This is a genomic window from Vibrio sp. B1ASS3 (genome assembly GCF_905175355.1).
Classification (GTDB): domain Bacteria; phylum Pseudomonadota; class Gammaproteobacteria; order Enterobacterales; family Vibrionaceae; genus Vibrio; species Vibrio owensii.
Window position 1 is genome coordinate 3,746,041 of record NZ_HG992742.1, and the last position, 115,343, is coordinate 3,861,383.

90 protein-coding genes and 5 pseudogenes (2 of these 95 only partly in view) are annotated in these 115,343 nt (G+C 44.7%); 42 read left to right on the top strand and 53 right to left on the bottom strand.

Going from position 1 to position 115,343, the window contains the following annotated elements; all coding sequences use genetic code 11:
- The 3 genes from KJB05_RS17045 to KJB05_RS17055 form a co-directional block, all read left to right on the top strand.
- Positions 1-567 carry the 3' portion of a YicC/YloC family endoribonuclease gene (locus KJB05_RS17045; RefSeq protein ID WP_039841297.1) on the top strand. 300 nt of this gene lie to the left of the window's left edge, so only the last 567 of its 867 coding nucleotides appear in the window; its start codon lies beyond the left edge, outside the window; the stop codon is at positions 565-567.
- Positions 568-802: 235 nt separating this feature from the next.
- On the top strand, positions 803-928 hold the full coding sequence (locus KJB05_RS17050; RefSeq protein ID WP_279612161.1) for a hypothetical protein: 126 nt from the start codon (positions 803-805) through the stop codon (positions 926-928).
- 63 nt (positions 929-991) lie between these two features.
- On the top strand, positions 992-1,900 hold the full coding sequence (locus KJB05_RS17055) for an IS5 family transposase (protein WP_213053092.1): 909 nt from the start codon (positions 992-994) through the stop codon (positions 1,898-1,900).
- A gap of 54 nt (positions 1,901-1,954) precedes the next feature.
- Here the strand turns inward: KJB05_RS17055 and KJB05_RS17060 are convergent.
- The 4 genes and pseudogenes from KJB05_RS17060 to KJB05_RS17075 all read right to left on the bottom strand — a co-directional run.
- Positions 1,955-2,701, bottom strand: a pseudogene (locus KJB05_RS17060) (hypothetical protein); the annotation flags it as partial.
- Positions 2,702-3,032: 331 nt separating this feature from the next.
- Complete coding sequence (gene fadA, locus KJB05_RS17065) at positions 3,033-4,196, bottom strand: acetyl-CoA C-acyltransferase FadA (protein WP_208446277.1); 1,164 nt, start codon at positions 4,194-4,196, stop codon at positions 3,033-3,035.
- Between the two features lie 14 nt (positions 4,197-4,210).
- Positions 4,211-6,358 (bottom strand): fatty acid oxidation complex subunit alpha FadB, encoded by a 2,148-nt coding sequence (fadB, locus tag KJB05_RS17070; RefSeq protein ID WP_208446278.1) that lies wholly within the window; start codon positions 6,356-6,358, stop codon positions 4,211-4,213.
- 16 nt (positions 6,359-6,374) lie between these two features.
- On the bottom strand, positions 6,375-7,682 hold the full coding sequence (locus KJB05_RS17075) for an acetyl-CoA hydrolase/transferase C-terminal domain-containing protein (RefSeq protein WP_208446279.1): 1,308 nt from the start codon (positions 7,680-7,682) through the stop codon (positions 6,375-6,377).
- 262 nt (positions 7,683-7,944) lie between these two features.
- On the opposite strand from KJB05_RS17075, the gene KJB05_RS17080 reads away from it, so the two are divergent.
- The gene (locus KJB05_RS17080; protein WP_208446280.1) at positions 7,945-8,958 is read left to right on the top strand and encodes an AraC family transcriptional regulator; all 1,014 of its coding nucleotides are present in this window, start codon (positions 7,945-7,947) and stop codon (positions 8,956-8,958) included.
- Between the two features lie 67 nt (positions 8,959-9,025).
- Here KJB05_RS17080 and KJB05_RS17085 read toward each other — a convergent pair whose 3' ends face one another.
- The 5 genes from KJB05_RS17085 to KJB05_RS17105 form a co-directional block, all read right to left on the bottom strand.
- Complete coding sequence (locus KJB05_RS17085) at positions 9,026-10,582, bottom strand: MFS transporter (protein WP_208446281.1); 1,557 nt, start codon at positions 10,580-10,582, stop codon at positions 9,026-9,028.
- A gap of 53 nt (positions 10,583-10,635) precedes the next feature.
- A complete protein-coding gene (locus KJB05_RS17090; protein ID WP_208446286.1) occupies positions 10,636-12,273 on the bottom strand; it encodes an MFS transporter in 1,638 nt (545 codons plus the stop codon).
- A gap of 50 nt (positions 12,274-12,323) precedes the next feature.
- Positions 12,324-13,991 carry an amidohydrolase family protein gene (locus tag KJB05_RS17095; protein WP_208446282.1) on the bottom strand — a complete coding sequence of 556 codons (1,668 nt, stop codon included), beginning with the start codon at positions 13,989-13,991 and terminating at the stop codon, positions 12,324-12,326.
- A gap of 32 nt (positions 13,992-14,023) precedes the next feature.
- Complete coding sequence (locus KJB05_RS17100; protein ID WP_208446283.1) at positions 14,024-14,851, bottom strand: hypothetical protein; 828 nt, start codon at positions 14,849-14,851, stop codon at positions 14,024-14,026.
- Between the two features lie 110 nt (positions 14,852-14,961).
- Positions 14,962-15,876 carry a LysR family transcriptional regulator gene (locus KJB05_RS17105; RefSeq protein WP_208446284.1) on the bottom strand — a complete coding sequence of 305 codons (915 nt, stop codon included), beginning with the start codon at positions 15,874-15,876 and terminating at the stop codon, positions 14,962-14,964.
- 291 nt (positions 15,877-16,167) lie between these two features.
- On the opposite strand from KJB05_RS17105, the gene KJB05_RS17110 reads away from it, so the two are divergent.
- Complete coding sequence (locus tag KJB05_RS17110; protein WP_208446285.1) at positions 16,168-18,189, top strand: FAD-dependent oxidoreductase; 2,022 nt, start codon at positions 16,168-16,170, stop codon at positions 18,187-18,189.
- A 340-nt stretch (positions 18,190-18,529) separates the two neighbouring features.
- On the opposite strand, the gene KJB05_RS17115 is transcribed toward KJB05_RS17110, so the two are convergent.
- Positions 18,530-19,450: an IS5 family transposase gene (locus KJB05_RS17115; RefSeq protein ID WP_213053093.1), complete on the bottom strand. Its 921-nt coding sequence runs from the start codon at positions 19,448-19,450 to the stop codon at positions 18,530-18,532.
- Positions 19,451-19,528: 78 nt separating this feature from the next.
- On the opposite strand from KJB05_RS17115, the pseudogene KJB05_RS17120 reads away from it, so the two are divergent.
- A pseudogene (locus KJB05_RS17120) lies at positions 19,529-19,747 on the top strand (hypothetical protein); the annotation flags it as partial.
- A gap of 111 nt (positions 19,748-19,858) precedes the next feature.
- A complete protein-coding gene (locus KJB05_RS17125) occupies positions 19,859-21,196 on the top strand; it encodes an IS4 family transposase (protein ID WP_213053094.1) in 1,338 nt (445 codons plus the stop codon).
- Positions 21,197-21,243: 47 nt separating this feature from the next.
- Here the strand turns inward: KJB05_RS17125 and KJB05_RS17130 are convergent, their stop codons facing one another.
- The 8 genes from KJB05_RS17130 to KJB05_RS17165 form a co-directional block, all read right to left on the bottom strand.
- Positions 21,244-22,197 carry a DMT family transporter gene (locus KJB05_RS17130; protein ID WP_208445567.1) on the bottom strand — a complete coding sequence of 318 codons (954 nt, stop codon included), beginning with the start codon at positions 22,195-22,197 and terminating at the stop codon, positions 21,244-21,246.
- Positions 22,198-22,395: 198 nt separating this feature from the next.
- Entirely contained in the window at positions 22,396-22,773 is a 378-nt protein-coding gene (locus KJB05_RS17135; protein WP_208445568.1) for a hypothetical protein, read from the bottom strand.
- A 167-nt stretch (positions 22,774-22,940) separates the two neighbouring features.
- Positions 22,941-23,366, bottom strand: coding sequence for a phosphate-starvation-inducible PsiE family protein (locus tag KJB05_RS17140; RefSeq protein ID WP_005434423.1), 426 nt, complete (start codon positions 23,364-23,366; stop codon positions 22,941-22,943).
- A 153-nt stretch (positions 23,367-23,519) separates the two neighbouring features.
- Positions 23,520-24,359, bottom strand: a complete 840-nt coding sequence (locus KJB05_RS17145; RefSeq protein WP_009707948.1) for an ABC transporter ATP-binding protein — start codon at positions 24,357-24,359, stop codon at positions 23,520-23,522.
- A gap of 36 nt (positions 24,360-24,395) precedes the next feature.
- Positions 24,396-25,253, bottom strand: a complete 858-nt coding sequence (locus tag KJB05_RS17150) for an ABC transporter ATP-binding protein (RefSeq protein ID WP_009707949.1) — start codon at positions 25,251-25,253, stop codon at positions 24,396-24,398.
- A gap of 9 nt (positions 25,254-25,262) precedes the next feature.
- A complete protein-coding gene (locus tag KJB05_RS17155) occupies positions 25,263-27,089 on the bottom strand; it encodes an extracellular solute-binding protein (protein ID WP_009707950.1) in 1,827 nt (608 codons plus the stop codon).
- A 38-nt stretch (positions 27,090-27,127) separates the two neighbouring features.
- On the bottom strand, positions 27,128-28,171 hold the full coding sequence (locus KJB05_RS17160) for an ABC transporter permease subunit (protein WP_208445569.1): 1,044 nt from the start codon (positions 28,169-28,171) through the stop codon (positions 27,128-27,130).
- Position 28,172: 1 nt separating this feature from the next.
- Entirely contained in the window at positions 28,173-29,198 is a 1,026-nt protein-coding gene (locus KJB05_RS17165) for an ABC transporter permease subunit (protein ID WP_208445570.1), read from the bottom strand.
- Between the two features lie 818 nt (positions 29,199-30,016).
- Between KJB05_RS17165 and KJB05_RS28960 the strand changes: the two are divergent.
- From KJB05_RS28960 to KJB05_RS17235, 14 genes and pseudogenes are all read left to right on the top strand, one after another.
- Positions 30,017-32,616 (top strand): annotated as a pseudogene (locus KJB05_RS28960) (TonB-dependent receptor).
- A 73-nt stretch (positions 32,617-32,689) separates the two neighbouring features.
- A complete protein-coding gene (locus KJB05_RS17175; RefSeq protein WP_005434436.1) occupies positions 32,690-33,454 on the top strand; it encodes a DUF3450 domain-containing protein in 765 nt (254 codons plus the stop codon).
- Positions 33,455-33,457: 3 nt separating this feature from the next.
- Positions 33,458-34,819, top strand: a complete 1,362-nt coding sequence (locus tag KJB05_RS17180) for a MotA/TolQ/ExbB proton channel family protein (protein ID WP_005434439.1) — start codon at positions 33,458-33,460, stop codon at positions 34,817-34,819.
- Positions 34,820-34,828: 9 nt separating this feature from the next.
- Complete coding sequence (locus KJB05_RS17185) at positions 34,829-35,356, top strand: MotA/TolQ/ExbB proton channel family protein (protein ID WP_009707952.1); 528 nt, start codon at positions 34,829-34,831, stop codon at positions 35,354-35,356.
- A gap of 25 nt (positions 35,357-35,381) precedes the next feature.
- Positions 35,382-35,789 carry a biopolymer transporter ExbD gene (locus KJB05_RS17190; protein ID WP_005430119.1) on the top strand — a complete coding sequence of 136 codons (408 nt, stop codon included), beginning with the start codon at positions 35,382-35,384 and terminating at the stop codon, positions 35,787-35,789.
- Between the two features lie 4 nt (positions 35,790-35,793).
- Positions 35,794-36,426, top strand: a complete 633-nt coding sequence (locus tag KJB05_RS17195; protein ID WP_208445571.1) for an energy transducer TonB — start codon at positions 35,794-35,796, stop codon at positions 36,424-36,426.
- Between the two features lie 11 nt (positions 36,427-36,437).
- Positions 36,438-37,652, top strand: a complete 1,215-nt coding sequence (locus tag KJB05_RS17200) for a hypothetical protein (protein ID WP_208445572.1) — start codon at positions 36,438-36,440, stop codon at positions 37,650-37,652.
- A gap of 354 nt (positions 37,653-38,006) precedes the next feature.
- Positions 38,007-38,630 carry a guanylate kinase gene (gene gmk / locus KJB05_RS17205; protein WP_009707953.1) on the top strand — a complete coding sequence of 208 codons (624 nt, stop codon included), beginning with the start codon at positions 38,007-38,009 and terminating at the stop codon, positions 38,628-38,630.
- A 163-nt stretch (positions 38,631-38,793) separates the two neighbouring features.
- Positions 38,794-39,066 carry a DNA-directed RNA polymerase subunit omega gene (gene rpoZ / locus KJB05_RS17210; protein ID WP_005379346.1) on the top strand — a complete coding sequence of 91 codons (273 nt, stop codon included), beginning with the start codon at positions 38,794-38,796 and terminating at the stop codon, positions 39,064-39,066.
- A 39-nt stretch (positions 39,067-39,105) separates the two neighbouring features.
- Positions 39,106-41,226, top strand: a complete 2,121-nt coding sequence (spoT, locus tag KJB05_RS17215; RefSeq protein ID WP_005434453.1) for a bifunctional GTP diphosphokinase/guanosine-3',5'-bis pyrophosphate 3'-pyrophosphohydrolase — start codon at positions 39,106-39,108, stop codon at positions 41,224-41,226.
- Between the two features lie 53 nt (positions 41,227-41,279).
- Positions 41,280-41,963: a tRNA (guanosine(18)-2'-O)-methyltransferase TrmH gene (gene trmH / locus KJB05_RS17220; RefSeq protein ID WP_208445573.1), complete on the top strand. Its 684-nt coding sequence runs from the start codon at positions 41,280-41,282 to the stop codon at positions 41,961-41,963.
- A 229-nt stretch (positions 41,964-42,192) separates the two neighbouring features.
- Positions 42,193-44,274 (top strand): ATP-dependent DNA helicase RecG, encoded by a 2,082-nt coding sequence (gene recG, locus KJB05_RS17225; RefSeq protein WP_208445574.1) that lies wholly within the window; start codon positions 42,193-42,195, stop codon positions 44,272-44,274.
- Positions 44,275-44,508: 234 nt separating this feature from the next.
- The gene (locus tag KJB05_RS17230; RefSeq protein ID WP_208445575.1) at positions 44,509-46,494 is read left to right on the top strand and encodes a S9 family peptidase; all 1,986 of its coding nucleotides are present in this window, start codon (positions 44,509-44,511) and stop codon (positions 46,492-46,494) included.
- A gap of 252 nt (positions 46,495-46,746) precedes the next feature.
- A complete protein-coding gene (locus tag KJB05_RS17235; RefSeq protein WP_039985618.1) occupies positions 46,747-48,138 on the top strand; it encodes a uracil-xanthine permease family protein in 1,392 nt (463 codons plus the stop codon).
- Positions 48,139-48,216: 78 nt separating this feature from the next.
- On the opposite strand, the gene envZ is transcribed toward KJB05_RS17235, so the two are convergent.
- Positions 48,217-49,509, bottom strand: coding sequence for a two-component system sensor histidine kinase EnvZ (gene envZ / locus KJB05_RS17240; RefSeq protein ID WP_045368237.1), 1,293 nt, complete (start codon positions 49,507-49,509; stop codon positions 48,217-48,219).
- Between the two features lie 125 nt (positions 49,510-49,634).
- On the bottom strand, positions 49,635-50,354 hold the full coding sequence (ompR, locus tag KJB05_RS17245; protein WP_005430151.1) for a two-component system response regulator OmpR: 720 nt from the start codon (positions 50,352-50,354) through the stop codon (positions 49,635-49,637).
- A 214-nt stretch (positions 50,355-50,568) separates the two neighbouring features.
- Between ompR and KJB05_RS17250 the strand changes: the two are divergent.
- The 3 genes and pseudogenes from KJB05_RS17250 to KJB05_RS17260 form a co-directional block, all read left to right on the top strand.
- A pseudogene (locus KJB05_RS17250) lies at positions 50,569-50,709 on the top strand (transcription elongation factor GreB); the annotation flags it as partial.
- Positions 50,710-51,023: 314 nt separating this feature from the next.
- The gene (locus tag KJB05_RS17255; RefSeq protein ID WP_208445585.1) at positions 51,024-53,603 is read left to right on the top strand and encodes an S-type pyocin domain-containing protein; all 2,580 of its coding nucleotides are present in this window, start codon (positions 51,024-51,026) and stop codon (positions 53,601-53,603) included.
- Positions 53,600-53,857 carry a bacteriocin immunity protein gene (locus KJB05_RS17260; protein WP_208445576.1) on the top strand — a complete coding sequence of 86 codons (258 nt, stop codon included), beginning with the start codon at positions 53,600-53,602 and terminating at the stop codon, positions 53,855-53,857. Before KJB05_RS17255 ends, KJB05_RS17260 begins: the two co-directional genes overlap by 4 nt.
- Before the next feature lie 38 nt (positions 53,858-53,895).
- Here KJB05_RS17260 and KJB05_RS17265 read toward each other — a convergent pair whose 3' ends face one another.
- The 7 genes from KJB05_RS17265 to KJB05_RS17295 form a co-directional block, all read right to left on the bottom strand.
- Positions 53,896-55,287 (bottom strand): hypothetical protein, encoded by a 1,392-nt coding sequence (locus KJB05_RS17265; protein ID WP_208445577.1) that lies wholly within the window; start codon positions 55,285-55,287, stop codon positions 53,896-53,898.
- Positions 55,284-58,178, bottom strand: coding sequence for a type I restriction endonuclease subunit R (locus tag KJB05_RS17270; RefSeq protein ID WP_208445578.1), 2,895 nt, complete (start codon positions 58,176-58,178; stop codon positions 55,284-55,286). The genes KJB05_RS17265 and KJB05_RS17270 overlap by 4 nt, the downstream gene beginning before the upstream one ends.
- 67 nt (positions 58,179-58,245) lie before the next feature.
- Positions 58,246-59,472 (bottom strand): restriction endonuclease subunit S, encoded by a 1,227-nt coding sequence (locus tag KJB05_RS17275; protein ID WP_208445579.1) that lies wholly within the window; start codon positions 59,470-59,472, stop codon positions 58,246-58,248.
- The gene (locus KJB05_RS17280; RefSeq protein WP_208445580.1) at positions 59,469-61,040 is read right to left on the bottom strand and encodes a type I restriction-modification system subunit M; all 1,572 of its coding nucleotides are present in this window, start codon (positions 61,038-61,040) and stop codon (positions 59,469-59,471) included. The genes KJB05_RS17275 and KJB05_RS17280 overlap by 4 nt, the downstream gene beginning before the upstream one ends.
- Positions 61,041-61,053: 13 nt before the next feature.
- Positions 61,054-63,159: a type I restriction-modification system subunit M gene (locus KJB05_RS17285; protein ID WP_208445581.1), complete on the bottom strand. Its 2,106-nt coding sequence runs from the start codon at positions 63,157-63,159 to the stop codon at positions 61,054-61,056.
- Between the two features lie 81 nt (positions 63,160-63,240).
- Positions 63,241-64,623: a DEAD/DEAH box helicase family protein gene (locus KJB05_RS17290; RefSeq protein ID WP_208445582.1), complete on the bottom strand. Its 1,383-nt coding sequence runs from the start codon at positions 64,621-64,623 to the stop codon at positions 63,241-63,243.
- Positions 64,617-65,147, bottom strand: a complete 531-nt coding sequence (locus KJB05_RS17295; protein ID WP_095760923.1) for a hypothetical protein — start codon at positions 65,145-65,147, stop codon at positions 64,617-64,619. The genes KJB05_RS17290 and KJB05_RS17295 overlap by 7 nt, the downstream gene beginning before the upstream one ends.
- A gap of 98 nt (positions 65,148-65,245) precedes the next feature.
- Here KJB05_RS17295 and KJB05_RS17300 point away from each other — a divergent pair, with 98 nt between their 5' ends.
- Entirely contained in the window at positions 65,246-65,560 is a 315-nt protein-coding gene (locus tag KJB05_RS17300; RefSeq protein WP_010650140.1) for a helix-turn-helix transcriptional regulator, read from the top strand.
- Here KJB05_RS17300 and greB read toward each other — a convergent pair.
- The 4 genes from greB to gmtY are packed head-to-tail and all read right to left on the bottom strand — an operon-like array spanning position 65,557 to position 71,403.
- Positions 65,557-66,036, bottom strand: coding sequence for a transcription elongation factor GreB (gene greB, locus KJB05_RS17305; protein WP_010650138.1), 480 nt, complete (start codon positions 66,034-66,036; stop codon positions 65,557-65,559). The genes KJB05_RS17300 and greB overlap by 4 nt on opposite strands.
- A gap of 18 nt (positions 66,037-66,054) precedes the next feature.
- Positions 66,055-66,678 carry a gamma-mobile-trio protein GmtX gene (gene gmtX, locus KJB05_RS17310; RefSeq protein WP_208445583.1) on the bottom strand — a complete coding sequence of 208 codons (624 nt, stop codon included), beginning with the start codon at positions 66,676-66,678 and terminating at the stop codon, positions 66,055-66,057.
- A 1-nt stretch (position 66,679) separates the two neighbouring features.
- A complete protein-coding gene (locus KJB05_RS17315) occupies positions 66,680-70,135 on the bottom strand; it encodes a VPA1269 family protein (RefSeq protein ID WP_244868310.1) in 3,456 nt (1,151 codons plus the stop codon).
- A complete protein-coding gene (gene gmtY, locus KJB05_RS17320; protein WP_233902677.1) occupies positions 70,135-71,403 on the bottom strand; it encodes a gamma-mobile-trio recombinase GmtY in 1,269 nt (422 codons plus the stop codon). Before gmtY ends, KJB05_RS17315 begins: the two co-directional genes overlap by 1 nt.
- Positions 71,404-71,766: 363 nt before the next feature.
- On the opposite strand from gmtY, the pseudogene KJB05_RS17325 reads away from it, so the two are divergent.
- A pseudogene (locus KJB05_RS17325) lies at positions 71,767-72,111 on the top strand (GreA/GreB family elongation factor); the annotation flags it as partial.
- Between the two features lie 72 nt (positions 72,112-72,183).
- Here the strand turns inward: KJB05_RS17325 and KJB05_RS17330 are convergent.
- The gene (locus KJB05_RS17330) at positions 72,184-74,067 is read right to left on the bottom strand and encodes a RimK/LysX family protein (RefSeq protein ID WP_208445298.1); all 1,884 of its coding nucleotides are present in this window, start codon (positions 74,065-74,067) and stop codon (positions 72,184-72,186) included.
- A 210-nt stretch (positions 74,068-74,277) separates the two neighbouring features.
- On the opposite strand from KJB05_RS17330, the gene KJB05_RS17335 reads away from it, so the two are divergent.
- On the top strand, positions 74,278-76,599 hold the full coding sequence (locus KJB05_RS17335; protein WP_017189965.1) for a Tex family protein: 2,322 nt from the start codon (positions 74,278-74,280) through the stop codon (positions 76,597-76,599).
- 104 nt (positions 76,600-76,703) lie between these two features.
- Here KJB05_RS17335 and KJB05_RS17340 read toward each other — a convergent pair whose 3' ends face one another.
- The gene (locus tag KJB05_RS17340; protein WP_005430182.1) at positions 76,704-77,168 is read right to left on the bottom strand and encodes a hypothetical protein; all 465 of its coding nucleotides are present in this window, start codon (positions 77,166-77,168) and stop codon (positions 76,704-76,706) included.
- Positions 77,169-77,303: 135 nt separating this feature from the next.
- Positions 77,304-78,068 (bottom strand): pimeloyl-ACP methyl ester esterase BioH, encoded by a 765-nt coding sequence (bioH, locus tag KJB05_RS17345; protein WP_039985659.1) that lies wholly within the window; start codon positions 78,066-78,068, stop codon positions 77,304-77,306.
- 84 nt (positions 78,069-78,152) lie between these two features.
- Here bioH and KJB05_RS17350 point away from each other — a divergent pair, with 84 nt between their 5' ends.
- The 4 genes from KJB05_RS17350 (at position 78,153) to cysQ (ending at position 81,170) form a co-directional block, all read left to right on the top strand.
- Positions 78,153-78,878: a phosphoribosyltransferase family protein gene (locus KJB05_RS17350; protein WP_208445297.1), complete on the top strand. Its 726-nt coding sequence runs from the start codon at positions 78,153-78,155 to the stop codon at positions 78,876-78,878.
- A gap of 97 nt (positions 78,879-78,975) precedes the next feature.
- Positions 78,976-79,560, top strand: coding sequence for a Fe-S biogenesis protein NfuA (nfuA, locus tag KJB05_RS17355; protein ID WP_005434470.1), 585 nt, complete (start codon positions 78,976-78,978; stop codon positions 79,558-79,560).
- Between the two features lie 174 nt (positions 79,561-79,734).
- Positions 79,735-80,298, top strand: coding sequence for an ADP compounds hydrolase NudE (gene nudE, locus KJB05_RS17360; protein WP_005434477.1), 564 nt, complete (start codon positions 79,735-79,737; stop codon positions 80,296-80,298).
- Positions 80,299-80,342: 44 nt separating this feature from the next.
- Positions 80,343-81,170: a 3'(2'),5'-bisphosphate nucleotidase CysQ gene (gene cysQ / locus KJB05_RS17365; protein WP_005434478.1), complete on the top strand. Its 828-nt coding sequence runs from the start codon at positions 80,343-80,345 to the stop codon at positions 81,168-81,170.
- 288 nt (positions 81,171-81,458) lie between these two features.
- Here cysQ and KJB05_RS17370 read toward each other — a convergent pair whose 3' ends face one another.
- Genes KJB05_RS17370 through gspC form a run of 12 tightly spaced genes read right to left on the bottom strand, consistent with a single transcriptional unit; the run spans position 81,459 to position 92,820 of the window.
- Entirely contained in the window at positions 81,459-82,220 is a 762-nt protein-coding gene (locus KJB05_RS17370; RefSeq protein WP_208445296.1) for a type II secretion system protein N, read from the bottom strand.
- Position 82,221: 1 nt separating this feature from the next.
- Positions 82,222-82,713: a type II secretion system protein M gene (locus tag KJB05_RS17375; protein ID WP_009707965.1), complete on the bottom strand. Its 492-nt coding sequence runs from the start codon at positions 82,711-82,713 to the stop codon at positions 82,222-82,224.
- Between the two features lie 7 nt (positions 82,714-82,720).
- The gene (gene gspL, locus KJB05_RS17380; protein WP_078607972.1) at positions 82,721-83,923 is read right to left on the bottom strand and encodes a type II secretion system protein GspL; all 1,203 of its coding nucleotides are present in this window, start codon (positions 83,921-83,923) and stop codon (positions 82,721-82,723) included.
- Complete coding sequence (gspK, locus tag KJB05_RS17385) at positions 83,892-84,902, bottom strand: type II secretion system minor pseudopilin GspK (protein ID WP_038894010.1); 1,011 nt, start codon at positions 84,900-84,902, stop codon at positions 83,892-83,894. Before gspK ends, gspL begins: the two co-directional genes overlap by 32 nt.
- Positions 84,895-85,596 carry a type II secretion system minor pseudopilin GspJ gene (gene gspJ / locus KJB05_RS17390; protein WP_208445295.1) on the bottom strand — a complete coding sequence of 234 codons (702 nt, stop codon included), beginning with the start codon at positions 85,594-85,596 and terminating at the stop codon, positions 84,895-84,897. The genes gspK and gspJ overlap by 8 nt, the downstream gene beginning before the upstream one ends.
- Positions 85,583-85,978: a type II secretion system minor pseudopilin GspI gene (gene gspI / locus KJB05_RS17395; RefSeq protein ID WP_020195437.1), complete on the bottom strand. Its 396-nt coding sequence runs from the start codon at positions 85,976-85,978 to the stop codon at positions 85,583-85,585. The genes gspJ and gspI overlap by 14 nt, the downstream gene beginning before the upstream one ends.
- Positions 85,959-86,573 (bottom strand): prepilin-type N-terminal cleavage/methylation domain-containing protein, encoded by a 615-nt coding sequence (locus KJB05_RS17400; RefSeq protein ID WP_005434491.1) that lies wholly within the window; start codon positions 86,571-86,573, stop codon positions 85,959-85,961. Before KJB05_RS17400 ends, gspI begins: the two co-directional genes overlap by 20 nt.
- Before the next feature lie 22 nt (positions 86,574-86,595).
- Complete coding sequence (gspG, locus tag KJB05_RS17405; RefSeq protein WP_005434493.1) at positions 86,596-87,039, bottom strand: type II secretion system major pseudopilin GspG; 444 nt, start codon at positions 87,037-87,039, stop codon at positions 86,596-86,598.
- A 60-nt stretch (positions 87,040-87,099) separates the two neighbouring features.
- Positions 87,100-88,320, bottom strand: a complete 1,221-nt coding sequence (gspF, locus tag KJB05_RS17410) for a type II secretion system inner membrane protein GspF (protein WP_005434495.1) — start codon at positions 88,318-88,320, stop codon at positions 87,100-87,102.
- Positions 88,320-89,822, bottom strand: coding sequence for a type II secretion system ATPase GspE (gspE, locus tag KJB05_RS17415; protein WP_005434497.1), 1,503 nt, complete (start codon positions 89,820-89,822; stop codon positions 88,320-88,322). Before gspE ends, gspF begins: the two co-directional genes overlap by 1 nt.
- On the bottom strand, positions 89,815-91,860 hold the full coding sequence (gene gspD, locus KJB05_RS17420) for a type II secretion system secretin GspD (protein ID WP_208445294.1): 2,046 nt from the start codon (positions 91,858-91,860) through the stop codon (positions 89,815-89,817). The genes gspE and gspD overlap by 8 nt, the downstream gene beginning before the upstream one ends.
- Positions 91,861-91,896: 36 nt before the next feature.
- Positions 91,897-92,820 carry a type II secretion system protein GspC gene (gene gspC / locus KJB05_RS17425; protein WP_033004887.1) on the bottom strand — a complete coding sequence of 308 codons (924 nt, stop codon included), beginning with the start codon at positions 92,818-92,820 and terminating at the stop codon, positions 91,897-91,899.
- A 257-nt stretch (positions 92,821-93,077) separates the two neighbouring features.
- On the opposite strand from gspC, the gene hslR reads away from it, so the two are divergent.
- The 4 genes from hslR to KJB05_RS17445 all read left to right on the top strand — a co-directional run bounded on the left by hslR (position 93,078) and on the right by KJB05_RS17445 (position 98,681).
- On the top strand, positions 93,078-93,464 hold the full coding sequence (gene hslR, locus KJB05_RS17430; RefSeq protein ID WP_027726637.1) for a ribosome-associated heat shock protein Hsp15: 387 nt from the start codon (positions 93,078-93,080) through the stop codon (positions 93,462-93,464).
- Positions 93,465-93,495: 31 nt separating this feature from the next.
- Positions 93,496-94,371 carry an Hsp33 family molecular chaperone HslO gene (hslO, locus tag KJB05_RS17435; RefSeq protein ID WP_005434505.1) on the top strand — a complete coding sequence of 292 codons (876 nt, stop codon included), beginning with the start codon at positions 93,496-93,498 and terminating at the stop codon, positions 94,369-94,371.
- A 337-nt stretch (positions 94,372-94,708) separates the two neighbouring features.
- Entirely contained in the window at positions 94,709-96,337 is a 1,629-nt protein-coding gene (pckA, locus tag KJB05_RS17440; protein ID WP_005434507.1) for a phosphoenolpyruvate carboxykinase (ATP), read from the top strand.
- A gap of 160 nt (positions 96,338-96,497) precedes the next feature.
- Positions 96,498-98,681: an AsmA family protein gene (locus KJB05_RS17445; RefSeq protein ID WP_208445293.1), complete on the top strand. Its 2,184-nt coding sequence runs from the start codon at positions 96,498-96,500 to the stop codon at positions 98,679-98,681.
- Here KJB05_RS17445 and KJB05_RS17450 read toward each other — a convergent pair.
- The 3 genes from KJB05_RS17450 to KJB05_RS17460 form a co-directional block, all read right to left on the bottom strand.
- The gene (locus KJB05_RS17450) at positions 98,667-99,584 is read right to left on the bottom strand and encodes a bifunctional GNAT family N-acetyltransferase/hotdog fold thioesterase (RefSeq protein ID WP_005448516.1); all 918 of its coding nucleotides are present in this window, start codon (positions 99,582-99,584) and stop codon (positions 98,667-98,669) included. The two genes, KJB05_RS17445 and KJB05_RS17450, sit on opposite strands and share 15 nt — an antisense overlap.
- A gap of 108 nt (positions 99,585-99,692) precedes the next feature.
- Positions 99,693-100,127: a D-aminoacyl-tRNA deacylase gene (dtd, locus tag KJB05_RS17455; RefSeq protein ID WP_005434513.1), complete on the bottom strand. Its 435-nt coding sequence runs from the start codon at positions 100,125-100,127 to the stop codon at positions 99,693-99,695.
- On the bottom strand, positions 100,099-101,043 hold the full coding sequence (locus tag KJB05_RS17460; RefSeq protein WP_005448517.1) for a virulence factor BrkB family protein: 945 nt from the start codon (positions 101,041-101,043) through the stop codon (positions 100,099-100,101). Before KJB05_RS17460 ends, dtd begins: the two co-directional genes overlap by 29 nt.
- Before the next feature lie 35 nt (positions 101,044-101,078).
- Between KJB05_RS17460 and KJB05_RS17465 the strand changes: the two genes are divergently transcribed.
- Positions 101,079-101,720, top strand: coding sequence for a DUF2959 domain-containing protein (locus KJB05_RS17465; protein WP_208445292.1), 642 nt, complete (start codon positions 101,079-101,081; stop codon positions 101,718-101,720).
- Positions 101,721-101,812: 92 nt separating this feature from the next.
- On the opposite strand, the gene KJB05_RS17470 is transcribed toward KJB05_RS17465, so the two are convergent.
- Positions 101,813-102,367, bottom strand: coding sequence for an AAA family ATPase (locus tag KJB05_RS17470; RefSeq protein ID WP_208445291.1), 555 nt, complete (start codon positions 102,365-102,367; stop codon positions 101,813-101,815).
- Between the two features lie 73 nt (positions 102,368-102,440).
- On the bottom strand, positions 102,441-104,270 hold the full coding sequence (typA, locus tag KJB05_RS17475; RefSeq protein WP_005434522.1) for a translational GTPase TypA: 1,830 nt from the start codon (positions 104,268-104,270) through the stop codon (positions 102,441-102,443).
- 529 nt (positions 104,271-104,799) lie between these two features.
- Here typA and glnA point away from each other — a divergent pair.
- The 6 genes from glnA to add all read left to right on the top strand — a co-directional run bounded on the left by glnA (position 104,800) and on the right by add (position 113,443).
- Positions 104,800-106,209, top strand: coding sequence for a glutamate--ammonia ligase (gene glnA, locus KJB05_RS17480; RefSeq protein WP_045482798.1), 1,410 nt, complete (start codon positions 104,800-104,802; stop codon positions 106,207-106,209).
- 196 nt (positions 106,210-106,405) lie between these two features.
- Positions 106,406-106,999 carry a DUF4124 domain-containing protein gene (locus KJB05_RS17485; protein WP_208445290.1) on the top strand — a complete coding sequence of 198 codons (594 nt, stop codon included), beginning with the start codon at positions 106,406-106,408 and terminating at the stop codon, positions 106,997-106,999.
- A gap of 118 nt (positions 107,000-107,117) precedes the next feature.
- Positions 107,118-108,164, top strand: coding sequence for a nitrogen regulation protein NR(II) (gene glnL / locus KJB05_RS17490; protein ID WP_009707979.1), 1,047 nt, complete (start codon positions 107,118-107,120; stop codon positions 108,162-108,164).
- Positions 108,165-108,224: 60 nt separating this feature from the next.
- Positions 108,225-109,628, top strand: a complete 1,404-nt coding sequence (gene glnG, locus KJB05_RS17495; RefSeq protein ID WP_009707980.1) for a nitrogen regulation protein NR(I) — start codon at positions 108,225-108,227, stop codon at positions 109,626-109,628.
- A gap of 112 nt (positions 109,629-109,740) precedes the next feature.
- Entirely contained in the window at positions 109,741-112,287 is a 2,547-nt protein-coding gene (locus KJB05_RS17500; protein ID WP_208445289.1) for an EAL domain-containing protein, read from the top strand.
- A 151-nt stretch (positions 112,288-112,438) separates the two neighbouring features.
- Entirely contained in the window at positions 112,439-113,443 is a 1,005-nt protein-coding gene (add, locus tag KJB05_RS17505) for an adenosine deaminase (RefSeq protein ID WP_039841133.1), read from the top strand.
- A 68-nt stretch (positions 113,444-113,511) separates the two neighbouring features.
- On the opposite strand, the gene hemN is transcribed toward add, so the two are convergent.
- Complete coding sequence (gene hemN / locus KJB05_RS17510; RefSeq protein WP_208445288.1) at positions 113,512-114,903, bottom strand: oxygen-independent coproporphyrinogen III oxidase; 1,392 nt, start codon at positions 114,901-114,903, stop codon at positions 113,512-113,514.
- Between the two features lie 185 nt (positions 114,904-115,088).
- Positions 115,089-115,343: the 3' portion of a DUF2489 domain-containing protein gene (locus tag KJB05_RS17515; RefSeq protein WP_005434536.1), read on the bottom strand. The gene runs 234 nt beyond the window's last position; 255 of the gene's 489 nt are visible here — the last part of the coding sequence; the start codon falls outside the window, past its right edge; the stop codon is at positions 115,089-115,091.

The following is a 115,343-nucleotide window of genomic DNA, read 5'->3' on the forward strand; positions in this document are numbered from 1 at the left end:
GAGCTCAGCCGCATCAACCCATTCCAAGTAATGCAATGGCCTGGTGTGATGGAAACGCCAGAGCAAAACATGGATGAAGTTAATAAAGAACTGCTTGCTGCTTTTGACGAAGCAATCAGCGAGTTCATCGAAGCACGTGGTCGTGAAGGCGACAACATGAAAGCGCTTATCGAACAGCGCCTAGAAGCGATCACATCAGAAGTTGTGAAAGTTCGCGCACGCATGCCAGAAATCCTTGAGTGGCAACGTGAGCGTCTGTTCTCGAAGTTTGAAGATGCAAAAGTAGAGCTAGACCCATCTCGCGTTGAACAAGAGCTTATCCTTCTGGCACAGAAATCAGACGTAGCAGAAGAGCTAGACCGTCTTGATTCTCACGTGAAAGAGACCACAAACATCCTGAAGAAAGGAGGCGCTGTCGGTCGTCGTCTAGATTTCATGATGCAGGAGTTCAACCGTGAGTCGAACACGCTAGCATCAAAATCAATCAGCACAGACATCACTGCGTCAGGTGTTGAACTGAAAGTTCTGATTGAGCAAATGCGTGAACAGATCCAAAATATAGAATAGATTCCCCTCTACTCCACACACTTCCACAAGGCCCTTATTTATAAGGGCTTTGTTATTTTTTTCATCTATATACATCCATAGAATTCATCAACAGCCACGAACAAATGGAGAGTATCGTGGGTAGCATTTTGCTATTCACTCCCCATCGTAGTATAAATATCACAACATACTCCCCACATTTGGAGGGTAATATAATTATAACTTCGAATAGAGCTATAAATTCAAGGAGATTGAGATGGGTAATCTCACTGTCAACCAAGTTAAGGCGATAGTAAAAGACCAAAAAGCAGGTCGTCATGCAGATGGTGATGGTTTCTATCTAATGATTCCTAGAGTAGGTCGACCAGGCGTTGTTGCCTAAATCAGTTGAACCTTTTTCGAGTCCTGCGATCTGACCCTTTATGATGGTTAGAGCGGTGACAACATGGGTAAGGCGAAAAGGAAGATAACTAACTGGGCGGAGTATAATAAGGCTTTGTGCAAACGGGGCTCGGTTACGTTCTGGAGCGATGATACAGCCGTAGATGCATGGCAATGCAAAACCCATCATGGTAAACGTGGTAGAGGCTTTCAATACTCTGATACAGCGATTGAAACTGCCTTGATGATTAAAGGAATATTCTCACTACCATTGCGTGCTCTTCAAGGTTTTATCGACTCTATCTTTAAGTTATTGGATGCGCCGCTGACGTCCCCAGACTACACCTGTATCAGTAAACGCTCGAAGACAGTCCAGGTCAAATACCGTAATAAATCTAAAGGGGCTATTCGTCATATAGCCATTGACTCGACTGGCCTTAAAGTCTTTGGAGAGGGTGAGTGGAAAGTGAAGAAACACGGTGCCGAAAAACGTAGAACATGGCGCAAGCTGCACTTAGCCGTTAATGTAGATACCCATGAAGCCATTAGTGCCGAGCTCAGTCTGGTCAATGTTGGTGATAGCGAGGTGCTGCCAACGTTGCTTAACCCTTTACGTAGAAAGATCGATGCTGTATCTGCTGACGGAGCATACGACACAAAAAGTTGCCACAATACTCTGAAAAATAAAGGTTGTACTCCGTTAATACCACCTCGAAAGAATGCAGCGTTTTGGGAAGATGGGCATCCCAGAAATGAAGCAGTAGAGGCTCTGAAAAACGGAAGAATAGCGGAGTGGAAATCCGAGTCTGGTTATCACTATCGCTCAATATCTGAGACCGCAATGTCACGATATAAAGGACTAACAAGCGGTAAATTGAGCTTGAGATGTTACAACGCTCAAGTGGGTGAAATCATGGCGAATGTCAAAGCGATAAACAAAGTCATAGGACTAGGCATGCCTGTTCGAAGCTAACGATTAGCTACATATGGTGTCGTTGACCTTCAAGATGATTTGATCAACAACGCCCTCTTGAACTAAACGATTGTTGTAGAAATGGTAGTAGTAACCTTCGGTTGGCAGTCCTAAACGCTCTCCTAGCTGCACTGAGGGTACGACAGGAATAAACGCTTCTCGAACTGCATCTGAGCCTATAGGCTTAAGCTTCACATTATGAGGTACACTGATACCCATTGGGATAGCCGCTACTTTAGCCGTTAACCTTTTCGGTTCATCAACGGCAGAATAAGCGGTATATTTTGTGCCGTGTTCAGTGACCGCCGTCAACCAGCGACCTATCACTACCTCTTCTTTCGTCTTAGCCAGCTCAAACGAGCAGCCTACGCTTTTTCTAAACGTCTCATCAGAGCAAGCGACTTCAAAACAGTACTCATATTTCAGTTTCGGTGGAGCATCAGAGGTATCCGGCTTAACAGGCTCTGGGACATAAGTCTCTTAAATGTTGGGAGCATAACCCGCTGAACTTCGGCTTGGCGCAGCGCCACCAGCCGCTCCACCAGACATCTTAGCTCTAGAGAGAAAGGCATTCTTTGCTTCCGGTGATAGTGCCTCTTGTCCTTCAGCAGACAAGCTCCACGATTTACTCATTCCGTCTCTGAGCAACACGGGCTTAGAAGGGATATCCGTTAACAACGCCAGTTCCCCACTTTTAAGCTTGTTCATAAAGCTAGCGAAGTTCACTCCACGAGGAAGTGCTGACCCCAGTGCCTTTTCCGTTAATCCTTCTATATCACCCTCGACTCAACCGACAAATTGTAGACATTGTGATTTTTATTCACTGGACTCTTTCATTTTAATAGCCACTTAATTATTAAGTGAATTTACTGCTCTGCAATGCCGTAGCTACTCCCACTTTCTTTGCTAGCTTCTGGGCTTCGGCTTTAAGTTCAGGAGAATGGATAATACGTTTATTCTTGTTTGTCATAGTTCACCTCGTTAATGCTTGTACTCACTTAGCTCGGTGCCCAAAATGGCTGGCGCGATTCAATAATAACTTGAACATTCTCATTCTTCAGGCAATGCCGAAAAGAACGAAAACCACCTTTAAAGAAGGTGGTTTAAGGTTAGAAAATAGAGTAACGTTCTATTAATAACGTTCTATTACCGTCGCAATGCCTTGTCCCATGCCAATACACATAGTAGCGAGACCATAACGTCCATCTTTTTGCTCAAGGATATTAATCAAAGTTGCAATCAAGCGCGCACCTGAACATCCCAAAGGATGACCTAATGCAATTGCGCCACCATGTAGATTGACTTTGTCATCTCTCACATCCCACAAATCAAGTGCTTTAAGGCATGGAATAGATTGCGCTGCAAACGCCTCATTGATTTCAACATAGTCCATATCATGAATAGTCATCTTAGCTTTTGCCAATGCTTTTAAGCTGGAAGGAACAGGTCCATACCCCATTATTGCAGCCGGCACACCCGCAGTTGCCATTGAAATAATTTTCGCTCTTGGTTTAATGCCAAGAGCTAAAGCTTTTTCTTCACTCATCACGACTAAGCATGATGCCCCATCAGATAGAGCTGAAGAGGTTCCAGCTGTTACCGTACCATTCACAGGATCAAAAACTGGGCGAAGTTGAGCTAATGTCTCTTCTGTTGTTTCAGGGCGAATCACTTCATCGTGCTTGACCAAAAACGGAATACCATTTTCGTCATGCCCCATCACAGGAACAATTTCATTATCAAATAACCCTTCCAACGTTGCTTGATGAGCTAAACGATGAGAACGCGCACCTAATGCATCTTGCTCCTCACGAGTACATTTATGAATTTTACCCAGAGCTTCAGCCGTTAATCCCATCATAGCGGATGCTTGTGCTAACGTTTTATCATTAGATGGGTTCATATTGATGCCTTTAGTCATAGGAACATGTCCCATATGCTCAACACCACCCACTAGAATCATATCGGCATCTTCCGCTTTAATCGCACGAGCCGCAATATGAAGTGCATCCATAGACGATCCGCATAAACGATTAACCGTTGTAGCTGGCACTTCAACAGGAATATCAGCAATGAGAGCAGCATTACGCGCAACATTAAGCCCTTGTTCTTCTGTCTGCTGAACGCATCCCCAGATAATATCATCAACCATAGTTGGTGCGAGTTGAGGATTACGTTTAAACACGGCTTTCATCAATTCAGCAGAAAGATCATCGGCGCGAACATGACGAAATACACCATTTTTTGAGCGTCCCATTGGGGTACGAACGGCATCAACAATAACAACATTTTTCATAGTTTATCCCTCTCTTATTTTGTATAAAACGTTTGTTTTTGTTGCGCACGATTTAGAACACCTTCAGGAATCTGGTATAGCGTTCCTAAATGTTTAAATGTCTCAGCCAACGAGATCAGCTTCTCCATACCAAGTTGATCCATGTAGTAGAACAAACCACCTCTAAAGGCTGGGAAACCCGTTCCATAAAGCATGGCAATATCAGCCTCTTCAGGACTTGCTACAATGCCTTCATCGAGACAACGAACCGCTTCAAACATCATAGGGAGCATCAATCGCATCATCATTGTTTCAGCGTCATCCTCGCATTGAGAGGCAGCAAGTTTAGCAATCAATTCATCACTTTGAGTATTGCGCTGAGGTTTGAGGCGTCCCTTACGATCTGCCACATGTTGGTAAAAACCTTGATGGTTCTTCTGACCTAAATATCCCTCATCGACTAAGGTCTGAATAATGTTTTTTTGCGGTTTTTGTAATCGATCAGGGAATGCATCGTCCATCACATCAATACAGTGCGCTGTTGTATCAAGCCCAATAACATCTAACAGCATTGCAGGCCCCATTGGCCAACCAAACTGCTTTGTCATGATCTTATCGACAACAGAGATATCAGCACCGTCAGTCAGTAGTTGGTTAAATGCAAGGAAGTACGGTGTTAAACAACGATTTACCAAAAAGCCTGCACAATCATTGATAACAATTGGTGTTTTTCCAAGTTGTTTTACATATTGAACCGCTTTATTGATGGTTTCATCTGATGTTTTCTCTCCCTTAATCACCTCAACCAATGGCATACGATGAACAGGGTTAAAAAAGTGAATTCCGCAGAAATTTTCTGGGCGTTGTAGTGACTTAGCCAATCCTGAAATATTTAATGTTGAGGTATTAGAAGCAATCAGGGCATTTGGGGCTTTCTGTTCAATATCTGCCAAGACGTTTGCCTTAACATTTGGATTTTCAACCACCGCCTCAATCACAAGCTCCGTCTCCGTTAATGAGATATCATGCAGTGTCGGTTGAATACGATTTAGAACTTGTCCCATTGCCAGCGGTGTTTTTCTTTTCTTAGTAACTTGCTTTGCTAACAATTTATTGGCTTCTTCTAGACCTAAATCCAACCCCTGCTGATTAATGTCTTTTAAATGAACATGCATGCCCTTATCAGCTGAAACATAAGCGATGCCCCCACCCATAATTCCAGCACCAAGTACAGAAATACCATTAAGAGGCTTTTGCTCTGAACTGAATCCTTTTGTTTTAGCTTTCACTGCCATATCACTCAAGAATACAGATACCAAAGCATCAGCAACGCCCGTTTTCACACATTGACATAAATGTTCACGCTCAATCGCCAGAGCTTCATCTCGACATGATCCTGCGGCTTTTTCAATGGCATTTAGCATAATCACTGGTGCAGGATAGTGTTTACCTGCTGTTTTAGCGATCATGCCTTTTGCAACACTTACTGACATACCCAGTTCGTATTGATTCATTCGCAGCGATGATAATTTCTCTTTTTTGCGCTCTTGCCAATCTAACTCACCTTTAAGGCATGAATTTAAAACTTGAATTGCAGCTTCAACTGGATCTTGTTTATTGGAATCAATCACGCCATCAGCAAAATGGCATGTCAGCGCTTTACTTGCATTAAATTTCTTTCCAGTCGTTAACCATTGCAATGCAGTATCTAAACCTAATAGTCTTGGCAAACGCGTTAGGCCACCCCAACCAGGGAAAATACCTAATTTAACTTCAGGGAAAGTAACAGCAGCATCGGTGGTCATCAAACGGTAATCTGCAAGTAGAGCTAACTCTGCACCACCACCTGCGGTAAATCCATTTAGTACGACAACTTTTGGTATTTCTAAATCTTCAATACGGTTATAAATGCTATGAACCCATGTTAAATAGTCATTAACCGCTTGTTCTCCCTGAGCAAAAAGAGCGCGAAACTCCTTAACGTTTGCCCCTCCGCAAAATAGCTTTTTATCAGAACGAATGATCAAACCAGAAAGATCAGATTGATCTATCGTATCCAATATTCTTGATAGTTCTTCTAACGCAGCCTTACCTAACGTATTTACGCTGTCTTTTGTTGAGGATAGAATTAGCTCACCAAAACTTTGGTTGCGTTTTAATTGAAAATATTCGCCTTGGTACATAAATAAATCCCTCTTTCTACAGCAAACCGACGGCTTTTGCGTGTTCTATTAATTTATTACGAAAATCTGGATGAGCAATCTTAATCAGTTCTTGAGCGCGAGCATTAGCCGTTAAACCGCGAAGATCGGCATAGCCATACTCGGTTACAATGATCTGAACATCATTGCGAAGTGTAGTAATTGGCGTACCTTCGGGGAGAGCCAATTTTATAGTTGAATCTATGATTCCTGACTTTTTATCTTTATGCGTAGAAGCTAATGCAATAATAGATAGACCATTATTCGACATACGAGCACCGCGAACAAAATCCACTTGTCCACCAGAGCCTGATATTTGTTGGTGTCCAATGCCTTCCGATGCTACTTGCCCTGTTAAATCCACCATAAGGCAAGTATTGATAGAGACAAAATTGTCATTTTTAGCAATCTCGACAGGATCATTAACAACACAAACATCCCCTATCTCAATATTGTCATTGCCATCAACAAAATCGATAAGCTCTTGTGAGCCTGCAGCAAAAGCCGCTACAATTTTGTTGGGTTTATAATTTTTTCGTGTACCATTGATCACTCCTAACTTACAGAGTTCCATCATAGATTCAGTAAACATTTCAGTGTGAATACCTAAATCTTTATGGTGAACTAACCCCATACCTAGCGCGTTTGAAATCGTACCGATACCAATTTGAATCGTTGAACCATTAGGGATAAGAGGCAACACATGTGTTGCGATATCTTTTTCAATTTGCCCTGGTTGCTCTGGTTTTGGCCCCGCTATCGGATGATTGCCAATAGCGAAAAAGTCGAAATCGTCAACGTGCATCAGATTGTCATCATTAGCGATGAACGGCTGACATTCATTGATAATACCAATAACAAGCTCAGACGAAGCTAGTCCATATTTATTACCTACACCACCACATGCGCCCAGAGAAACATATCCAGCCGCATTAGGAGGTGTTACTTCAATCACCGAAACGTTACAATTAGCTTGTGTTAACACTTCATCAGCATTAGATAAATGATAAGGAACAATTTTAGCGTTCCCACCATGTTGAAATTTTTTCTCCAGTGGGCCCATAAAAAGGCTATTGTAATTAAGATGACCAAGATATTCAGGCTTCAGAAATTCGTAAGGGTACGTTAACAAACCTGCATATAACGTCGTATTTTCTAGGTCACATGCTCGCTTACTTAATTCATGAAGAAAACAGACAGGGACTGACAAATAACCGCCTGCCCAAACTCTATCACCAGATTTAATTTTTCTTGCTGCATCCTCTAAAGTAACAATATTCATATCACACTTATTGTTAATGTTCATAGTATGTCCTCTTATATTTTTAGACGCTTCTTTGTTTCACAACTGGATACTATCGAATATAAAAAAACAAATTTTTCCATTTTTGACATTAACTTTTCTTAAAATGACAACTGTACAATATATGACCCCCATCACGCATTCACCCCGCAAATTTCAGGAGCTCACAATATAAGAATTAAACATAATAAGAATTCATCAATTATGTTTAAGATCAAATAAACCCTTTAAAAAAAATGTACTATAACAATAGGAAGGATTTCTTATGAACAAAAAAACAAAGAAAAAAAATGTATTAATTAACACTGGTTGGTACAAATTGCTAAAGATGTCAGCTGAACATTTAGAAATTGAACACATCGACCCTAAAAAAGATAATAATCATAGCAGTTTCAATCCCTTAGATGTAAGAAGTGTAAGGGATTTCCAACGTCATCTTACAGAAAAAAAAAAAGACCCTCTTGTTTCTATAACTGCGGCAAAATTTGTCGATCCTCTTTCATTTGGTCATTTCAGTTTGTGTCTATGGACGAGCCCAAACTTGCTTTCTCTTTTAAAAACAGCCTGTGATTATAGTAAAGCCCTGAGTAACCCTATCAAACTTAATTTTAAAATGACGCTAAAAGGTGATGCTGAGATTTATATCACTCAACATGAACCATATAATAATGAGACTTTAATTACTAAACTTGGTCTTAATCTATTCATTTCCACTTTTGTAGAAATCATCAATAAAACATGCAATTACACTGTAAAAAGCCACATATTACTTCCCTATTGGCCATACACTGAATCAGAGAAGAAATGGGTGGAAAACAAAACCCATTGCAATATTCATATAGGAAGCCCAATACGAAAAATTATTATTGAGCGAAAATATCTCTATACAGATATTAAAGATCAAGACAGTGACATTTACGAAACAAGCCTCAACGCTCTAAGACAACAAGTTGCTACTCTTGAGTCCAACGATATTCGATTGCAGATTTATAACTACTTGGACAAACAAGATAATTTAAGCAACGTCAATGGCACCGATATAGCTTCTCACCTGGGAATAAGTTTTAGAACACTCAATAGAAGGCTTATCGAATCTGAAACTAGTTATAGAAACATTTTACAAGAATATCGTTTAGAAAAAGCGTTATATCTACTCAATAATGAAAGAATTAATATGGCGGAAATTTCTTTTCGATTAGGATTCTCCGACCTCAGTGCTTTTTCACGAGCTTTCAAAAGGTGGACAGGAGAATGTCCTAGTAAACTAAATAATAAATAACTATCATTTTCAAATATTTAATGGACTTTGATGTTAAGCTCACAGTTGTAAACTATGAGCTACCTAGTTAACAGCTCGCTACTTTATTACCTATTGGTATGCTTAACATAGTTAGAACAGAACCTACTAACAATACAGTTGACATCGATTTGGCTTTTATAAAATTATTTATTGTAATTAATTCAGTTTTATCATAAACAATAGAAAAACGTTCAAAATATTCAATAACCTGTTTATCATCCATAAAGTCAAAACCATTAACAACTACATTATCTATATTAGATAATTTCATATTATTAGTTACAACCTCAACAAACTCATACTTTGTTATATATGTAAGCAACATGCTAAAGCTAATCACACCTAAAACGTAGCCTATATTTTTTGCTGATGCTTGAGCACCGGATGACTGACCGGAAAAAGTTATTCCAACAGACTGATTTATTACCAAGTTTATTTTTGTTGCAATAAATCCGCACCCAATACCTATCGGTATTAGAGCAACATAGAAATGATAACTAGGTGTCTGTGGTTCTATAACAAAAGCTAATGACAATAAACTAATTGAAATGAGTCCAAGGCCTTTTGTGTTTAGCTCTCGGCTAGTCTGACTATGTAGAACCGTCGCAGAGAAAACAGAAGAAAAAAACATCGAAATAGCAAATATGGTTGTTGATAACGCTAGCGTTATCGATGAGTAGCCTCCAAATGAAATATAGCTAATTATAACAAATAACACCCCTCCATATACTACATACAATAAAGCAAGCATATAAAATCCGCATAATGAGGTTACTGAATAAAATGAAGAAGGAATGACGGAATTCTTATAACTTCTTTTATTATTTAAGTAAATAATAAATATTGACATTGAAATTAAAAACAATAATAAAGGTATACTGACAATGTCAAAAATATTAACTCCTATCGATATGGATGGAACAAGAAAACCTAGCTTTGGCGTCAATACTACTGATAACAAAAACAAAAACAGTGTAATAAACACAATAACACTTTCGCTTATATTTATTTTTACATCAGATACCAAAAATTCAGGCTCAGGCATTTTTAATGAAATAACCAAAACCAATAATGATAGAGCAGCCAATATGATATACCCTGACCGCCATTCCCAATACTGGTGAAGTACATTTAACAACAATGGAAAAACTGCAACAATAACAGCGACAGATGTCCCCCAGATGCTAAAAGCTAAAACTCGATTGTTTTTTTTTATTACTGTTGAAAGTAATGAAACACATGCTGGAAGAATGAGTGATGCTCCTATACCAAAAAACACTCGTGATAGTCCAACAAACGTGAGAAAATCGGATGATGCTATGGCAAACACTTCACCCAAAAAAGTAAAACATAGTCCAAACTGAAATATTTTTTTCCAATTTAAAAAATACCCTAAAACACCACTAATTATCATTAAAGAAGCACAAATAACAGAATAGAGCGAAGCTATCATTTGCCCTACAGCTCGATCAACATCAAAAAATGACATAATCTCCTTTATAGAAAGTGCAGTCGTAATATTGTCTGCACTTGTGATAACTTGAGCTAGACAAACACATAATAAAAGATAGACCTCATGAGGTAACCAGCCATTCCTACTCATTATATATTCCTTAAAACGAAGAAAGCCTCTCTAAAGAGGCTTCACATATTAAATTAGCGTTCAAACTGTTCAAAGACTTCGTCTACTTCATGGTCTTTTTTAACCATAAGACTTCTTGAAGGTAAGTTTTTCAATGAAAGTAAGAATATAAGCATAAAAATAGCTACAGCATACAAACCAGCTCTTGCTGCATTTAAACGAACTTCACTATTAATAGCAACAGCAGCTGAAACTTCATTTACATCAACGATGTTCTTTTCATTAATATAAACAGTGAAGTCTTTATCACTTAAGAAAGGGATTGCCGATACATTTTCAAGGGTTTGCTTCGATTCTTGAGCGAAAACGGCCGTTTCTGTAACTTGTTGCTTGTAATCAGATGTCATTACCATCAACATAGTTACACCCATAATTGCAATACCAACAGCATAACCAATATTTCTGACTGTAGCCTGAATACCACCAGATTGTTGTGCCTCTACTGGGTCAAGAGCATCAGTTACAATGATAGAACATTGAGATGCCATCGCACCAACAGAACATCCCATTATAGTTTGCCCAACAATTAATAGACTGTTTACACCGCCGGCTTCCAAGCCTAGTGACATAATGAATGATGCAATAGCAGCTCCTATTAAGCTCAAAGCACATACGGTTTTCACTTTTAAATGACTTAATTTAGCAGGAAGAAGCATTGCGGTAAGAACAGTACCTAAACTCATACCAATTAAAGTCATTCCAGCTTGCGCTGCTGAATAATCAGCAACCAGTTGCATGTACGGGACCGTGATAGCGACCGGTGCCGCAGAGCCAACCCAAAACAAAGCCCCCATGTATAGACCTGTTTGAACCTGCTTGTTATAAATGATTTTTTCGGGCATAAGCGCTAATCCGCCTTTTGCCTCGTAGCGTTTTTCCCACATTAGCAATAGTGCTAGAACCACTAAACCAACAATAATCATTATAAGAGCCGGAGAGAGACCAACTACAGAAAAGTCCGTAATTGGAGACATAATGCCCCAAACTGGCGTTTTTAATGTTCCAACAATAACAAGTAGTAAACCAATTGCGGCTAGCACAATCCCGACAATGTCCAATTTTGGCTTTTGAGCAGAAACTTCTACGTCTTCAACTTTTACTGAAGCAGCTAGGACTAAAGCGAAAATTACACTTAATAGAAGATAGGTTACTTTGAATCCGACAACATCGAGCAATGTGCCAAATACCACAGGCATGACAGCAGCAGCAATACCCGAGGCAGCGGCTAAAGCACTAAATGCAATTGCTTGATCTTTGCCTTGATAGTTACCAGCGATCAAACCAAGTACGGCGGGGATAGTTAAACTTGCCCCTGCGCCTGTTAACACACGAGCACCATAAATAAACACGTGAATATTTGGTGAAAATGCCGCAACTACTTCACTGACGCAAAGCAAAACTAAACCAATTCGAAAGGACTTTCTCCATCCAAGAATTAATCCCATTAAGCCACCGGCGATCATTAATGCGCCGGCAATAAGTGAATAAGTCGCATTAGCCATTTGAAGCTGATCCATCGACGCTCCAAACAACTGGGTTAAAGACGATGCAGAAACTCCAACTGTTGAGTTATCACCACTCGTACCAACCTGAGCTACGCATAAGATTAGTAACGTAAGCCATTTATTAGTGTTATTTGTTTTTTGATTCATTATATTAATGAAAGGCTGCACTACGCCGCCTTTCTACTCCTTTGAAAATATTAGGCTTTCTCACCACCGACAAAACAAGCCGCCGCATCTAGGTGTTTCAACTCTTCAAGATCACCTGTCATCCAGTCAAAATCTAACACCGTAAAGTCTGCTAGTTTACCTGGCTCAAGGGTACCAATTTGATCAAGCAGATGCTGTTTCGCCGCATCTGAAGTAATACAGCGTAATGCTTCTTCACGTGAGATAGACTCTTGTGGCAACACTTCTGTATCGTGATAGTCGCGACGGCTCATCACAATATATGCTCCCATCATAGGGTTAGTTGGCATTAAAGGAATATCAGCATTGACGCTAATTTTCATGCCAGCATCGATAGCTGAACGAGCACGTTGTAATTGAGAGAAGCAACTCTTTGGTAGCAGTTGTTCTTTTTTCCATGATTCATAGAAATGGTAGCTGTAGTAAGGTGTGATGCTTGCCGATGGTTTGTGTTTCAAACCTTTAACGCGTTCATAAAACTCATCATCAGTAAAGCCCATATGCTGAATAAACATCTGACCATCGCGACCTTTCCCATCTATAGATAATTGCTCTAATGCATCAAGTACTTTCGCATGAGCAAGATCACCTTGGGTATGAATAGCTATATTAAAATCGTTATCCCAGAATAGTCGCATATCTTCAGGTAAAGTATCTTCTGTTCTATCTGCAAAACGGTGTAACCATCCCGTTTCTCGACCGTCTTGGAATGGTTCTTTTGTTATAATTTCGTAGTCCGACACGGCACCATCGGCAAAGAACTTAATAGACTTCACTGGGAATAGAGTTTGACTATCTTTATTATCTAAATAATGCTGGTTTACATAATCAAATGTTGCTTGTGACGAGCAATCTTTGGCCTCATACACTTTCTGCCAACCAAACATATAACCTTTGCGACATTTTGGCATATTTGGTACTTTTTCAGATGCACGTAGCAGTTGTAATTCTGCTTCTAATGGCATGGTGATCCCAACCCCCATATCCACGCACGATGTCACACCTTTATTTCGACCTTGCGTAAGTACACTTTCAAGCCCTTTCATAATATCGGCTGAAGTTGCATTAATGAGAATGTGTTCAGCAGCAACCTTAAACATAGCTTGTTCAATCAGTACGCCTGTTGATTTTCCATCATCGCCACGAAGGAAGCCAAAAATATCATCTGGTAGTTCATTAACTTTAAACTCTTCAATAGCTTTACTGTTCATCGTCAATTTATGAATAGATGCCCCCCAAACAGCAAATGGACGAGAGTTATCAATCTCATCTAGCATCGCCGTTGTAAGTGGGCCATGTAGTGGCTCATAATGCCCCCAAACAACTAAAGTTTCTCGATCTTTAAATTCTTCTACTCTAGATTTTAGAGCTGATAAAAAAGACTCAGGGTCACGGACAGCTGTATATACTCGGCCATCAATTGTCCAATCGGTGAAGCTAACCGGAATTAGTGTGGCAAACATAGCTGCTGTGCCAAGAATATGTAAATGTGGTTCAATAAATCCAGGATAGATATATTGACCTTGATAGTCATTTACAATGGTTGCATCTGGATATTGCTTAACTAGTGATTCGAAATCACCTAAACATATGATTTTCTCACCTTCTACAGCCATTGCCTCTTCACAACCGAAGTCGCTATCAACTGTATAGATTTTTTTTGCTTTATAGATTTTCATATAAATATATTCCTATTGACAATTGGCACTGACTAGAAGTAATACGTTATACCAGCTCTGAATTGACGCTTATCATCATTAGCGTACAGTGATTTACTATCCAGCCCAAAGCTATCAGAATCAAAATCACTAAATGTTTCTTTATATGTAAAGTTTAACCACCAACGACGATTGTTACTAATTGGCGTACCTAAAGTAGTTTCTAACAAGAGGTCTTGAGTAACATAACCATCAAAATCTAAGTACGAGTATTGTGGACTAACCATCATATAAGTACCTTTTTTACTTAGGTAAATAGCATTATATAAGTTAACCTGAACCCCAGTACCGTCATCAGTTCCCGGATATTTGTACTCATCCTTCATATTAGCTTGAACTACCGCAACATTCGGATAAATAACCCAGTTACTTAAAACAGGAACTTTAACGATCCCGCCTACAGCAATAATGTTATCAACAACATCAGAGTCGTCGTTAGAACGATCAATATAATCAAGTGAGTAGCCAGCTTTTGGCAAACCATCTACTCCTGTACCAAATGCCTGGAACCAACGTGCGCGCATTTCTCTTAAATCAAATCCATCCTCAAAGGGATCTTCCTCTTTTTCAGCGCCAGATACAGAAAGCATGGTCAAAAAGTTATTATCAGCGTTAAATGAGCCCCCTATTTTCAGCTCACCCTCGAAAGCAACATCATTATTATTACTATTTGTACCTGCAGATAACTTCAAAGATGTTACAACTTTTGTGACATCTGCTGGATCTGGGGCGTCTTCGTTTTTTTCATCAGCAAAAGCAAATGATGATAGTAAGCTAGTCGCCAAAACAGACGCTGCAAAAAACTTTCTTTTATTGTTCATAATTAACTACTCTTAGTATAATGTCCCAAACAATTATAATAAGAGTGCACATATAATCTATTATTTTATACGAATACTGGCTATTAGGATTCCTAATACCCCAAGATAAATTAAGATAAACTCTCCTTATAAAAACAATTCCTCAAGTATTTGTGAAATCGATCGTTTTCCATAATAGAATGCCAGTAAATATAACACTTACCCTTAGGTAAACATTCATCCAAATCCAAACGAAACAAATTTTCTGTATCAACAAGGCCCACAGGAAGAAGAGCTAAAAAATCGCTACCAACTAATGAACTTGCAACTAAACTATATTGGGAATAAGATACAACTGTATTTATTCTCTTGCCGCCGTTATTAAGGAAACGTTCTACTTCCTCTCCCAATTTACCATGATATTTGAAACCTAAAAACTTTTCATTATAAAGATCACGTAATGATACTTTATCACTATCTTTATTTAATAGCGAATTTTCTTTGCCGGCAAAAATACCGTATTCGATTTCTCCAACATTTAGTTGATATATATTATTTGATAAGCCATCAAAGTTCCCTATTAATATATCTATATTCCCATCATTCAAGTCTTCTATACAAGAGTCATAACGATGAATAATTTCAAATGAAACTGAATAATTTATATCTCTTAAAATATCTTGGACTTTATTTGATACCAAATCCATACATACCCCATCGATAACACAAATTCGATAGACTTTTTTAATACTATCATTAGTTATGTTGCTAACATTAAAAATATCAACAGAAGTCAGCACATTATTTTCGAGAATAGGATATAAATTTAGTGCAAAAGGGGTTAGAACCATTTCATGGTTAATTCTAACTAATAAATTATCATTGAAGATATTACGTAGTTTAGAAAGTTTTTGGCTAACGGCAGACTGAGATACACAAAGGTGTTTAGCAGCATTGCTAATATGTTTTTCTCTTAACAAAACATAGAGCGTAACTATTAAATTTTGATCGTACTTTATCAACGGTTGAAGATAATTGCTTTCCATTTCAATATTCCACCTAGGCTAAGTGCTGTATGTCCTCGTTGGAGCGTAACTAATTTCAACGAGAATAATTGACAATTTCAGCCATATCCTTGACCTTTATGGTCAAGTTGATTTTTAGTGACATCAAGCAATACAACTATTTTCACATAAATATACACAATTACAATACTTGTCTTAGATCAAATAACTTTCACATGGCAATGAAAGTCAAGACTTTGTCATTCTGCGCAAACTTTTTTATACCGATATCCGTTTAATCACTATCAGATAAAATGAAGTTAGGTAGATCCAATGAAGCAAGAGCATAAAGTATTGTTTACCCCATTAAACATCGGAACATTAACACTGAAAAACCGTTATTCAATGGCTCCAATGGGGACGCTCGGTTGCGTTGATTCTGACGGTGCTTACAATGCACGAGGAATCGATTATTACGTAGCCCGAGCAAGAGGTGGCGTCGGATTAATCATTACTGGCGTTCAAATGGTGGAAAATGAGCTAGAACAATTTCCGATGCCATCACTACCCTGCCCAAGTTATAACCCGACTGCTTATATTCGTAGTGCTCGTGAACTCACTGAGCGCGTTCATAGTTATGGGTGCAAAATTTTCGCGCAACTAACTGCTGGCTGGGGACGCTCATGTATTCCAGGTTTTACACCGAATGATAAATGTATAGCACCATCTAAAGCAGCAAATCGTTTCGATCCAACACTTGAACATCGCGAGTTAGCCACTCAAGAGGTTAAACACTTTATTACCAAGTTTGCGGAATCCGCTGCTATCGCTCAAAAATCAGGCTATGATGGTGTTGAAATCCACGCTGTCCATGAGGGATATTTGCTTGATCAATTTTCTCTAAGTTTCTTTAACCAACGAACGGATGAGTACGGTGGAAGTTTTGAAAACCGTTACCGGTTTGCAGTTGAAATCGTCAAAGCAATCAAATCAGTTTGTGGACAACACTTCCCTGTATCATTGCGATACTCAGTAAAAAGTAATATGAAAGGTTATGGTCAAGGCATTCTTCCGGAAGAAGATGCAGTGGAAGTAGGTCGAGATTTAGAAGAAGGTCTACGGGCAGCTAAATATCTTCAAGATGCTGGTTACGATGCGCTTAATGTTGATGCAGGCACATATGATTCTTGGTATTGGAACCATCCTGCAAACTACTTTAAACCAGGAATGTATCAACCTTATTGTAAAGCAGTTTCTGAGGTTGTTGATATTCCAGTTTTGATGGCTGGACGAATGGAAGATCCAGATTTAGCAGCAAAAGCCGTACACGAGGGCGTCGCTGATGGTATTTCAATGGGACGTCCACTCCTTGCGGATCCTGATGTTGTCAACAAAATCCGTAGCGGTAAGTTTGAACAAGTTCGACCTTGTCTGTCATGCCACCAAGGATGTTTAGGACGTATGGCTGAAGTTGGTAATATATCTTGTGCAGTGAACCCTGCTTGTGGTCGTGAAGAAGAGTACAGGCTCACTCCTTGTTTAACAAAAAAGAAAGTTATGGTTGTTGGGGGAGGCGTTGCTGGCATGGAAGCGGCTCGCGTATCCGCTCTTAGAGGCCATAACGTTCATTTATATGAAAAAACTGAACAGCTTGGTGGTAATGTCATCCCCGGTAGCCAACCTCCATTTAAGCACGATGATAAGCTTCTAATAAAGTGGTTTGAAGGCGAACTCCATCGTCAAAATATTCACATTTATTTAAACACTCAAGTCACTCAAGATATCATTCAAAAATGTAACGCCGATGTAGTAATTTTTGCGACAGGTTCAAAACCGTTAGTTCCTGCTTGGCTGTCTGGAGCAGAACAATCTCACGTATCAGTTGCCGAAGATATTTTGATGAATCCAGAATTAATTACTGGTCAATCTGCTTGTGTGATTGGTGGTGGTTTAGTTGGTTCAGAACTTGCTCTATGGCTAGCTCAAAAAGGAAAAGACATCACCCTCATCGAAGCTGACAGTGATATTATCGGTGGGCCACACGGCACTTGTTTTGCTAACTACCAAATGCTTAAAGAATTGTTAGTTAAGCACAATGTAGATGTCAAACTATCCACGAAACTACATACCATCACTGAAACGGGAATTGAAATAGAAGATCAAGAATCCAATGTATCTTCTATCGATTACCCACATGTAATTTTAGCACTTGGCTATAAAGCAGAATCGACTATCTTTGATCAGTTAGCTAGTCAACTGGAAGTAGACGAAGTTTATAATATAGGTGATAGTCAACAAGCTAGAACTATAATGGCAGCGATTTGGGAAGGTTACGAGATCGCTCGTTATATATAAAGTTCTACCAAATGAACAGACTCCCCCCTCCCCCGCATATTCGCGGGGGACTTACTGTTACAACGCCATTTAACGTCGTTCTGAACCCTGCTCGTCCTGATGTCAAACGTAACTAACTATGACTCGTTCATTCACGCTTACACTACTGACAAAATAACCTAGCAACCAAACAATCTTCTCTTTCTAATAAATCTTACCTAGCCAACTTCGGAATAAGTCTATTTGTGGTGGCGAATATTCTTATGATAAGCACAAGTATTACATTAGCCCTTTCTTCTATTGATGGGCTTTGTTGCGTAATTCGGACAGAAAACCAAATTGCCCGAAAATTGAGTAATTATTAAACAACATACTGAGTTTCAGGCATACCAAGCCCTGTAAGCTTGTTCAGCGCTTTAATCATGGCGTAAGTCTCACCAACTTGAGCGTTGTAGTTCCTCAGGCTTAATTTCCCACCTAACAACTGTTTCACTCGATACATTGCTGTCTCTGATAGCGAGCGCTTATGATAGCCATAACGCTTTTTCCACTTCTTGTTGGAGCCGTATAGCTTCTGACAACCTACTGCTAAATTGCGAGGATGTCCTTCCTCCCAGAAGGCTGCGCCTTCTCGTGGCGGGATAAGCGGAACCGCTCGCTTTATCCGTATGGCATCATGGCAATTCCTTGTGTCATAAGCGCCATCACCTGATATCTCAATGATTTTACGACGTGTCTGCTTGAGTAAGTTGGGGAGCACTTTGGCATCGGTTACGTTAGATAAGCTCAGCTCTGCTGCGACTATTTCGTGGGTGCTTGTATCTACTGCGATATGCAGCTTACGCCAAACCCTACGCTTCCCGTCAGTACCATGCTTCTTAACCTTCCATTCACCTTCGCCATAAACCTTGAGACCAGTGGCATCAATGGCGAGGTGTTGTATCGCACCTCTGTTTTTGGTTTTAAATGAAACCTCAACTTCCTTGGCTCGACGGCTTATACAGGTGTAGTGCGGACAAACTAGCGGGACGTTAGCAAGCTTAAATACGGAGTCTAGAAAACCTTGCAGCGCTCTCAATGGCATAGAGAAAACGCGCTTCACCATCAGTGCAGTAGTAATGGTTAGGTCGCTGAATCGGCGAGGTCTACCACGCTTGCCTTGTCTATTTTGCTTCCACTCGGCTATCGTTTCCTCATCAATCCAAAAGGTCAAAGAACCACGGTTGATTAAGGCTTTATTGTACTGCTTCCAGTTAGTTGTTTTGTAATGAGGTTTAGGCATTAGGTTACGACGATTGATGGGTGTAGCCGATCAGATCGTAGCTTCTTGATTTAGTTCCATCGATTTAAGCAACAAAGCCCGTTTTTATTGGTGATTCGCTCGGTGCTGGCAGGCGAGTTTATGGCTGGTAAAGAACGTCCGTGGCTACTCTATGCGGCTTTTGCATCTCTGTTCGTAACGGGTTGTATGGCTTTCACCCAAACCATTACAGGTACAAGTGATGGACAATATCTATGGCAATTTATTGGCTTTAGCATGGTTGCCATCATGTATCTACGTAACGAGCAAGGTAAATAGCATTACGTCAAAAGCCCCAATCAAATGGCAATGTAGATCAGATAAGGATCGGTTGACCGATCCTTCTGCTGAGAGATAATCGGAAGCCTGTTTCTAGGCTTCCGATTTTTTATGTCTATCCAAAACTGTTTTGCCGATTTCCTCGAAGAAAATCCTGTTGATGTAGCTCAACTCACCACTTTCTCTGAACATATCCCAGGTGAATGGGTTGTTAAGGCAGCTAGTCTTTCTGATAAGGCGACTATTCGCCGACGTCGGCTACCAAGTGACATGGTCTTGTGGTTAATTGTCGGCATGGCCTTCTTCCGTAATGAACCTATTGCCGAAGTTGCACGAAGAATGAATGTCTGTGCGGATGGCTTAGCCGATGAAGAGTTATTAGCAAAAAGTGCTTTAACTCAGGCAAGACAACGTTTAGGTAGAGCTGCACCAGAGTGGTTGTTTAAACAATGTGGGCGGACGTGGGGTCTTGAACGATACCGTGATGATACGTGGCAAGGATTACAAGTTTTTGCTGTAGACGGTGCTCTTTTTCGAACCGCAGATACCCCCGAACTTAGAGAGCACTTTGGCTCGGGTAATACCTCCAGCAACAGACAGACACCGCATCCAGTGCTAAGAGTTGTGACTATCATGAATGTCCGCTCTCATGTCATCGTTGACGCCGCTATAAGCCCCTATCGGCGTGGTGAAATCCCGCTTGCTATGCCCTTCATCGACTCCTTGCCAGATAACTCTGTGACGTTACTGGATAAAGGGTTTTACGGTGCAGACTTACTTCTCTCTCTTCAAAATAGCGGTATCAATAGGCATTGGTTGATACCAGCAAGGAAGGGGCTGAAATACACACTTCTAGATGAAGAAGAAAGTAATGACATGCTCATAGAAATGAAAGTCTCTCCGCAAGCTCGCAAAAAGAACCCTAGCTTACCTGAGAAATGGCAAGTCAGAGCGGTGACCTACGAAGTACAAGGTAAGCAGAAAACCGTTTTTACCTCCCTTCCTAGAACAAACTACGACGCGAAGGCAGTAGCCAAACTCTACCACGAGCGTTGGGAAATCGAATTGGGTTATCGTGATATCAAAAGCTCAATGCAACACAATACCTTAGTATTACGCAGCAAAACAGTAGACCTTGTTTATCAAGAACTCTGGGGGCTGTTGCTTGGTTATAACTTAGTAAGACGTGAAGCGAGTCAGGCCGCGGTTGAGCATGGAAGAATGCCGAATGAAATTAGCTTTAAATATGCTTGTCAGTTTATAGCGAGCCAACTGAAGGTGATGAGTAAAGCGATATCGCCAGGCAATACACCTAAGCGTTTAAAGAGTCTCAGGGGAGATCTATCCATCCTCTTTATAGACAAACGCCCTAAGCCTAATCGGCCTAGGGCGGTAAAAATATCAAAGACCCGATATCCTGTTAATCGCAAAGCAACTCCGCTTAAGTGAACTACATTGCCAATCAAATGGGGCTTTCTCATGGTGTTTAGTCGGTGTTAAGCGTTGATGTTCTTCATACAATGCTCACATAGCACAGGCTTTTGCTCTGCAGACTTGAGGCGAAAACGCTGCCAGAAAGCAGGCTCAGCTTTGGTCACAAAAATACCTCCCAGTAATGGCAGCAGCAGAGCGACAGAAACCAACGACAAACTGTTACCCGCAATCCATGTTGAAAGACTCAGCGCAATCAACGGGAAAAACAGAAAACAGATCGAGGCAGTAAACGGAGTCGACACTTGTCCAAGCTTAAAGTACGCCACGATGCCACCGACGCTAGCAAACATACCGAGATAAATCACAGCGGTAATCGAATCCATCGAAAACTGAGAGAGATCCGGCTGCTCGACAATCAATGAGGTCATAAAGAGTAACGCCGAGGCAACAAAGCTTGGAAAGGCGTTATAAGTCAGCACTGGAATGCCTTTACAGAACTTTTCAACAAACACGTACATCACCGAATGAATCGCGACCGCCCCACCTAAAGCGAGAAAGCCCAGCAGGTAATCCTCTCCACCCAAACTCATCTCTTTCGCTAGAATCAAAACTAAGCTCAACACCGCGACTAAAAGACCAGCAATCTGAGATTTACGTAACCTAAGTCCAAGGAACAGGCTCGATGTCACCATCACCGCAATCGGCATGTTGGCGAAGATGATCGAAGCAAGCCCCGATGAAATGTATTGTTCACCAAAAATCATCAAGGTAAACGGAATCGCGAAATAGAAAATCGCAACGACGAACATCCAGAACACTTTGCCTTTCGGGAAGAACAGAGGTTGTTTGAGGTGTTTCGCCAACATGATTAATAGCGGCGCAGCTATCAGGAAGCGCAGGCCGGTCGCAAAGATGGGCGGAATAGTTTGCACAGCAACTTCCATCGCAAACCACGTGGTGCCCCAAATCAAGCACACAGACACAAACAAGATAATTGGTAGATGCTTATACGTCATGGCGACCTCCCGCTTGTCGGTTGATAACAAGGTTTGGTAGGCACGCAGCAAGGTGCTCAGTACGAGCAATTAGATTGGTTTTCATTTTTCATTCCCATCACAGGATGGTGCAAATAGAAAGCTATTCACACGCATAACAAATTCACACGACAATTCGTGCAGTAACATTGTTGGCAGCAAAACGCTGCGAGATAGGAATTAAGCTATCGGAGGGCGATAGTGAGAGTGCATATCTGCACTGGTGTAGAGCGCGGTTTTGCTTACCGCCAACTCATCTCGGAATGGAGCTTCATAAGATCTTGGCTGAGTTTCGACAACAGCCGTACCCGATGCGTGACCATGGGAACAACACTGCTTCTCAAAGCATGTTCCGCCCGGCTCACAACACCCCGGCTCACTCTTTTCTGCGGAGCTAAAGGTCAAGTCACAATAACTGATATGCAAAGACTCTGTTGCTGATGCCATGTGATTTGCTGCGATTGATGGCATTTCTGCACGAGCAATACCACTTGAAAGCGCAAATGCAATCAAGACACTAAGCAGAAAATACATTGTCGATGTGCGTTTCGCTAGCATCACAATCTCTCATCAAAGCAGTTAGAAAAGGTTAGCGTGAAGATACTCATCAATAAGGCAAGAAACAAGATGGCTTGAGATGACTTTACACTTTTTTACCCCAAAGCCATCGGGATGCGATTTCCCTTCACGCAAAAACAAAGCCTCGCATTGGGCGAGGCTTCACGTTATTCGTCTTTTTCAGCGGTTTGATTATCTATATACGGCCAATAATGATGGCCAACTCGAATAACCAAGGTTGCCGCCGCCAAGATAAATGCGGCTAACGAGAGCCATACTATCATCACGGAGTCGAGCTCTTTCATACCAAGCGTGATATAGCGAGCAATCGCCATCATGGCAATGTAGATCGGGTATCGAACCGGTATCTTACCGTTCATCACAAACTGCCCGACCATGGCGAGCACTTCCAAGTAGATAAACATCAATAAGATGTCATCAAGTGAAACACGCTTCTGGACGTAAATGTGGACAAACTCTTCCACCATCGCCCACACAGTCGCCAAAGTAATGGCCACCAAAAGTACGGCTTCAAGCAGATGAAAAAGTTTCAGAAAGGGACGACTGAATGATTTAGGTAAATGCGACGGCATGGTCAACTATCCAAACAAATCAAAGGAATAAGTTTGCAGTGTAGCACGCTAATTTGAATTAGCTGAATATAGAAAGTCTCTCCTACAACAAAAAACGCACCAACAAAGTGGTGCATTTTTATCTTATAAGTTGGTTTTATTTGGGTGGTGGCGTTACGCCACTTGCTGCTTTTTTTCTGCCAAGCGCTTTTTCTTACGATACTTAGGATGCGTAATTGGAATCGCCGACAACAGCTTCTTGGTGTAATCGTTCTGAGGGTTCGCGTAAATTTCTTTCGCGTTACCCGCTTCCACGACTTTGCCAAAGTACATCACCGCAACCTTATCAGACACATGCTTCACAACAGACAGGTCATGCGAGATAAAGATAATCGCAAGGTTCATCTCTTGTTGCAATTGCAATAGCAGATTTAGGATTTGCGCCTGAACCGATACGTCCAACGCGGATACCGACTCATCACAGATCAGCAATTTAGGCTTAAGGGCAATCGCACGAGCAATACCAATACGTTGGCGCTGACCACCGGAGAATTCATGCGGATAGCGGTTTACCGCGGTTTCTGGCAAGCCAACTTTAACCAGTAGTTCTTTCACCCACTGCTTGCGCTCTGCAGAGGTACCGATGTTGTGAATCACGTACGGCTCTTCGAGAATCATGCCGATGGTATGGCGTTGGTTTAGCGATTCCATTGGGTCTTGGAAGACAATCTGCATGTCTTTACGCAGTGAGCGCATTTGCTTCACAGACAATTTGGTGATGTCTTTGCCTTCAAAGAAAATCTTACCTTCTGTTGGCTCGTACAATTTCAAAATAGTACGACCTAGGGTACTTTTACCACAGCCTGATTCACCTACTAGGCCAAGGGTCTCCCCCTCACCTACTGATAGCGACACACCATCAACGGCTTTAATGGTGTAACCTTTCTTAAACAGTCCCTTACCAGATACAAAGTGCTGCTTAAGATCTTCAATTCTTAATACTTCTTTTGCCATAACATCCTCTTTTATGACTTGTTCACTTTGCACCAGTTAGCTAGCAAACATACTGGCATCGATCGGTTTAATGTCGATCATCTGCTTAGGCTCATTATCTAAGCTTGGCATCAAGCCCATCAAACGCTCTGTATATGGGTGCTGTGGGTTATCGAATAGCTCGAAAATCTCGGCCTTTTCAACAATACGACCGCCATACATCACGGCAACGTCATCACACACTTCAGCAACCACACCAAGATCGTGAGTGATGAAGATCATCGCCATGCCCGTTTCTTCTTGAAGCTCGTTCATTAGTTCAAGAATAGACGCCTGAACCGTTACATCCAGTGCAGTGGTTGGCTCATCACAGATTAGAATGTCGGGTTTACACGCCAATGCCATCGCAATCATCACACGCTGACGCATACCACCAGATAAGTTGTGTGGGTATTCATTCAGACGCTTCTCCGGCATCGGAATTTTCACTTTCGCCAACATTTCAACGGCGTAAGATTCGCGCGCTTTTTTATCCAATTCAGGACGGTGTAGCTCTAGCACTTCGCAAAGCTGACGACCAATAGAATGCACTGGGTTCAGCGCGGTCATAGGGTCTTGGAAGATAATTGAAATGCGGTCACCGCGCATGGCGTACATTTCTTCTGCTGGTAGCGTGACCAAGTTCGTGCCGCGGTAATCAATCTCACCATTAACGATATTACCGTAAGGTTTCGGCAACAAACCCATGATGGACATGGAGGTGACACTCTTACCACTACCGGATTCGCCCACAAGACCAAGGGTACGCCCAGCGCGAACATCAAAGTTCACGCCATGGAGCACTTTTACCGGACCATCGTCCGTGGTGAACTCAACTTCTAGATCTTTAACACTCAGGATTACATCGTTTTCCATAACACATCCTTACAACTTGTACGTGTCATCAACGACAACAACCGGTTCAAAAGTCTTACCCGACTTCATTGCCTTCTGGGTTTCTTTCTTGATGTCTTTATCAATCCAGTACGTACCATCACCAATGATTCCACCGCTAAATAGTGCTTCGGTCATACGGTTCATTGGCTTCTCTGGCAATTTCAACCAACGCCAATGGCCATAACGAACGTAAGGCACCATGTAACCCGGAACAATTACGTGTGCATCAATGATGTCACGTTGGATTTCATGACCCAGTTGGATCTTCTTATCCATGTCCATGTTGAAACGGTACTCAATGATTTTCTCATCAAGCTCTGGTGTGCTGTAGTTCGTGAAAGAGTTAGTTTGTGGCTTATTGGCATTCACTGAGTGGAAGTATTCCCAATACGTTGGGATCTCAGAAGTGCCCATATCAAGGAACGCTAAATCGTGCTTTTTCTCACGTACGTATTTAAACATTGATGATCCATCGATCAGTTTAAGTTCGATGTCTAAACCGGCCAACTTAGCTTGTTCACGCACAAATGCGATACGAGGCGTGTGCACTGGCGTTGCGTAGGTCAACTCGAAACTCAAACGCTGACCTTTGTCGTTAACACGGATACCGTCAGAACCAATCTTATCGAAACCGGCTGCTGCAAACGCTTCAGCCGCTTTTTCTGGATCAAACTTTGGTGCTTTCGCATCTGGTAGGGTGTACTTACCATGCCCGTAGCCTGTTGGGTTTGGCTTGCGACTGTAGTCACCGCGCATGATGTTTTCGATCATGCCATCAAAGTCAATCGCGTAAGTGATGCCTTTACGAATGTTTAAGTCATCCAATAATGGCATTGCGGTATTCATCCAAACGCCGCCAGCACCTACAGGGTATTGGTTGTAGCCCCAAAACTTCTGAATGTAGCCCTTTTGGTAAGGCGCAGTATCAGACTTGTCGTGCCAAAGGTTAGGTAAAACCAAGCCAAATGAGTCTAGGCTACCTTTTTCAAAGTGCTTCTTAGCAATGTCGTTGTCACGAATAACCGTGATACGAATCTTGTCGACGTTATAACGGTTCTCATAGTACTTATTGGTGTATCCCCACCAATCTTCGCCAACGTGCTTAAAAGTAACACTCTTACCTTTTTTGATATCAGCTAGATAGTAAGCGCTAGTGGTTGGCTCACTTTTGAAGTTGTAGTAACGAACGAAGTCATCATGAATACCATCGCCGTTTTCATCTTTCTTTGGGTTGGCATAGAAGTGAGCAGGACGAGGACGCAGCGCCCCCATTCTTAACAACAGTTCTTCAGGGTTAAGTTCTTTCGCTGCTTTCACCGCAAACGTTAGGTCATCAAACTTAATCACATCTTCAACAGTTTTGTTGTAGTAATCGTTGTACCAAGGCTCGAGAATGTCTTTCGAGCGGTAGAACTTCAACATAAAGACAAAGTCGTCGGCAGTAACAGGTTTACCATCCGACCATTTTGCTTCTGGATTCAGTTTGAAATAAACGGTTTTGTTATCACCCGCTAACGCCCACTCATTCGCGAGCTCTGGGATGAATTCTAGAGTATCTGGGTGACGTACCACCAAACCCGGTGTTTCATCCAAGATATAAGAACGCAAACCTGAGTTCGCATCAGGGCCAACGCTGCGTAAAGTCTGCGGAAAGCTCGACATATACGCTCGGAAAGTACCACCGCGTTTTGCTTCGGGAGAGCCATATTGAGGCTCATCCCAGTTTGTTTGCCAGTTTAAGTCAGTCGGAAGCGTTGCTGACATAGCACCAAAACTCAGGGCGCTCAGCGTTGACGCTAGTAATAATTTTTTCATAAAACTTCCCTTTTTTATGTTTTGCTCACAATGCTTGCTTAAACATAGCGTGTGAATTTTTTCGGGTCGAATGCCGCTCGGATTGCTTCGCCGATGAAGGTCACCATCACCAATACCAGTACGATAGAGCTTACTACTGAAGAAACAATCCATGGCGAGTCTAAGTTTGACTTACCTTGTTGTAGTAACTCACCCCAACTTGGCGTTGGTGGCATCAAACCAAGACCGAGATAATCAAGAGCGGTCAGAGCGGTGATGTTGGCTGCAATGGTAAACGGTGCAAGTGTCACGATCATTACCATGGTGTTTGGCAGGATGTGGTTAAACAAGATACGCCCAGTCGATGCACCTAATGCACGCGCTGCCATTACGTATTCACGCGCCGATTCTTTGTAGGTCATGGTACGCATGTACCACGTCATCCCCATCCACCCAAAGAGTACGTTAATACCGACGAACAGAGTAAAGGTTGGTTGCACTATCGAGACGAGGATCATGATGACGTATAAGAAAGGCACCATTGACCAGACCTCGATCAAGCGTTGAACAAACAGGTCGAACTTGCCACCCCAGAAACCCATCGCACAGCCAACGGCCGTACCAATCGCGTAGGAGATCGCCATGGTAAGTAGCGCAAATCCCATCGCAGTACGGAAGCCGTAAACCAATCGAGCTAAGATGTCTCGACCAATCACATCAGTGCCTAGGTAGTGCTTGTCTTCGGCGCTTGGCGCTGTCGGTGGGAAATCACCGCTAAAGTCTTGCTCGTACGGGTTCCAAGGAACAATCGGTAGAATAACGAAGTTATCGCCGCCTTCCGCTTCAAATACTTTCTGCAGATCTCGGTAATCGGCCTCACTTGAAGACGCTTGGCCAAACTCGCTACCTAGACGTACATCGCTTACGACCGGAAAATAATAGCTGCCATCGTATTTAACGACCAAAGCTTTACTGTTGATCAACAGTTCAGCAAAGAGAGACAAGATCAACATGGTTGATAAGATCAAAAACGACCAGTAACCACGTTTGATTTCTTTAAAGTGACGGATTTTCTTTTGAGTTAACGGGCTAACTTTAATCATATTACGCTCCAAACTTCACACGTGGGTCGACTAAAGCAACACAGATATCTGAAATGATATTACCGATAAGTAGCAATACCGCATTGATAGCCACGATACCCATTACCACTGGGTAATCGCGCTCCATGATGGATTCATAACCAAGCAGACCGATACCATCAATGTTAAAGATTACTTCGATAAGGAAAGCGCCCGTCATGAAGAACAACAGCGAGTTACCAAAGTGAGAAGCAATCGGAATCAAGCTGTTACGCAGAGCATGTTTACGCACTGCTTTCTTAAATGGCAGACCTTTAGCAATCGCGGTACGGATGTAATCGGATGACAGGTTTTCCATTAAGTTATTTTTCATTGTCATCGTTAGCGTTGCGAAATCACCAATGAGGTAACAGATCAACGGCAATACTGCGTGCCACATGATGTCTTTTGCGCGCTCGAAGAAGGTTTCATAATCATCAAAGTCATCTCCGACAAAGCCCCCCATCGGGAACCACTCTAGGTGATAACTGAACAAGGTAATAAGTAGGACGCCAACCACGTATCCGGGTAATGCGTACCCAACAAAGATGAGGATAGAAGAGGCGGAATCAAATACGGAGCCGTGTTTAAGCGCTTTATAGTAACCGAGCGGAATCGAAATAAAGTAACTGATAAAGAAGGTCATTCCGCCATAGAGCAAAGACACTGGTAAGCGCTCTGCAATCATGTCAGATACAGGTTCGTAGTATCGAGTCGATTCACCTAAATCTAACGTCACCAAACGGCTTAACCATTCTACGTAGGCTTCCATCACGGGTTTATCCAATCCGTAAAAAGCGTTTAGCTCTGCAATTTGGTCATCAGATAAGGCAGTGTTACCACCAGCTGATGTCATAGACGCGGCACCATCACCTTGCGCCTGCATTTGTGAAAGCATGCGCTCTACCGGGCCACCAGGCACGAATCGAGTGATAGCAAAGATAAGAATGGTAATCCCGAGAAACGTTGGAATAACCAACGCTAAACGGCGTAAAAAGTACGACAGCATATACAACTTGCTCCTTGTCTACTGTCCATTATTAGGCGGGTTTGGAGAGGAGAATTCCGGCCCAAAATGGTGCATCTCTATCCCGTAGTAACTAAAGCTGTTGAAACACACTCCCTGAGTTTCAAAAGCTAGTTTTTTCCACTACTGCAATAATTTCAGCGTCATATTTATCTTGAATCCAAGTAAGCTTCAAGTGTTTGAATCCAAAACATGACAAACTTCCTCCGATGTCCAAAAACAGAAATGTTTTTGTAAATAATTATAAAAAACCACAAAACCAATTCATACAGAATATCAATCTAGGCACTTTAGAGCCAAAACCCTATATAAACATGCATATATGCAGAATAATTAGACAAAACACCCCCACTACCATTTGACCTCAAAATACGAGTGAGCCCTTTTATAACGGTGGGTATCATATTCTGATACCACCTTGTGCGATCGAGTTAACATGCCCAGCATTCCATAAAAACCCCTAAGCAGAACAATCATCTAGATTAACGCTTAAATTCAGTGCCAATCGCCCACTTAAAAAGCATAGGCGATATAAGTCATTAGACTTTACAAGAAACACAAAATACGGTGTTTTATTAAAATTTAATCTCAATTTATAAACGTCATGCAGTAAATTATTCTGTGATTTATGTCACTTTTGGTTTTTTACATCTTTTTTACATTTCTTTATCTCTGTTTACCACTGGTTTGACTTCCTTTTTTCATCTCAGGTATACATGTCCAGAACGTTAACGAAATATTAACGTCATAATTGGCCGTTATGGCCAGACATAGGAATAATAATAATCGGAGCAACAAGGATGTATAAAAACACAACCGCTTTATCTGTTGCGATCAGCCTTGCACTGGGGACGGCAGCAGTGGCCCCTCTAGCAGCGCAGGCAGAAGAGCAGCAAGTTGAAAAACTACAAAAAATGAAAGTTACTGGTTCGCGTCTAACGCGAGCATCTATGGAAGGAAGCACCCCAGTAGCTGTTATCGGCCGTGCAGAAATTGAACGAGCTGGTGACGTATCTATCGCTGATGTACTACGTAAATCTTCATTTAACTCTTTTGGTTCACACAGCGAACGCTCAGGCAGCTCGGCACAAAGCCAAGCAACCATCTCTCTACGAGGTCTAGGTTCTGAACGTACTCTAGTTCTAATTAACGGCAAACGTCTTCCTGGCTCAGCAGCTATGGGTGGCGGTGCTGCCAACATCAACGTAATCCCTTCTGCAATCGTAGAACGTGTTGAAGTAATGGCCGACGGCGGTTCTGCTGTATACGGTTCAGATGCTGTTGCAGGTGTAGTTAACATCATCTTGAAAGATGAGTTCGACGGCATCAACGTTACGGTTGGCTCAGGTATCCCTAGCCAAGAAGGCGGCGATGAGCAGAATGTTGCTTTCGTGATGGGTACAAGTGGCGAGAAAGGCAACATCATGTTCTCGTTTGAGCATGATAGTAAAGACGAAATCTACCAACGCGATCGTGACTACCTAAGTTCAACCAATACTGGCTCAGATAACTACTTTGATATGTCTGGTGTAAGTATCTACGGCCGAAACGTTTACCATAACGGCGAGCTGAAAGCGCTGAAAGGTTACGATACAGACGCAACTTGTGATTCATCAAAAGGCTTTGTTGGTCTAACCAACTACCCAGGCCTGGTGATATCTGTGGTTACGACTACACGTCAGAAGCGGCACAAACAGCTTCACTAGAGCGTAATACTGTTTTTGTTAACGGTAATATTTTCCTAAATGACGACACAACGTTCAATGCACAAGTGCTTTTGAACCGCAACGAAAGCTTCGGTCGTTACGCTCCTGCAGCAGGTTGGTTTGAAGTTGACCCAACAACGTCTGGTGGTTCTGATTTCTTCACAGAGAATGGTCTCGATCCAGCAGCAGGCCCAGCTCGTGTTTACTACCGTTTCAACAACGTAGGTACACGTGACAACAACGTAACTGACTTCCAAGCTGATTTGAAGGCAGGCCTAGACGGCACACTTTACACAGATAGCTTCGGTGATGTGGTTTGGGAAACGGGTTACCAGCTTAACTTCTCGAACAGTAACGAAATTGGTACAGGTTACGTGTTCCGCTCACCGGCTGAACAGCTAGCGAACTCAGGCGAGTTTGTAAACGGCGAGTTCAGTGCTGATGCAACGAGCGACCTAGCAGCCGGAACAAGCCGCGAAACGCAAATGGAAATGCACAACTTCTACGGTGGTCTTCAGTTTGACCTAGCAGAAATCGGTGACGTTACCATCCCTGTATATATTGGTGCAGAGTTCACAACTTACGACTACTTTGACCAATACGATCCACAAAGTGAAGCAGGTAACATCATCGGTAGTTCTGGTAACTCAGCAGGTGGTGACCGTGAAACTTACGCGCTTTACGCAGAGTCTCTGATCGCGTTTACCGATGAGTTAGAGATGAACATTGCGGCACGTTACGACCACTACAGTGACTTTGGTAGTGAGATTTCACCAAAAGCATCATTCCGTTACCAACCTCTTGATAACCTAATGTTCCGTACAGGTGCGGGTATGGGCTTCCGTGCGCCAACATTAGCAAACCTTTACGGTGCGGATAGCTTCTCTGCCGACGAAGCAAAAGATTACGTTTACTGTCAAGCAAACGGCATCTCTGACGCAGACTGTCCAGAAACTCAGTACGATGTAACTCGTACATCAAACGAAGATCTAGATGCTGAAACGTCAGTTTCATTTAACTTCGGTGTAAGTTACTCACCAATCGAAGATCTAGATCTAACACTTGATTACTACAACATCAGTATCGATGACGTAATCACGCTTAACTCTCTACAAAGCATGATCGACCAAGAGCGTAGCAGTGGTGTTGCTAACCCGAACATCGAACGTGATGCAACAGGCCGTATTACACACGCAACAGCAGGCCTAGAAAACTTAGGTACTCTAGATACTTCAGGTCTTGACCTGAAAGTTGGTTACCGTTACGACTTCGACTCAGCCGTTCTACGTTACGACTTCATGGGTAGCTATGTTCTTGACTACAGCGCACCTGAATACGTGAATGGTCCAGTGAACAACCAAGTTGGCCGTAATGGTCTACCTGAGTACCGTTTCAACACGGGTGTTGGTCTTAACTTCCTAGAAGAGCACGATGTTTACCTATCAGCAGACTACATCGCGTCACAAGCACAAGACGTTGATGAGAACTACAACAAGACAGGTAACATCCCATCGCAAACAATCTGGAACGTAGCATACAACTACCTAGCTCCATGGGATGCGAAGTTCACTGCAGGTGTACGTAACCTTACCGATGAAGACCCAGCGTTTGAGTCTGATGGTGTGACTTACGATGCTGACCTATACAGCATTCAAGGCCGCGTTTACTTCGTGAAATACTCTCAAAACTTTTAATTAAAACCTTTGGCGCAGGAGCTTTTCCTGCGCCCCTCTCGACTGACTTTTATACACTGACAAGGATGCAACTATGACGTTAAAGGAATTTGGCGTAAGTGCAGTTACTGCCGCGATACTAACGGTAAGTGGAGCAGCTGTTGCTGCGGACTCTGGTACCGTTGTCGCTAACCAAGCAAAGACAACGAAGTCTTCTCAGGCTTCACAACAAAAAATCGATACCTATGCTGAAAGCACTGAAGGCATGTTGGCTGAATACAAAGGCCTACTGCGTCAGATCGACAGCATGAAAGTCTACAATGAGCAAATCAACCGCATGGTTCAATCTCAGCAGGGAGAGCTGGATTCATTGAACAGCCAGATTGCTCAAATCGACCAGACAGCAACAGAGGTTGTGCCTCTTACGCTAAAAATGATCGATGCCCTAGATGAATTCGTTACTCTGGATCTACCATTCCAAAAAGAAGAGCGTACTAAACGTGTCGTTGAGTTACGTGACCTAATGGATCGCGCAGACGTAACAACTTCAGAGAAATTCCGTAAAGTGATGGAAGCCTACCAAATCGAAGAAGGCTTCTCTCGCTCAATTGAATCTTACAAAGCTAGCCTAGAGCGCAACGGTGAAACCGTGACTTACGACTTCCTACGTATTGGTCGTACTGCGCTTCTATTCCAATCTCCGGATGGCGGTGAAACAGGCATGTGGAACCAACAAACTCGTCAATGGGAATCACTACCTGAGAACTACCGTATCGCTGTACAGCAAGGCCTTCGTATCGCTAAGAAACAAGCGCCACCAGCGCTGATCAAACTGCCTGTATTTGCTGGGGAGGAATAAGAAATGAAAGGATTCAAAACTCTAGCCGCTGGTTTGCTAGCGAGCTTATTCATGATTTCTGGTGCACAAGCTGAAGCACCTCAGAACCTATCTGAGCTACTGAAAAACGTAAAATCAGAAAGTATCGTTGAATCAAAAGAGAACAAAGCTCGTGAAGCTGAGTTCAAAAACAACCGTGACCAACAAGCTGCACTTCTTGAAAAAGCTCGTGCAGAACTTGCAGCGCAACAAGCACTTGGTGATGAACTAAAAGCCACGTTTGACGAAAACGACAAACAGCTAACCGAACTGACAGAAACACTTCGCGTTCGTTCAGGTACTTTAGGTGAGATGTTTGGTGTGGTTCGCCAGTATGCTGGTGAATTTAAAGGTCTATTTGCCGCTTCGCAAAACGCCGTTCTTTTCCCTGAGCGTGATGCTCTACTGTCTAAACTAGCAGAAAGTAAAGAACTGCCATCAACGCAAGAACTTGAAGCATTTTGGCACACGATCCTACAACAAGTCGTAGCTTCAGGCGATACAACAACAGCACCAGCAACCGTTGTATACGGTGAAGGTAAAGAAGCGGTCCGTGACGTAACCCTAGTGGGTGAGTTTAACGCAATCGCAGATGGCAAATACGTAACTTACGTACCTCAAACAGGTAAGTTCGAAGAGCTATCACGTCAACCAAGCAAAAACATCACTCGTCTTGTGGGTGGCTTTGAATCAGCAGACGGCACATACGAACCACTGTTTATCGACCCATCTCGTGGTGTGATTCTGTCTCTATTAGTACAAAGCCCTACTGTTCAGGAGCGTATTGACCAAGGTGGTATCGTTGGTTACGTCATCCTAGGTATGGGTGCAATTGGTGCACTTATCGCTCTCGTTTGTTACCTACGCCTATTGGTTATCGGTGGCAAAATGCGCAAACAAGCGAAATCTGACACTGTTATCCCTGGCAACCCATTGGGTGAAGTTATCCAAGCTTACCAAGAACATAAAGGTGACAACCTTGAAGATCTTGAAGCGAAGCTGGACGAAATCATCCTACGTAACGCACCGAGCATTGAACGCTTTATCAGCTCAATCAAACTGTTCGCCTCTGTAGCACCTCTTCTAGGTCTACTAGGTACGGTTATGGGTATGATCGGTACGTTCCAAGCAATCACACTATTTGGTACAGGTGATCCGAAGCTAATGGCTGGCGGTATCTCAGAAGCACTTGTTACTACGATGCTTGGTCTGGTTGTCGCAATTCCTCTGCTGTTCCTGTACACAATCGTACACAGTAAAGGTCGTCGTTTGGTTCAAACTCTTGAAGAACAGAGTGCAGGCTTCATCGCTCGCTATCAGGAAAAACTACATAAAGCCGAAAGCTAAGGAGGCGTTATGTGGTGGTTAGTTGGAGAACTTGAATCAATTAGGCGCTTCTTGGGAATGGGTGGTGATGTACTTGTCGCCATCTTTATCCTCAGCTTCATGTTATGGGCAGTCTTACTAGAACGTTGGTTTTACTTCGCTGCCGTCGCTCCCAAAGCAATGAAAAAAGCCGTTAGCTTTTGGGAAGAGCGTTCAGAACATAAAAGCTGGAACGCAAAGATGATCCGACAAGAAATGGTTTCTCGTCAGGATATTGAGAATAAAAAGGGACTGCCAATCGTCAAAGTATTGATTGCACTTTGTCCCCTACTTGGCTTGCTCGGCACCGTTGTCGGCATGATTCAAGTATTCGACATCTTAGCGGTAACAGGAACAGGAAGCCCTCGAGCAATGGCCTCGGGGATCTCAAAGGCAACAATCCCAACGCTAGCGGGAATGGTGGCTTCATTATCAGGACTTTTCTTTAGTACACGTCTTGATCATTTAGCCAAAGTCACCACGCAGAAGCTTGAAGACAAGCTAAAGCACATTGCCTGAGTAAACGGAATTAGAGGTATAGGTCATGAAGAGACGCTATAGCAATGACAGCAGCGACGAAGCTGCTATCGATATGACCCCGATGCTAGACATCGTGTTCATCATGTTGATCTTCTTTATCGTAACAACATCGTTTGTTAAAGAAGCAGGTCTTGAAGTAAATCGTCCGACGGCGAGCTCAGCGCAAACCGTTAAGAAAGGTAACATCATGGTTGCCATCGGTGCTGCGGGTGATGTTTGGGTTGATAAACGTCGTATTGAAGTTGACGCCGTACGTGCCAACATCGAACGTCTACGTGCAGAAAGCCCAGATGGTGCGGTTGTTATCCAAGCGGATACAGAAGCTAACGCTGGCGTAGTCGTGAAGGTTATGGACCAGATTAAGATGGCAGGTGTAGAAAGCATCTCCATTGCCGCAACCAATAAGGATTAAGCCTATGCGGTATCTGGCCTCAATTGCACTGGCGCTCATTGTCTCCCTCGGATTGTTCTGGGGGATGGACAAGCTAGTAAACAAAGAGCGCCACGAGCTAGTGTCGAATGATGACCTACGTATGGTTGAATTCATTCGCATTAAACCGGACGAAAAAATACAGGAGAAAAAACGCGAACTTCCGAAACCGCCACCACCGAAGCGTCCGCCACCACCTCCAGAAATGAAGGTAACGGCAACGGTAAAACCGGTGATGGATCAAATCCCAATGGACATGCCAAAACTTGATCTTCCAGTTAACGTAACCGGTGGTTCAGTACTTGGACACTACACCCAAGGTGGTGGTGCTAAGTTGGCAGGTAGCGGAGGCCCAGTTCCTCTTGCGACTTTCCAGCCTCAAATGCCTCGTAAAGCAGCGAGATCGGGATTAGAAAAAGGTATCGTACTCGTAGAGTTTACGGTTAACGAACGTGGTGGCGTACAAGACGTCAAAGTCATAAAAGAATCTCCACGTAAGTTGGGCTTGGGCAAAGCAGCGAAGAAAACTGTATCAAAGTGGACTTTCAAACCAAAAATGGTTGATGGCCAAGCGGTTAGCTCTCGTCTTTCTCAGGAAATCGAGTTCTCTACGAACTAAGGAGTCGCAATATGAAAGCATATACTAAGTTGTTGGCTTCTCTGGTGTTTATCTCAGGCGCGTATGGCGCGCCTGCTTTTGCCAATACTCCTGAGTTGTCTGACAGAACATTCCGAACCGTGAACAAAGTCCAGGAACTGATTGCAACTGAAAAATACTCGGATGCAATCTCTAAACTGAACTCTGCCTTGGGAAGTACCAAGAAAAAGAAATACGACCGCGCCGTGTTACTGCAACAGATGGGCTTTCTGTATTCTTTAAAGGACGATTACCCAAAAGCAGCGAAATACTTTGCTGAAGCACTCAAGTTAGATGCTTTACCAGTACCCGTAGCTCAACAGGTTCGTTATAGCCTTGCACAGCTTTATCTAGCAGAAGGCAAATTTAAGCAATCCGTTAATACAATGAACGAGTGGTTCAAGATTGCTGAAACAACAGAGGAAAAACCTCAAGCACATGCTTACATCACATTGGCAAGTGCTTACATTCAACTAGAAGATTACCGCAACGCAATTCCGCCAACCAAAAAGGCAATTGCTATGACGAAGAATCCTAGTGAATCTTGGTATCAACTGTTGATGTCTGCTCACTATGAATTAAAGCAATTCAAAAGTGTTGCTGGCGTGCTAAAAATCTTGACTACGAAGTACCCGCAAAATAAGCGTTACTGGACACAACTGTCTGGTATTTACATGGAACTCAAACAAGAGCGTAACGCCCTTTCAACCTTAGAAATGGCTCATAAAATGGGTCTCTTGGAAGGAGAGAAAGAGTATCTACGTTTAGTGAACTTCCAAGCTTATCAAGGTGTACCTTTCCGTGCGGCTAAAACAATGCAAACGTCGATGGAAGAAGGTCATGTTGCGCGTAATGCTGAAAACTTAGAGAAGCTAGCGTCTTTCTGGCAACAGGCTCAGGAACTGGATAAGTCGATTGAGACCTATGTAGCGGCTTACCAATTAGCACCAAAAGCCAAAATGCAGATCAAGATTGCTCGTTTGATGATCTTGGATAAGCAGTACTCTGCAGCAACCAAGTTTGCGAAGAATGCAGCTCCAGACGCCAAACGCGATGATAAAGGTGAACTGAACTACATTCGAGGCATGGCTTATTTTGAGCTCAACCAGCCAAGTAATGCACTTAAAGCAATGAAGAGTGCAGCACAATCACCTGACATGAAAGCAGTAGCTAGCCCTTGGATAAACTTCTTGGAGTCACAAGGCTAGTCCCTGAAAAGCAGTAACGTGCAACGCTAAAGTTGCTCCGAAGATTAAGTGTGAGTCAGTCGCACGCCTGGGGAAGTGAAAGCTTCCCCTTTTTTCGCCTCTATATATAGAGGGAGAAGTCATCCCACACGTCAAAGATCAAAAAGATCGGCTAGCAACCACAGGGAGTTCATGATACTCTTCGCCTCCATTTTTCTGGCGGGTTTATCACCAATCCTGAGTGGTTTGGTGGAGAAATCATCAACGTCAGTGCTATCGTTATACCAATCTCGCTGATAAGCATCATTGGCATAACTACAAGGTCGAGACTTCTTTTCGGCATTAACTCAATCCAACCAAAAGTGGAACAGTACAATGGGCAAAGGTACTCTCTATATCGTATCTGCACCTAGCGGCGCAGGTAAATCTAGCTTGATCTCAGCAATGTTGGAACGTAACCCAACATACGCAATGAAAGTGTCTGTGTCTCATACTACTCGTGGCATGCGCCCTGGCGAAGAAAACGGTATCCACTACCATTTCGTCGCAAAAGAAGAGTTCGAAGCTCTGATTGCACAAGGCGACTTCCTAGAATACGCGGAAGTGTTTGGTAACTACTACGGCACGTCACGTGTATGGATTGAAGAAACGCTAAACAAAGGCATCGACGTTTTCCTAGACATCGACTGGCAAGGCGCGCGTCAAATCCGCGAGCAAATGTCAGAAGCGAAAAGCATCTTTATCTTGCCGCCATCAAATGGCGAACTTGAGCGCCGCCTAACCACTCGTGGTCAAGACAGCGATGACGTTATCGCAAAACGCATGGCAGAAGCAAAGTCAGAAATCTCGCACTACAACGAGTACGATTATGTGATCGTAAACGACGATTTCGATACAGCATTGATGGACTTTAAAGCCATCCTACGTGCGGAAAGATTGAAGGAAGAAAAGCAAGCTGCTAAATATAAAGGTATGCTTGACGCACTTCTAGCAGAGTAATTCTGCGCAGAAACACAAATTTTCGCTTCTTTATTACGGTAAGGAAGCTTATATTGCTTATATAGAAAGTCATTGTTGTTGCACGTCTTATCGCTAGTAAATATTACGCTGAGACTGTATACTTTCTCGTCATTCAAAATTTAGTTAACTATTTGGAGTCCTCATGGCACGCGTAACTGTTCAAGACGCTGTTGAAAAAGTTGGCAACCGTTTCGACCTAGTACTGATTGCGGCTCGCCGCGCTCGTCAAATGCAAACTGGCGGTAAAGATGCACTAGTGCCAGAAGAGAACGATAAGCCAACGGTTATCGCTCTACGCGAAATCGAAGAAGGTTTAATTACTAAAGAAGTTCTAGACGCTCGTGAACGTCAAGAACAGCAAGAGCAAGAAGCGGCAGAGCTAGCGGCAGTAAGCAGCATCGCTCACAACCGTTAATTCTGACTTTAGAATTCAACAACCTCCCGGGCCTATAATTTGTATCTATTCGATAGCCTCAAAGACGTTGCCCAAGAATACCTAACAGAGCCTCAAATTGAGGCTCTGCGTCAATCTTATGTGGTAGCAAGAGATGCCCATGAAGGGCAAACCCGCTCAAGCGGTGAACCATACATCATCCACCCAGTCGCTGTGGCTCGAATCTTGGCCGAAATGCGCCTCGATATCGAAACCCTCCAAGCTGCTTTGCTGCATGACGTCATCGAAGACTGTGACGTTACAAAAGAAGATCTCGAAGAGAAATTCGGCAATACCGTCGCTGAGCTGGTTGATGGTGTATCTAAACTGGACAAACTCAAATTCCGCGATAGGAAAGAGGCGCAAGCCGAGAACTTCCGTAAGATGGTTCTGGCGATGGTGCAAGACATCCGCGTTATCCTGATCAAACTGGCTGACCGTACGCACAACATGCGCACGTTAGGAGCCCTGCGCCCCGACAAAAAACGCCGTATTGCTCGCGAAACACTGGAAATATATGCGCCACTGGCTCACCGTCTTGGTATTCACAATATCAAAACGGAACTTGAGGAGCTTGGCTTCGAAGCGCTTTACCCGAACCGCTACCGCGTTCTAAAAGAAGTGGTAAGAGCGGCACGTGGTAATCGTAAAGAGATGATCCAACGTATTCACAGCGAAATTGAAGGTCGACTGGAAGATGTTGGCTTGAATGCGCGCGTGTTAGGTCGTGAAAAAAACCTGTTCTCCATCTATAACAAGATGAAAACCAAAGAACAGCGTTTCCACACCATCATGGACATTTACGCTTTCCGAGTGGTTGTTGATACTGCCGATACTTGTTATCGCGTTCTAGGCCAAGTACACAGCTTGTATAAGCCGCGTCCTGGTCGTATGAAAGATTACATTGCGGTACCAAAAGCGAACGGCTACCAATCGCTACATACTTCTATGGTTGGCCCACATGGCGTGCCAGTTGAAGTTCAGATCCGTACCGAAGATATGGATCAAATGGCGGACAAAGGTGTCGCTGCGCACTGGTCATACAAAGACAAGGGCGACAAGTCTGGCACAACAGCGCAAGTGAAAGCTCAGCGTTGGATGCAAAGCCTGCTTGAGCTGCAACAAAGCGCTGGTAACTCATTCGAATTCATTGAAAACGTAAAATCGGATCTTTTCCCAGATGAGATTTACGTCTTCACACCAAAAGGTCGTATCGTTGAATTGCCATTAGGCGCAACAGCTGTCGACTTTGCCTATGCCGTACATACTGATGTCGGTAACTCGTGTGTTGGTGCTCGTGTTGACCGCAACCCTTACCCACTAAGTAAGGCACTGAAGAACGGTCAAACAGTAGAAATCATCAGTGCACCTGGCGCTCGTCCAAACGCGGCTTGGTTAAACTATGTCGTGACTTCTCGCGCTCGCACTAAGATTCGTCAAGTGTTGAAGACCATGCGTCGTGAAGAGTCGATTACCTTGGGTCGTCGTCTACTGAATCACGCTTTGGGTCGTCATTCGATTGATTCAATCTACCCAGAAAACATCCAAGAAGTGCTGACTGATCTGCGCCTAGAAAGCGTCGATGATCTGCTAGCAGCCATTGGTTTGGGTGAATTGATGAGTATCGTCATCGCACGTCGCTTATTAGGTGACACTGATGAATTGACCACCACAAGCTCGATTCCAAACGAATCTAACAAGAAACTGCCAATCCGTGGTGCAGAAGGTCTGCTACTGACTTTCGCAAACTGTTGTCACCCTATTCCGGATGACCACATCATTGCCCACGTCTCACCAGGTCGTGGTCTTGTGGTTCACCGTGAAACGTGTCCAAACGTTCGCGGATACCAGAAAGAACCAGACAAATACATGGCAGTCGCTTGGTCTGAAGAGTACGACAAAGAGTTCATTGCTGAACTGAAAGTCGATATGCTCAACAACCAAGGTGCGCTAGCGGAATTGACCAATGTGATTTCAAAAACCGGTTCGAACATTCACGGTCTTTCAACCGAAGAACGCGACGGTCGCTTGTACACCGTTACCGTTCTGCTAACCACCAAAGATCGTGTCCACCTTGCTGGCATCATGCGTAAGATTAAGACCATGCCACAGGCGACTCGAGTCAGACGAAGAAAGAACTAAACTCTATCGCCACCCACACTCTGGGTGGCGATTTTTTTATATCCCTATTTATTATGAATTTAGAACGTTACAACCGCATCCATCAGGTGTTAAAAGCACGCCAAACCGACCTCACTCTGTGCCTTGAAGAAGTTCATAAGCCGAACAACGTTTCTGCAGTGATCCGTACCGCTGACGCAACCGGCTTACACAAAGTTCATGCGATTTGGCCCGATAAAATGCGCACACTGACCCACACCTCAGCAGGGGCACGCAACTGGGTTGAAGTGGATACTCACGATTCGATTGAAACTGCGATTACTGAGCTCAAAGCGCAAGGCATGCAAGTTCTGGTCACTAACCTTTCGGACACCGCGGTCGACTTTCGTGAAATCGACTACACCAAGCCAACGGCGATCATTCTTGGTAGCGAAAAAATTGGCGCTTCAGAGCAAGCGAAGAAACTCGCAGACCAAGACATCATTATTCCAATGATCGGTATGGTTCAGTCTTTGAATGTCTCAGTAGCCAGTGCTGTGATTCTTTATGAAGCGCAGCGTCAGCGTGAAGCCGCTGGCATGTACGAGCGTGAGGAAAGCGCGCTACCAAAAGAGACCATCAACCGCATTCTGTTTGAGCGTGGTCATCCTGTCTTAGCAAAGGTAGCGAAGCGCAAAGGGCTAGAATATCCACAACTTGATGACGAAGGCCAAATCGTGGCTGAGGAATCATGGTGGAAAGAGATGCAGAAGAAATAAATAGACTCGAAAGGCGAGAATGCTTTGCTTCGAGATAACCTCATATCACCAATCGATATGGCTCTTTCTCGCCTCACTGGTTAAGTTTGTTTCCGCGTTCTCTCTCGTATCCTTACCCTCGATTCCTAGAGCGAAGCGTTCCCGTACCCCTTTCTCTAACTTAATCCTGTACAAAAACACAGCTTAGTGGTTAACATACTGCTATGTTAACTATTTTCTTGAGCCCACTATGTCTGCCCAAATGTTATCTGCTGTTCCTTTAACCTCTCTGTCTGGAGTTGGCGCCAAAGTCGCAGAGAAACTAGCCAAAGTTGGCTTGCATAGCGTTCAAGATCTACTGTTTCATCTTCCTCTTCGTTACGAAGATCGCACTCGCATTTACCCAATCGCCAAATTGCATGCAGGGCTCTGGGCGGCGGTACAGGGCAAAGTCATGGCTGTCGATACTACTTTCGGCAAACGCAAAATGCTGACGGTAAAAATCAGCGACGGCAATGGCACCATTACCTTACGCTTTTTTAACTTTACTGCCGCGATGAAGAATAATTTCTCGAATGGTAAGTTAGTACACGCTTACGGCGAAATTAAGCGTGGCGGTATGGGCTTAGAGATTGTTCACCCTGACTACAAGTTTTATGTAAGTGAGCAAAAGCCGGATGTGGAACAGAGCTTAACCCCCGTTTATCCAACCACCGATGGGTTACGCCAAATCACTTTACGTAACCTGACGGAACAAGCCTTAACACTCCTCGATAAAGCCGCTGTACAAGAGTTGCTACCTTCTGGTTTGTACAATCACCAAATCACCATGTCGCAAGCGCTGCATACGATTCATCGACCGCCTCCAACCATTAATTTGGATGAATTTGATGAAGGTAAACACCCTGCTCAAATTCGGTTGATCATGGAAGAGTTACTGGCACAGAACCTCTCAATGTTGGCAGTGCGCAGCAAAGGACAACAAGACGTTGCATTACCTTTGGCGTCGTGTGACTCACTGAAAAAGCAGTTACTGGCTCAATTACCTTTCTCACCGACCAATGCTCAAGCAAGAGTCGTCAAAGAAATTGAAGCCGATTTGGAAAAAAATCACCCAATGATGCGCCTTGTTCAAGGTGACGTAGGCTCGGGGAAAACTCTAGTTGCTGCGCTTGCAGCCGTCAGAGCCATTGAACACGGCTATCAAGTCGCTTTAATGGCACCGACCGAACTGCTCGCCGAACAGCACGCGATTAACTTCGCTAATTGGTTTGAGAAAATGGACATTCAGGTCGGTTGGCTTGCAGGCAAATTAAAAGGTAAAGCCAAAGAAGCCGAATTGGCGCGCATTGCCAGTGGTGAAGCGCAAATGGTCGTGGGCACTCACGCCCTCTTCCAAGAACATGTTGAGTTCCATCATCTTGCTTTGGTCATTATTGATGAACAGCACCGCTTTGGTGTCCACCAGCGCTTAGAGTTGCGTGAAAAAGGTGCAAAACAAGGCGCTTATCCACATCAGCTCATCATGACAGCAACGCCGATTCCGCGAACGTTAGCCATGACAGCTTATGCTGACTTAGAAACGTCGGTGATTGATGAATTACCGCCAGGTCGAACACCAATCCAGACGGTCGCAATTCCAGACACCAAACGCGATGATATCGTCGAACGAGTGCGCAATGCCTGCTTAAACGAAGGCAAACAAGCTTATTGGGTATGTACCTTAATTGATGAGTCTGAAGTCTTGGAGGCTCAAGCCGCCGCCGATACTGCAGAAGAGCTGCAACGTAAACTGCCTGACGTAAAAATTGGTCTCGTACATGGACGAATGAAGCCCGCAGAGAAACAGGCGGTGATGCAAGATTTCAAAGACAACAAGCTGCATTTGCTGGTCGCAACGACGGTGATTGAAGTGGGCGTGGACGTGCCCAATTCCAGTTTGATGATCATCGAGAACCCAGAGCGTTTAGGTTTAGCTCAGTTGCACCAGTTGAGAGGTCGTGTTGGTCGAGGTTCAGTGGCGAGCCATTGTGTGTTGCTATATCACTCACCACTATCAAAAACCGCCCAAAAACGTTTAGGCGTATTACGTGAAAGCAACGACGGCTTCGTGATTGCACAGAAAGACTTAGAGATTCGTGGACCGGGTGAGCTTCTTGGTACCAAACAAACTGGCTTGGCAGATTTTAAAATTGCCGACTTAGTGCGAGATCAGCGCTTAATTCCGGAAGTTCAACGCATCGCGCGTTACATTCATGACAACTACCCGACGAATGCGACAGCAATTATTGACCGTTGGTTAGGTGAGCGTGACATTTACTCTAAGGCGTAAGCGCTTCTTTTCTCACCTAGCCTCGCTCCATCAATAAACCTCCTTACAGACACTGTTCTGTAAGGTTGGTTTCGCATACATTCATTGCACCAGTGAATATCTCATTTAATAAAAGCCAACTCGACTTTATTCAATAATTACGACAGGTTAGAGCAAGTAAACTCTACATAAAGTTAATACTCCAAGCGGATATAAAAAACGTCATAAATACACAATGTCATCAAGGATAGATGCATGAAAAAACGTACCTTGCTTGCGGTCACAGCAGCATTAGTTGGCTCTGTACACTCCGCCCCCATAGCAGCGCAAGATAAACAGAGCGCGATTCTTCAGTCGGCAGAGCTTTTTGCCAAAAGTTCGGCTTACTTTAATCCCAAAATATCACCAGATGGCAAGCACTTAGCCTTTGAGTCCAGCATCGATGGTAAAGATGCTTTGGTTATACTCGACAGTAAAACCATGCAGCCGAGCAGTGTGCTGCGCTTCTCAGGTAACGAGCAAGTGGGTGATTATTACTGGGTCAATAATGAACGTGTTGTCGCATCCAAAGAATACTTAAAGAGTTGGTCTACCGCTCCTCGCTACTATGGCGAACTCGTCTCGGCCAATGTGGATGGAAACAAATACGCTTACATATTTGGTTATAACCCTCCTCAAACTAGCCGCCTAGTACGAGCATCTTCTATCGTGAGAGCTTACGGTGATGTCTTAGATATTCTGCCTGAAGACGACCGCCATATCTTAGTTTCTGCTCTTCCTTTCGGTGAATACAGTTTCAACTTGGAAGCGCCAAGAGAGGTGTACCGCGTCAACGTATACACCGGTAGACGCTCAAAGATAACGACAGCACCCATCCCGTTTAGTCAGTTTCTCACCGACCATGATGGTGAAGTTCGCTTTGTTTCAGGCTTGAATAGCAATAACAAAGTCGAGCTTTATTATCGCGTCAACGATCAATGGAAAAGCTCCGATAAATTGGCAGCTTTAAAAAACTTCGAAGAATTCTATCCTATCTCTTTTGCAGAGAATCAAGATTCCGTTTATGCCGCGATAAGTCAGTCAGGAGAGCCAAGAGCAATCCATCACCTCAACTTAAAAACCGGTAAAAGTACAAAAGTTGCCTCGGATGATACCGTCGATCCGAAGGAGTATTGGTTAGATCCAGACTCAAAACAGCTTTACGCCGTCGAGTTTGAAAGTGATTACCCTACTTATGCCTTTGTTGATCCAAAAAACAAACGCAGCGAATACTTAAAGCAAATCCTAACTTCTCTACCTGGTCATCAAGTTCGCCTAGTCAGTGAAACTGAAGCTGGTGATGCTTACGTCATTATGGCCTTTAACGATAGAAACCCTGGGGATTACTACTTATTTACCACCGAGCCAAAAGAAATTCGTTATCTGTTCTCGGCACGAGAGTGGTTAGACCCAGAGAAAATGGCTGAAGTGAAGCCTTTTGAGTTCACCAGTCGAGACGGGAAAACCATCTCAGGTTATCTGACATTGCCACCAAATACTGAAGCAAAAAACCTCCCTCTGATCGTCAATCCGCATGGCGGTCCTCATGGTCCACGAGATTGGTGGCGTTTTACCGAGGAGAATCAGTTTCTCGCGAACAATGGTTATGCTGTGATGCAAGTAAACTTCCGTGGCAGTGGTGGTTTCGGTAAGCAGTTTGAAGAGGCTGGCTATCGTAAATGGGGAACGAACATTCAATATGACATCATCGACGCCACCAAACACATTGTCGCAGAAGGCATCGCAGATAAAGAACGCATCTGTATTTCTGGCGGAAGCTTTGGTGGATACAGTGCATTGCAATCAGCCACCCTTGCACCTGAGTTGTTTCAGTGCGCCGTGGGCAGTGCCGGTGTTTATGACCTTGAGTTGATGTTCACCGAAGGTGATGTGCCCGATAGCCGCATGGGATTAAGCTTTTTGAAAGAAGTACTGGGAACCGACCCTAAAGTCTGGAAAGCCATGTCTCCAACTCATAATGCAGACAAGTTAAAAGCTTCTATTCTTCTCGTACATGGGGGAAAAGATCAACGTGCGCCGATTGAACATTATGAGGCAATGGCTAAAGCACTCAACAAGCTCAACTATCCATACGAATCTTTTGTGTTAGACGATGAAGGACATGGCTTTTACAAAGATGAACACCGAGCTAAATATTACGCTCATGTGTTGGGCTTCTTCGATAAGCACTTAAAAAACTAACCTCCCAAAGTAAAACCTCAAAGGCGATAACCATTCCGTTATCGCCTTTTCTTTCTAGCTCAAAGCAAACGTTTGCTTTTTGAATAAATCCCTCTATAATCGCGCTCAAAATTTATGGTGTGCACCTTGTCACATCAAACCAACCTGAGTTGACACTGATTAACAGCAATCACAGGTCATAACGTCAACTCCACCCAGCACTCCCATTCAGCGAGCTCTGGGGCAAGAATTATTGCGACTAGCGAGACAAACATGACAACTTCAAACCGAACTTCGGAACTGGTCTATCAGTTAAACGATCGTCCACCACTACCTCAGACCATTTTTGCTGCACTTCAGCACTTATTGGCGATGTTCGTAGCCGTTATTACCCCTTCTCTGATCATTTGTCAGTCTTTGGGTGTACCTGCTGACCAAACCAACACCATCATCAGCATGTCACTGTTTGCATCTGGCGTGTCTTCCTTTATTCAAATTCGTACCTTTGGCCCTATAGGCTCTGGCTTGCTTTCAGTGCAAGGCACCAGCTTTAATTTCCTTGGTCCAATTATTGGTGCTGGTCTTTCTCTTAAGGCAGGCGGCGCTGATCTTAGCACCATGATGGCAGCGATTTTCGGTACTATCTTGGTCGCGTCTTTTGCTGAAATCCTGCTATCTCGCGTCCTAGAGCACGCACGCCGCATCATTACACCATTGGTATCTGGCATTGTCGTGACGCTTATCGGCCTGACGCTTATCCAAGTGGGCTTAGTATCAATGGGCGGTGGCTACGCGGCAATGAGCGACGGCTCTTTCGGTAGCTTAGACAAGTTAGCTCTCGCTGGTACAGTACTTGGCTTGATCGTAATTCTTAACCGCTCCAAAAACCCGTACCTGCGCGTAGCTTCTATCGTGATTGCAATGTTGGTTGGCTACGTCATGGCGTACTTCATGGGCATGGTCGACACCTCAACACTGGGTGAAACTGACCTCATCGCACTGCCGATCCCAATGCAATACGGCTTGAGCTTCGACTGGTCGTTGTTTATTCCACTGGTTCTGATTTTCTTCATTACGGCACTAGAAGCAATTGGTGACATTACCGCAACGTCTGAAGTTTCCGGTGAGCCAGTGAAAGGTCCGGTTTACATGAAGCGCATCAAAGGTGGCGTATTGGCTGACGGTCTGAACTCAGCGATTGCAGCAGTATTCAACAGCTTCCCGAACTCTACCTTCAGCCAAAACAACGGCATCATCATGCTCACTGGCGTAGCAAGCCGTTACGTAGGTTACTTCATCTCAGGCATGCTGGTGATTCTGGGTCTTTTCCCAGGTGTGGCAAGCTTTGTTCAGCTGATTCCTGAGCCAGTGCTGGGCGGCGCAACTATCGTGATGTTCGGTACCATTGCCGCAGCGGGCGTACGCATCATCTCTCGTGTCGACCTCGATCGCCGCGCAATCCTGATTATGGCGCTGTCATTCTCGATGGGTTTGGGCATTGCACAAAAACCAGAAATTCTGCAATTCATGCCTGAGTTTATTAAGAGCATTTTCTCAACCGGCGTGGCTGCAGGCGGCATCACCGCTATCGTACTGAACCTACTGCTTCCAGAGAAGTTGGAAGAGGAAGACGAGCTGGTTGCTCAAGAGGTAAAAGAATCCTAACCTTGCACTAGGATGATCGGAAAGCCCAACCAAACTTTGGTTGGGCTTTTTTATTGGGATCGATTGAGCGAAGAACGCTTACTTGGTTGGGAAACTGATTTGCGCGATTAAGCCACCTTCACTGCGGTTACGTACCACAACCGAACCAGAGTGTTGGCTAACGATACGCTTCACAATGGCTAAGCCCAAACCGGTCCCTTCACTGCCTCGCGCCGTATCACCACGAGTAAAAGGTTCAAACAGCTTGGCGATTTGCGACTGCTCGATGCCCGGGCCGTTGTCTTCAACGCACACCCACACCAACTGTTTGTCGGCGGTGACGCCCGTACTGATTTTCACCCAACCATTACCATAACGCAGAGCATTGACCACAAGGTTACTCACCGCACGTTTGATCGCGATTGGGCTGCCTTTTGCGGTTGGCATCGTTGGGTTGAGGTCCGTTTCAATTTCGACTTCATAACCCCCTTCCGACGTTGCGACATCGCTAGTGATAGTATTGATGTCCACCTGCTCAAACGACTCTTTATTTACTGGCTTGAGGTAGTCCATAAACTGGCTGATGATCTCGTTACACTCTTCGGTATCACTGATGATGCCTTCGGCTAGGTAACTGTCTTCAGGTGACATCATTTCTGTCGCGAGGCGAATACGCGTCAGTGGCGTACGCAAGTCGTGACTGATGCCTGCCATTAGTAGCGCACGATCTTCTTCCAGTTCTTGAATACCTTTCGACATCTGGTTGAATGCGCGAGTTACAGAGCGGATTTCTGAAGCACCTTTCTCCGGCAACGGCGGTGGAATTTCGCCTCGACCTACTCCTTTCGCGGCTTTTTCTAGCGCAATCAAAGGACGGTTTTGCAAACGGATAAACAACCAACCACCAGCAATGATCAGAAGCGCCATGATCAAGCTGTTACGGAACAGCGGAGCAAAGTCTTCTTCTTGCAGTTCAGAAAGCGGAATACGGATGATGGAGTTAGGCAACTGATCGATGCGCATCCACAGAATGTAGCTTTCACTGCCAAGCAGCAAACGTACTTCTGTTGGTGAGCCGAGCTCTTGAGTCATCTCTTCTGACATCAAATCAATCGACATCGCATGATTGAACTCATTCATCATCTCGCTATCGACGCTGTGTACCGTCACACCCAAGTTTTCCAGCAGTTGGTGGCGCAGCGGCGCGTCAGCCTTGAGTAGGCCATCTTCATCGAGAACCAGATTCAATTCGTGGGCGAGAATTTTGTTGAACTGCTGCAAACTTGGCATCAACGCGTAGTTAAAAACGGCGTAGTAAGAAAAGACTTGGCTAGCGAGAAGCAAAGAGATGAACAGCAGAATGGATTGTGTAAATGAACTTCGGATTCGCATGGAGGATCCCTAATGGACTGTTCCTAGTGAACAACATTAATTGCGAGTTTCCAGCCCTCAAACAGGAAGGAGGCTTGAGGGTGGAATATGAGCAGCCGAGTATTATCGGCAGGCCTTAGAAGGTATTACGCTTCTTTGCCGTCTGGGACGAACACGTAACCCAAGCCCCATACCGTTTGGATGTAGCGTGGCTTGCTTGGATCGTCTTCTAGCATGCGGCGTAGACGTGAGATTTGAACGTCGATAGAACGTTCCATCGCTGAGTATTCACGACCACGAGCCATGTTCATCAGCTTATCACGCGACATCGGCTCACGAGCGTTGGTCACTAGCGCTTTCAGCACTGCGAATTCACCCGACGTCAGTGGCATCGCTTCGTCACCACGGAACATTTCACGCGTACCTAGGTTCAGACGGAAGTCACCGAATTCAACCACTTTCTCTTCCGTGCTTGGCGCACCTGGTAGTTCAACCGTTTGGCGGCGAAGTACTGCTTTAATACGAGCCAGCAGTTCACGCGGGTTGAACGGTTTTGGTAGGTAATCGTCTGCACCCACTTCAAGGCCAACGATACGATCGACTTCATCGCCTTTCGCTGTCAGCATCAGAATAGGTAGCATGTTGTTGGCATGACGTAGACGACGACAAATCGATAAGCCATCTTCGCCCGGCAACATTAAATCCAACACCATAAGGTGGAAGTTTTCACGGGTCAGAAGACGGTCCATCTGCTCGCCGTTAGCGACACTTCTCACTTGAAAACCTTGCTCAGAAAGGTAACGCTCCAACAGAGCACGCAAACGAGCATCGTCATCAACCACTAATATTTTATGATTTTCCTGCATTGAAACATCCTTTCAGAGGCATCTATAGTCAAAAATGTATCACTGTTTTTTCAAACGTGCTTGTTCAAATTGTTACTCTTTTTATCTTAGCCACGGTTTTGATGAATTATTTCGATGTTTCGCATTATTTTTCTCCTCATCACAACAATTTACAGTCAGACAAAATCAAGGCTAATATGATTGGCAGAATCCAATAACGGATGATTTACTTCTAATGAAAACCAATTTAATTACCCGTGAAGGCTACAATCGCCTAAAAACAGAGCTCGATTTTTTATGGCGAGAAGAACGCCCTGAAGTCACCAAAAAAGTCACTTGGGCTGCAAGCTTGGGCGACCGAAGTGAAAACGCTGATTTAAGATTAGAACTATAATTTTCATAATATTATTCATATGATACTGATTTTAAAGCAATTATAATTAGTATGCATAACCTTTAGGCATACTATTCAAAATTCCCACCTACCTTTCGAAGTCTCCGCAATAAGTTGGCTAGATTTCCAATAAATTAGAAAATTCGACAATATTTTGAACAACCTAATAGCACTGTATATGTAACCCATTGTTTTTAGTGACTAATGCAAATGGCGTGATTTTTGCGAAGTAGAGGCATTATTGGCTTAACTTGGGTTAAATCGTGTCATACAAAGTTCTCCCACTGTCGGAAGTAATGTCCCATGAATTCGGGTTGATAGAGGGCAACTTCCACAACCTCGCGGAAGCAGATATCGCCTCTGCCATTCCTGCTCATCTTACCTTTGATCAGCTAAAACAACACCTCCACGAGGGTAAGCTCGTACTCGTGAGTGATACACCTCAAATTCCCGCACTTCTGAGTTACAACGACCCAATTGGTCCTAAAACATGGCGCCTAAACTCTGAGGTTATCTCTGCATTTTCGGATGATGCGACTAAGGAGTTGTTAGCAAAGACTAAAATCCCCAGAGCAACGGGAGGGTACAGCACACGTATTGTAGAGACCGCGACACTCGAACGAGCTTACACGCCGCAGCCAATAGCAACCGAAAGTGAAGAGGAAATCACCAAGGAATTCGAGTACAGCTTCGAAGTTGGCTGCTCGGATGCCACCATAAAGAAAATGGTGCACAGTGACTTTGCTTTAGCGAAAACTGAAAAAGAGAACGCGGTAACCCGCTGGGAGCAAGCCAATACCGAGCAAGGTACCCGCTACACAGCGTTATGTATGTTTGATGAGCCAAAGCGTTTAAATGTCCACATCGCTGACGACAATCTCGGGCTGACACCATTGGAATCAATCACACTACAAAAAGCCGGCAGCCATAAAACAGAGGAAGGTTTTATACCTGTCGTTCCGGCTGTGCGATTGGGCGAACGCCTAGGCTTGCCGACAGAGGGCTATTACTACCACTTTAATGATGGTGAACTGGTCCAAGAGTACAAAATTCTCGGACAAAAAAAATGGGCGTTTTACGCTACGCGATCGACACAAGACAAGCTCAATGATGAGCGTGGTTTTACCAAAGACCAAAGCGCTATATTGGTGTATTGGAAGTTGGCCAACCAAGTCCTTGAGAACCAATACATCGTTTACCTTGAGCGCCAAATCACACGAGAAGAGCTCGATAACCTCAGTGAAGATTGGCTGAGTGAAAACGGGATAAAGTTGGATATTCCTGCACTGTTTGATGCAGCTAAACAGCCGGAAGAAGCACGCGTAGAAGATAACAACGATGAGACGGAAGCAGAACAAACCGCAGCAACGCACATCGTAGTTGCAGGGGAAAGCTGGCAGAGCATAGCTGAACGGTATGGTATGGGTGCTAAAGCCTTGCTCTCGCTTAACCCAGTGTTTGAGGCCGACCCTCTATCACTCACAATTGGTGATGAAATTGTTGTTGCTGAAGTACTGCAACAACAAGCACCAGACAAAAAGAACACCTTTCCGCCACTGCGCCCGCAAACCTACAACAACATCCGCAACAGTCATTATCAGCACAGCGATGCACTACTTTGGCTAACCACGTATCGAGCCATCAACGCTGCCGATTTCGTCGAAGGTGATGTCGCCATCCTTAACTTAAAAGACGCCACAAGCTCGCTCGTGTTCGCTAAATCCTGCACCAGGCCAGAAGGGTGTATTGAAATTGGTGACCAACAAGAGTCAATCAGTAACTTCGGCCCTTGGTCATTCTTCTTTGCGCAAGCGAATGCGACCCCAGCAGCTGTCATACCCGCCATTCAAGCAACACAAGCACAAATGGCCATGGGAAGTTCCGCAGCTGTCGCCGGCTCACCAGAGCAAACGCAGCAAACCCAAACCGCAGCGATGCAGTTGGATAAACTGGCCGGCACATTGAAAGACAAAATCGTTGAGGGCTACCGCTGGCAAGTAGAAGGCATTGGCGCTTTGTTTGCCATGCAGCAAAGCTTGTTTGGCGATAACACCCAATACACAGACCAAGATTTGCGCCAAGTGACCACGGCGCAAAGCCGCGTTCGTGTCCACATTACCGAACCCCGAAATGGGGAGTTTTACCCGCACGTGCAGGGCTATCATGTAGACGACACGCGCATCCCTATCAAATACGTGAAACAGGGAAATAATAGCCAGCTGTCCGTTGCGATTGAGGAGAACGGGCCAACCATCTATTGGACACCAGAAGAAAACGGTGAAGCAAGTTGGCAAACTACCCCCGATCATAGTGATGGCTTTGAAAAAGACGATATACTCGTCACGCCAATCCACTCGGATGGCGATGCGAACGTCACCGTTACGCCTGCGCCTGAAGAGAAAGACTGGCGTGATGCGATCTTGGTATTCCCTGAAAGCTCAGGTATTGCTCCGCTCTATGTGGTTTACAAAGAAAGCCCGAGGGATAAGCCCGGAGTCGTTACCGGTAAGGGCGAAGATATCTTTGGCATTTGGTTAGCTGATGCGGGTAAAGACTTAGGTGCTCCAATACCCTCCCAAATCGCTGATAAACTCAGAGGAAGAGAGTTCAGCAGCTTTGATGCGTTCCGACAGGCATTCTGGTTGGAGGTGTCTCAAGACAGCTTTTTAAAAGGACAGTTTAATGCACAAAACCAGATTCGGATTGGGTTGGGGAAAGCACCTAAAACAAGAAGTCGAGATAAAGTAGGAAAGAGAAATTCTTTTGAGCTACACCATATAGATGAAGTACAAAATGGCGGCAAGGTTTACGACTTAGACAATTTAAAAGTGACCACTCCCAAAAATCATATTGATATTCATAGAGGTATGAAGTGAGTAAAAAAAGCATAACGGACTATACCGAAGCAGAGTTCTTGCTCTTTGTTAAAGATATTTTTAAAGAAAATGCATCAGATTCAGATGATGTTCTTGACGAACTGCTAGATGTTTTTGAGGAAATAACCGAGCACCCTGATGGAACTGACTTAATTTATTACCCAGAGAATCCAGGTGAAGATACGCCTGAAGGGATAGTAAAAATAGTGAAAGATTGGCGTGCTAGTCAGGGGCTTCCTTGCTTCAAAGAGTAAGGGGTAAAGGCGTCATCGTGACGCCTTTTGAAAGTCAACTAAAACTCAGTACTGGCTTCAGCAGGTTTATTACCTAAATTTAAGTGTTCCCAGTCACTTTCATCTGAATAGTCTTTTCCCCGAGCTTTAACATCATACATCTCGTACTCTCCAAGCCCCGATTCACCAATGACAAGCGGTAGCTTTACTTCAAAGTCAACGTAGATGCTATCCCCATAAAACACTTTATCGGGATCACTCTCGCCAGACAGAGTGCACGAGTATTTAATGTATAGGCCATCTCCAGATACCCACCGATGCGATTCTTTATGTAGGTCATTAACTTCGTCAAAATGTGCGTTGGTCATCGCCATCTCTGAGTTAACGGCATCAGCCTCTATCATTTCTGTGTATACAGTATCCCAAAGTTCCTCAATCGCTTCTTCAGCCACACTGTCTAAGTCTTGGAGCTGCAATGAATACTGATCCAACGTCATTTGGATATGTTCGAACAACCAAGTTGAATCATAGTCTTCTTCATTTTCTGATTTGATTACATTATTCAAACAATCAAATAAAGTTTCCGAGTTGTACGAGAGGTACTTTATCTTTTTTAGGTTCTTAGCTGTAAATGACTCATCGTTTATCAATTGGTAAAAATCTTTGTAGCCGAAGGTTGCAGCGATGATTTCTGACAAATGGAATAACGAGTATCGCTTTTCATCATCATTCAAGCTATCCGAAAGAGTATTCATGAATTGATATGCAAGTGGGAGTCGTAAAGTACGTAGTTCGTTTTCATGTTCAGCTTTGCTTATCTCAAAAGCAAACGCAGCTTTCTTTGCTTCTTGCGCTTTTTTAGCTTCGTTACGTGCCAAAGCTTCGTTGTTGAGTCTCAACTCCTTAGTTTTTTCTTGCGCCTCAAGGTACTTCTCTTCAATTAGTTTCTTTCTAGCTTCAGAGGCGGCTGCTTGCTCTTGTAGCATTTTAGTTCTGGCAACTGAGTTTTCAATCTCAGCTCGTACTTCATCTTCCGCGACCTTATCTTGTAAGTTGGCCTTTGCTGTAGCTTTCACTAATCGACCACGATCTAATTCTTTATCAACATCTTGGTCTACTTTGTGACCATATCTTAGTTTTTCACTATGTTTTTGGATTTGCTGAATAGTTAGATGTAAGTAAGGAGAAATAAGTAGATAGGAGCAAGATAGAATTAATGGCCACCACAATGTATCCCACACATTGTTATGTCCAATAGAAAGCCATTCAACGGAGTTTTTGAAAACGGAGACACGACTATCAACACTTTGACGCCCAAAAAGTAGCAGAGCTAATTTATCCCAGTTAAAAATGCCCCATGACACAATAAAAGCCCCGAAAAATGGACTTGTGATCCGGCTATTTACATTGCTACTAACTGACTCAAAGAGTTCCTTTACAGTTTCACTCATTCTAAAAAACCACCAATAAACGTATCGACAAACCCTTTAAACTTCTCTGTCAACCGACCGACAATCTTCTTACGTTGCAGTATCGTAGGCTTTGTTTGCAGTGTTCCTGCGAAATCATCACGTAGTGGCATCTCTTCGCTAAGCTCATAACGGTTTACTAATATCTCCAACTTGTTTTTGTCGAGCTGTTCTTCATTGGCAAGTTTTTCTAGAGCTTCACGCTTTTCTCTCTCCCAAAAGAATTCAAACTCTTCTTCAACATCGGCGTGTGCCGGGATACCTTCGAGGTGATCATTCATGAACTTCTCGATAAGAGCCTTTTTACTAAGCAGCGTTGGATCTGACCCGATTAGGTTGGCGATAACCTGACGTTTACGGGCCTTCTCTTCCGTACTTTCCTCTTCGTGTAGCTCTCGCAGTAAGTGAAGGATATAACCGACATTCACTTCATCTCGGTGCATCAGCTCAAGTTCAAAGTCGACATCATCCAATATCGAAACTTTCTCTTTAGTCGAGTTCTCACGCAACTGGCGATTCAAGTCAGCGTATTTACTGGTGAAGTCCTGAAACTCTTGCTCGCTCATCTCGGTGGCATCCATGTCGAAGTCAGCAAAGTTACCAAGCATGTTTTTTAAACGCATCAGTTCGCGGAACTGTCTGACAAACCACGCTTGTGCCTCTTCATCTGGCAAGTTATCGACTGAATCTACCGTTGGCGTGATCGAAATGAGTGCGGCATATGCCTTATCAAAATCGACCAGCAGATCATCGAATGATGGCATTTCAATCACTTCGGTCGGCTGCTTATTGGAGAACATTTTGAAAGCGTCATCAGCCGCAGTTTTGAGATTGCGGAAACATACCACATTACCGTGAGACTTGGTTTCATCCAGCAGGCGATTAGTGCGCGAAAAGGCTTGAATCAACCCGTGGTGTTTCAGGCTCTTATCGACATACAGGGTATTTAGCCTTGGAGCATCAAAGCCAGTCAGGAACATGTTGACCACTAAAAGAATATCGATCTCTTTGGCTTTCACTCGTTTAGAGATGTTCTTGTAGTAGTTATAGAAAGACTCGTTATCTTTGGTTGTATAGCTTGTGCCGAACATCTTGTTGTAATCGCCTATGAAAGACTCAAGCTTATCTCGACTGTGCAATTTTACTGTGTCGCTGTCATTCAAATACTTCGCTGCGACTTCTTGAATCTCTACCGCATCACCATTACCTAACTCGTACTCTTCCTCTTCATTGGCTTCATAGCTAAAAATGGTCGCGACTTTTAGGTTGTGTTTACCTTCCGCTTTCTTCTTAGCAAGCAACTCGTAGTACTGGATCAGCTCTGGTACACCAGATACACAGAACATCGCATTGTAATCGCGACTGTGCGTCTTTCTTCGGTGATGAGCAATAATGTAGTCGGTAATCTTATCAAGACGCGCAGGAGAGCTTAAAAGCTCTTTGGTGTCGATATCTTCAACTTCAATATCAAGATTGTTGTTCGAGCCATCTTTGTATTGATAGCGCCCCACATACTCGATGGCAAACTTCAGAACGTTATTGTCACGAATAGCATCAACGATCACATAAGGGTGTAAACATTCGCCAAAAAGGTCTTTTGTGGTTTTCTTTATGGACTTTTTAGCCACTGCGTTTTTAGCAAAGATTGGCGTTCCCGTAAAACCAAACAACTGAGCACCTTGGAAGAACTGAGTAATATTCTGGTGTGTATCACCAAACTGGCTTCGGTGGCACTCATCGAAGATAAAGATAATACGTTTATCTCTCAGTGCTTCCATCTCACTTAGGTAGCGCTTTTTAGTCACCACATTATTGAGTTTTTGCAGCGTAGTGACGACAAGTTTGTTGTTGCGATTTTCGTTAATCTTTTTGCCTTTGATTGGCTTATCGATTAGCTGGTGAAACAGCATGTTGGTATTGTCTGTGCTATCGACACAACCTTTGGCAAAGGCATTAAACTCTAACGCTGTTTGGTAATCGAGGTCTTTACGGTCAACAACAAAAACGACTTTATCGACTTCACTTAATGAAGTCATAATCTGCGCCGCTTTAAAAGATGTCAGCGTTTTACCAGAACCCGTAGTGTGCCATATGTAACCGTTCAAGTCTGTGGTTTTGACTTGCTTAATAATCTCTTCTACCGCATAGAACTGATACGGACGCAGCACCATTAAGAGCTTTCCTGTCTCGTTCAAGACAATGTACTTAGTCAGCATCGCTGTTAAATGCGATGTTGTTAGGAAAGCACTAGCAAAGCTCGAAAGTTGACTAATTTTCTTATTATCAAAATCCGTCCAATCAAAAGTTTGCTTAGCGGACATCTCGCTATTATTAGAGAAATACTGAGTATTAACCCCATTAGAAATCACGAACAGTTGAATATAATTGAACAGACCGTGGTTGGCATGATAAGAGTGCTTTTGATAGCGTTTGACTTGATTGAAGGCTTCTTTTAACTCAATACCACGTCGCTTGAGTTCGATCTGTACTAAAGGAAGACCATTTACCAATACCGTCACATCATATCGGTTGGTATAGATACCCTTCACTGTGATTTGTTGGGCAACCTGAAACTTGTTTTTACTAGCATCATCAAACAACAAGGTTAGATGTCGAGTGTCGCCATCATCCAAGGTGACATCAAGCTGATCGCGCAATGTCTTCGCTTTGGTGAAGATATTACCTTTCTCTAGCTTACCCAATACCTGACGAAACTCAGTATCCGAAAGCGTACATTCATTCACTTTCTCAAGTTGAGTCTTTAGGTTCACTTCAAGCGCAGCATTGTCTTTAAGCGCAATGACCTCAAAGCCTTTAGTGCCAAGCTGAGCAATTAAGTTATCTTCTAATTGTTGTTCTGATTGATAAGCCATGTGACGATTTAATTTCCTTGAGTGCTTTCATGTATAGCCCTAACAAATAGAGCTATACATTACAAAATTACACAAACATCTGCTGAAGTAAGCCTTTTTTGAACTGCTTAGTGTGTTCTATCTGCTCTGCAACACCTTCGATTTTGATATCGATAGCTTTAAGGAATTGTGTGATTTTTTGTTGCTCTTCCAAACAAGGAAGATGAACTCTAGTTTTCAACCAACCTTGAGTTTTGAAAAGCAGCTTTTCAATATGGACACCATCACTATTTATGAAGAACGATCTGCGCATAAAAGGAGTTGTAGTGAATCGATTGAAGTAGTCGATATCTAGAAGATCTTCAACTGGACGGAATACATTGTATTCATTTGAAACAATAGCGCCGTCAAGTTCTGAAGGCACTAGCCCACAAGCACCATGTACAATTTGTCGTTTCGAAATGACGAACTCATTTTCATGAATAGTAAATTGGTTCTTCACAAGTACATCTTTACCTTTGAAGTGTCCGCGACTTTTGACACCACCAAACCCACGCTTAACCGTTATAAGCTCATAGGTTTCTTCATCGTCCATGCTTAAAGAATCTGACTGTAAAAGTAATATTTCTTTTAATGCATGCTCCTTCCAATCAGGAAACGCAACTCCATTTTCATCTTTAAAGCGGATCTGCTGGCTAAAAATCTGCTGCATAACGCCTTTTTTGTATTCTTTGAGCAGACGATGCTTTGCGATTAGGTGACTAATTTTGATGTCAATGACATTAAAGAAATCAGCTATTTTATTCTGTTCAAGATTACATGGGTAAGAAATACCTACATCTATGAAGAACTCATTCACACTTACATTTAATAAGCCGTGGTTACGTGCACCTTCTTGAGCAATACGATATATGCTCTTATTTAACCGACCACTTTCAAATTGATGTTCAAAGAACTCAGAATAGCCATCGAAGTCACTATTGGTCCTAAAGCAAATGTATAGTGGGGATACAACGCCAGAGTCACTAAACTTTAATCGTTTTATAGCTCCCATAGGATAGCCTTTCGAATAGCTTTTGTTATAAGCAAAGTCCCCTCGGCTAAGTAGGTAATATCCCGAGGTATCTTTAGATGCAACGGACTTAGTGAAATACTTATTTTGACTTACTAATCCATCTTGCCCGGAGATAGTAAGTACATTTGTGTTTAGTGAACTATTTTTTTCTTTGACTCTATCAAAAACCTCACACAACGGTGATACCTTCCATTCGTCATTAAACTCAGGAAATCTCAAAGAAGGCACACTCTGATTCATGGTTTCACCTCAAAAGGTGCTTTAATATTCAGCTCTTTACAATAGGCTGCAATGATTCTGTCCGTCTCGAAAACAGCGTCATCATTTTCTACTAATAGCTTCGATACGGCAGCTAAGTCTACTAATTCCTCTTCTTCAAAGGTATCGACATAACGTGGTATGTTGAGATTGTAATCATTATCAGACATATCCTTCTGAGTGGCGATATATGCAAATTTATCAATACTTTCTCGCTTGATGACTGCATCTAAAATTCGTTGCAAATCTGCATCGCCCATTGCATTACCATTAGTTACTTTTTCAAAGTACTGGCTAGCATCAATAAATAATACATTGTCATCAGTTTTACGATTCTTCTTTAGTACAAGTATGCAGGTAGCTATTGCAGCACCAAAAAAGATATTCGCGGGTAACCCAATAACCATATCAAGATAATTTTTCTCTTTAATAAGGTGCTGGCGAATATGCCCTTCAGCGGCTCCACGGAACAGCACACCATGAGGAAGTACCACTGCCATAGTACCGTTATCTTCTAACTGATGGACCATATGCTGTACAAAGGCAAAATCAGCCTTGCCTTTAGGAGCGAGCTTGCCGTAATCAGAAAACCGCTCATTATTCAGATGCAGAGGGTTTGACGACCAAGTTGCTGAAAACGGAGGGTTAGCTACTACCGCGCTGAAACGTTGCTCGATATGCGCTGGAGCTTCTAACGTGTCGTCATTCTGAATGTCGAAGCGATTGTAGTGAACATCATGCATGATCATGTTCATACGAGCTAAGTTATAAGTACTCGGGTTCTGCTCTTGCCCATAGAACTTTAAGTCTGGGTTATTGGCTTCTTTCGCTACACGTAATAGCAATGAGCCAGAACCACACGTTGGATCATAAACAGACTTTAGATTTGGGTTATCAAGCGTTACAAGCTTAGCGAGGAGCTTAGAAACCATTTGCGGCGTATAGAATTCACCAGCTTTTTTGCCCGCACCACTGGCGAACATACCAATTAGATACTCGTATGCATCACCAAGAATATCAATCTCACTGTTTTCTAAGTGGAAATCGATGTTATCTAGGTGCTCAAGTACTTTAGCAATTAGTTTGTTACGAGCATCTGGCGTTTTACCTAGCTTGTTTGATGTTAGGTCGAGCTCATCAAACAGGCCGTTAAAGTCATCTGCGCTGTCTGCACCCATGGTGCTTTGCTCGATATCGTTCAAGACATCACGTACATCATCAAGAATGAACTCACCATTAGCACCAGCTTCAGCAACCACATGAAACAACTCTGATGGCTTAAAGAAGTAACCGAGTTTGTCTAGCGCCTCTTCTTGGACTGCCTCTAGGTACTCTTTGCCTTTTTCGCTCTTCTCATCGATTTGCGCGAACTGAATACCATCTTCTGAAAGCAATTCATTAGCGTAGCGATTTAGCTTATCTGAAAGGTATTTGTAGAAGATTAGGCCAAGGATGTAATCACGAAAGTCATCGGCAGACATATTGCCACGAAGGGTATTGGCGATATTCCAAAGCTGTTTCTTTAGTTCTTGTTGGTGTTGTTCGACCATGAGGTGTCCGTAATTAATGTAAGTTTTTAGATTCAAGCCACTTTAGATGATTGCTTAAACCATCTAGTCCAGGGTAAATAGAAAATCTATTGATACCATAGATAGATAATTGTCTTTTCAAATCGCTTCTGAGTGCATTTGGAATGACAAATTTTATCATCTGTTTTGATTTATAGGCAGCCATAAGGTTCGTATGAGCGGTAAAAAGGCCATTCTGTGCGATTATTCTTGGTGTGAGGTTATCGGGAATGTATCTCCGAACATCATCGTGCGGTTTAAGGTCTAGAGGTGACTCATATTTTTCTATATCAACAGGGTCTTTTCGGTCAACCAATACATAGATTGCTGAATCTGAATTTGTTTCTTCTTCAATAGCAAAATATAGTGCTATAAGCGGATTCTTCGACCAATCTAGAAGCCTTGTTGGTAAACCATGATGTTGTGCTAAAGCCAGCCACTCCCAGTCATTTTTTGGGGTGTATTCTAGGTGAGGCAACGCCTGCTGCTTAAACGCTTTGAAAAGCCTTTTCTCAGCTTTAATCAACTCATTTTCATCACTATAACCTAACCGCATAATCGACGGCTCAAGCTTGAAGTCACAATCCTTAATTCCGCGATATACCGTATGCTCTGCATTCAGCTTTTGCACCTCAGAGTGGTAGTGCTCGAAGCTCTTCAAGGTAATGTGCTTTACCACATCAACATAGTGGGGAATGTTTAAATTATATTCATGAGCAGCTATGTCCTCTTTCGTGATCAAAGCTGAAAACTCTTCTACTTCAAGACGATTCTCTGCTGACTCAAGAATACTGTTTAAACCATCTTCAGATAATGTTGGTATTCGCTTAGACCTATCAACCTTCTGGCTAGCATCTATAAATAAAATAGGGGCATCAGCGTTGCGATTTTTTCTAAAAACCAAAACACAAGTCGGGATAGAGGTATAAGACAGTAAGTTCTCAGGCAAACCAATGACCATATCTAGAAGCCCCTCATCAACCAAATACTTACGTATTTCACCTTCGGAGCCTCCTCTAAATAAGGTGCCTAACGTCGTAACGACTGCCATGGTTCCAGTCTCATTTAACTGATAAATCATGTGTTGAATGAAAGCAAAATCAGCAGCCTTCTTGGGAGCAAGCAACCCAGGCTCAGAAAATCTAGCGTCGTTCTGAAAACTTTCACTTGCCGACCAAGGTATGCTAAATGGTGGATTAGCTACTACGGCATCAAATCGTTTATTAAGGTGATATGGTGATTCTAAAGTATCGCCATTTTTGATATCGAACCGGCTACATGGAATATCATGTATAAGCATGTTCATGCGAGCTAAGTTATAAGTATTTGAGTTCAGCTCTTGCCCATATAACTTTAAGTTTGGGTTATTTGTTTCTTTCGCTACACGCAGTAACAAAGAGCCGGAGCCGCAAGTTGGATCATATACTGATTCTATCTCTGGATTATCAAGGGTTACTAATTTAGCCAGTAACTTAGAGACCATTTGTGGTGTATAGAACTCACCAGCTTTTTTGCCAGTACCACTGGCAAGCATACCGATTAGGTATTCGTAGGCATTCCCAAGTATATCAATTTCATTGTTATCCAAATGGAAATCGATACCATCTAATCGTTCAAGTACTTGGGCTATCAGCTTGTTACGAGCACCTGCCGTTCTGCCTAGCTTAGCAGAGGTGAAGTCTAGTTCTTCGAAAAGCCCCTTAAAGTCATCAGCACAACCCGCCCCCATAGCACTTTGTTCGATTTCATGAAGAACATCACGCACAGCATCAAGAATGAACTCACCGTTAGCACCCGCTTTAGCAAGCACACTAAACAGCCCCGATGGCTTAAAGAAATAACCTAGCTTGTTTAAAGCTTCTTCTTTAATCGCTTCTAAAAGCTCTTGCCCCTCTTCACTCACCTCATCAATTTGAGCGAATTGGATACCGTCCTCCAAAAGCAATTCATTAGCGTAGAGGTTTAGCTTATCTGATAGATATTTGTAGAATATTAGACCACGGAGATAGCTGAGAAAATCGTCTGCTAACATGCTACCGCGAAGGGGGGTGGCTATATTCCAAAGATGCTTATTTAATTCTTGCTGACGTGGTTCAAGCATGATTTTCAGTTACGTATAATTTAGTTGGCTGCATTGTAACTGAAATGGGCATTGAACTAGAGTGCATAGATCATTTTTAAATTACGAAGTGGCGAGAAAGGCTGAGATTACGCGCTGCTTAAAAGCTCCCAATCTAAGTTCATCGAATGCACCAAGAGGTCTAGCTGAGTTAAGTTCGGTGCTGATAACGCTACTCCAAACTAACGTTGATTTTACTTCTTCTCGCTCTTCTAAGAGACCATGACCAGTTAGGCCAGTACGTTGAGATTCTGACTCAAACTCTATCAAGCTCTCTATTTTCGCAAACATACAAGAGTCAGGAATGTCTTGCTCAATCCGCTCAGAAAATTGAATCAAACTTTGCTCTGCAAAAGTGAACAGCCACGCCTGTTGATTTTCTATCCCATTTACCCGAAGAATACGCCCCAGTACTTGCCTAAAGTACAGCTCAGTTTTCACCGAGCTCATATGGCAGCAAACTTGAAGTCGAGGTATATCAGTGCCTTCGCTGATCATTCCAACGCTGACAATCCATTGAGCATCGCTTTGACGATAACGTTCTATTTCAGCTAACGGCTCTTCATGGCGATAAGTAACGATTGATACAGATTGAGAGTACTTTTGAGAGAGTATCTTTTGGATTGTTTGAGCGTGCTGAACAGAAGAGGCCACGACTAAACCTCCCGCATTAGGCGATTGAGAACGTATTTCTGCAAGCTTGTTGCAACCAAGGCCGAGTAAATACTCCATCGCTTCTTGGTTATGTATAACACTTTGATATGAGGTTTTGGTCTGCTTGAGCATTTCTAAGATTGAAGAAAACGACTCCACTTTCTCATCGTTGCTCACAGAGAGATGCTCACTATCAACCAAAACCAACTTTGGAACTCGACAAACCTTGTCTACGATCGCCTGCCTCAAAGTGTATTGGTAATCAACCAAAAGCTTACCTTCTGGATCACTGTATTCGGACATGACTATAGGTAGAGAATCTGAACGCCACGGAGTCCCTGACATAGCTAACGTATATGTTGCTAAACCCTGTATCTTGGCTAGCACTTGTTGCCCCCAAACATTTGCATTTTCAAAGTCAGATCCAGAGCAGTGATGAATTTCATCAAAGACAACAAACACTCGATGATTACGTAACGTCTGCCAAAATTCGTCGTTGAGAAATTGGATTGATTGATATGTTAGCGATTGCCCAATAGAGCCTAGACCACCATTAAAAGTGCAATTCAGAGTCTGAGAAAAAGTTCTTTTAATTCCATCAGCTACCGTTAAAGATGGAGAAAAACATAACACAAGGTCGATCAAATCATCGCGAAGTAGTTTTGATGCAACTGTTGCCGCAAGTACGGTTTTTCCAGCTCCCGGTGTTGCTTGGCAGAAAAAGTGTTGATGATTGGCTCTAAATTTCTGGATAGCTTTTTCAGCGCACTCTATCTGCCACTGTCTCAACACGGTTGGCTCCCCCCTGAGAGAGTATTAAGAAGGTTCGTTAATCCATTTATTTTGCCAAGCAAGTGCGCTGAACGTTCTCTTGCTTGCTGCAACAATGGGGTTAATCGGCTCTCTAGCTCAGGGAAACGGCATCTTAGTGATTGATATTCATCGATTTCACCAAGTACGATCTCTAATTCGCCTTTATATTCATTACTCTCACGAAGCAAAATCGAGTAGTCTGGAGAACATTCTTTTCTTAAAACTTCACGTTTGGCTTTTTTTCGAGGCACTGTCTGAAGTTCTCTAAATTGTTCGGTTTGAAAGTACTTTTTGTTTCTTCCTTTACCTTCACTTCGCAGCCAACCCCTTTGTTGATATTGCCATATTTGGCGATAAACCTTCTTCCGAGCCTCATCAGAGTTCTGTGTACCTTCTTCAAGTTTCAATGAAGCATCTCTCACCTCAACGACAGAAAACCCGTCCATTTCATCTTCAACCAACAACTTATGCATTACTGCACTGATTCTTATAGAACGTTTCATTTCCCGCCCACACACAAAACTAAGGATTGCTTAGTATACAGAAATGAATAAAACTAAGAAAATCTTAGTTAATATAGGTTTTCACAAATGAACCGAAAATGTCATTTACTAGCCCAATCCCAGCGCGACTTAAAGAAGCACGCAAAAAAGCCAAACTCTCCCAGAAAGCCTTGGGGGTGCGAATAGGTATGGATGAGGGTTCGGCAAGTGCCAGAATGAATCAGTATGAGAAAGCAAAACATGCTCCAGACATACAGACTCTAAAGCTCATTGCTAACGAGCTAGGCGTTCCTTTGAACTATTTCTTTTGTGAGGAAGAAAGCTCTGCCAAGTTGGCTTGCTTGATTGCAAAATTGAGCGAAGAAGAGAGGCAAGAGCTTATCAATAAGTTGAACGGTTACGAAGATAGTTAGGGTTTGTTGTAGCTAATAGAGTTAACGAACCATTCTTTGTCACCTTCAGGTGTGCGAACCGTTACTTCGTCATCAACTTCCTTCTTCAACAATGCTCTCGCCATTGGTGAATCAATCGAGATGTAGTCTTTTGCGTCTCCATAGATTTCTTCAGGGCCAACAATTCTGAATGTCTTAACATCACCGGCTTCATTCTCAATCTCAACCCAAGCTCCGAAGAAGACCTTTCCTTCTTGTTGAGGAGAGTAGTCAACAATGGTCACTTCAGGCAGAAACTTACGAAGGAAGCGCACACGACGGTCTATTTGACGAAGTAAGCGTTTGTTGAAGGTGTAGTCAGCGTTTTCCGAGCGATCACCCAAACTAGCTGCCCATGTAACGATTTTGGTAATCTCTGGACGCTTCTCATTCCACAGATGGTCGTGTTCCGCTTTGAGTTTGTTATAACCTTCTCTGGTGATTAGTTTTGTTTTCACTTCTACAATCCAAGTTATTTATAAGTTCTGTAAAGCCTTTTTGATTGCATCCAAAGTTGCTACAGGGAAAAAAGACTTTTGAGTATCACTCGAAACTATACTGCCATTTTTTCCAAGCTCCAATTGGTGTCTGCGTAAAAACTCACTAGAAATAAGGTACTCCAATGCGCTTCGCTCCAGCTCAGTGAGCTTGATAGACGCAAAGGACACATCAACATTATCGAACACTTCAATGACCTGATTGATAGGCACTACTTCATTAAGTAGTCGTTCCGCTTCCTTTTTTTGAGCATAGAGAATATTGGCTTGAAGCTTAACGACTGGATCGTCTAGTTCATCAATCCAAGCGTGCATCTTACCTTTTGAAGTGCTTCGCGCCGACCTTGGTTGGTCTTTTGCTGAAGAGTTGAAACTAGCAATTAAGGTTCGGTACGATTCTCCCGTCTTGTTCCGGATACTTTGTGCAGCTGGAACACCTCGCCCTTTTCCAAGTCGAGCTATCGTTGAATAACTAAAGTCGTTCAATCCGCGTTCTTGTTGTTCCTTGCATATGGTAAACACGGCCTCTAATGAGTTCTGTACCCGAGATGACGCTTTCTTTTTTAGCTGACTCAGTACTTGCTCAGGGGTAATTTCTGACATGCTAACCGATCCTTTTTACTGGTTTCGACTTCTCAAACAATTCACGAATCGTCTTTTCGTCGAATTGGTTATCTATCGATAAGTCCTTTAGGGTCAAACTCCCATCCATGAGACGGTCAACGTTCTCCCAGCCTTTCAACCGTGTCAGCATTAGCTCTGTTAACTGATTCCCCACTGCAAGCTGTTCTTCTTCTGACAGTAAGAAGAATTGCGGCTGAATACCGTTTTCGGCCATCATCTTGTCGATCATTTGGGAGCGTCTGGTAACTGCTAAATCATCACTACAACTATGGAATAGCTCAGCGTTAGAACAAACCTCTGATAGTTGGTGGAAATTGCTTACTTCATCAAGCTCTACACCCAATGTGAATTCAGATGGAACAATAAGCTGGTACTGATTCTCCGTGTTTTCTTTAGGCTTACGCATAACAGTCTGACAATTATGGATATGTCGATGAATCGCGTTCATGTCTGAAAGGTACAAATCCAACTTCTTAGCTCGTGTTTCAATTTCCGAGTTCAAATGCATACGCTTTCCAACTAACTCACGTCTATTAGACTCCAAAGCCGACTTCTCCGAGCTGTCCGCTTTAATTTTGTAAAGTTGGTGATCAATGACATCTATCTTCTCTGCAATATTATCAAGCTTCTGACCAAGTGCAGTGTAACGTATAGATTGTGTATTTACGGCTAGGCTTATCTCATTGAACATGGCGGCAAGTCCAACCAAAAAAGCAGGGCCGGTGATAAAGAATCGACACTGAAAACAGTTCTGCTCACCTAAATAACCTGCTGGTACGGGGTGATATATGTTGGCTTTTGTAGCTACAGGGCAGCCCCCTTCCGAACAAAAAGCACCTCCCACCGGACAGATACCAAAGTCTTTCCAAAGATAGCTGGAGGCCGGCCGAGCATTGTCTAGTGAATTCAGTAGATCCACGGACGAGCCTACCAACTGTGATTTCACCTCTTCAATTCGCTGCTGCTCCACAAAGGATTTGAGCGTTTGTGTTGCTTTGCTCATCGCCTCCTTTTCTCCCAACTCCATTTTCTCTCGCAAGTTGGCGCCTGTTTTATCACTCTTGGTATAGTAGATAGTCATTATGATGCTGGAGTGGCCTACCAGTTTCATGATTACTTCCAAAGGAATGCCGAACTCATACGCGTATGCGTTGATCAAGCTGACGCGCATTGAATGGGGAGTGTAAGGGGATTTGAAATGTGAAAGCGGTATTGTTTGGCTATTTTCCAACTGCTTAATCGATTGATTGTATTTCAGCCCTTTGTAGGTAGCCGTTTTTATATCATTCTTGCCAGAGAAATATAGTGCAGCTGCAAGCCGTGTCGTTAGTCTGCCACCAAATGTCCCTGGCTCTTTTTCTAGATAGTCTCGAAATAAAAAGCAATTAGACCCTTTTTGCTTACGCTGTACTTCGTTTAGATTGGTACGCTCACAATCAAGCCATTTCGTTGGTTCCTTTAGTGGATTATATTTTTGTTGCCACTTTCTCAGCTTTATCAACCAATATGCTAGCTCTATGGGCATGAAGGGAATCGTGTAACCCGAGCCATCAAACTTAGTTTTGTTCGACGTGTAATGGACACCAAACTCTCCTTGCCCTGACTTACTTACCATGCTCTGGCGATTGGTTAGGCCAGCCAACACGGTCCTATTTTTCTTCCAAACAACTTTATTATTCTTAAAGTCAGCGAGTTCTTGATCAGCCTCTCCGGAGTCGCAATAGACAATTTGTATCCCTCTTGCAGGGAGTTGCATAAGTGAGTAAGTATAGGTCCAGTATGCTGGAAACCAAAGATAGGTTTTTCCATTTTCAAATTTGAAAACGCAGTCGGGGTCATTCTTATCTAGGAGAGAGCTATCATTGATCTGCACCCAATCTGATGAAAAACGATGTAAGTGAGTCAAGTCCCGATAGCTTAACTTTTTCTCTATTGAGTCTGAGGGAAATATCCACTCTCGCCCCAGTTTTACAAATTGATAAGGCAGGTTCATCTTGCCTGTTTCATTGACAACTTGAGGAGCAGCCTCTCCATTAAAGTTGATGTGACTAAAAGGGTTTTTAGCGTCCTTAATGTGAGTAATTTCTCCAGTATCTGTGTCTTCCAAAATAAGATAGCTCGAGATAATCCAATCTAAGAACTCATTGATTGAGAACGCCCATTTTTTTCTTCGAGTCACTGGAACTTGTTCAAACAGATTCAGCATGGGTTGAATGTTTGTCGAGCCACGAGTAAGAAACTCCAACGGGGATGTTTCAAAACCATTTGGCTCAATGTATTCACGAACAAATTCACACAGGTCTTTCGCTTTGGTATCTCCACCACGTGCAGACTTGAGAAACTCTTTTAACGTCTCAGCCCACAAAGACCACTCATCGGTAAAGTATTTTACCTGGTACGGTCGTTTTACTCCCCAGAAGTCATAAGTGTTAGTCCAGCCCTTTCCGTGATAATACTCTTCTGGTTTGGCTGGCATTCTAGGGTCGTTGGACTCTGATCGAAGCTTCGCATATTCAGCGAGACTGAAAACACCTTTGCTTCGAACTAAAGCGACTAGTTCGTCATATCCATAAGGTCGTGGTATATCGAGAGCGTCATACCAATTGCTCCAGTCAGGTATTCTTTTTTCAGGTTTGGAGGGTAATTGAGGATAGTTCTTCTGCGTAACTCTATATTGAACAGAGTCTTTGATTTTTAGAATCGCACATGCTGTTTTGAACTGTTTCAGATTAGATATATCTCTGGGCAATAAGAATTGAATCCAGTTGATCCAATCATCTTTATAAAACTGATTTGGATGCGAGGGAAGACGCTCATCTTCTTTGTAACGCTGCGAATACTCAGCCAGCGATTGAATACCCAATCCTATCGCCGCTTTGCTGGCCTCTGCATATGTCGAATACAAAGACCGCTTTTCTTTATCCAGAAAACTAAACCAACCAACCCATTCATTGGCATAAAACTTATTTGGACTCGAGGGAAGGCGCTCATCTTCTTTGTATCGCTGCAAATATTCCGGCTGCGATTGAATGCCCAATCCTATCGCCGCTTTGCTGGCCTCTGCATATGTCGAATACAAAGACCGCTTCTCTCTATCCAGAAAACTAAACCAATCAACCCAGTCAGCAGCATAAATCTGATTTGGACTCGAGGGCAGGCGCTCATCTTCTTTGTATCGCTGCAGATATTCCGGCTGCGATTGAATGCCCAGTCTTATCGCCGCTTCGCTGGCCTCTGCATATGTCGAATACAAAGACCGCTTCTCTTTATCCAGAAAACTAAACCAATCAACCCAATCATTGGCATAAAACTTATTTGGACTCGAGGGAAGGCGCTCATCTTCTTTGTATCGCTGCAGATATTCCGGCTGCGATTGAATGCCCAGTCTTATCGCCGCTTTACTTGCTTGGTTTATGGTTGCGTAAAACTTTTTCATCAGTGAGCGCCTCTCATTTGACATCGAACCTCGTCGTCAGAAGGTTTCAAATAGACCAAACAACTATCAGGATTTTTGTGATGCATCGCTTTTTGAATTTCTAGCTGAGAAAAGCCTCCTTGGCTTAATCTATATCCATAGGAGTGGCGATGTGCATGCGGGGTTGTCCCTAATGACTTGCAAGGTTCGAGTCCAATTCGTTGAACAGCTCTGTTATGTTTTTGATTGAAATTTTTTTTACTTTCTGGGTTGCCTTTTGAGTTAACAAACAGGAACGGAGATTCTGAAGCAGGTTTAATCGAAAGGTACTTTTGCAGTAACAGAGTAAACTCAACAGCTTTGCTGGTTGGATAAAACATCACATCAAAGGACAGATTGCCACTTGTAAGCAAAGGCTCTTTCCAACCAGCGTAAAGCTTATGACTTCTCGGGTATTCATCCCTTGGTTTCAATCGCTTATATGCTAGGTATTCTCTTCGATTACTAAAACGCTCGTCAGGAGAATCGCCATCACTAGGATGAAAAACTGATATTAGGGCTGCGCCAGACTTAGGGTCGACTACAATATCTTGGGTGTATATATGGAAGCACTCTGACAACCGCAACCCACCAAAGTGCATTAGCATCAAGATTAACTGACTACCATAATCCGGCTCTCCTGCAGTAGAAACAAAACCATAGAGAAACAAGTCTTCGATTCGGTCCTCAGAAAAGCGATAGACCTCTTCTACTTCAACAGGATGTCTCTGTGGTCCACGAACTCTTCTCGTAAGTGAAAATTGTTGTGTAGATGGCTTAACTAAATGATTCAAAAAACAACGACTATGCCTCCTGTAGTAAGCACACCACTGCAAACGTTCTTCTGCATGAGTTGTTTTCCTCAATGGACTTAATTTCGGTAAATTAGTGCCATGGTGCGTGTCTAGGTAGTCGCAGTAACCTGTAATATGACCAAGAAGAACATTGACGTCTTCATTTCTTCGAGGACTCCAGAACAAACCAGAGTCATCTTGCCCATTTTGAATAGTTCCGAACTGTAGTGCTTCAACAAAAGCTCTGAGCAAATCTGTAGCAGATGAAAAGTTTGATACTTGGCGCTCTATAAACTTTAAAAGAAGCTCTACAGCAAAGGTATTGCGCTCCAGCCACGATTGAGATTTGTAGCGATTCTCATGTAAAAACCTTAAGTGAGAAATCAGCAAACCACTTTCAGTAAAAAGCGCTGGAAAACGAAATGAGGGCCGGCTTGCACTAGCTTTATAGTTCACCCCTCGCTTTATCACGAAGCTCATTTCTTTGTTTGTCTTAAGTAATCATGCCATCCAGGTCAACTCTTGTCGTAATAGGCAGTCATAGTTGTAGGTAGATGCTTAAACTGCTGTTTATTATATTCCCGACCATCATTATTGGAGACTTGACGAGTGTTCTCTAAAAACTCGCTCCAACCCATCCATTGCTTTTCATAGTTCATAGACCACCTCAAATACTAAGGAATTCTTAACATACTCCTTAGTATATAGTTGACGGTTCTCACTAATTCAAATGACTCAACTACAAAAAGAGGCCAACTTAATATTAGATAGTTAGAAGTAGTATTGCAGCTATTAGTACGCTCTTAAGAGTAGAACTAATATCAGTACAACAAAAAGCGTCTGCGTGAAATTGACCGTCGTGTCAGATACTTGCGTAAGCGCCTAGAGCAAGTCAAAGTGGTGGATTACTCACCTCAGCAAGAAGGTAAAGTGTTCTTTGGTGCTTGGGTGGAAATTGAGAATGAAGCAGGCGATGTGAAGAATTTCCGCATCGTTGGTCCCGATGAAATCTATGGCGATGCAAAAGGTTATATCTCTATTGATTCCCCAATGGCTCGTGCACTACTAAAAAAAGAAGTCGATGACGAGTTCGCTGTGAGAACGCCGGAAGGCTACAAAGAATGGTTTATCAATAGTATTCGATACCAAGCTGAAGAAAACTGATTTAATGACCCGATAAAAAGAAAGCCGCACTCTTTAGTGCGGCTTTTACGTTTTGGAAATCAACCTTGAAGGTTACTCTTCGTAGTCAGGCTTCTCGGTCACAATGTAGTTAGTATCGCTGGCAACGATCGCGCCGTGCTTCAAGAAGTTCTTACCCAGAATCATGCTGTAATGGAAGCGGCTACGGTCTTGCAAGTTAACGCGAATCTTCTTCTCTAATTCGCCAAGCTTAACGTGCATTTCTACTACAGGACGTACGTTGGCTTTCTCACCTTTCTTGGCTTTAATGCGCATCACGTCGACAACGGGCTTGGTAAATTCTTTCTTCATACCGCTGTCGTTCTCGTAGGTGAAGCTCACCATGTCTTTGCCATCTTTCTTGAACTGTTTGATGTTCTTGGCATTAATCGAGCTCACATCCGCGCCTGTATCCAATTTCACAGGGAAAGACATACCTTCCACTTCTGCTACTTCGATGTGGCCCGCTTTGAAGAGTGGACGCGCATCGAGTAAATGGTCTGCGCGTGTATTCAGCAGCACACCACCTTTCGCCATGTTGTGGCCGAAGACAAAGAACGGCTGCTCTTGGTCGTCTTTCTCTAAAACATCAATCGCGAAGTCGATGGTCTTCTCTTCGTCACCAAACAGGAATGCCCCTTCAACAACTGGGCGAACCGAATCACCGACTTTAAGCTTCTTCAGTACGCGTTTAGTGATTTTCTCTTCCTTACCTTTCGAGCTTGGCAGGTAGAAGGTCACGACTTCTTTTTTGTCTTTCTCGGTCAGTTCAAAACCATCCACACGCAGCAACGGCGTTTTCACCGCAAAAGTTGGATAAGCAGATAACACGTGTCCATCGATATTCACTGTCTCTTCAGGAGAGATAACCAATGGTTTTGATTTAAGCGCGCTCTTGAATGATTTCTCGACCCCGCCAAGCAAGTTCTCTTTGTCGGTATCAATCACGAAGTGCTGACTTGCCACATCTTTGCCCAAACGGATTTGCGAACTAAAGCCGCTGCGATCACGCAGATAAACCAACCATTGCTGAGTCTCGGTTTCACTCACTTGCACTGGTAGGTACACCAAAGGACGCTCACTCTTACTGGTTTTCAGCATACGGACAAGAGGCAGTGTCATTGGGTGACGCTTACCGTTTTCGCCTTCAAGGGTGAAAGAAACTTGTTTTTTCTTCTTATCGACCTTGATGTTCAGCGCATGGACGTTGGTGTAGCGACTGGTAGTAGAAATACTGATGCGATATGGCACGCCTTCAACATTCACCGTTTCTTTCTTACCAATCATTTGTGCGTTTGGTTGCTCTTGCAGGTAGTCGTAACCAGCAAACACCCACGCATTGTTATCGAGGTAAGTTTTACCAATCAAGATCGGTGCTGAAAATTGAGTACGCTTGGTTAGGTTCACTACCGTATCGACGGTGTGTCCTGCAATGGTCATCGGCATTTTTACCGTCGGGCGCAAAATTGGCTTTTCACTGGTACGGCTACGGATCGCACTGATGCGTTCAAGATCATCGGTGATCTTAATTTCTTTACCTGTGTACGGATGATGAATCGTAAAGCTCACGGTCACTTGGTAAGGTTTGAAGCTTTCTGAATCCCACTTGGCTTTCGTCCCCCCAAGGTCATCGATGATCGCCCACATCAATTTATCGTCTTTCAGACTTTTGTATTCAGGGTTGCTACTGCTCACGTGGATGTTTTCAGCGTGCATTGATGTGGTATCGGCACCGGTATCAATCTTACCGATAAATGGCACATCGCTTAGCTCAGGAATGTCGCTGTAGTAAACACTTTCTACACGACCTAAAACCAGTTTGTCATCAAGTTGATAGATAGGATCTTGAGTGGTCGCAGAAAGGGGTTGCGACCAAGCGAACGGCGTCGCTAATAAGGCACTAGAGAGCGCCAAAGCCAAAGACATTTTCTTCATCATTGTTTTCCGTATGAGCTAAGGTACAGGGGTTAGTCGATAACCAAATGTATAAGTTCTCAATTTAATTACAGTTTTGACACAAATCTGACTGATGTCCACCAGCGCTCGGTAAATTTTTGAGTTACTAGTTTAAAACATTGCAAATTCCATGAATGACCCCAATGTTCTATACACAACCAATACCCAAACAGAATTAAAGAGAATACACGGATGAGCCAAGCTATCTGTCGCATGATTGCTCAAGAGCTGAATGTTCGCCCTGAGCAAGTCAACGCTGCTGTAACCCTTATTGATGACGGTAACACGGTCCCATTTATTGCACGTTACCGTAAAGAGGTGACGGGCGGCCTTGATGACACCCAACTGCGTACTCTAGACAGCCGTCTGTCTTACCTTCGTGAACTGGACGATCGCCGTCAAACCATCCTGAAATCGATCCAAGAGCAAGGCAAACTTACGCCAGAGCTAGAACAAGAAATCACTCAGGCAGACAGCAAGACTCGTCTTGAAGACTTGTACCTACCTTACAAACCAAAGCGTCGCACCAAAGGTCAGATCGCGATTGAAGCCGGTCTTGAGCCACTTGCAGACCAGCTTTGGAATCATCCGCAAACTGAGCCAGAAAGCGAAGCAAGCAAATACCTTGATGCAGACAAAGGCGTGGCAGACACCAAAGCCGCACTGGATGGCGCTCGCGCAATCATCATGGAACGCATCGCGGAAGACGCAAACCTGCTAGAAAAAATTCGTGGTCACCTAAACCGCAATGCGGAAATGGGTGCTCGCGTCGTTGAAGGCAAAGAGCAAGAAGGTGAGAAGTTTAAAGATTACTTCAACCACAACGAGCCATTAAGCAAAGTACCATCGCACCGCGCACTGGCGATGCTACGTGGTCGTAACGAAGGCTTCCTGACATTGGCAATGAATGCTGATCCAGAACAGGAAGAAGGCGCTCGTCAGTCTTACTGCGAAACGATTATCGCTGATCACTACGGCGTGACACTTAGCAGCGCACCTGCAGATACATGGCGTAAGCAAGTGATCAGCTGGGCATGGCGCATTAAAGTATCGATGCACATGGAAACCGAGCTAATGGGCGCAATGAAGGAGCGCGCAGAAATCGAAGCGATTGAAGTATTTGCCACTAACTTAAAAGACTTGTTGATGGCAGCACCGGCAGGTCCTCGTGCAACACTTGGTCTCGATCCGGGTCTGCGCACGGGCTCTAAAATCGCTATTGTCGATCCGACTGGTAAAGTGCTTGCAACCGAAACCATCTACCCTCACCCACCACAAAAGCAATACGACAAATCAGCGCAAATCGTTGATCAGTTGGTGCGCAAGTACAACGTGGATTTGATTGCGATCGGTAACGGTACGGCTTCACGTGAAACCGACAGCTTTGTCGCAGACGTCATCAAACGTGGCAACCTGAAAGTTCAGAAAATCATCGTAAGTGAAGCGGGTGCTTCGGTTTACTCAGCGTCTGAGCTTGCAGCCAAAGAATTCCCGAATATGGACGTGTCTCTGCGTGGTGCGGTGTCGATTGCTCGTCGTCTACAAGACCCACTGGCTGAGCTAGTGAAAATCGATCCTAAATCGATTGGTGTGGGTCAGTACCAGCACGATGTTAGCCAATCAATGCTAGCAAAACGCCTAGATGCGATTGTGGAAGACTGTGTAAACGCGGTCGGTGTTGATGTGAACACCGCTTCTGCAGCCTTACTGACACGCGTAGCGGGCTTGTCGAGCACCATCGCGCAGAACATTGTCGACTTCCGTGATGAAAACGGTCGTTTCGAAGCACGTACGACCTTGAAGAAAGTGCCTCGTTTAGGTCCTAAGGCGTTTGAACAGTGTGCGGGCTTCCTACGAATCATGGATGGTAAGAACCCACTTGATGCGTCTGCCGTTCACCCAGAAGCGTACCCAGTGGTAAAAGCAATTTCTGAAAAGAACAACAAAGACATCAAAGCACTGATTGGTGATTCAAGCTTCCTAAAAGGTCTGCATGCGGTCGATTACACCGACGATAACTTCGGTGTTCCAACCATTACTGACATCATCAAAGAACTAGATAAACCGGGTCGTGACCCGCGTCCAGAATTCAAAACGGCGACGTTTGCAGAAGGCGTAAACTCAGTTTCTGACTTGGAGCCGGGCATGATTCTAGAAGGCGTGGTGTCTAACGTAGCCAACTTCGGTGCCTTTGTTGATATCGGCGTTCACCAAGACGGTCTCGTACACATTTCTGCACTGACAGATCGCTTTGTGTCGGATCCACGTGAAGTGGTGAAAGCGGGCGACATCGTTAAAGTGAAAGTGATGGAAGTGGACGTGCAGCGTAAGCGTATTGGCCTATCGATGCGTATGAACGACGAACCGGGTCAAGACAACCGTAGCCAACGCTCATCAGCAGCGCCGCGTCGTAATGACCAACCACAACGTCGTCAGCCTCGCCGTGATGACTCGTCATCTAACAGCGCAATGGGCGGTGCTTTTGCAGCAGCGTTTGCTAAAGCGAAAAAGTAATCTCGCCTAGGCTTCACCACTAACGAGCTTTCATAGCTAAAAAGAAAACGCTCCAATCAGTTGATCTGCTTGGAGCGTTTTTATTTGAGTAGGATATTGAGTCGTCATAATACTGCTATCACTTCTGACGGTGTATGGGGCGCGACCGAGTGACCATAATGAAACTTAATCACCTTCCTGCGCTTTTCCATCAATCCCTCTTTGACCGCAGCATCCAAAATGCGCTTAGGTAGTCGAAAACGTATCGCGTAGCCCTTACCCTGATCTTCGCTGTAACTCTTGAGCGCAAGCAAACCAAAGAGACGTTCTAGCGTGTCTTCCGGTTCTTCGTGATAACGGGTATCCACCTCGGGTTCCACTTCGTAGTCTGGATGCTCCGATGGGTCCCACGAGGATTGGCGTCGCCGCTTCTCATCACTTTTTACTTTGCGCTCCGCATTGGTTTTCGCCAGTGCGACTGTTGGCGTCACAGGTTCTCGGACTTTATTGTCACGAGCAGCTTGTTCCGTCTGCACATTAACGGATGGGGCGATCAGTGGCACGCTTACGTTAGCCGGTGACACAATCATTGCGAACCCTCCTCAGAGTCGCCCAACTCGTCAATACAGCAAACTCCTCCCACAAGAAGAGTCCGCTAAAACTTATATCGACCAATTTTTAAACAGCTTTAGGGTTTTATTCGCTTAGATTTGTAGGCTCGCTAATTAAGCAGCAAATTCTCGTACTTGGAGACAAAACGCTTCATGTTCGGTCATGAACGGCGCATGAGAAGATTGGTTGAAAACAAATTGCTGAGTGCTCGGCAACTGCTCACTCAAGTCACTTGCCACTTTGATTGGCACTAAACCATCAAGTCGACCATAAAGGCGCAGCATCGGCATCGAAAGAGAGGCCAAAGCATCGCGCAGATCCACATCGGCAAGAATATTCAAACCAACCAACAATGAATCAGGGTTCGGTTGCGGACGTGATAGCACCGCTTGTTTGAGTTGTTTAACGTCTTTGCGCGCAGACGGACTGCCCATCGCTTGCAGCGCCATAAAACGCTCAATAGTGACCGAGAAGTCTTCAAGTAATTGATCGGTGAATGCGGTTAATACATTAGGTTGAATGCCACGCCAAGGACGTTCAGCAGCAAATTTTGGTGAACTGGCTACCGTAATTAACTTGCTCACACGCTGCGGAGCATTAAGTGCAATGTGGGTTGCCACCAAGCCACCTAATGACCAACCAAGCCAGACGGCTTTTTCTGGTGCATCTTGCAAAACAAGGTCAGCAATTTTGGCTAAGTCTTCTGCGTGAGATTCTGCGCTATGCCCGTACCCCGGAAGGTCAACCACATGAACTCGGAAATAAGGTTGAAGAGACTCGACCGTCTGCTGCCATACCGCACCATTCATGCCCCATCCATGAAGCAACACCAAATCTGGTCCTTGACCAAATGACTGCCAGTGTAAATTCGTGCTCATGCTCTCGTTCTCTCCCACTTATCTTATTCCTTACCACGCAACCCAAGCTTTACTCTGATGACTCGCTCACCTTGGATGGATTGTATGTTATCTCATCAATGGCAAAACATCATGCACCGCGTACTTGGCAGCCAATGTGGTTTGTGTCGATTTCCAATCTCTGCTAAACAGAAACCAAACCCATTGCGTTGGTGCGACCGTTGTTTTGAACACCTTGCGCCCATCAAACGCTGCACTCGTTGTGGTTTAAAAATGACAGAAGAGGAATCACAAACCTCCACGGAATGCGGTGAGTGCCTGAAAGAGCCACCACCTTGGCAACGTTTGTATACGTTGGGAGATTATGGTTTCCCCCTGTCTAACCAAGTGCAACGCTTTAAAGATCATGGTGAGGCATGGCATGTCGGCGCACTCACTCAATTGCTGGCCGAACAAATTGAACACCCAGCGCCAGTGATTACTTGTGTACCAATACATTGGCAACGTTATTTAAAACGAGGATTTAACCAAAGCCATATTCTAGCCAAACACCTCGCCCACCATTTGGATGTGCGATATGAAGATAAGGTATTTAAACGCGTTAAAAGCGTCGAATCGCAACGAGGAAACAAAAAAGCCAGTCGTGAGCAGAATTTAAAAGGGGCATTTACCCTACAAGGTGAGGTGAACTTTTCCCACGTAGCGATTGTGGATGATGTGGTTACAACAGGTAGTACGGTCCGACAATTATGTCATTTACTACTTGAAGTTGGCGTAGAAAGCATCGATATTTACTGCATCTGCAGAACTCCTGCCCCAGGCTCACTCTAGATCGCTTCGCCATGTCTTAGCATCAAAAAGACTAGACCGAGCCGTCAACAGGAGTAGAATAGCAGCAATAGCCTACAAATTTACTCAGGTATTCGTCGTGTCAAATATTACTATTACAGAAACTGCGCAAACGCATTTCGCCAACCTTTTAGGCCAACAGCCTGAAGGCACTAACATTCGAGTTTTCGTTGTTAACCCAGGAACACAAAACGCAGAGTGTGGCGTGTCTTACTGCCCACCAGAAGCGGTTGAAGGCACTGACACTGAAATCCCTTACAGCGGTTTCTCTGCATTCATTGATGAGCTAAGCCTTCCTTTCCTTGAAGACGCTGAAATTGATTTTGTTACTGACAAAATGGGTTCTCAACTAACGCTAAAAGCGCCAAACGCAAAAATGCGTAAAGTCGCGGATGACGCCCCACTTGTAGAACGTGTTGAGTACGTAATCCAAACTCAAGTGAACCCACAACTTGCAGGTCACGGTGGTCACGTAAACCTAGTTGAAATAACAGACGACGGCATCGCTATCGTTGCATTCGGTGGTGGTTGTAACGGTTGTTCAATGGTTGATGTGACTCTAAAAGAAGGCATCGAGAAAGAGCTTTTGAACCAATTCGTTGGTGAGCTAACAGCTGTTCGTGATGCTACCGAGCACGACCGTGGTGATCACTCTTACTACTAAGTCGCTGATGACTTACTAGCAATGCATATCGACGAGAAATGGGAGGCACTTGCCTCCCATTTTTGTTTTCAATTGCGTTATGCTGAATCATCACGCTAGAAACTCGAGCTTTCTTCTCATATATTAAGAAATCTCATGTCTTCGATGAGTTAACGATACTAAGGAGCCAGCGTTATGTCGAAAAGGACCCCACCAGAGATCCTCTCTTGTCAGACGGTCGCACAATCTAAACTGTTTACTGTGGAAGCCCTCGACCTTCGCTTCTCTAATGGCGAACTACGTACTTATGAACGCATGAAACCGAGTGGGCGTGATGCCGTGATGGTTGTTCCTGTGACTGAGCAAGGTGACTTACTGCTAGTACGCGAATACGCTGCAGGTACAGAACGCTACGAACTCGGCTTTCCAAAAGGCTTGATCGACCCTGGTGAAACACCACAACAAGCGGCTGACCGAGAGTTAAAAGAAGAGATCGGTTTTGGTTCTAATGACCTGACACCACTCAAACAGGTGATTCTTGCTCCTTCTTATTTCTCGAGCAAAATGACACTGTTTTTGGGGCAGAACCTTTATCCAGAAAAACAAGAAGGCGATGAGCCTGAGCCACTAGACATTGTTCGTTGGCCACTCGCTCAAGCAGAAGAGCTTTTAACGCACTTGGATTTTTGTGAAGCAAGAAGCATCACAGCGTTGATGTTGGCACTAAGACACTTACAAAACACCACTCACAACCAATAACAGCCGAAGAGCTGATTCATAATAGTGAGGAAGGACCATTACCCATGCCAATGACAAAAGATTTATCTCACCTGCTCCCGCAAGTCATCGAAATTGCGCGCAGTGCAGGCCAATTGATTCTCGATATCTACGAGAAAAAGCAGTACGAAGCCTACACCAAAAGTGACGAGACCCCAGTCACCAGCGCTGATATTGCGGCGCATAAATTGATTACTGAACGCTTGAGCGAACTCACCCCAGATATCCCTGTCCTCTCTGAAGAAGCGGCGGATATCAGCTTAGAGCAGCGTGGGCAATGGGAGCGTTACTGGCTTGTCGACCCGCTAGATGGCACCCAAGAGTTCATCGCACGCAGCGGTGACTTCGCGACTATTATTGCGCTAATCGACAACAACAAACCAACCATGGGTGTAGTTTATGGCCCGGTTTCTGGCGTGACTTACTACGCATACAGCGGTAAAGGCGCTTGGAAGATTCCAGACATGTCAGAGAGCGTGAAAATCCACACTCACAAACATGAGCAGCCTGGACAAAACATCGCTATCGCAATCAGCCGTCGCCAAGACATCAACCGCATCACGAGCCGCATGAGTAGCGCTTGGAACTATGACTTGATTCCTCTTGGCTCTGCCGCACTCAAAGCCTGCCTTGTCGCTGAAGGTGCTGTGGACTGTTACTTACGTCTAGGTCCAACAGGCGAGTGGGATACCGCAGCTACACAATGCATTGTTGAAGAAGCGGGCGGACGTATTCTCAGCACGCAACTTGAGCCGCTGTCTTACAACGAGCGCGAGACGTTGGAGAACCCAAACTTCATCGTACTGGGCGATGCGGATTTGCCTTGGGATGAGATTCTACAGCGCAAAGACTGACCCTAATCCAACCTGCATTGCTAGATTTTTAAAAAGGCCACGAATCGACTTCGTGGCCTTTCTTTTTTCTTCTTGTACAGCGTCAGGAGTATTTGGCCTATCATGTTTCAAATACTCCTATAGCTGTACGAATTTAAATTATTCAATAAAAATCAGATATTTATTTAAAACAATAATAATCCTTGGATTTCTTGTACAGCAAATAGAGGGTTTGGCCTACTATGATCCAAAAACAAAAAGAGCTGCACATTGGCAGCTCTTTAAAGATGTTGTGGTTTCTGAGTGTGGCTAAAAACGCCCTTTGTAATCAAACTCGTATTGACCTTGAGCGTTTGGATTGCCCAGCCATTTAAGTTGATCGCTCATGCCTGATGGGAACTCTGCCCCCGGCTTAAACCACGCTTTGGTGGAGTAACGTTGATTTGGCATTAGCTCAGCAGAAAACGCCGCTGAAACTTGCTTGCTCTTTTGCTCACCCGATGCCGATAGCACGCTGTCTTTACAGTTTAAATCAGCAATGACAGGACCAAGTTCAAGACTACCAAGTGGGCTTTGAATGCCACTCGCACTCCAAACTAACGTACCTTCTGCCGTCTTACACCAAGGCGCTGCGTAAGTCGCATGACGGATGTTCAACTCAAGCTGGCCTTCAACACCAACCGGTACAGGAAGGCGTGCTTGCTCCACCACTTTTGCCGCAGGAATCGACGCGACTAAGTTTTCCGCGTATGGTCCGCCAGTTAAGCTGTAGCCAACCAAGCCACGACCACGTACGTCCATATCGCTCCCGCGACCGAAACGGACGGCGAATTCCGCTTTACCAGTAAACAGACTGGAAAGTTGGAAATCCCAGTTCACTTCACCGAAGTTCTGATGCTGCCAACGTACGCTTGATGCACGACCTTGCCAAACTGTGCCTTGTGCACCTTGAATGTCGAGACCTCTCACGCTTGGCACTTGTTGTAGCACCCAAGAAATTGGCAAACCAGCAATCAAACTGGTTGAGAAAAAGGCAATAAAAATCACCACATAAAGAACGGCTTTCTTCACCTTAACCTCGCTTAAATTGCAGGCGGTTTACGTCGATCATACCGGCTTGATCGGTACGGTCGATGTCTAGGAATTCCACCTCAATCCCTTGTTGTTCTTTTAGATAACGCAGCCAATCGACCATTTGGTTGAATGCCAAAGGCTTAATCCATACTTGAACACTGTCATTGCGTGGTTGTACACGGATCAACTCCACCTTGTAACGACGAGCGGATGAAGACACCACTTGGTTCAATGGCTGATTAGAAAAGCTTACACCACCACTTTTACGCAATGCGCTGATATCATCGGCTTTATCTTGTACCCAAGTCAGCAGTTGTTTTTCACTTTGGATTCGGGATTGCGCTAGCTCAGCACGTTGATTCATTGGTTGTAATACTCCCCAATAAATCATCCCGATAATGGCAATAATGCCACCCCCCATCACCAAACGCTGCTCACGTTGTGAGATGCTACTCCACCAAGTCTGAGCTTGTGCGATTAAATTCTTCATCATCACCTCACTGACGCTTCAACACAAAACTGCCCATCACAACATTGCCGTTGCGGTTCAGTTGGCCTTGTTCAACGTTAAACTTCTCCGCCAATTTGACTCGAGCTTGCTCGAATGGCTGGAAATCAGAGCTGCTCGCTTGAATGCGAACCTCACCACGTTGACCGTCGTATTTGAAACTGGTGATTTGTAGGTCGTTAACCTGTCCCAATGTCGCTGGCAAAGCCGCGATCCAAGACAACATCGCCACATCACTTGATCCACCAGACAGACGACGCTCTTCATCCGTCATTTGTCGCTTCAAGTAACTAACTGTTGGAATGCGTCGTTTGTCTGGGAAGATTTGACGGAAGATACGCTCACTCTCTTCACGATAAGCTTGAGCTTGCGCTTCGTATTTATGCACCATTAACAGTTGCTGACCAACCAAAACAACCAGCAACACACCAGCGGCTATTGCGGCTTTCTGCCAAACCTTAACGTACTTACCCCAAGACGATTTCGGCTTAAACGCGCCAGAAAGTAGGTTAACCTTGCTTTCTGTTGTGCCCTTTGCCAACAACGCCATGGTCATTTCTTCAGGCTTTGATACCCAAATGTCTGGCACGCTTGATTCAGGCAGCGAACTGTAACAGTCCAGCTTCCAACCTTCGTGGCTTTGTAAGTAGGCCGATAAGTAAAGGTCTAGCCATGAAGCATCAACCGCTGCACCTTGAGTTTGAGAGTGGCGGATCAGCCATTGCTCACCCAACAGTGCTGCAGAGCTCGCTTCTGCGTCCACAGGCATAGCTAATACGTCAGGTAGCATTCGCTTTATGACAAGACCTTGGCTAGCAAAACGCTGCAAAATGGTTTGAATCCAAGCTCGCTCTACGGCACACACTTGTGCGCTTTCTGCTTGCTTATCTAAAACGGTGAAATGCAGGTTGTCCACGTCTTGCGCGACTTCGTCTTCCACCAAGTAAGGCAGCATACTGTCAAACTGACGTGCAGCACCCGGTGGGATATCCACTTCTGTTAACACAACATCATGGCTTGCTAATAGCGCGATAATTTGTCGCTGATCGGCATACGCGACCAGTTCATCCAGATGTTCCCATCCGGCAATCTCACCACTGGCAATCACTTCTTGCTGTTGTGTCGACCACACCAACCATGGAATGGTACTTTGTTGTTCGCTACTCAGCCGAACGGTCAGAAACTCGCTCACTGATTCCTCCAAAACGACGGCGAACGACAGTCACCGTTTCTCTATCTGTACTTTGCAAAAGGCTTCGGATACGTACACGGGATTCATCCACTAGCACTTGTGCATCCAATTCAAAAAAGGAGCTATCGACTCCTAAGTAGCCTCGGGCATTTTTCTTTACATCATCGCTCAGGCCAGCTAATTCTGACTCTGACAAAAATTCATCGACGCTTTCCCAGCCATCGAAAGGACGCTTTTCTATCAGCTGAACAGCATCGCTGCTGCTCAAGCCTGGGGTAAACATGGCAACCAAAATAGGCGCTTGCTCGACTTCTATGGTATTGACGTTCAAGCGCCAATCGTCGCTCGGAAGCGCACAAATCATCGGAGCAATTTTTTGGTAGATGTCCCCACTAACTTGGTACACCGCGCGCAGTTCACTGGCATCCGCCATCCAACCGTTGGGTGGCAAATACTGCGGCTTCATCGCTTCGTAAGTACTGTCTTCCACACCCGCGGTTGAACGCACGGTACTGTCACTATCAACGTATTCCCACGTCGAATCGGCGATCACTTCCGCTTGGTAAGGCTCCACGTCCATTTCTTCCATCAAACGTTGGAACACTTGCACTAAGTATGGACGCGTCGTTTGTTCACCCGTTGGCTGTACGCTCGCTAGGACGTTCATATTGAAGCAGGCTTGCTTATCAACAATGCGACCTAAAGCCTGTCCGTAATCAAGCGGATAAACTTGCTCTTTGATTGCCCAAGGCTGGCTTAAGTTAATGGTATCGTCGTCTTCATAACTTTGTTCGATACCAATCTCAGCCAACGCTTCCACTCCCAAGCTATACCAATAAGCTTGTTGGTAGTTAATTTGATTCGAACCACGCTGAAACTGCAAAAACAATCGCTCTGACATACTCGCAGCTACTGTTGTCATAATCGCAAGCAGCATCAGGACAATAAGGAGCGCAACACCGCGCTGACGATTAGCCATCATTGCTGCCCCCTGATGAGTCATTGCCCGAAGAATCATCTTCTCCACCCGGATTGAGCTTGCCATCCGGCGTCAGGTAAGTGCGAGTAATTTCACCATAATCTTTCAGCTTCAATATCACTGAAACGGCTTTTGGCAATTCACGGCCGTTTTCCCACGTTTTCTTCCACGACTTTCCATCGTAAAAACGCATATCAAATTCTTCGACCTGTGTTAGCAGCGGTGTAATCACACCCTCTTGCCCTGTTGGTGTATCAGGGTATCGCCACCACACACGCTGTAAGACTTCATCTTTGATGCGATAACCAACCTTAGTCACCTCTCCGCGTGGAAATTGCTGCTGTGGGTTATGCCAACCCAAACGCGCAAACATCACGCCTTTCGCATCAGAATCGAGCAAGTAATCCGACCAAAACAGCAGTTGGCTTGACGGCTCTTCACCGTTAGTACGCATTTGGCGCATTGCCATTTGACGGAAATCGTTATCCATCATGACCATCGCGCGCTGTAGTTCATTGAGACGTTGCGTTCGCTCTTGAGACAACACGTTACTGCGCTGCACTTGCGATACTACTTGGTAAGCGGCGACACTCATGCTGGCAAAAATCGCAATCGATACCAGCACTTCAATCAAGGTAAAACCTCGATTGGACTTTGAGTTGCGAGCTTTACATCGCTTGTTATTCAGCAACATAACTTCTCACCGTGACTACTGGGCTCGCTTTTTTATCTGTCGCGACACTGACATCAAATGCTTTCAGCAATGGCTGCGCAGTGGCTACCGGTGTGACTTTCCAATACCAAGTGCGCCCTGCTAATTCTTCTGTACCGTTTTTCGCTTTAAGCTTTTCGGTCGAGAGCATCACATTGGCCATTTGGTTATCCACAACCATGGCTGCAAACATTTTTTCTTCTAAATAACTGACAGTATTGATGTGCTGACTCACTGAGCGAATCACACTGATCGCTGCCGTTGCGAAGATCGCGAGGGCGACCAACACTTCAAGTAATGTCATACCTCGTGTGTTGCGGTGCGACGAGCCAATACGGCTTGGCTTAGAATATCGAATTGTCATCGTCTTCCGCTTCTTCCCCAGGCGCTAACAATTTGATTTCGCCTGTTTCTTTACCAATGATTCGCCAACCATCGTTGAATGCATCCCCCTCTTCAGGAAAGAAAGATAGGGAGAATGGCGTAATCTCAGCACTTGAGAAAATGAACACTTGAGGTGGTTTCACTTTCTTCTTCTCTTTGTCCTCTTCCTCGGCAAACATGTCTTCATCAAACAGAGAGCCAGGCTCGAACAATCGATCGTCTTTATCCCAAGCACCACCGCCTAAGTCCAACTGCAATGAAATATCCCCTTCGAGTTTTGTCTCACTTGGGATTTGCTTTAACTCAAGTGGCTGCCAACCATCTTGGGTCAAACTCAACAAGGTGTAGGTGGATTTAACATCATCAACGCGCAGACCAAAGTCTTTGCCACTTAACACTGCTTCTTCATTAAGCAGTTGTAAGCGTTGAAAAAAACTGTGCGCGTATTGTTTGGAAAGGTCTTTCTGACTAGTAGGCAAGGTAGCGATCACCGCCACGGCGGTAAGAGATAACAAAACCAGCACCAATAGAATTTCTATCAATGTAAAACCGAGATGTTTTTGCATTTGCTTCATTAGTGCTGGTTTCAGCTAGCGCTTATTGGAAATCTTGCATGTTCCAGTTGCCGATATCTGCAGCTGGACCTTCACCGCCCTCTTGGCCGTCAGCGCCTAGAGTGAAGATATCAATCGTGCCATTGTCGCCAGGGCTTAGGTATTGGTACTCGTTGCCCCATGGATCAGATGGAAGACGCTTGATGTAACCACCGTCACGGTAGTTGCGCGGCTCTGGGTTAGATGGTTTGTTCACCAATGCATCTAGACCTTGGTCAGTCGTTGGGTAAACGCTGTTATCCAACTTGTACATGTCCAACGCGTTTTCCAATGCCACGATGTCTGTGATCGCTTTCTGTTGGTCTGCTTTTTCTTTGTTACCTAGCAAGTTAGGAACAACAACACTCGCCAAAATACCTAGGATAACCACAACAACCATCACTTCTAGAAGTGTAAAGCCTTGTTGCTTACTGCGTTTAAATTTCATTATTTTCTCCGAAAGTTAGATTCAAGCCATGCCTTCAATAGACACGTCTTAACTCGAATTCTATCCGCTCATTAAGTTATTCATTTCCAACATTGGCATCAATGTCGCCATTACGATGAAAAGTACCAAGCCCGCCATCAGGGCAATCAATACTGGAGTAAAAATGCCAAGTGCAATGTTGACCGTCGATTCAAAGTTTTGGTCTTGGTTGTCCGCCGCTCGCGTCAACATGCTTTCAAGCTCACCACTTTGCTCACCACTTGAAATCATGTGTAGCATCATTGGTGGGAACAAGCGAGTTTGATCAAGGGCTTTGCGCAGACTTGCACCTTCTCGCACGTTGTCTGCCGCAACTAAGACCTGTTGTTTTACATAACGGTTCGACATAACGTCGACCGCGACTCGCATCCCTTCAAGAATAGGAATCGCACTTGAGGTACAAATCGACAAGGTGCGAGCAAATCGTGAGGTATTCAGACCGCGAGAAATCTTACCAATCAACGGCAGGCTGAGAATTTTTTGGTCCCAAGCCAAGCGAAAATTTGGTTTCTGTAATGCGAGTTTAAGGCCATAGAAGAGCACCACCACCACGACAAAGATGATAAGCCCCCATTCTTGGACAAACTCACTTGCAGACAACAGGAATTGCGTCGATTGAGGCAACTCTTGTCCCATTTGAATAATTGGTTCAATGATTTTAGGTACGACAGAAGACAGCAACAGAGAGACGATACCAACAGCAAACACCACCAATACCACAGGGTAAATCATGGCTTGCAGCAACTTAGAACGCATCTTTTGGCGGTTTTCTACATAATCAGCCAAGCGCTCTAGCACTGTATCCAAGTGACCCGATTTTTCACCCGCTGCCACCATCGAAAGGTAAAGCTCGTCGAAAACATGCGGGTAGTCACCCAAACTGTCGGCCAGAGGGTAACCCTCGGTGACTTTTGAACGCACCGCGGCAATCATCGAACGAATACGTGGCTTTTCAGCTTGCTCTGAAACGGCCTTCAAACATTCTTCAAGTGGCATCCCCGATTGAACCAAGGTCGAAAGCTGACGCGTAATCAACGCAAGCTCTGCTGTTTTGATGCCTCGTTTGAACCCAACTGACCCGCCTGAAGACTTAGCGGCTTTCGCTTTGGCTTCCATCACCTCGACAGGAATCATACCCTGCTCTTTTAGGCGTTGGCGCACCTGACGAGCGTTATCACCCTCGATGGTGCCTTTCTTCTGTTTGCCTTTAGCGTCCAGCGCTTTGTATTCAAATGCTGCCATTACGCTTCCTTGGTCACTCGCATGACTTCTTCAAGAGAAGTGATACCACGACTGACTTTACTCAGGCCGTCGCTACGAATACTTGGCGTATGCTGGCGAACAGTTTTCTCAATTTCTTGCTCACCCGCTTCGCTGTGAATCAGCTCTTGGACTTTTTCATCCACCATCAAGAGTTCATGAATACCCGTACGGCCACGGTACCCTTTGTGGTTACAGACTTCACAGCCTTTCGCTCGATGCAAAATAAGCGATTCATGTTCTTCCAAACCAAACAGTTTCTTCTGTTCTTTATCCGCTTCGTATGGTTCTTTACAGTCAGAACAAAGCGTACGAACAAGACGCTGCGCAAGCACGCCCAGTAGTGAAGAAGAAATCAGGAATGGTTCAATACCCATGTCGCGTAGACGAGTAATCGCACCCACAGCCGTGTTGGTGTGCAGTGTCGACATAACTAAGTGACCAGTCAAAGAGGCTTGCACGGCAATCTGTGCTGTCTCTAAGTCACGGATCTCACCGACCATCACTACATCCGGGTCTTGACGAAGAATCGCACGCAGACCTCGCGCAAAAGTCATATCAACTTTCGGGTTTACCTGCGTTTGGCCGATGCCATCAATATCAAATTCGATAGGGTCTTCAACCGTTAGAATGTTGCGTTCGTTGCTGTTGATCTCTTGCAAGCCCGCGTACAACGTCGTCGACTTACCCGAACCTGTCGGACCGGTCACCAAGATGATGCCGTGAGGACGACCAATCAGGTGACGGAAGTTATCATGCACTGAAGGCGTCATACCCAAACTATGCAAATCAAGGCGAGTGGCGTTCTTATCCAGTAGACGCATTACCACGCGCTCACCATGCGACGAAGGCATGGTAGATACACGAACATCCACCGCACGACCACCGATACGCAGAGAAATACGACCATCTTGAGGTACGCGTTTTTCAGCAATGTCGAGTTTCGCCATGACCTTCACACGAGAAACCAGCAAAGGCGCTAGCTTGCGGCTTGGGGTTAGAACTTCACGCAATACACCATCGACGCGGAAACGAATCGAAAGAGTTTTCTCGAACGTCTCGATATGGATATCCGACGCCCCTTCCTTGATCGCTTCACCCAACATGGCGTTGATCAATTTGATGATTGGCGCATCATCTTCAGATTCCAGCAAGTCCTCATCATGAGGTAGTTCTTCGGCTAAGGAGAAGAAGTCATCGCTGTCTGCGCCAATGTCTTCCATCAACTGACGAGCCTCAGAAGAGTCACGTTGATACGCTTCAGTGAGCTTTTTATCGAACGCTTCTTTGTCCATCACTTGAGGAATAAAGTTTTGTTTCAGTACTCGACGTACTTCAACGAGAGCCGCAGGGTTAAGCGGCTCTACGTAATACAGAATTGGAGGGCGCTCAGGGTGCTCCGTCTCCAAAACCAGTTTAAAGCGATTGGCAAAACTGAATGGCAGACGGCGCATACTTGGCGCTGTGTCTAACATATCAACCATTATTCTTTACCATCTGATCAATGAACGCTTGGATTTCAGCAGGATGCTTACGATCTTGGCCAAACTCAGGAATCACTGGGATATTTGAGTCATCCATTAGCTTCAAGCCTTCTTGTGCTTTGTAAAGCTGTTCAGCACGGATGAAGTTGTATTTGCGCTGAGTAATACCATCTGCCGTCATACCATCACGGATGATGGTTGGCTTGATGAATACCATCAGGTTACGCTTCTCAGTTTGCGTGCTAGTTGATTTGAACAGTTGACCAATCACTGGGATATCACCCAGTAGTGGCACTTTAGATTCACTCTCCAGTGCACGCTCATCAACCAAACCACCAAGCACTAGCATTTGACCATCTTGGATCATCACAGATGTGTTTAGCTGACGCTTAGCAAAACGTACGTCAACCGCACCATTTGCGCCAAGAACGTTAGACACTTCTTGCTCAATGTTTAGCTGAACAGAATCACCTTCGTTGATTTGAGGCACGACTTTCAGTTTGATACCGACTTCTTTACGGTCAACCGTTTGGAATGGGTTGTCGTTGTTCGAGCCTGCAGTCGAGCCTGTAATTACCGGAACTTCTTCACCAACGATGAACGACGCTTCACCGTTATCCATCACAGTAATGCTTGGAGAAGACAGAATGTTTGAATTTGAATCCGATGACACAGCAGTAATCAATGCTGTCCAGTCACCCATCATGATGCTCATTGCTGCGCCGTTAACACCACCAAGTGCTGCCGCTAGAGTCGAATAGTCACCTTCCTCGGTATAGCGACGAGTTTCGAAACCACCAGTTCCATCCTCACCGCCGTTTGCATTCCAGTAACTCTCTTCTTTAGTTGTATCTTTTGCTTCTTCAAGACCAACCATTACGTTACCAATTTGTGCACCAGTGTTGCCGTATTGGATTACCGCACCTGTCTCTAGGTTACCCCATTGAACGCCAAGGTTGATGCCGTCGCCTTCAGACATTTCAACGATCAGTGCTTCAATCAGAACCTGCGCACGACGGATATCCAGTTGAGAAATCACATCTTGCAGCGCCATCATGATATCTGGCGGAGCAGTCAAAACTAGCGAGTTGGTTGCTTCGTGAGCCGCAATCACCACTTGACCACGTTGTGTACTTGATGCGCTTTTTTGACCCGCTTGCTTCTCAGCTTGTAGGTTGTCAGATACGCCTTTTAGTACATCAACCAAGTCTTCTGCTTTTGCGTACTTTAGGTAAACCACGCGGTTATTACCTTTGGTTGCCATTTCTACGTCAAGTTGGCGAATCAAACGCTTCAAGCGCGCGCGCACTTTAGGGTCGCCAGAAATCAGGATTGAGTTGGTACGATCATCCGCAACGATTTTTGGCTCTAGGAATTCAGGCGTGCTCTTTTGGTTGGTCGTTTTGTTCAGGGCATCAACGATACGCACCATTTCAGACGCAGAAGCATTTCTCAGCTCTACGACTTCAATTTCTTTATCACCCGCTTGGTCAACACGTTTGATGATTTCAGCCAGACGATTTACAACCGCAGCACGGCCAGTGATCAAAATGATGTTAGCTGGGTCGTAGTGCACCACGTTACCCGCACCCGCGTTGTCAATCAGCTGACGCAGCAGCGGAGAAAGTTCACGAACCGATACGTTACGCACCGCAACCACACGTGTAATCACGCTGTCGCCTTTTGCGCTGTCATCACCCAAAACAGGAATTGCAGAGGTTTTTGAATCTTTCGATTTGATGACTTTTAGTACACCGTTATCCATTTCAACAACAGCGTAACCGTACACTTCTAGTACGTTTAAAAAGAAGCTGTAGTATTGCTCTTCGTTTAAAACGTCATAGCTGCGCACGTCGATCTTGCCGCGTACAGACGGGTCAACAATGATGGTCTTCTCTAAGTTACGACCTACAATGTTGATGAATTCTTGAATGTCAGTGCCTTTGAAACTTGCACTAAACTCGTTCGCCATCGCACCCGGAGCGCAGAGTAGTGTCCCTGCAAGTAACCAAGCACTTTTGCTAAACCAATGTTTCACGTATGTCTCCCTGAACTTACGCAGCTTGCCTAAGTATTACAATTGGATATAGATGTCGTACTGCTGGCCATCGCGCTCAACAGTCAAATTCAGTTCTTGCGGATCGTTCATCACTTGCATCAGTTCTACTGAAGATGAAGGATCACTTAAATCGATCCCGTTTAATTGCACCGCAATATCACCAGGTTTTAGACCGACATCATTAAACAACGCCGCATCACGACCTGGTGAGACGCGATAGCCGATGATTCCTCCGTCTTTCTTAACCGGAGAAATGTTGATGTACTTGAATACGCTTTGCGGATCTTTGGCAATTTCCGCACGAATTTGGTCGACCTTTTCACTCACTGCGGATGAGTTATCCGCTTTCGCCGCTTTTGGTCGAGTTGCCGGACGACTCTCAGACAGCTTGCTGTACTCGATGCCTTCCAACATAAGGGTTTCATCACGACCTTGGTTATCGATGATCACGCGATCAACCAAAACCGCTTTTAATTCTGCACGTGTACCGTCAATTTCTTCACCGATGCCGTAAGTCGCCTGCTTACCTCGATTCGCAATCACCGCTAAGCTCGTTTTTGCGTTGCTGCTCGCAACAGCACCAACAAGTGTTAGGTTTAGGCGGGTTTTAGGCGCATCTTGCACGACAGGTTGTTCTACTACGACCGGCTTTTGCTCGGTGTACTTTCCGAACAAGTTGGCATTTTGGAGGGCATTGAAATCAATCGCGTCTTTTTTATTGGTTGACGCAACAGCGTTAGCTGATGGCTTCCATTGAGTCACATCAGAGGTTTGAGGCATTGCTAACCACACCACTTTACCAAGTATCCAACCTGTCATTGCTATAAATAGACAAGTTAAGAGCAAACTTAGTTTCGCTTGAATGACGTGATTGTTGGACTTAATCTGAGCCAGTAGCGGGCTGCTTGATAATCCTGCACTTAGCTCTAAACGCTTCACTGAATTGATTCCTTTATTCTTACGTCCGTCGACTTTCACCATGAATGAAAGCGTGTCGACTCTATCTTGCTAAAATTGCAATAAAATTACTACTCAACAAAGAGCAGTGAACTATATCACAAGTTCCTTTTCATACCTTTTTCTTATGCAGTTTTTGCCAACTCCCTTGAAAAAAAAACAGCCTTGGCTCCATCTGTAGGTGAATAATCCACCAGTCACTGCATCATTCTTGCAGTGATTAGATAGTGTAGAGTCGTATGAGTTCCACAAATGAAGCCGTAAGGCTAGATAAATGGCTATGGGCTGCCAGATTTTATAAGACCCGTTCCATCGCACGCAATATGGTCGATGGCGGTAAAGTCCACTATAATGGGCAACGAAGCAAACCAAGCAAAATCGTTGAGTTGGGTGCTGAGATTCGTCTTCGTCAAGGTAATGAAGAGAAGACGGTGATCATCGAGAAAATCTCTGATCGCCGAATGGGCGCACCAATCGCTCAAACGCTCTATCGCGAAACTGACGAAAGCGTCAGCCAACGCGAAGAGTTCGCGAAACAGCGTAAACTCAACGCCCACAACCCTAGTCCGGAACGCCGCCCAGACAAAAAGCAGCGCCGCGACATCATTAAGTTCAAACACCAATAAAAGCCGGAATTACCGACGAGGAAAGCACTCCATGGCAAATAATGTTTTAAACCGCTACCTATTTGAAGATCTTTCTGTACGTGGCGAGTTGGTTCAATTGGATGAAGCATACCAACGTATTATCTCCAGCAAGGAATATCCGGCAGCACTGCAAAAACTGTTGGGTGAGCTACTCGTTTCAACCACACTTTTAACTGCAACTTTGAAGTTCGAAGGCTCAATCACTATCCAACTACAAGGTGATGGCCCTGTATCTTTGGCAGTCATCAACGGCGACCACGATCAGAAGATCCGTGGCGTAGCGCGTTGGGAAGGCGATATTGCTGATGACGCAACGCTGCATGAAATGATGGGTAAAGGTTACCTAGTGATCACCATCGAGCCGAAAAAAGGCGAACGCTACCAAGGCGTGGTTGGCCTAGAAGGTGAAACACTGGCTGACGTTATCGAAGGCTACTTCGCAAACTCAGAGCAGCTAAAAACGCGTTTGTGGATCCGCACTGGTGAGCACGAAGGCAAAAAGCATGCGGCAGGTATGATGATCCAGGTAATGCCAGACGGTACAGGTACACCTGAAGACTTTGAACACCTAGAGCAACTAACAGCAACAGTTAAGAACGAAGAGCTGTTCACGCTACCAGCAAATGAACTGCTTTACCGTCTATACAACCAAGACTCTGTTCGCCTATACGAGCCACAACCGGTGGAATTCCACTGTGGTTGTTCTCGCGAGCGCAGTGGCGCGGCGATCATCACAGTTGATAAAACTGAAATTTATGACATTTTGGCGGAAGAAGGCACAATTTCTTTACATTGTGATTACTGCGGCACGTCATACACGTTCGACGAACCTGAAATTACCGAACTGTATACGCAAGCAACTTCCGGCAATAAAACCGTGCATTAATTTTCATAGCTTAACAAGCATGTAATTTACCTATCAAAAGGCCAGCATCACGCTGGCCTTTTTGTGATCAAACCCTCGTATAACTTAGCCTCCCACGTAATAAAGCAACCGCTTAATTTTAAATAATTAATAATTCTTTTGCCCTAGCGCAAAGGTTTGCGGCCACGATAAACTATTCGCACCAATATGTGACGGGTTACCTAAAACCACACTGAAATCATGGATAATTTTTGAACTATATCCCTGTTTTCTCCCCGCCCCGTTGCTAGCATGGTGAGCAGATAAAAATTAAAACATTCTTACAAAATCCCTACAAAAATCCTTATAAGGAGCACCTATGACCGTTATGGAACATACAAAGGCTGCAACACTTGATCTAACCAAACACGGACTGCACAACGTTAAAGAGGTTGTTCGCAACCCAAGCTACGAAATGCTGTTTGAGGAAGAGACCCGTGCTGACCTAACAGGTTATGAACGTGGTGTGGTTACAGAACTCGGCGCGGTTGCCGTAGACACTGGTATCTTTACTGGTCGCTCACCAAAAGATAAGTACATTGTTAAAGATGCAACGACAGAAGAGCACATGTGGTGGACTTCTGACGCGGTGAAAAACGACAACAAACCAATCAACAAAGAAGTATGGGACGACCTAAAAGAGCTAGTGACCAACCAGCTTTCAGGAAAGCGTCTATTTGTGATTGACGGTTATTGTGGTGCAAACCCAGACACTCGTTTGAGCATTCGAGTGATCACTGAAGTCGCGTGGCAAGCACACTTCGTGAAAAACATGTTCATCCGTCCAACAGAAGAAGAGTTGGCAACGTTTGAACCTGATTTTGTAGTAATGAACGGTGCGAAGTGCACCAACGAGAAGTGGGAAGAGCATGGTCTGAACTCTGAAAACTTCACTGTGTTCAACCTAACAGAGCGCACTCAGTTGATCGGTGGTACTTGGTACGGCGGTGAAATGAAGAAAGGCATGTTCGCAATGATGAACTACTTCCTTCCGCTAAAAGACATCGCATCAATGCACTGTAGTGCAAACATGGGTGAAGAAGGCGATGTTGCAATCTTCTTCGGTCTATCTGGCACAGGTAAAACTACCCTGTCTACCGACCCTAAACGTGCATTGATTGGTGATGACGAGCACGGTTGGGATGACGACGGCGTGTTCAACTTCGAAGGTGGCTGTTACGCGAAAACTATCAAGCTATCGAAAGAAGCTGAGCCTGATATCTACAATGCCATCCGCCGTGATGCACTACTAGAGAACGTAACGGTTCGTAGTGATGGCTCTATCGACTTTGATGATGGTTCTAAGACTGAGAACACTCGTGTGTCTTACCCACTGCATCACATCGACAACATCGTTAAGCCAGTATCGAAAGGTGGTCACGCAAACAAAGTGATCTTCCTATCGGCTGATGCGTTCGGCGTACTTCCTCCGGTTTCTAAACTGACTCCTGAGCAAACTAAGTACCACTTCTTGTCTGGCTTTACCGCTAAGCTAGCAGGTACTGAGCGTGGCATCACTGAACCAACACCAACGTTCTCAGCGTGTTTTGGTGCAGCGTTCCTAACTCTACACCCAACTAAGTACGCAGAAGTGCTAGTGAAACGTATGGAAGCAGCAGGCGCAGAAGCTTACCTAGTCAACACAGGCTGGAACGGCAGCGGTAAACGTATCTCTATCCAAGATACACGCGGCATCATTGATGCGATCCTTGATGGCTCGATTGAAGAAGCGAAAACTAAGCACATTCCAATCTTCAACCTAGAAGTACCAACTTCACTACCAGGTGTGGATCCAAGCATCCTTGACCCACGTGATACCTACGTTGACCCACTACAATGGGAAAGCAAAGCAAAAGACTTGGCAGAGCGCTTCATCAACAACTTTGATAAGTACACTGACAACGCAGAAGGTAAATCACTAGTGGCAGCTGGTCCTCAGCTAGACTAAGCCACTCGCTAAGCCTTCGTGACTTAGCTACAAAAATAATCTTCAAGCCCCTCTTTTGAGGGGCTTTTTATTGAATCCAACCTGAGATTGATACAAGCTTAAGCCTATCTAAGTAAGTCGATACTCACTTACTCCAATTTACAGACAGGTTTTGGCAGGGATGAAAACAGCAGGTCGAATTCTACTTCTTATCGTCATACTGGCGATCGCGATTCCAGCCGTCTTTGTGGGCATGCTGACCACCTCTTATTCTCGTCAAACGTGGAACCTGTTCTCTGATCTCGTCGACTTGCCACTGCAAGCAGACAACGTTCAATACGAGTTTCCCTACCACCTAACCCTTACTGGGATAGCGACCAAACAAGACAAATTGCCGTTCATCGAGCAAGTCGATCTATGGCTAAACCCTGATGTTCATCGCGATGGAAAATGGATTGTCGATAGCCTTTTGATTGATGGACTGAGCCTGCAGCAAGGTATGCCAACAATTCCAAAGCTCAACAATGTCTATTTCCATCAAATCGCCTTGAAGAACATCGATTACGCCGATGATGCATTCAGCATTAATGGTTTGAACGTCCAAATCCAAGACCCTACTTGGTCAAGTGACACGCAGCAAATGCCTTATGGCGAGGTTCAACTCTCTGCCAAACAGTTTTATTGGAATGGTGAAGCTTTCAATAAACTGCTTGTCGATGTGGACTACAAACCACAAGACAGCACACTTTATGGCGCATCATTTAAGTGGCGTGGCAGTGAAGTCTCTGGTCAAGGCGAACAATACCCACAAGGTTGGTCGTTGATTAACGTGACCGTTGATAAGCTGCAAATAGACAATCTACAACTGCAATCCTTACTCGCCAAACCATGGCAAACGTTGCCCGTTAACGTCAGCCATATCAACAGCCTCGATCTGCTCAATGCGGATATCGAATACGGAGACTGGCATTGGCAAAACCTTGAGTTATCGGTTGAAAACGCTTCGCTCCCGCTGTCATTGTGGAGCACAACGGCACAGATATCCCTGCAAGCTGACAGTGTCAGTTTCCAAGACCAAACCGCGGTTGAACCTCGTTTAAACGCCCAACTCAAACCAGGGGCTGTCAAATTGCAAGAACTGAGCTTGGATTGGCAACAAGGTAGCGTTCAGGTATCTGGTGACTTCGAACCTGACCATTGGAAAATCAACAATGCGACCATTAGCGGCTTAAAATGGGCTATCCAACCAGATGACAAGACCGACTGGTGGCAAAAAGCCACAGAGAAGCTCCAGCAAGTCGATGTGAAGCAGTTAGAGATAGAACGCAGCCAAGTTATCCAGTTATCCAAACAACCTTACTGGCAGCTTTCTGGCTTGAATTTGGAAGGTGACCAGCTCGAAGTTAAACACAGCAATGGTCACTGGGGCATTTGGAGCGGCAAGCTTGATGCCAGCGTCGTCAACGCGAGTTACGACCAAGTCATCACCTCACACGCAGCCATTTCTACACAGAGTGACAATGGTTTCTGGCAACTGACACGCTTATTTGCCCCGTTAGAGCAAGGCTATATCGAAGGCCTAGGGCAAATCGATCTCAGCACCACCAGCCAACCTTGGGCGCTTAACCTCAATGCAGATGGTATTCCACTGCAATTACTTCACCCTTATTTACCAAAAGCACTAGCGGTCAATGGCTTCTCTGATTTAAGTCTTGATTTAAAAGGCTTGGCAGGCGATCAAAATATGCTTGCTTACAGCTTATCGGGAGAAGTGGAAGCTAACCTGCGCGATACCACCTTGAAGTCACAAGCAAATGAGTCACTCAAGGCAATCACCTTCAGCCCATTGCGCATAGAGGCTCAGCGCGGCGAAGTGAAGCTAGAACCCGTGACCATTTCCGGCAAAGCTATCTCAGGTAAGCTATCTGGAGAGTTTGATATGGCGAACAACCCACTTAGTGGCGTGAGCTATCAACTTAAAGAATCGTGTGGAATGCTCAAAGGTGACGTACTGAGTGGCGAAGTTGTGTCAAATGAGTGCCTAAACAAGCCAAAGCAGGCAGAGCCAGTGAAACCAGAACAGAGCGCTCCCGAAACAACCGACGTTACAAACATCGACGCAATCAACATCGAACAACCTGAAGAAGAGTTAAGTGAGGAAGTGGCAGAAGAAAAAGAGTCGACCACAGTTGCGCACTCTGAAGAGCAACTTATCACAGAACAAAAAGACTCAGACCTTGTAGAAAAATCATCGAAAGAAAGCGAGAACTCAGCTATCGATGAAACCAAGGCAGAACAAGGCGCATCTGAAAACCAAGATGCGCCACAAGAAATACCAAAGTCTGAGAATCTAACAGCTGAGTAACTTAGAGTAATTCGGCAGTAGCATGTACGTACCGACAAAATCCACCGCTGGCACATCTCCACTGTAAATCACTACGTGGATAACGATACGCGCTTTACGACCTGAAGCGAGCCTATCCAAGTCACCACTAATGCCATCTAATGACGTGCTCGCGACTGGGTTCTCTTCAACAGGGTGGCGATAACGAATCGAGCTATCCGCCAACACAATATCACCGTGCAAACCACGTTCTTTCATCAGCAACCACGTCATGCCCCAACCAGTTAGCGTTGCTAAGGTAAACGCAGAGCCTGCAAACATGGTGTTGTGCGGGTTCAGGTTAGGGTTGAGCTGCGCGCTGCATTCAAACTGATAACCAGTGTACTGGTTGATTTTGATGCCCATTTTATCTGCAATCGGGATCTGTGCCTCCCAACGCTGTTGCAACTCGGTACACCAATCTGGGCGACGCAATACATCGGCCATTGGATCAAGCTGTTTGACCATTTGTTGGTGACGCACGGGGCCGCGCTCGTCGGTCAGTTCGCCGCGACGCTCAAAGCCATTCTTTTCATAGAAAGCAATTGCGTCTTCACGGGCATTACATACCAGACGCTTCGCCCCTTCCTGACGAGCTAACGATTCAAGTGCCACCAGCACTAATGAACCCATGCCTTTGCTACGACGATTGTTCTTCACCGCCATGTAGCGGATCTGACCATCATTATCTGGGGTAATGTATAAACGACCAATCGCCATCGGACGACCACGACTGTCGGTAATCATGCGGTGATGGCTCATACCATCGTACTCATCACGCTCGGAGCCTACAGGCATACGCCAAGGTTCGCGCAGCAACTGCCAACGAAATTGATAGTACTTGTTGAGCTGATTTTCTGTTTTTGGAGTTATGAGTTTGAACATATCAATCCTTTGAAAGTACAAATCAAATGAAAGCCTTAGGAGAAAATACCCAAGCAAATTCAATTTACTTGGGCTTAAAGCTTAGACCATGATGTTGTGGTTGCCAGATTAGACCTGTAGCCAAAAAGTCACTGGACCGTCATTAATTAATGACACTTTCATATCTGCCGCGAAGCGACCACGTTGTGTTGGCAGTTCTTGCTCACACAAATCCGAGAAATAGTCATACAGACGTTCTGCATCCGCAGGGTGCGCGCCACGAGAAAAGCCTGCGCGAGTGCCTTTTTTGGTATCCGCTGGTAACGTAAATTGAGACACCACCAAAACCTTACCGTTCACTTGTTTGACGTTAAGGTTCATTTTGCCTTCATCGTCTTCAAACACCCGATACGTGGTTACGCGCTCCATCAAACGCTTTGCTTTTGCTTCATCATCGTCCTTCTCTACACCAAGTAGGACAAGTAGACCTTGGTCGATTTCACCGACAACTTCACCGTCTACACGAACGGCGGCTTCACTGACTCGTTGAATTAGCGCTATCACGACTCTCGCTTCCTTCATCTGTTAATTGCAATTCAGCGGTCGAGTGTATCATTTCTAGGTCGTCACTCCAGTGCTCTCTTTCCCCCAGAGCAGCAGTCACTTCCGCGCCAATCAATACGATCAGCCAGCACAGATATACCCACACAAACAGGATCGGAATCGCGGCGAGCGCACCGTAAATCAGCTGATATGACGGGAATTGAGTAATGTAGAAAGCAAAGCCTTTCTTACTCAGTTCAAACAGCACAGCGGCAATGGCGGCACCAACCGCACCATGGGATAGGTAAACCTTTTTGTTTGGCACTAAGAAGTACAACCCCATGAACGCAAAGAAGGACAACAGTAAAGGTAACCAACGTAAAAACAGGTTGTAAGCGCCCGATAAGGTTTCGTTTTCAATCAGCTTTAGCGATGTCACGTAGGAGGTTGCAGCAATACTCGCGCCGACTAGAATCGGACCAAGGGTCAACACCATCCAATACATGGAGAAAGAAAACACAGGACGACGTTTGTCTTTCACTCGCCAAATGTAGTTTAAGTTCTTGTCGATATTCGAAATCAGCATCAAAGCGGCAACAAACAAGAACGCACCACCTACGGCGGTCATCTTGCCTGTGTTTGAGACAAACTCTTGCAACGCAACTCTGACTGCATCACCAGAAGCAGGGACAAAGTTATCAATGATGTAACCTTGCAAGGTTTCACCCACATTCTCAAACACCGGAAACTTCGACAATATCGATAAAAGTACCGTCAACATTGGCACAATAGACAACAAAGTGATGTAAGCTAGATAGCCTGCATTAACGTTAACGCGATCGTGCGTCATACGCTTGAGCAAATATTTGAAAAACGCGACGCTCCCCGGCACGAGCTTGCTCAATCTCACCTTGTAACTCTCTGATAACTGGTTCATAGTTCATCCCATAAATTAGCGTCGAGGACATAAGAATGCCTTATTTATTAGCAATTGTACTATCAATTTTCACTTTGACAGGATGTCAGTCCGCATATTATTCAGCAATGGAACAAGTGGGTTACCACAAACGTGACATTATGGTTGATCGCGTAGAAGACGCCAAAGAATCGCAACAAGACGCACAAGAAGAGTTCACCAGTGCTTTAGAAGCCCTTTCTGCTTTGACCAACTTTGACGGTGGTGAACTAGAAAGCGTCTACAACAACATTAACGATAAATACGAAGATAGCGAAAAAGCGGCGCAAGATGTGCGTGACCGCATTGCTGCAATTGAAGATGTATCGGATGCTCTGTTTGAGGAATGGCAAGGCGAATTAGACCTGTACACCAGTGCGAAACTGCGTCGCTCTAGCGAACAGAAGCTGCGTGAGACGAAAGCATCTTACAAAACCATGCTTAGCGCGATGAAGCGTGCAGAAGACAAGATGACGCCAGTATTGAATACACTGCGTGACAACACGCTGTATCTAAAGCATAACTTGAACGCAAGCGCGATTGGCTCATTGAAAGGTGAATTCTCTAACCTAGAGAAAGATATTCAATACGCGATTAAGCAGATGAATGCTGCGATTGCTGAGTCAGATAAGTTCTTGCAACAGCTGAATCAGAAGTAATTCGATAAAGCCTCCTCCTCGTGAGGAGGTTTTGCTATATAGCGACCAAACTATTCAGTTCTTCGCTTAGCGAGCTGAGTACCTACCAAGCTCTATTCACCTTTATTGCCTTCTAGCTCAGCCACTAAGCCCATTACTTGCCGAACAAACGCCACTCGTTCTTCCACACTTCCCCATGGTACTTCGACTACTTCGTAACCCAGTTCCGCATAGGTATCAACTAGGGTTTGATGGATTTGCAGGGCCTCTTCAAAGCTATGTGGGCGCACATCATCTTGAACATAGATAGAGGCCTCAGGTCGACAAGTGAGCACCTTACTCTGGTACCCAGCACTCTCGGTCAAGAAGGCTTGTTCAACAGGACAACCGCCTACTTGTAGGTATGCCACGATGTCTGGGATAGCACGGTCAACAAAAGCGACCGGATGATTCAGCGCTTCTCGCTTTTGCTTGCCCATTAACTCAAGGCATAAGTTGGCAAACTCAGGTAGGTTGGTCCAAGGCAAGACGCCGTTGTCCAACTGACTTTGCTGCTCAATTAAGGTGCGAGAGCCCTCAGCAAAGATGGCGTACCCCAACTCTCCCAACGCATTCAATAAGGTGGTTTTGCCCGCTCCGGGACCACCCGTAATCACGATTGGCTTCATAGCCTCATTCCTTTAAATACAAAAAAACCCGAGCGAAACTCGGGTTTTTCTAAATAGAATCCGTTACAGCAGATTATTTTGCTGAACGTGAAGCACGCTTACGATCGCTTTCCGTTAGGAATTTCTTACGGATACGGATGCTTTCAGGTGTTACTTCTACTAGTTCGTCATCATCGATGAACTCTAGTGCTTGCTCAAGAGTCATCTTGATTGGCGGAGTAAGAACCTGTGCGTCATCTGTACCAGATGCACGAACGTTAGTTAGCTGCTTACCTTTCAGTGCGTTTACTGTTAGGTCGTTGTCGCGGCTGTGAATACCGATAACCATGCCTTCGTAAACTTCAACACCGTGACCGATGAATAGACGACCACGTTCTTGTAGGTTAAACAGTGCGTTTGTTAGCGCTTTACCCATCGCGTTCGCGATTAGTACACCGTTAACACGTTGACCGATGTTACCGCCTTTGTGTGGGCCGTAGTGGTCAAATGTATGGTATAGAAGACCAGAACCAGAAGTCAGTGTCATGAACTCAGTTTGGAAGCCGATAAGACCACGTGATGGCATTTCGAAGTCCATACGTACACGGCCTTTACCATCTGGAGACATGTCTTTCAGCTCACCTTTACGTAGGCCGATGTTCTCCATGATGCCGCCTTGGTGCTCTTCCATAACGTCGATCGTTACAGTCTCGAACGGTTCCATTAGCTGACCATCTTCTTCTTTGATGATTACTTCTGGACGAGATACAGCAAGCTCGAAGCCTTCACGACGCATGTTTTCGATCAGGATAGAAAGGTGAAGTTCACCACGGCCTGATACGCGGAATTTGTCTGGATCGTCTGTTTGCTCAACGCGTAGTGCAACGTTGTGTACCAATTCTTTCTCTAGACGCTCAAGGATGTTACGTGAAGTCACGAACTTACCTTCTTTACCAGCGAATGGAGACGTGTTTACTTGGAACGTCATCGTTACTGTTGGTTCATCAACAGAAAGCGCAGGTAGTGCTTCTACTGCGTTTTGTGCACAGATAGTGTCAGAAATTTTTAGCTCACCAAGGCCAGTGATTGCAACGATATCACCCGCGTTCGCTTGCTCAACTTCGTGACGATCTAGGCCTAGGTAGCCCATTACTGTGCCCACTTTACCGTTGCGAGTTTTACCGTCAGCACCGATAACTGTTACTTGTTGGTTTGGCTTAACGCTACCACGAGTTACACGAGCAACACCGATAACACCAACGTAAGAGCTGTAATCTAGCTGAGAAACTTGCATCTGTAGAGGACCGTCTAGGTCAACTTGAGGTGCCGTTACTTCTTCAACGATAGTTTGGAACAGTGGTTCCATGTTCTCGCCAGTTTCGCCTTCTTCTAGTGCAGCCCAACCGTTAAGTGCTGAAGCGTAAACTACTTTAAAGTCTAGCTGTTCGTCAGTTGCACCTAGGTTGTCGAATAGGTCGAATACTTGGTCCATAACCCAATCAGGACGAGCACCAGGACGGTCAATCTTGTTGATTACAACGATTGGCTTAAGACCGTGAGCGAATGCTTTTTGAGTTACGAAACGCGTTTGCGGCATTGGGCCGTCAACTGCGTCAACGATAAGTAGTACTGAATCTACCATCGACATGATACGTTCTACTTCACCACCGAAGTCCGCGTGTCCCGGAGTATCTACGATGTTGATGCGGTAGTCATTCCAGTTAATTGCTGTGTTTTTAGCAAGAATGGTAATGCCACGCTCTTTCTCAATGTCGTTCGAGTCCATGACTCGCTCTTCAGCTTCACCGCGAGACTCTAGCGTGCCTGATTGTTGTAGCAGCTTGTCAACCAACGTTGTTTTACCGTGGTCAACGTGCGCGATAATCGCGATATTTCTTAATTTATCAATCTGTGGAGTAGCCATGGATATTGATTCACTTAGATAGATGAAATGCCCCCATGCCGAGAACGGGTGCTCTCTGGCGACATTTGCTGATTAAAAAAACGGCCATAATGTACCAGATTTTAGCAAAAAGCCTAGAAATATGTGATCTACTCCTTAGCTTTTCTATCAATTTTACGCTTAGCGCCCACTTTCTTCCGTTACTCGAATTGATTCAACGCAATTTTATTCCAATCGTTGCTTATTACAAATTGACTCTTGCTCAAAATCTGGGCTAGATAAGCAACGTGATTGTCACATTGTGGTGCAATAATTTAAATTAGCACCAATATGGTGCAATCAGAGATCATTTTGGTGCAAACGTTTGCACCAAACTAGCATCTAAAAACTTAATTCCTTGAAATTAATGGAATAATTTTTTTGGCACGGTTTTGGCTTTAGAGAAACCAGCATCGATTAATAAAATGTCAAACAGATTAATCAATGCTGGATTTAATCAAATTTTCATAAATCGAGCTTACCGCTTTATTAACACTGGAGGTTATCCAAGATGTCAGTAGAAAACGTTTTATCACTGATCCAAGAAAACGAAGTTAAGTTTGTTGACCTACGCTTCACTGATACAAAAGGTAAAGAGCAGCACATCTCTATCCCTGCTCACCAAATCGACGCAGACTTCTTCGAAGAAGGTAAAATGTTCGATGGTTCATCAGTTGCTGGCTGGAAAGGCATTAACGAATCAGACATGGTTATGATGCCAGACGCATCTTCTGCAGTGCTTGACCCATTCACTGAAGATGCAACGCTAAACATCCGTTGTGACATCCTTGAGCCTGCAACAATGCAAGGCTACGACCGTGACCCTCGCTCTATCGCTAAACGCGCTGAAGACTTCATGCGTTCTACTGGTATTGCAGACACAGTACTTATCGGTCCTGAGCCAGAGTTCTTCCTATTTGACGACGTTAAGTTCGCGACTGACATGTCTGGTTCATTCTTCAAGATTGACGACGTAGAAGCAGCGTGGAACACAGGTTCTGATTACGAAGAAGGTAACAAAGGTCACCGTCCAGGCGTTAAAGGTGGTTACTTCCCAGTAGCTCCTGTAGATTCATCTCAAGACATCCGTTCTGCTATGTGTCTAGTAATGGAAGAGATGGGCCTAGTTGTTGAAGCGCACCACCACGAAGTAGCAACTGCGGGTCAAAACGAAATCGCAACTCGCTTCAACACGCTAACAACGAAAGCTGACGAAATCCAAATCTACAAGTACGTTGTACACAACGTTGCTCACGCGTTTGGTAAGACAGCGACATTCATGCCTAAGCCACTTGTTGGTGACAACGGTAGCGGTATGCACGTTCACCAATCTCTAGCAAAAGACGGTGTAAACCTATTTGCTGGTGACAAGTACGGCGGCCTATCTGAAACTGCACTTTACTACATCGGCGGTATCATCAAGCACGCTCGCGCAATCAACGCATTTGCTAACCCATCAACTAACTCGTACAAGCGTCTTGTACCAGGCTTCGAAGCGCCAGTTATGCTAGCTTACTCAGCACGTAACCGTTCTGCTTCTATCCGTATCCCAGTGGTACCAAGCCCTAAAGCGCGTCGTATCGAAGTTCGTTTCGGTGACCCAGCGGCTAACCCATACCTATGTTTCGCAGCAATGCTAATGGCTGGTCTTGACGGTATTAAGAACAAGATCCACCCAGGCGAAGCGATGGATAAAGACCTTTACGACCTACCAGCTGAAGAAGCAGCAGAAATCCCAACTGTTGCATACTCACTAAAAGACGCACTAGAAGAACTAGATGCTGACCGTGAGTTCCTAACAGCAGGCGGCGTATTCTCTGATGACTTCATCGATTCTTACATCGGTCTTAAAGCTCAAGACGTCGAGAAAGTAAACATGACAACTCACCCACTTGAGTTCGAACTTTACTACTCTGTATAAGGTCTCAACTGTGTAAAATGTAAACACAGAAACAAAATATTAGGCTCGCCTCGCAGGCGGGCCTTTTTTGTATTCGCTCGCCCTATATGGGCGTTTAACATGGAGGGATAACTAAAATACGCTCAAACTCTTTTTCCTTATTGGTCAAAGAGCTAAGCACTCAAACGTGAAATCATCTATCAAAAGAAGGTGAGCAATGAAAGTTCAGCTTTTACCATCGCTATGCGCCTTAAGTGGCCTTTTAATGGCGTCCTCTGTCTCATCACAAGTTGCCTATACTTGGGTGGATAAAGACGGCGTGGTGCACTTTAGCGACACCCCAAGCCAAGGTGCGAAAGCCATCTCTCTACCTAATCTAGAATCTAGTGCACCTGCACCAAAAGTAGAAAGTACCGAGTCTCTCGCCCCTCAAGCCAAAAACACATCAGAACCTCAAACCGATGAGAAACCAAAAGCAGACAAGCCTCTTCCGCTCTCCATATCCATGCTGACACCGCAGCATGATGAAACCATTCGCAGCAACCCTGGCGCTATCAATATCCAACTCGAAGCCAACCGCAAGCTAGGCATTGGTGAACAACTGCAACTCTTTCTTGATGGCAAGCCATATGGGGCGCCACAAAGCCGTTTAACCTGGCAATTGAATAACATCGACCGTGGAACTCATACCCTTGCGGTCCAAGCCAAAAGAAGCGGCAAGCTTATTGCATCTACTAGCCCTATAACGGTGCATTTACATAGAGCGAGTATCAAGCCGACCATTAAAGGGGCAAAGCAGAATATTAAGTGAAAAAAACCGCACTCTGATGGCGCTTTTCACTTTTTCTTCTGAGGTTTATTCGCCATACTTACGTTCTATTGCACCAATATAGTGCAGCGCACAAATACAACGCAAACAAGGACGTAATGTGGATACTAGTCTCTCCAGTGCCATTCTCAACAACATGGTGACAGCAACGCTGATTCTCGATGATGGATTAGCCGTTCGCTACGCTAACCCTGCGGCTGAGTTATTGTTCTCACAAAGCGCCAAGCGTATTGTCGAGCAGTCGTTGTCTCAGCTGATTCAGCATGCGTCATTGGATCTCGCGCTACTTACGCAACCTCTACAGAGCGGACAAAGCATCACGGACAGTGACGTGACTTTTGTGGTTGATGGCCGCCCTTTGATGCTAGAAGTGACTGTTAGCCCGATCACATGGCAGAAGCAGTTAATGCTGCTGGTTGAAATGCGTAAGATTGACCAGCAACGCCGCCTCACTCAAGAGCTTAATCAACATGCCCAACAGCAGGCGGCGAAGCTTTTGGTGCGTGGTTTGGCGCATGAAATCAAAAACCCACTCGGCGGTTTACGCGGCGCAGCACAGTTACTGGAGAAAATGCTGCCCGATCCTTCTTTGACGGAATACACCCACATCATTATTGAACAAGCCGACCGCTTGAGAGCATTAGTCGATCGCTTGCTAGGACCTCAAAAACCGGGCAAGAAGACCCAAGAGAACCTACACCAAGTGCTTGAAAAAGTGCGTCAATTGGTTGAGTTAGAGTCTCAGCATTCGGTTGTGATTGAGCGCGATTACGACCCGAGCTTGCCAGAGATTTTGATGGATGCTGACCAAATCGAGCAGGCGATGCTCAACATTGTTAGCAATGCGGCGCAAATCCTTTCTCACCAAGAGCATGGCAAAATAACCATACGCACCAGAACGGTGCATCAAGCCAATATTCATGGTCAGCGTTGCAAACTCGCGGCGCGTGTTGAAATAACCGACAACGGTCCGGGGATCCCGCCAGAACTACAAGACACGCTTTTCTACCCGATGGTCAGTGGCCGTGAGGGCGGAACGGGACTTGGCTTGTCTATTTCACAAAATTTGATCGACCAGCACAACGGCAAGATTGATGTCGAGAGCTGGCCAGGTCACACCACTTTTACAATTTATTTGCCAATCTGACTTGATTAAATGGCTTTTCGATTCGTCAGTTTTTAGGCTTTTGCTGCAAGGATTTATTACATGAGTAAAGGATATGTTTGGGTCGTCGATGACGACAGTTCGATTCGCTGGGTAATGGAGAAAACCCTCTCTTCTGCCAACATAAAATGCGAAACCTATGCGGACGGAGAAAGCGTGTTAATGGCACTAGAGCGTGAAGTACCAGATGTTTTGGTCTCAGACATTCGCATGCCGGGTATCGATGGCTTGGAGCTACTAAAGCAGGTTCAGCGTGATTACCCCGACCTACCCGTAATCATCATGACGGCGCACTCCGATTTGGATGCGGCGGTGAACGCTTATCAAAAAGGCGCTTTCGAATACCTACCAAAGCCATTTGATATTGATGAAACTCTAACGCTAGTAGAACGTGCGATAGCCCATAGCCAAGAGAACAAGCGCGAGCAACTTCTACCTGATGACATCCCAACCGACACGCCTGAAATTATTGGTGAAGCCCCCGCGATGCAGGAAGTGTTTCGCGCCATCGGTCGTTTATCGCGTTCCTCTATTTCTGTTCTGATCAACGGTGAATCCGGTACTGGTAAAGAACTGGTTGCTCACGCCCTACACCGCCACAGCCCGCGCGCCAATAAACCTTTTATTGCCCTCAATATGGCCGCGATCCCAAAAGATTTGATTGAATCGGAGTTGTTTGGTCACGAGAAAGGCGCATTTACTGGTGCAAATAGCGTTCGCCAAGGTCGTTTTGAGCAAGCTAATGGCGGTACCCTGTTTTTGGATGAAATCGGTGACATGCCGCTGGATATCCAAACGCGTTTGTTACGTGTTTTGGCGGACGGTCAGTTCTATCGAGTCGGTGGCCACTCGCCAATTCGCGTGGACGTTCGCATCGTGGCGGCAACCCACCAAAACCTAGAAAAACTGGTTCACGAAGGCGATTTCCGTGAGGATTTATTCCACCGTTTAAACGTCATTCGTGTACAGATCCCCGCGCTTAGAGAACGTAAGCAAGACATCGAAAAACTGACGCAGCACTTCTTGGTTCGCGCAGCTGATGAGCTCGGTGTCGAAACCAAAACATTGCACCCTTCTTCGGTCGAAATTCTTAACCGTCTCGATTGGCCGGGTAACGTACGTCAGTTAGAAAACATCTGTCGTTGGCTGACTGTGATGGCAAGCGGTAGCGAAGTCTTGCCAAGTGACTTGCCGGCTGAATTGCTAGAAGAGAAGAAAATCGTCACCGAAGCCACCAGCGGTAGTTGGCAAGAACAATTAGCGGATTGGGCACGCCATGCGCTAGAAGCTGGGGATAAAGAACTGCTTTCCTACGCTTTGCCAGAATTTGAACGCATTTTATTGGAAGCGGCGTTAGAACACACTAAAGGTCACAAGCAAGATGCCGCTAAAGTACTTGGATGGGGACGCAATACCCTAACCCGGAAATTAAAAGAATTGTACTGATCTCGGACGGTTACGAGTTTGACAAATGGTTATCAAGCGCACACTTTTTCGCTCGCTTGATAACCTAAGTGTCAGTACAATTATGGTACGACACCCCTTATGTGACTAGGCAATGTCAAACGCAACGACTCAAATTACACTACGCACTGCTGTTCTCATCCCATTTGTGATGATTTTTTTGCTGGCTATCGGTGTGATTGTCTACGTCCAAAAACAGAGCTACGAAGAAGTCGTCACCGACATCAGTGACAAACAGCTTTCTGTCCTCACAGAGAGTGTTCACGACCACCTCAATGACTACCTACGCAAGCCTTTCACTGCCGTTAATGCTCTAGGGCATAATGTCAGTTATCACAACCTTTACCACCCAAACGACACCAAAGACGTTCAAGCTTATCTGCTTAGTGCCTTCAAAGACTTGTACCACTCGATGCCGCAGCTGGATGTGATTGCCTTTGGCTCAGAAACGGGTGACTTTACCGGCTTTCGACGTGAGTCAGCTGACGCCTATACCCTTATGGTGCAAGACCACCGAACCGATGGCAATTTAGTGATTTACGGCAGTGAAGAAATCAGTGACGACATTCGCACGGTTATTGCGTCGTATGACCCTCGCACTCGCCCTTGGTATCAGCCTGTTGCTCAAGATAAAAAGCCACATTGGTCACCGATTTACGCCAATGCTGATGAGCGCCAAGACATTACGCTATCTGCCATGACTCCGGTTTTTGAACAGGGTAAATTTGCAGGTGTGTTAGTAACTGATGTGCGCATTAATACCTTCAATCAGTTCCTACAAGAGCTCAAACAAGAAACCAACGCCTCTGTTTACATCATGGACCAAGCACATCGCTTAGTCGCTCATTCAGGGCAAGGCAGCGTGATCTCATGGGGAACAAAGTTTTCAGACCAAGGACAGCGCCTGTTAGCAGAAGAAAGCATCGATCCGATTATTCAAATGAGCGCAGCACGCGTAAGTGGACAATCGCTCACTTACAGCGACCAACCCTATACATTCGAATTCGATTTTAATGGCCAACGTACCTTTAGCCGCATCACACCGTACTACGATGCCAATGGCTTAACTTGGTTTATTGGCACTTCAATCTCAGAAACAGAGCTACTCGGTACGCTTCCGAAAAGCCAACAAAAGAGTTGGATAGTCGGCTTTTTAGTCAGTTTATTTGGCATCGTTATTAGCATGCTGATATTCAATCGGGTTACTCGCCCGATCAATGCCACCGCAACAGCCGCACAGCATTTAGCCAAAGGGGATTGGGATAGCACCATGCCTAAGCCGGGCTATGTGTACGAAACTACCGTTCTGGTACAAGCCTTTAATGAAATGAAGGGAAATCTAAAAGCCTCATTTAAAGCGCTACGTGAACAGCTTGAATTTGATTCTCTTACCCGCTTATACAGCCGCCAAGGTTTGATAGAAGTGAGCGAAACGTTGACTCACTCGGGCCAAGGTAGTTTGTATCTTATTGGGATCAACAAATTTAGGGATATCAACGATAGTATCGGCCATCACAATGGCGATCAGTTGCTAATTCATATTGCAGAGCGACTCAAACAGCAACTTCATGACGAAGCGACACTCGCTCGAATTGGTGGTGATGAATTTGCGGTATTCATGCCAACGACACACTCAGATGAAGACATCAGTTTAATGGAGCGACGCTTACAACAGCTGCTGGCAGCCCCATTCATGCTTGATGGTGAAACAGTGGTCATCAAGATTTCTGTTGGTGTCGTTCGTACACAACCAGAGCAAACTATGTCGCTATGGCTGCGTAACGCCAGTATTGCGCTCAGCTATGCCAAACAGGATTCCCGTACCAGTGTTTGCCATTACAGCCCTGAGATGGCGAGTGCTTCTAAGTTCAGAACTCAGATGCTGGCAAAGATCCAGACGGGGATTGATAACCGAGAGTTTGTGCCTTTTTATCAGCCGATCATTGACCTTGCGACAGGCAATATTTGCGGAGCAGAAGCTTTGGCTCGCTGGCACAGTGAATCTGGCATGATTTCACCACTCGACTTCATCCCTATCGCAGAAGAAAGCGGCATGATCAAAACCATTGGTCAGCAAATCCTTTTCCAAGCTTGTAGTGACACTCGTAAAGCCATCGACAACAAACAATGGCCGCAAGACTTCCAACTGCACGTGAATGTGTCGGTTCATCAATTGTCGAGCCCTAACTTCGTCGAATCCGTTGCGAAAGTTCTGCACACAACTGGTCTTTCAGCGAACAACGTGACGTTAGAGATCACCGAGTCGCGTATTATCGACAGCGCACCAACAACGTTGGATAACCTTCTCAAACTAAGAGAGATGGGGCTGGGTATTGCGATTGATGACTTCGGTACAGGATATTCGTCATTAGCTTACTTACATGCGTTGCCATTTACCTGCTTGAAGATAGATCGCACCTTCATCAATCGCCTCACTAAAGAGAATCTAGACAACTCTGTGGTTGCAGCGATCATCAACATTACCAAGGGCATGAAGACTAACGTTGTGGCAGAAGGGGTGGAAACCGCTGCGCAAGCACAATTGCTCAGCTCGCTTGGATGTAATCAAGTGCAAGGCTTCTATTACAGCCGTCCTATGCCGATGGAAGAGTGGCCAACACATTTGGTTAACATGAAGTAGAAAACAACGGAAATCGTTGAATTCCTAGTCATCCTCTACTGACAATCTACCTAACTGTTATTTATACTTAACTGCAAATCTTCCCCATGTATTGTCATTGATAATGTTTGGGCTGAGTTCCTGTTCACAACAAACAACCCGGATCGACATAATGATAACTAAGAATCTTCCCCTAACTGATTTGCACCGTCACCTTGACGGTAACATTCGTACTAAGACTATTCTTGAGCTTGGTCAGCAATTTGGTATTGCTCTGCCTGCTTACGATATCGAATCGCTAACACCACACGTTCAAATTGTTGAAGCTGAGCCATCTCTTGTAGCCTTCCTTTCTAAGCTTGACTGGGGTGTGGCGGTACTGGGCGATCTAGACGCATGTCGCCGCGTTGCTTACGAAAACGTAGAAGACGCACTGAACGCGCAAATCGACTACGCCGAACTTCGCTTCTCTCCTTACTACATGGCAATGAAACATAAACTGCCAGTGGCAGGCGTTGTGGAAGCCGTGGTTGATGGCGTGCAAGCGGGTATGCGCGATTTTGGCATCAAGGCAAACCTAATCGGTATCATGAGCCGTACTTTCGGTACTGATGCTTGTCAGCAAGAGCTGGATGCAATCCTTAGCCAGAAAGACCACATGGTCGCTGTTGACCTAGCTGGTGATGAGCTTGGCCAACCGGGTGATCGTTTTGTTTCTCACTTCAAGCAAGTGCGCGACGCAGGTCTGAATGTGACGGTACACGCTGGTGAAGCTGCAGGTGCAGAAAGCATGTGGCAAGCAATCCAAGAACTTGGTGCTACGCGTATCGGTCACGGCGTGAAAGCAATTCACGACCCTAAACTGATGGACTACCTTGCAGAAAATCGCATTGGTATTGAGTCGTGTCTAACGTCTAACTTCCAAACCAGTACGGTTGAGTCATTAGCAAACCACCCATTGAAACAGTTCCTAGATCACGGTGTACTTGCGTGTTTAAACACGGACGATCCAGCAGTGGAAGGTATTGAACTGCCTTACGAATACGAAGTAGCGGCACCTGCAGCAGGCCTGACTCAAGAACAGATTCGCCAAGCGCAAATCAACGGCCTAGATATCGCTTTCCTATCAGACGCAGAGAAAACTGAGCTGAAAGAAAAAGTGAAAGATCGCGTTTAATTCCCGCGAAAGACATAAAAAATGCCAGCATATGCTGGCATTTTTTGTATTCGAAATCTAAGAAGAGATTAGATAACGCGAGAAAACTGCTGCTGACGCGCTTTCGCACGTAGGTACTTATCGAAGCACATACAGATGTTGCGAATCAGAAGGCGGCCACGCAGGGTAACGCGAATTTCGCTGTCATCCACTTCCACCAAATGATCATTGATGAAGGTTTGCAGTAGACCTAAGTCTTCTTTGAAGTATTGATCGAACTTCACGCCAAACTCTGACTCAATCGCTGTCTTATCCAGCTTGAAGTTACAGATAAGCTGTTTGATCACTTCACGGCGCAATAGGTCATCCGCATCCAGTGATACGCCTTTCCACAATGCATGGCGAGATTCATTCACTTGTGCGTAGTATTTCTTCAACTCTTTTTGGTTTTGCGCGTACGCATCACCAATCATTGAAATCGCAGAAACGCCAAAGCCTACCAAGTCACATTCACCTTGCGTCGTGTATCCTTGGAAGTTGCGATGCAAGATGCCTTCACGCTGAGCCACAGCAAGCTCATCATCTGGCATTGCAAAGTGGTCCATGCCGATAAACTGGTAACCAGCGCCTGTTAGCGTCGCGATGGTGTCTTGCAGAATCGCCATCTTCTCTTCCGCTTTTGGCAAATCGTCGTCTTTAATCTTACGCTGCGCAGCGAACAATTGCGGCATGTGTGCGTAGTTAAACACAGACAAACGACCCGGTTGCATTTCTAACACTTGCTCTAATGTTTTCGCAAAAGACGCCTTAGTTTGTTTCGGTAAGCCGTAAATCAAATCAAGGTTAGTCGAGCGGAAGCCAAGCTCTTTCGCACGTGCGACCATCGCAAAGATAAATTCTTCATCTTGCTCACGGTTCACAAGTTGTTGAACTTCTTTGTTGAAGTCCTGCACACCAATGCTCAGACGGTTGAAGCCTTCACCACGAAGGTGATCCAACATGGTTAGCTCAATTTCACGAGGGTCAACTTCAATACTGATTTCCGCATCCGCACTAAAGGTGAACTCTTGGCGTAGCAAGTCCATCACACGTGTGATTTGTTTTTCAGATAGGAAAGTTGGTGTACCACCACCAAAATGCAATTGAGTCACAGTGCGCTCACCCAACAGCGAAGCGCGTTGGCGAATCTCGTGCTCAAGCACATCTAGGTATTCGTCTGCTTTGTGCGAATGGCGAGTAATGACTTTATTACAGCCACAGTAGTAGCAAAGCTTATGACAAAACGGAATGTGAACGTACAGAGATAGCGGGCGTTCTGGGTAATGAGTGCATGCCATATCGTAGTCCGAGATGGTAAACGCTTCATGAAATTCCAGCGCAGTCGGGTACGACGTGTAGCGCGGACCAGAGTAGTTGTACTTATCCAACACCGCTTGATCCCAGACGATTTGCTGTTTCGATTCAGTATGTTGATTCGACATGGTGGTACTTTCCGTTAAATGCTAGGGAGACGTATATCGCCACCCGATATTCAGAAACCGCTATTTTGCCATACGACGATGGCAACTACGGTAGCCGTTGGCGGCTTTTTAAGTATAAAACCAAAGAAGTGCTAGCGTGATCACGATACCCCTAATGGTGATAAGGAAACCATCAGGGGTACGAATTAGATCATCTGAATATTGATTTGGTTATTCAGTGGCTGGACGTTTTTTTGCAACACTTTGAGTTCTTCTATGATCGCGTCCGTTAAGCGCTGCTCCGCTTTATGGCGATCTAAGTTTTGTTGCATACGCTCTTTCTTAGCAAGGTTCTGGCGGTCTTCACCGCGCGCCATATCTTTCACAACATGATACAGCTCAGAAATCGCAGGGTATGTTTTATCAAAATCAACACGGTCTTCACCCTGAACATAGTCCAT

Coding starts and splice junctions, on each gene's coding strand:
- KJB05_RS17055 (WP_213053092.1), top strand. CDS start 992: ATGGGTAAGGCGAAAAGGAAGATAACTAACTGGGCGGAGTATAATAAG.
- add (WP_039841133.1), top strand. CDS start 112,439: ATGATAACTAAGAATCTTCCCCTAACTGATTTGCACCGTCACCTTGAC.
- KJB05_RS17330 (WP_208445298.1), bottom strand. CDS start 74,067: ATGATGAAGAAAATGTCTTTGGCTTTGGCGCTCTCTAGTGCCTTATTA.
- KJB05_RS17135 (WP_208445568.1), bottom strand. CDS start 22,773: ATGCTAGCGAAACGCACATCGACAATGTATTTTCTGCTTAGTGTCTTG.
- KJB05_RS17180 (WP_005434439.1), top strand. CDS start 33,458: ATGAAAGGATTCAAAACTCTAGCCGCTGGTTTGCTAGCGAGCTTATTC.
- glnG (WP_009707980.1), top strand. CDS start 108,225: ATGAGTAAAGGATATGTTTGGGTCGTCGATGACGACAGTTCGATTCGC.
- KJB05_RS17095 (WP_208446282.1), bottom strand. CDS start 13,991: ATGAAAATCTATAAAGCAAAAAAAATCTATACAGTTGATAGCGACTTC.
- KJB05_RS17470 (WP_208445291.1), bottom strand. CDS start 102,367: ATGAAGCCAATCGTGATTACGGGTGGTCCCGGAGCGGGCAAAACCACC.
- KJB05_RS17110 (WP_208446285.1), top strand. CDS start 16,168: ATGAAGCAAGAGCATAAAGTATTGTTTACCCCATTAAACATCGGAACA.
- KJB05_RS17350 (WP_208445297.1), top strand. CDS start 78,153: ATGTTATCTCATCAATGGCAAAACATCATGCACCGCGTACTTGGCAGC.
- KJB05_RS17085 (WP_208446281.1), bottom strand. CDS start 10,582: ATGAGTAGGAATGGCTGGTTACCTCATGAGGTCTATCTTTTATTATGT.
- KJB05_RS17105 (WP_208446284.1), bottom strand. CDS start 15,876: ATGGAAAGCAATTATCTTCAACCGTTGATAAAGTACGATCAAAATTTA.
- KJB05_RS17275 (WP_208445579.1), bottom strand. CDS start 59,472: ATGAATCAGAGTGTGCCTTCTTTGAGATTTCCTGAGTTTAATGACGAA.
- KJB05_RS17100 (WP_208446283.1), bottom strand. CDS start 14,851: ATGAACAATAAAAGAAAGTTTTTTGCAGCGTCTGTTTTGGCGACTAGC.
- KJB05_RS17485 (WP_208445290.1), top strand. CDS start 106,406: ATGAAAGTTCAGCTTTTACCATCGCTATGCGCCTTAAGTGGCCTTTTA.
- KJB05_RS17270 (WP_208445578.1), bottom strand. CDS start 58,178: ATGGCTTATCAATCAGAACAACAATTAGAAGATAACTTAATTGCTCAG.
- KJB05_RS17335 (WP_017189965.1), top strand. CDS start 74,278: ATGAGCCAAGCTATCTGTCGCATGATTGCTCAAGAGCTGAATGTTCGC.
- gspF (WP_005434495.1), bottom strand. CDS start 88,320: ATGGCAGCATTTGAATACAAAGCGCTGGACGCTAAAGGCAAACAGAAG.
- KJB05_RS17280 (WP_208445580.1), bottom strand. CDS start 61,040: ATGGTCGAACAACACCAACAAGAACTAAAGAAACAGCTTTGGAATATC.
- KJB05_RS17145 (WP_009707948.1), bottom strand. CDS start 24,359: ATGGCAAAAGAAGTATTAAGAATTGAAGATCTTAAGCAGCACTTTGTA.
- KJB05_RS17295 (WP_095760923.1), bottom strand. CDS start 65,147: ATGAAACGTTCTATAAGAATCAGTGCAGTAATGCATAAGTTGTTGGTT.
- nudE (WP_005434477.1), top strand. CDS start 79,735: ATGTCGAAAAGGACCCCACCAGAGATCCTCTCTTGTCAGACGGTCGCA.
- KJB05_RS17235 (WP_039985618.1), top strand. CDS start 46,747: ATGACAACTTCAAACCGAACTTCGGAACTGGTCTATCAGTTAAACGAT.
- KJB05_RS17450 (WP_005448516.1), bottom strand. CDS start 99,584: ATGTTCAAACTCATAACTCCAAAAACAGAAAATCAGCTCAACAAGTAC.
- KJB05_RS17090 (WP_208446286.1), bottom strand. CDS start 12,273: ATGAATCAAAAAACAAATAACACTAATAAATGGCTTACGTTACTAATC.
- trmH (WP_208445573.1), top strand. CDS start 41,280: ATGAATTTAGAACGTTACAACCGCATCCATCAGGTGTTAAAAGCACGC.
- KJB05_RS17050 (WP_279612161.1), top strand. CDS start 803: ATGGGTAATCTCACTGTCAACCAAGTTAAGGCGATAGTAAAAGACCAA.
- KJB05_RS17500 (WP_208445289.1), top strand. CDS start 109,741: ATGTCAAACGCAACGACTCAAATTACACTACGCACTGCTGTTCTCATC.
- pckA (WP_005434507.1), top strand. CDS start 94,709: ATGACCGTTATGGAACATACAAAGGCTGCAACACTTGATCTAACCAAA.
- KJB05_RS17255 (WP_208445585.1), top strand. CDS start 51,024: ATGTCCCATGAATTCGGGTTGATAGAGGGCAACTTCCACAACCTCGCG.
- rpoZ (WP_005379346.1), top strand. CDS start 38,794: ATGGCACGCGTAACTGTTCAAGACGCTGTTGAAAAAGTTGGCAACCGT.
- KJB05_RS17285 (WP_208445581.1), bottom strand. CDS start 63,159: ATGCTTGAACCACGTCAGCAAGAATTAAATAAGCATCTTTGGAATATA.
- KJB05_RS17230 (WP_208445575.1), top strand. CDS start 44,509: ATGAAAAAACGTACCTTGCTTGCGGTCACAGCAGCATTAGTTGGCTCT.
- fadB (WP_208446278.1), bottom strand. CDS start 6,358: ATGTACCAAGGCGAATATTTTCAATTAAAACGCAACCAAAGTTTTGGT.
- cysQ (WP_005434478.1), top strand. CDS start 80,343: ATGCCAATGACAAAAGATTTATCTCACCTGCTCCCGCAAGTCATCGAA.
- KJB05_RS17150 (WP_009707949.1), bottom strand. CDS start 25,253: ATGGAAAACGATGTAATCCTGAGTGTTAAAGATCTAGAAGTTGAGTTC.
- gmk (WP_009707953.1), top strand. CDS start 38,007: ATGGGCAAAGGTACTCTCTATATCGTATCTGCACCTAGCGGCGCAGGT.
- KJB05_RS17265 (WP_208445577.1), bottom strand. CDS start 55,287: ATGAGTGAAACTGTAAAGGAACTCTTTGAGTCAGTTAGTAGCAATGTA.
- gspJ (WP_208445295.1), bottom strand. CDS start 85,596: ATGTTGCTGAATAACAAGCGATGTAAAGCTCGCAACTCAAAGTCCAAT.
- KJB05_RS17115 (WP_213053093.1), bottom strand. CDS start 19,450: ATGCCTAAACCTCATTACAAAACAACTAACTGGAAGCAGTACAATAAA.
- typA (WP_005434522.1), bottom strand. CDS start 104,270: ATGGCTACTCCACAGATTGATAAATTAAGAAATATCGCGATTATCGCG.
- ompR (WP_005430151.1), bottom strand. CDS start 50,354: ATGCAGGAAAATCATAAAATATTAGTGGTTGATGACGATGCTCGTTTG.
- KJB05_RS17125 (WP_213053094.1), top strand. CDS start 19,859: ATGTCTATCCAAAACTGTTTTGCCGATTTCCTCGAAGAAAATCCTGTT.
- KJB05_RS17155 (WP_009707950.1), bottom strand. CDS start 27,089: ATGAAAAAATTATTACTAGCGTCAACGCTGAGCGCCCTGAGTTTTGGT.
- KJB05_RS17160 (WP_208445569.1), bottom strand. CDS start 28,171: ATGATTAAAGTTAGCCCGTTAACTCAAAAGAAAATCCGTCACTTTAAA.
- KJB05_RS17165 (WP_208445570.1), bottom strand. CDS start 29,198: ATGCTGTCGTACTTTTTACGCCGTTTAGCGTTGGTTATTCCAACGTTT.
- gspI (WP_020195437.1), bottom strand. CDS start 85,978: ATGACAATTCGATATTCTAAGCCAAGCCGTATTGGCTCGTCGCACCGC.
- KJB05_RS17075 (WP_208446279.1), bottom strand. CDS start 7,682: ATGAACATTAACAATAAGTGTGATATGAATATTGTTACTTTAGAGGAT.
- KJB05_RS17460 (WP_005448517.1), bottom strand. CDS start 101,043: ATGAACCAGTTATCAGAGAGTTACAAGGTGAGATTGAGCAAGCTCGTG.
- gmtX (WP_208445583.1), bottom strand. CDS start 66,678: ATGTCAGAAATTACCCCTGAGCAAGTACTGAGTCAGCTAAAAAAGAAA.
- KJB05_RS17375 (WP_009707965.1), bottom strand. CDS start 82,713: ATGAAGAATTTAATCGCACAAGCTCAGACTTGGTGGAGTAGCATCTCA.
- KJB05_RS17400 (WP_005434491.1), bottom strand. CDS start 86,573: ATGAAGCAAATGCAAAAACATCTCGGTTTTACATTGATAGAAATTCTA.
- KJB05_RS17130 (WP_208445567.1), bottom strand. CDS start 22,197: ATGACGTATAAGCATCTACCAATTATCTTGTTTGTGTCTGTGTGCTTG.
- hemN (WP_208445288.1), bottom strand. CDS start 114,903: ATGTCGAATCAACATACTGAATCGAAACAGCAAATCGTCTGGGATCAA.
- KJB05_RS17340 (WP_005430182.1), bottom strand. CDS start 77,168: ATGATTGTGTCACCGGCTAACGTAAGCGTGCCACTGATCGCCCCATCC.
- fadA (WP_208446277.1), bottom strand. CDS start 4,196: ATGAAAAATGTTGTTATTGTTGATGCCGTTCGTACCCCAATGGGACGC.
- glnA (WP_045482798.1), top strand. CDS start 104,800: ATGTCAGTAGAAAACGTTTTATCACTGATCCAAGAAAACGAAGTTAAG.
- KJB05_RS17465 (WP_208445292.1), top strand. CDS start 101,079: ATGCCTTATTTATTAGCAATTGTACTATCAATTTTCACTTTGACAGGA.
- gspG (WP_005434493.1), bottom strand. CDS start 87,039: ATGAAATTTAAACGCAGTAAGCAACAAGGCTTTACACTTCTAGAAGTG.
- bioH (WP_039985659.1), bottom strand. CDS start 78,068: ATGAGCACGAATTTACACTGGCAGTCATTTGGTCAAGGACCAGATTTG.
- KJB05_RS17200 (WP_208445572.1), top strand. CDS start 36,438: ATGAAAGCATATACTAAGTTGTTGGCTTCTCTGGTGTTTATCTCAGGC.
- envZ (WP_045368237.1), bottom strand. CDS start 49,509: ATGCGAATCCGAAGTTCATTTACACAATCCATTCTGCTGTTCATCTCT.
- gspK (WP_038894010.1), bottom strand. CDS start 84,902: ATGGCTAATCGTCAGCGCGGTGTTGCGCTCCTTATTGTCCTGATGCTG.
- KJB05_RS17315 (WP_244868310.1), bottom strand. CDS start 70,135: ATGAAAAAGTTTTACGCAACCATAAACCAAGCAAGTAAAGCGGCGATA.
- gspE (WP_005434497.1), bottom strand. CDS start 89,822: ATGGTTGATATGTTAGACACAGCGCCAAGTATGCGCCGTCTGCCATTC.
- KJB05_RS17195 (WP_208445571.1), top strand. CDS start 35,794: ATGCGGTATCTGGCCTCAATTGCACTGGCGCTCATTGTCTCCCTCGGA.
- KJB05_RS17175 (WP_005434436.1), top strand. CDS start 32,690: ATGACGTTAAAGGAATTTGGCGTAAGTGCAGTTACTGCCGCGATACTA.
- KJB05_RS17190 (WP_005430119.1), top strand. CDS start 35,382: ATGAAGAGACGCTATAGCAATGACAGCAGCGACGAAGCTGCTATCGAT.
- KJB05_RS17140 (WP_005434423.1), bottom strand. CDS start 23,366: ATGCCGTCGCATTTACCTAAATCATTCAGTCGTCCCTTTCTGAAACTT.
- KJB05_RS17185 (WP_009707952.1), top strand. CDS start 34,829: ATGTGGTGGTTAGTTGGAGAACTTGAATCAATTAGGCGCTTCTTGGGA.
- hslO (WP_005434505.1), top strand. CDS start 93,496: ATGGCAAATAATGTTTTAAACCGCTACCTATTTGAAGATCTTTCTGTA.
- recG (WP_208445574.1), top strand. CDS start 42,193: ATGTCTGCCCAAATGTTATCTGCTGTTCCTTTAACCTCTCTGTCTGGA.
- KJB05_RS17080 (WP_208446280.1), top strand. CDS start 7,945: ATGAACAAAAAAACAAAGAAAAAAAATGTATTAATTAACACTGGTTGG.
- hslR (WP_027726637.1), top strand. CDS start 93,078: ATGAGTTCCACAAATGAAGCCGTAAGGCTAGATAAATGGCTATGGGCT.
- KJB05_RS17445 (WP_208445293.1), top strand. CDS start 96,498: ATGAAAACAGCAGGTCGAATTCTACTTCTTATCGTCATACTGGCGATC.
- KJB05_RS17300 (WP_010650140.1), top strand. CDS start 65,246: ATGTCATTTACTAGCCCAATCCCAGCGCGACTTAAAGAAGCACGCAAA.